This is a genomic window from Vibrio penaeicida (assembly GCF_019977755.1).
In the GTDB taxonomy this organism is placed as follows: Bacteria; Pseudomonadota; Gammaproteobacteria; order Enterobacterales; family Vibrionaceae; genus Vibrio; species Vibrio penaeicida.
Window position 1 is genome coordinate 461,373 of the sequence record NZ_AP025145.1, and the last position, 115,343, is coordinate 576,715.

Genomic DNA, 115,343 nt, shown 5'->3' on the forward strand with positions numbered 1-115,343 from the left:
ACACTCACGATCGCCAGCTTTTTGCTTAGTTGCCTCGGTAGCCTAGCGTTTTCAGGATACGCGTTAGCACAGGAAGTGACAGAAACGTCGTTGCTGGAGCGAGCACAAACTTGCCGTGCCATTTCAGCTAAAGTTGATCGCTTGGCGTGTTTTGATGGGCTGTTCGGTACGCCAATTACCCAAGCGCCTACCACAAAGGCTTTGGTGCGCCCAGAACCTTGGCAGCGAGCTGTGAAAAGTGAAGCGCGCCGCTCAGATATGCGAAACGGCGACGAGCCTTATGGATGGATTCGTAACGAAACCACCGACGGTAATGGTGATAAAGCATTGTGGTTTACGTTGAACGCCATGCCTCGAGTCGACAGTGAACAAGCTCCTGTGGTTCTCATGGCGAGCTGCATTAAGAAAATCTCTCGGTTAGAGATCATTTTTCCAGATCAGCAGGAAGGGGCTCGCGCCGATGTTTCGCTAGGATCGGAGCGTCAACGCTGGACGTTCGATGAACAAGGCATGGTGCTTCGTTCGGGGCGTGGATTGGCGGCGATCAGCATTTTGAAACCTCTGGCTCGCCAAAAACAAATCCACGTTCGTTCGAATTCAGAACGCATTGATGGCTTAGTGTTTGAGACACCGAATTCAAAAGACACCCTTTCGGAGTTAAGGGAGCTTTGCCGATGGTAGCCATGGACGATCAACACACCAACATCATGGATGATAACTTGGCGAATGATAAGGCGATCCGAGCCAAACTGAGTGCCCCAATTTCTGAAGAAAGCGCGGTCGGGGAAAGAGTCTTAGACGATCCAGTTTTCGATTTTGTTGAAAGCCAAATGATGAAAGTCGGTTCTTTGTCGCACGCTGACGTTCGCTGGGAAGAAGTGGAGACAGGCATTCTTTCCTTGATGGAAAATAAGACCAAGGATCTCAAGTTACTGGCGCATTTGCTCCAATGCTTTCACCACAGTAACTCTGTTTCTCGTTTTAACCTCTCCATTCAAGTGACAGCGGACTTTATGGCGGCGTATTGGGAAACCTGTTTCCCGGCACCGGGTGCTCGTGGATTGTTGCCAAGAAGAAAGTTCTTTAGCCAGATTTTGCAACGATTTGATGCGGCACTAGACAAGTTGGTGAAAGGGACGATTCCTGTTTCAGAGGCGCAAAACGAATCTATAGCGAAAGCAAAAATTGCTTGGAGTGCTACTGCGGAATCTCTGTCACTCGATGACGAGAATTTTATTGCGTTCATTCGCAAGCTAGAACGTTGGCTGGAATCGAATAAGCTGCAAGATCTGCCGTCTTCACCGAGCCAGCCTGCGACGCAAGAAACAGCTTCCGCTTCGCCTTCTTCTGGTGGTACGTCGACATCGCCTCGCGCTGTTTCTATCGATACGGGGAATGACAAAGCAACGAAAGCATCGCTGCAAAAAGTGGCGGATTTTCTCACCGAGTTTGAATACGGCCATGCACTGAGTATTCGAGTGCGTCGCTTTGCGGTTTGGTCGACCATTAGTACGCCGCCGGACGCCAATCACAAAGGTGAAACTCAGCTTCGTCCTATGGTGGGCGAGCGTGTGAGTGATTACCTCGAGCAACTACAACGTAACCCAGACTTGGCGTTATGGCGCAAAGTAGAACAAAGCCTCACCATCGCACCGTATTGGTTTGATGGTCAGCATCTCAGTGCGCAAATTGCGCTAAAGCTTGGGCAACCCACTTGGGCTGCTGCCATTTTGGAAGAATCGCAACATTTTCTCGAACGCATCCCAGAACTCGCCACTATGAGTTTTAAAGGCGGTGTTCCGTTCATAAATGAAGAAACAAAAAACTGGCTGCGTTCTAACGAGCGCGTTCAATCGGCGTCGTCTGTTAACAGTTGGGATGATAAACGTGAAGAAGCGTTTGTGATGGCCAAAGAAGCGGGGCTTTCCGTTGCTATGGCAATGCTTAATGAAGGGCTTGCGTCAGCAAAAGAACCAAGAGACATATTTTACTGGCGGCTGCTAACCGCCGATTTATTAGCAAACAACGGGCTAGAAGCGATGGCGCATCAGCACTATCAATCCCTTTACCAAACGGTCATCAAATCCAAAGTGGAAGACTGGGAACCATCGCTCATCAATCAATTACAACAATTCGTCGTAACGGAATAACACAAGGTAAGAAACATGGGGAAGTTTATCAGCGGCTTGCTTAAAAAAATGGGTCAGAGCTTCAAGTCGGCCATACCGATTTTAATGGTCGCATTGTGTGTGTTGATCATCGTTGCCATTTGGTGGGCGGGTCCCATGTTGGAGTATCAAGAAACCAAACCGCTCTCGACCATTATGTCGCGCGTGATCGCCAGCGTGATCTTCTCGCTGATCTGTGTGGCGTTTTGGGGCATGTACCAATGGAAAGCGCTCAATCGTTTTAAAGCTGGCATTAAACGCGACGAACAGTTGAAAGCCGATCCGATTCTTCAATACGAAGAAAGGCAAGAGGTTGAGCTAAACCAAATCATGGTCAACATGAAGGAGAACCTCAACAAGCGCAATCATTTGTATGCGCTGCCTTGGTATTTGGTTATTGGATTGGAAAATGCCGGTAAAACCAGTTTGATTAACCGCTCTGGCCAGAATTTTGTGTTCTCTACCGTGATGCGCGCATCGGGTAAGAAGACGGAAAATCCATACAGCTTTGACTGGTGGATCGGCGAAGAGTCCGTACTGATAGACCCTGATGGTGAGCTGTTAACTCAGGGGTACAACAATGAAGATAACGACGGTCAAATGGAACGTCGCTTATGGATGCACTTCATCGAATGGTTGGAGCGCACGCGTAGCCGTCGCCCACTAAACGGTGTGGTGATCGCCATTGATGTTGCTCAGTTAGCTTCGGGTACAACATCAAGCCGTAAAGCCTATGCAAGTTTGCTGCGCACACGTCTTAGAGAGTTGATGGAAACCTTGTCGACTCGAATGCCTGTGTACGTCACGCTAACCAAAATGGACTTGCTGCACGGCTTCGAACCTTTCTTCCGTCATTACCCGAAAAGTAAGCGCGACGAAGTGATGGGCTTTACCTTCTCGTTGGATTCCGTCGACAACCTTGATAAATGGCTACATGAATTTAGTGAAGACTACAGCCGCTTTGTCGAGCGCATTAAAGAGTCGTTGCCTTTGTCGTTACTTGAAACGATGGATAACGCAGAGCGTCGCAGTATTTATGGCTTTACCCGCCAGATTTCGGGTTTGAAAGAAGTACTCCACGAGTTCTTGCAAGATGCCTTAGGGAGCGATCAATTCTCAACCTCGGCATTGGTTCGTGGCGTGTACTTTACTTCAGTGTTCCAGCAAGGGGTGCCTTCGAATGCGTTCGACGATGCTGCGTCACGTCGCTACGGCTTAACCCACGCGATCAACCGCGCGCAAGATGCTAAAAATTCCACCGTTTACTTTACGCAAAAGCTGTTTAATCGAATTGTGTATCCCGAGGCTGGCTTGGCATCGGATAATTTCCGAGTCGCGAAGCAAAAGCGCAGAATTGTATTCCTTTCGTGCGTGGTGTGTTTGATAGCCACCTTTATGCTGTTCGGTAGTTGGCATGGGTACTACATCAAAAACGTCAATCAAGCCGATGCTGTATTGGCCAAGGTGAACGAGTTCAGAAATAAGTACCCTGAGGATCTTTCACAGCTGAATCAGAAAGAAATCTTAGAACCGCTGGATACCATTCGTGAAGCGACGCTGGAATTTGGTTTCTTCCGTGAAAAACCTGAATACATTTCCGATATGGGTTTATACCAAGGGCACATGATTGGTCCTAAGGTGGAACAAACGTATTTGGCGTTGTTGGAAAGTCGTTACCTACCTTCACTGATGAAAGACATCGCCTTAGAGCTCTCGAATGCGGAAAACGAAGAGCATCAACTGGAAGTCCTTCGTGTATTCCGAATGATGATCGACAAAAGCGGACGTTATAAAGAATTCGTGATGGATTACTTCTCTAAGAACTGGCAAAAGCAGTTTGTGGGTAATCGTGTCACACAAGAACGTTTGCTGGAGCACTTAGACTACGCCATGAACCACACTGATTTGGCGACTCAGTATAAGGAAGGCAACCAAGCAGCGATTGCCTCGGTTCGCCCTTATGAAGGGATGATCGCGAAGGCGCAGCGTGATTTGAGCGCGATGTCTATTGAACAGCGTGTTTACCGTAACTTGAAGTCCAATTCATCGACGTACCTTGGCGCGCCTATTAATCTGCGTAACCAAGTAGGTCCGGTATTTGATGTGGTGTTTGAGGAGCGTGTTATCGACAGCGATAACCTAATGATCCCACGCATGTTGTCTAAACAAGGTTTCGATAGTTACTTCATCGAGCAATCGGATTCGGTGTCGGAACTCGCTTTGATCGACAGTTGGGTGCTTGGGCAAACGCAAGTGGCGGAATTCAGCGCGGCAGACAAGATCGCCCTGAAAAACAAGATCCGCTCTCAGTATGTGGTCGACTACACCAACACGTGGCGTAATGCGTTGAACGAAGTGGATGTGAAGTACTTTGTTGATATCAACAATGCCGTATTGGTACTGGACAACTTAACAGGCAGTACTCAACCTTTCACGCGCTTGCTTCAAGCTCTGGAAGACAACACGCGCTTGTTCAGTGAATTACCGGAAAATGAAGAAGCTAAAGAAGAGTTGCTGAAGTCGCCAAAATACAAAGTGGCGTCCATGATTCACGCGCCGTTTTCTGAGTTGAATTCCATGCTGCATGCACAAGGTGCGCAACCGGCGTATTTCGACGAAGTACAAACCGCCGTTGTGCAACTGCTGAATTACTTGAAGGCCATCCAAGATGCACCAGACGTTGGCCGTGCAGCGCTGGATGCCACCAAAGCGCGTATTAGCCTGAGTAATGCAGACCCAATCTACACCCTAAAGCGCATCGCGTCTGGTTTGCCTAGCCCGCTAGATAACATGGTGACGAAAATTGCCGATGAAAGTTGGTATGTGGTGAAACAAGAAGCCATCAAACACCTAGAGATTCGCTGGCAGCGTGACGTGTATTCGGTATTCCAAGAGAAATTTGCGGCTCGCTATCCGTTCGATCAAGGTTCGCGCAAAGATGTAGCCTTAGAAGACTTCGAAGAGTTTTTCTCGCCTAGCGGCACGCTGGATAGCTTCTACAACGAACAGCTGAAAATGTTTATTGAAGAAGGCATTTCGATATCGGAAGACTCGGCGCAGCAATCACTGATTCGCCCAGAAGTATTGGCGCAACTAAAACAAGCGAAAAAGATCCAACGTGCGTTCTTTAACCGCAAAGGCATCTTGGATGTCGCGTTCTCGTTGGAGCCTGTGCGCTTAACGTCGAACAAGCGCCGTGCGGTCATTAATATCGATGGTCAGTACGTGGAATACAGCCACGGACCTCGACAAACCGTGGAATTGATTTGGCCTAACACGCTACGCGGAAGCTCGGTATCGAAAGTGACCTTAGTACCGACTAAGCGGAATTTGTCGCCAAGAAGTTTGGAACGAAAAGGGCCATGGGCATTGTTCCGCTTGTTAGACAAAAGTGAAGTGGTTGGGGGAAGCTTGACCAGCGTGGATTACAAGTTCGCGATTGATCGCGGAGATGTGTCTTATCGCTTGTATTCAGAGGCGTCGGTGAACCCGTTCAAAGAACGGTTGTTTGATTCGTTCCGATTGTCTGGAACCTTGTATTAGGCCAACAGGCCCTAGGGCTACCCCTTTAATGGGATAACACCCTTAGATTTTTTAGTCGTACGTGGCGCAGCCGTTGCGCCATCAATAAAAAGGTATTCTGGTGTCAAACAGAATTTATATCGACCATGGAATTTTCACCATACTGAGCGACCAACCGTCGCTCAGGGACTCCGAACGTTATCAGAAAATTCGCAATGAAATAAATGGTCGTATGGGGTTTCTTTCTGGTTCGACTCAATGGGAATCGGTTTTTAATGAATGCGTAAAGCTGGGCACAGAAATCGGTATGGATTTTCTGCTGACCAGTTATTTCTCGGTTGCGGGCTTTAAAGTGGAAGGGATCAAAGGGTTTGCCTCTGGTCTTGAGCTTATGCTTGGTGCGTATGTGGAAGACAGCGAGCACAAGGCATTATCTAGCCGACACAAGCAAGAAATTATCCAGTGGATGACCAGCAAGGTTACGTCGGATCTAAAGCTGATTAAGCCCAATAGAGACCAGATCCGCGATTTGTATCGCTGTGAACGCGCATTGCAAGATTTGCACGAACTGTGTGAGCGTTTTCAGCCGGAAGAGCTTCCGAAGTTTGAAAGTATTGCTTTCTCCATTTTCGAGCATATTGATCGCATTGAAACAGTGACAAGACCAAATGCACCAGTATCAGACTTGCCTATAGATAACTCACCAAAAACAAGCCGAAATATTTGGATGTTTTTGTTTGTTTTAGCGTGGGCGCTGACCCTCGGCGCCGCGTATTACTATTCAATTGAGCGGTTAAAAGTTTGCCATGCTTTCGAAGGCATGAAGAATACCGTGTCAGCACCAACTGAAGAATTGCTGTCGAAGATGACAGAAAAGTCGGTTGCAGAATTGCCTCTGGATGAACAAAACATCATTCGTTCGGCGCTGGTGGATGCGATGGACAAAGATCTTGAGATCACCGTTTATCAGCAATACATCAATATCATTATGTTGATAGATAAGGCGAAAGAGCTGTTCCCAGATAACTCTGAAGTGGAAGACGCGATAGAGCGTGTAGAAGCCCAAAGCCAAACCTATAAAGTGGAATTGGAGCGTGATTTGGAGCGTTTTTATTCGGCGAGAACATTGGCTGCTAACTTAGTCGGTGGATCTAAACATGCGAAGAATAAGGAAAGCGCTGAAAGGTTAGAGCAATACATTTTGAGCCTATCCCCAATTTACAGCCGAAATGCTTACATTCAGGAGCAAATCGATAAGCAAAACTACGATCTCGCCAAAGAGGAGCTCGCGGTGCTGCAAGAGCGTGTTGCTCGTATCGTTTGGCAATTGTCGTCTTATCAGAAAGCGCTTTCAGGCGTGGCGCAATATCCTGCGGTTGCGGCTAAAAGTGCAGATGACACGGACCAAGAAGAGACGGTGGTAGGGCAATGAAAGGGGTGATCCGTGTTTTGTGTGGAATGCTACTTGGCGTGTCGCTGAGTAGCTTCGCCATCAATGAAATCGAGGATATCTCACCGCAAGACGCATTTGAAAAAGGCAGTACGTTAAGGTTGCAATACCACAACGAGCAGGCGCTGCATTATTTGAAGTACGCTGCTGATGAAGGGCACTCTATGGCGGCGTTGCTATACGCAGATGAGTTGGCAACACTGCCACATGCGGCGAGGCGGGAAGATGAAATTGTCGAGTACACCTTTAAGTCCGCTGACAGTGGTAACGTTTGGGCGATGCAACGGTTAGCTAAAACCAATCGATCCGGTGACGAGGAACAGCGTATTCAATGGCAAACTCATTTCCTTACCGCACTAGAAAAAGCCGCAGAAGAAGGAAACAGTAAAGCCATGCTGGCGCTGTTTTATCGCGACAGAGAAGACAACTATAAGCAGGCAAAATTTTGGCTGCGTAAAGCTCTGGAACAGGGATATTTACCGGCACAATATGCCAAGATAGAGTTGGTAGAGCACGGCTATGAGGAGTGGTTTGTGTTGCCTGGTAACCGCCTGAAAACGGTCAAAAAGCAGTATGTGGAATTAGCGGAAACGGGATACCTTCCAGCGATTAAGAAAACCATACAGCTGATGATCGATACCGACAAAACGCATGAAGCCGTGGTTTGGATGGAGAAAGCGGTCGATCAAGGCGACGCAACATCTTTGGCACTTCTTGCCAAGGCGTACGCGGGTAATTTCACGAAAACCAGAGTCGAAACAAATTTGGTGAAATCGTACAGTTACTACCAAAATTATTTGGATGCGATTGGCTCCGATAGGTTAATTGGAACACGCAAACGAATTGAAAAAGAAGAGCTGGCGGTGAAAGAAAAACTCACTGAGGAGCAACTGGCGGCTGCGGACTTACTTCATCAGGAATATCGAGCATCACATACCGTTAAGCAATTTGAAATGCCATGGAAATACGAAATGGAGTAAACGCTTTTTATTGGTATGTAATTCGATATGAGGCTGTTCAAAAATGAGATTTAAGTAAAGACGTGTTATTAGTGAGAATGATTAACTTGGCTCATACCAATACACATATTTTGTTAACATTGCGGACAAAATAATTGCTGCAGTGTGCTAAAAATAGTGATGGATAGGTTATTAGATCAACAGAATCTAAGTCTAAATCTATGACGTGAGAGTAGATATTACTATTGCACTATTTTTGAACAACGGGCTAAGTTGGCAAAATGAAATCAGATTCAAGAGAGCAACGCCTTTTCTTAAAAGCTTTCGCGATATCATTCGTGATCTCTCTTTTAAGTTATTTTTCTATTCAAGGCACCGTTAACTACTATCTGTGGTTGGAACAAAATGACGATGCAGAAAGTGTTCTCGAAACGATCGGTAATGTTCACAGCGAAGTCATTGATGTTTTAACACGTCTAAATCGTCTTAATCTGCGCAGCTGTTCCGAAGAACACAACTTAATGATGCGCAAACTTCTGTTCACCTCAGACTACGTCAAAGATATTGGCTATCTAGAAAAGCAAACGTTGTTTTGTACCACTGGTAAAGGAAAGTTATCACCCCCGTTTGTCGGCGGTGCAACCCCACATCTTGAAACAAAAACAGGCTTTAAGTTTTGGCGACACGTTAAGCTGATTATTCTGGATAATACTTACGACTCTCTTGTGATTCGAAAAGGCAATTATAATGTCGTTTTGGATGAAGGTGCGCTGCGCGAGTTGATTGATGATCGATTCTTATGGGAGCTGGTATACCTCAGAAATAACAAGCCGGTTTATTTCGACGGCTTGGAAGGGTTGTACGCAAAGCCTTTGCCAAACACGCTCGACTTTCTCACAGGAGAAGATCACAACATTGTTAAACATTGCGATACGGTCAGTCGATTTTGTTTAGCGATCAAATATGACCCTGAGAAAACCGACAGTGACTCAGTGGTGCTTCAAGTATTCACTATTGCAACCAGCCTACTAATAGGGCTGTTTGCCTACATGATAAGCGCTAAGTGGTTACGATACCTTTCTTCAAAACTCTATCGTATTCGCAAAGCCATCAAACAAGACAGCTTTCACTGCGTTTATCAGCCTATTGTGGATCTGAAAACCAGCAAAATGATTGGTGTTGAGATGCTGGCTCGCTTCACGGATCGTCAAGGCTGTATATACCCCACGGAGTTTATTCCAATCATCATTCAAACAGGTCAAACTTGGAAATTCACGCAGAATATGATGAAGAAAGCCATCAGTGAGCTTCATCAAATAGAAGACCTGTCGATCGATTTCAAACTCAACGTGAACATATTTTCGACTGATGTGAATCAGAAATCGGTTTTAGAGCTCACAGCCGAGGAGAGGGAGTACAAATTCAAGGGTGTTTTGGTCCTTGAAGTGACAGAAAGTGAAGAACTAGAAGACAGCTCTGCACTGCATAAGCTTCGTGTATTAAGAGACAAAGGTATTCAAATTGCAATTGATGACTTTGGTACAGGTTATTCTAATTTACACCAACTGCGTAAGATGAATGCGCATTGTCTGAAGATAGACAGAAGCTTTATTCAAGAGATGGAAGATGCTTCTATTCGTTCGTCGCTGATAGAGCACATAGTTGCTATCGCGAAGCAAGAAAACTTACTTTTAGTCGCAGAAGGCATTGAAAACTCGATCCAGCATCAGATCCTGACTGAAATGGGTGTGGAGTACGGGCAGGGCTGGGCGTTTTCAAAAGAGCTGCCTTTAGCAGAGTTGATTGAGTATTGCGAAACCGAATTTTCACAAGAGTAATCCTATACCCTATACCCAAGTATCTTGAGATAACTTGGGTATATTGTCGCTAAATCACTTTTGCGCGAGTTTGCTTTCAAGATCAGAAATTCGAGCTTCGAGCGATTGAATGTAAGCCATGACATTTCTTCCGCCGATGATGGCCATTGGTGTCATGAGCATTTTGTCTGCCTCTACCAGTGATGTGGTCACAGACTCCGCATCCACAGTTGTAGCGCTTTGTTTACCGTAAATAAATTCTTCGAACTTAAGGCTGCCTGCTTTAAGGGACGTTTCTGTGCGTCCAACCGAAAATTTGTTCTTTAGAGTAACATCTGTTGCTCTTACTAGCGTCTCATGCTGACCACCTTCCATCTTGTTGGCGACATACACAATATTTGGGTTTATCTCGGTGTAATTGGTCATCCCATCACCGGAAAGAATACGTTGTGACGTTATGCCATTGCGGAATCGTTGAGGGTGGTCATGCAGCACGGTTGTTAAGCCTCTACGACATTCTGGAATGCTTTCCCAAAACCATGAACTACTCACATCAGTGCCTTTTTGCGGATCATTTTTGGCTTTGTAAAAAGCGCCATCCTTCTGAATTTCATCTCCGTTAATGTATTGCTTGTGTTCACTAAAGTTTGGGCAATTATCAGCAAGTGCAGGGAAGCTAAACAATGCGATTAGCGTAGAGGTTAATAGCTTAAGTTTCATCGTGTTTCCTCTCGTAGTGGATTTATCTCAAGTAGCTTGGGATATGAGAATATTGAACCTATTGGAGATATAAACTGATTTTATATAGTTATCAGTTGTTTATATTTTATTCGAGAGGTCAATGTTTCGACAGTTAGGAATTGCGACGTGATTGGCAAAGTCATGTAATCAATTTGTTAGGCAATAATGTTATTTATGCGATAAATCTAAAAAATGGATAGAGAGTCAAATTTTTCAGAGTTAAATTACATTCATAAAAATATGCAAAAGAAATGAAATACCAAGATGATAATACGATATTGATTCCATTGAGCTAAAAGCGGAATTATTTAAATGGAAAGATACCGCATATAAGCTATTGAATGAAATTGGTGGAAGTATTTCCCTAGACATTATTTTATTTGCACTACCTAAGGTGCTTTAAATTTTCTCTCTTTGTTTATTTACATAACATAAAACATATTTATGTAAATAGAATGAGCTTGAAATTCAATCTGTAATCTAAAGTCATTAAATACAATGACTTATGTTTGTTTATTCGAATGATTGTAAGCGAGTTAACTATTAAACCTTAAGAATTCTGTGATTCTCATTCCGCTTATGGCTAATATTAATGGTTATTGTGTGATTGTACTCACATCGAATTAATGATTGACGATTTGAGTATGTACTTAGATTTAATTTTCGATAATTTAATTGAACTATTAATTTATAAATTAAATGAAATAGGAGGTGTTATTTAAATGGAATAATTAGTCACTTTAAATATATAAATAGCAGATATAAATATCAATTATAGCTCTAGGTTCACTCCTAAGGCTTAGGGTAATATTTACCTGAAAAATTGATTCTAAATTATAACTAAATAACTTAAGTGTTGATTCACTTAAGGCGAGTAATTATGCCTGAAACTCTTTATTTATACACGGGCAGTTTTTATTTTCACTAAAGCTAATTTGGCTTGTTTTGGTGAATGGTTAGATTGAGTTTAATTTGAGTTGTTCCACGTGAAGTACAGAGACTACCCGCCAAGAACTTGATGAGATTTTATTAAAAATATTATGGGTGATTTGGCTGGGTATATAGGAAATAAATACATTTAAGGAATTAAAATGAAAGTACAAGTAAAACTTCTCAGCGTATTAATTGCAGGTGCATTCAGTTCTGCTTTTGTTCAGGCAGACGACAATTCAGTGAGCCCTCGTATCATTGGTGGTTCGGAAGTGTCACATTCAACGGTGCCTTATCAGGTTGCATTAACACGGAACAGAAACCAATTCTGTGGCGGTACCTTGATTGCACCGAACTGGGTGCTGACTGCCGCACACTGTTTAGATGGAGTATCAGCAAGCCAAATGCAAATTCGCATAGGTGCTACAGACTTGCGTACCAATCAGGGTGAATACCACAATGTATCTCGTATTCACGTGCATGAGCAGTGGAGTGGCAATGTCACCCGTGGTCGAGATATCGCTTTGTTGAGATTGTCTTCATCGGTGAGCTCTCAATACAAACCTGCGAAATTGCCGACTCCTGCATTGAAGGCACAGTTGGCATCTCCTGGTAGTGATGTAAAAGTATCTGGTTGGGGGCGTTATACACGATCTTCCAGAGCTGGAAGCCCAGTTTTGAAAGCGACAAACTTGCCGGTGATCAGTAATGCTCAATGCAGTAACTTCATTGGTCACAATACCGCTACGGGGCAAGTTCCAAGCGATAATATTTGTGGTTACGATACGCGCTCAACAGCGTGTCATGGCGACAGTGGTGGTCCGTTTGTTAAGCAATCCGGCAACGATTTCTATGTGTTTGGGGCAGTGAGCTGGGGATCACCGCAGTGTGACAGCGCGACGGCATTTGCAGATGTCACACAATTTGTCCCTTGGATCACTCGTAAATCGGGTATTTCGCCAGATGGCGGCACTACGACACCACCAGCAGATGCGTGTTCTGGTGTAGCATCTTGGGAACTGTACAAGCAATACAATCAAGGTGATCGTGTGATTGCTAACGGGTCTCTATTCGAGTCCAATGTTAGCCAATGGGGTGTGAACCCATTCAGCGATTACTGGGGTTACTGGAACCTAGTCCAAACGTGTAATTAATTCGGCGCGTTTAATTTCTCAAGCGAGACTGTTTTAGTTCACGCTTTGAGAATCAGTACACTATCGGCTTCTTCGGAAGCCGTTTTTAGATCTGTTTGCAAAGGGATGACAAGAGTTGTAACCCTTGCTCTATTTTATGTGCAATATTTTTATCGGGTATCGCTTGGTACTTCTGGTAGTGCAAATTTAGCCACCAACACTGACGAATCACAATAAGCAAAGGCAATATACTGAGGTCTAATTGTTCTGGTTCTTGTACTTGCTCTAAGTACCCTGAAAGCCCTGCATGCCAGAGTGGGGCAGACAGCCGTTGCGATAGCGTCGACCATATCATTGTCGCAAGATCGTATTCCCTTGGTGCTAAAACCACATCTTCAAAATCCATCCAAAGCCATTCATGTTGCGGCGTCACCATGCAGTTAAGGCGATGCGCATCACCAATGCAGACCTTACTCTGCGTTTGCTTTAATTTAGGATCTTGTTGCAGCTTCTGATCTCCTTGCAATAAAGACGAATGGTAAGCACGCCATATGCCATCGAAAAGGGCTGGTGCGTTGAAAGGGAGTGCATGGTTATGTACCGCGTTTGTCGAATCGGATCGCACAAATTGCTCACATTGTTGGATTTGCGCTTTAGTGTTGAATTCTGAGCAACGAGTTTTTAGGGTAGGTATTCGGTCAAAATGAGCGTGCAGTTCAGCAAGAGACTGCCCCAATAGGAAAAAATCGCTGGGTGTATTGTCTGGGTGTTTACCTTCAATAAAAGGGCGAACCAACACATAACCTTGGTTTGTAGATTCTCCGAAGGGGCTTTCTCTATTGATGACACTTATCCATGAATTTCCATGAATCGTGATTTTAGGGGCGCAATAAGACAGCCCCATACATTGGTATATTTCGGCTTCGTGGGAAAGGGTAAAAGGGGGCGAGCTTTGGTATTTCACAACCCACTCACCGTTTGCATCGCGCAATTTATAGAGCTGCGCTCTGCCTTTGGTGAGTGGCTCGATGGCTTTGACCTCCAATTGGTAATCGGAGATCAAAGTGTGAGTGAGAGATGGCGGAATCATTCAGTGCCAAACGCCGAATACAAGTGTGCGGCACAAGCACTGGGCATTTCAGGATACCGAGACGTGCCTATACTCTTATCTTGCTCATTGATGGGTGGACCTTGCGTAGCCCACTGGTTGATCAGATCTTGTGATTTAGGGTTGCTTAGCAAGGTTTCTTCCAAAGGTTGGTAGATGTCGCCTAAGCAAAACTCTTCCAACCCAACCAAGCTCATGCATGGGTAAATTAACCCATCGTCGTCTACACACAGTTTCATTCTTCGAAAGCACGCCATCATGGTATCTGTGTTATTGCCCATTGTTTCGTTTACCTGAAACCACTCAATATTCCCTCTATTCAGCCACTGCTCATCAAAAATATTGAGTTGGCTCATCACCGAGTACGAAGCAATAAAGGCGATATTTTTGTCTCGTGATAATGCTTCCAGCCCTGCTTTTATCCGGCTTGCCTTTTCTGGAGTATCAACGTCTGTTGCTAAGATAACTAAACAAAACAGTTCTATGGAGTCTGCTTGCTGCATGCGCCTTATGAGCGTTGAGTCGGTGTGAAAAGCAGCGGCTTCAACCGTTACGCTAACACCAAATCCCGCTTGATGAATACCTGAACTGACGTTGATAATTTCGTCTAGCCTAGGCACCACACTGTCGCCAGAAAAAGTCACGTCTCTGTCGTACATACAATGAATATTGCGGTTTTTCGAGATACCGACACTTTCCTGAAAAAACTGATCGTAGGTTTTCAGCCATTTAAGGAAATCATCGTAGGGAGCAACTTCATAATTTCTCTGAGATATCATCACTAATGACCGAAGCCATTGCATGGGGGTATCACATTTCCAAGGTTGCGCACTGATTGGGCTAACCTCCGTGATTTTAATTCTGTCCATAATTTGCCTCTTTCAGCTCTTCTAAACTTTGTAGCATTTTAGATAGTGCTAATTTTGTACTGACGTCACTGATACTTTTTATAACTTCCACTGCCTCGGGGTTAGAAAATATTTTCCAACATAGCTGGCACATATTGGTGAACTTATCGCCCACTGATATACCCGCTGCTTCCAAAACCGGAAGGAATGTTCCTGGTCCTGAGAACACCAACATTCGAATGATCGGATCTCTATTCATCCTGTTTGTGATGTTCACGATGGACTCTTGGTTAATATTCCCTAGCTTGTAAAGCTGTGTTTGATCAAAGCCTGCACAACAAGGAGAAACGTACCCAGCCGCATTAATGGTTAAATTTAACGAGCTGTGGCAACTCCCTGATTCTGCATTTTCAGATTCGTATATTTCCTCACTTTCGATTTGTTTCTCTGCACGTCCTGTTCTGAACACGGGAGATGAGGTGATGCGATTAACTCTCGATACCGCATCTGGCGCGAGCAGTTCTAGAGCTTCTCCTACGTGGTGTTTTTTGGTGGTGAGCAGCCGAAGATTGATATCGATACCCGCATTGGATAAAGCGACGAGCGCATTTGATACGGCGGTAGGGTTGATGTGTTCTAAATGCCAATAGTCCCAACTGATTTCTGCACTGGTAAGCCCTGCTTCTTTCAATTGGTCAGCGACGCGTTGGGCTTTTTTGGCGTTTTCACCCCAATACGCGTTGGTCGTTACGGTGATATCGAGAAAGCCAGCCTCTTTACCGGTTTCGACGAGCGAGAAAACATCTTTGTGGCGCAAGAAGGCTTCACCCCCTGCGATATGTAAGCGTCGAGTTAATGTTTCAATTTTGGGTGCTTCACGTACAGCCTGAAGGAGCTTTTCCATGGATATAGAGTGAAGACCTAGCCTATCCGATCCTTTAGGACCGGAACTTTGATAGCACATTGCACACTGAGCGTTGCAGCGGTTAGTGGTTTCTACCACTAAGCCGCTGTATCTTATTGGCATCCAGTGAACAAGTGACGTTATGATGTCTGCTTGTTGCATGGAGCCTCCTAGCGCATAAATGCACCTCTATTGATGCTTCTCAGCCTTGTGACGTCTCTAATTCCCGTTCGATCATGGAACTTGATTCGACCGGGTAAAAACGTGCCCTTGCCTAGCCCTTGCAACTCGTACAAATCGGCTGCACGACCTGCCCTGACAAGCGTAACCACCATCGTTACAACAACAGCCGCCGCAACAACAACTGCCGCTGCTGCTGCAACCACAGCCGCTGCTGCTGCAACCACAGCCGCTGCCGCCGCCAAACCGGGTCCTTCGCCGATGACAGGACCAGCCAAGTCTGTTGGGGGTTTGTTCTCGAAACGGTTACGAATATCTATGATGTCTTTGGTCACATGAATGCCCGCTTCTTCAGCGAATTCAACATCTAGATTGATGTCGAAAAGCGTCTGATTTACGGTTTTAGCCACAACGTTTGGGTGAAGCAAAACACCATGTTCTACTGAATAAGTTTTAGGGTCAGACAAAAACTTCTGCGCTTCATCTGGCTTTTTTATCAGCTCTTTGATGAATGCGACTTGCCCTTCCAAAGGTGTAAACGCCACATTGTTCAGCTTATCCAGTTTTACTTTGCGGGATTTTGCCGTTGATTTGTCAAATTCATTGACCGAACTTGTTTCATCAGGCATGTTATCTCCTTGTTATTGTTGATGTTATTCCATTGATTACAATCCAACAACGACCAATGAAGATGTCGTAAAAGCGCACTTGTGAACAAGTACGCAATGGATAACTTAGTCTATAAATGGAGCTCATAAAATGAACTATGTAAGAATATTAGCGAGTTTTTATATAATGTTTATTCATGTATCAATAATGAGATAAAGAGACATAGGTGAATTATCAATATGACATTGATAACATATTGAAAAGTAGGCTAAAGTGCCTTCAAACTTAATCAAGACTAAGGAATAGTGGATGCGCGACTCGCTAAGACAAAAAGTGGTACAGGTATGCAACAAAAAAATTGCCCAAAAAGGCGATAACGTAGGCGTGTCTTTTTATGCATTCTTCGCGAATAAAAATGATGATCCGGAGTTACTAATGGAAGCCGCAACATGGTGGATTCAAACTCACAAATTGGATCATTTTGAAAAAGCGCACAAAATCATCGCAATGATCGAAGAGGGGAAATAGCATCCTTACCTAACCTTCGAAGGACGAGAGCCGAAAGGGTGGGTCTCAATGGAGTTCACACTGTGCTTTCGATTCTTGATGTTGAGCAGTGATGTTTTCAAAATCGCTGCCTTTCCAAAAGTTCAATCTCTAGGGTCTGTTGATCTTTCGAGATGATTTTTGCAGCAATTTGTGGGTGATTTATACAAGGCAGAGCTTATTCGGTGTAGTCGCTCTGTATCAATGAGCGATATACTCAAACCACCTCAAGATGCTAGGTTCAGCGGCTTCTTATCTATAGATTTGGGGCTTGGTTTTCAGGCAAGGTACCAATTTGCAGATCTAGTGGCTCTAAATCAAGAATTGGTTACGCAGCATGAAAACCAAGCAAACTCGCCCTTGGGAGCTCATCTTCTGTCCCATTTCATCGTCAAAGAACTTGGAAAGGACTCGTCATTCCACTTCGTTCTTTTCCTTGAACTGACACAGAAGATAGAGCTCTGAATCCTGCACCTTGAGGTGGTTTGGTTTGAGTATAACGCAGTAGAAATAAAGACCTCGCTGTTGCTGATTGGTATAAATCAAACGATCATTCAAACGACTCTTGGTTCTGTCCATCCGTTTTTCTTAGTGGATAAGTGAGATGTTTGTCACATTTCACCACTCTTTATAAAACCAAGCTCAATCAATTAATTAGTGAGATCTCACTCGAATATTCAAAAGAAACGAATAAATCCATATAGGGCTCAAATGCCAATACTTTACGCCAAACTGGATCGGGTTGGCGTAGTGATTGCAAAATGATTTGCTTACTAACCAAACTATGGCGATTAATTATTGATTAAATCTTATTCAATAGTGTGTTAATTCACCCATATTCCAGAATTGTTTTACATGAAATAATTAGCCTTGCACTTCTTTTCTTATTGGCTCAAATACTGTTTTTTACGGCTTTTCTTCAACTTGCGAACCCTCTCGCTAAATTTGATGAACCTCTAAATAATTGAATTATAAATAACAAATTTACGTCGTACTGTATTCTCCAATGTCAATATTTAAATTCCATTTGTTTGACATTTATTGTCTTTGTTATAAGAATTGGCGACATTCGTCCCATATTACAAAATAGTGTGACGAACATTCGGATAAGGTTCGTTGTTAAAAAGAGATAAATGTTGATGAACATTAAAAGGGTATTTCTGCTCAGTGCGGTAAGTACTTTGCTAACTACAGGGTGTCAAAACACTCAACAAGTGCGTCAGAGTCGTGTTTATGACCCTACAGTAATTCAATCCAATGAATTGCCTATTTTGGTCGTCAATCAGGATGGTGAGCGCAGCTATCGTCAGGTTAGGGAAACCGAAACATGGTTTTGGACACGTTTGAAAAACGATACCTACTTACCTGGAGAAAACCTGGTTATTCAGGTGCTGGGAGATACTCCGTTAGAGCAACCCCCCGCTATATTTGCGTTTACCGTACCGGAAAAAGTGGGCACATTATCAATGAATCCATTGGGTCCGTTTCAATCTTGGACTCTCACAAAAAAGAGCGGAGAGCGCTGCCTTTCAGCCCGCCAGAATGCAAAAAAAAGTGGCCAATGGATTTCCATATTTACTCGCTATTGCACTTCCAACCCTCACCAAGATCTGACTTGGATCGAAGACTACACACCGTCTATTCTGCTAGAGAAATACTAATATGAAACCCGGCTTAACAAAGCAGATCTTTAAGGGTCTGCTGATGCTTTGTGCACTCTACGCATTGTACATTTTGGCGACATTAAACATTTCGACAGAGACGCATATTTGGCTTGCGTCTAGTGCCTTTGTTTTATTATTGCTCTTGTCGAAGAACCTATCGACAAGAGCCACAACATTCATTCTGATCATCGGCGCATTCATTTCGTTTCGTTATATCTATTGGCGATTTCAAGAAACACTTCCTTGGGAAAGTAGCCTAGACTTGCCGTTTGCAATGCTGCTTTTTATCGCGGAGTGCTACGGTATTCTGGTCTATATGATGGGTATGTTTGTAACGGTTAAACCTTATGAACGGAAACGCGTTCCTTTAAATATAGATGCGCATTTACCTACTGTGGATATTTACATCCCAACCTACAACGAGCCTATGGATGTTGTCGGTCCTACCATTTTGGCGGCATCTCGTTTGGAATACCCTGGTAACTTCCGCGTTTACGTTTTGGACGATGGCGGCACTCACCAAAAGTTAAATAATGAAAATGCTGAAGAGGCAAGCGAAGCGCGTAGCAGAGCTCAGGCACTGAAGGCATTTTGTGAAGACGTTGGTGCAAGTTACATCACGCGAGAAAAGAACGTTCAAGCCAAAGCTGGGAACATCAATCATGCTTTGGAGAAAACATCTGGCGAGCTTCTTTTGATTCTGGACGCCGACCATGTACCAACGCGTGATTTTCTGATGAACACAATCGGCTTGTTTCAGAAGGACCCCAAGCTCGGCTTTGTTCAAACTCCACATTTTTTTGTTACCCCTGGACCCGTCGAACGAAACTTGGGTATTGAAGATAAAGTCCCTTCAGAAAACGAGATGTTTTACAACAAGACACTGGTTGGAATGGACTTCTGGAATGGTTGCTTTTTTTGTGGGAGTGCAGCGGTTATTCGCAGAGTGGCGCTTGAAGAAGTGGGAGGTATATCCACCAAAACCATCACAGAAGATGCCGACACTGCGTTAAACATGCACTCCAATGGTTGGAGCAGCGCGTATCTGAATATTGCAATGGTAGCGGGGTTATCTCCGGATACGTTTGGTGCTTACGTTACTCAGCGTTCTCGCTGGGCGCAGGGCATGATACAAATATTCTTACTGAATAACCCTTTGTTTAAAAAAGGCTTATCGGTTCCTCAGCGCATTTGTTACCTAAACTCAACGCTATACTGGTTTTTCCCCATTTTCCGATCGGTGTTCCTTGTATCACCGCTGCTTTATCTCCTGTTTGATCTGCAGATATTTGTTGGCAACACGAAAGATTTTCTGATTTACGTTGTGCCCCATCTGGTGATCAGCGTCATGATAACTCAACGATTGTTTGGCAAAACACGACGCGCATTTTTCTCTGAGCTCTACGAAACTGCCCTGTCGATATACCTCTGTTTGCCGACGCTTTCTGTATTGCTAAAACCGAAGAAACCCAGTTTTGTGGTGACGCCAAAGGGAGAAACAACGCAAAAAGTGTCGTTCTCCAAGCTTACGCCTTTCATGGCATGTCTGTTCGGCTTAGTTGTTTTGGCCGAGGTGTGGGGGATTTACCGCTACGTAAGTTTTCCTGCCGAGCAAAGCCAACTTATGCTGGTGATCTTGTTCAACACCTTCAACTTGATTTTGATTGTACTGTGTTTGGGGGCAATGCTCGAAACTCAGCAGCGTCGGAGCGAACCGAGACTGCTGGTGAATGAAAAAGCGGTTATCACGGATGGAGACAAACGCTTCAATGCCACACTGAACGATATTTCACTGAAAGGTGCGAGGCTGACTTTGAGCAGTGTAGAGCACGATATTTTGTCAGGCGATATTGTCACTGTTTCTTACTTTACTGAGAGTGGGCAAGCCGAGAAAGGTCAAAAACCACGCTACAAAATCGTCAGCCTAAATATGCGGGTGGTAGCGGTTAAAAATGGTCAGCAAGGCGTACAAGTAAGCTGTGTTTTGGTGAGCCAAGAAGCTGAGGACATGCAAGTACAATACGCTAAGGCATATGGGCAAAGCCGACGGTGGAGCCAGAGAAGGGAATATGAAGAAAGCTTGAAGCAAGGCGTTTTATCTTCGGTTATTGGGCTTTTCTCATTAGCGTGCCAACACCTTACACGAGTATTAACGACGTCCGTAAAGCAAAAAGTTGAAACATCAAAGGTTCAGAGTAAAAAGGAGTTTCAAGGTGAATAGGTTTTTTAATGGGAACGGGCTCTTCGCTTTCATTTTGCTGTTCACCAGTTGTTTGGTACATGCAAATAAAATGGTGGAAGTCCCACTCGCTTACGCGACAGACAATCAAGGTGACATTGTACTTCGTGGTCAAAATCAAACCATTTCTATCCCAATATCGATTCTAGATGGACAAGAGGTGGAAGAAATAGCGTTATCGTTGTCGATTTCCAATAACAACGACATCGACCAAACTCTGCTTTGGGTAGCTGCAGGCAATAAAACGTTAGCAAAAATTGAATTAAAGCAGCGCAGTCAGCGCCAGAATATACGTATTGAGATTCCACCCGCACTGGTTTCTCAGGAAAATCCGCACCTAATTTTACGGGTGCAACACCTACTCAAGGACGACAAAGCAACGGTTAACTCCACATCGTTGAGCACACTTGTGAGTAGTGAGCATTCATTTTACTCACTCATGTACTCTGAAAGTTCGTCGCTAGACAGCCAAACGCTGTTGTCGTTTGATGAAATGGTGCAAAGCGATCAAAATTACAACTCTAAGGTGCATTTGATTTCGCTAATTGATCGCAATCCAACGTTAGCGTTAGGGACTGCTGCCTCTCTCGTGCAAGGCTGGGCGCTCAGAAGCGGGTCAGAAGACCATCAGTTTGACTATCGATCCGAAGGGGTATCCGGTACGCAAAGGGTAATTCGAACGGAACTGAGTGGACCAACAGTCGTGTTTGGCAACAAAGAAGCGCTGATAGAGCAAGGGTGGATCGATAACACTATTTATCAAAGCATCACCGGTCCATATTTAGGTTCAGGGGGATCGCGGAATGGGATCGAATGGTTGCTCGTGGTTTCTGGTAACAGCGATCTCGATGTAAAACGCGCCGCTCAAGCGTTTGCGAATAACACTCGAGATCTGCCGGACACGCGTCATATGGTGATTCAGAAAATTGAGTCTGCACAAGATCGTTTTCTAAAAAGTGATGAGACTTACCGGTTGTCTGAGTTTACGAGCCAATCGGATCTTACTCATTCACCGTTGGAGCTCCGATTCGTGATGCCGAGCAATATCCTGTTTGGCACCGAAGATACAGCGAAAATAAATTTACTTCTCGAGCATACTCGCGTGGCACCGGGAGAGGGGTCGATGATATTGCGAGTGAACGATAAGTTCATCAGCAGCATGCCACTGCGTTCCAGTTATTGGCGCGACAGCCAACATTACCGTTTGAATATTCCAATGAGAGAATTTGAGCCCGGTATCAACAAGGTCAGTGTGGAAGTGTATGGTCCCATCGACATTCGCAGTCAGCAACGTCGATTCTCGGCGACGATGTCTGAAAAATCCAATGTAAAGCTGGGGTCATGGGTTCATTTTATTCCAACAGAGAACCACCAAGTTGCCCCAACCGATTTTCTCGTGTTGACGGACAACAATGGTAAATCGGCACAAATAACCGTTGATAAATCTGATCACATTCAAATGAACAACCTGTGGCGATTGCTGAGTTACGTGTCGCATCGAACCCAGCAAACCGCGTCTGATTTGCTCATTACAGAGACCGAGAAGCAGCAACGTGAATTTCAGGTGATGCTTCGTCAGCCAATGAAAAGCAGTGAACAAAACCTGCAAGAAGAGGGTCGATTAGCAGAAGTGAAACAGCAATTATTCGATTACGTTGCCCATGAACAGAAAATAGCAAATGAAGAAAGGCAGGAACAGCAAGAGTCAGAATACGCTGTGGTGGAATCGCCGTTTGAATTTGAAGCTGAAAAACGTGCTTATGTGAAGCACAACAATGGCAACGGTTGGTACCGAATTCAGTTGTTGGAAAGTACCGAATCGCAATTTGATGAATTCCTTAAAAGTGAGCCAACACAAACGCCGTCTGGCTTATTAAGCGAGCGAGATTTTTCGCGCAGCATCCATCAATTCATAAAAGCGATTTTCATTGGTTACCCAATTGGGCTGGCGTTAGCGGCATTATTTATCATTTGGTGTATGTCTTCGATTGTTACCCGATATCTTGAGGAACGAAAATGCGGATAAAACGATCCATTTTAGTCTTGTCAGTACTCTCTTCTATTTGGGTGAGTGGTGCGAGCTTTGCGTCATCGCAATGCCATAGCGATCAAAGTATGTGGAGCACGTACAAATCCAGTTTTATTACACGCAATGGTCGAGTCATAGATAATGCCAACAAACACATTTCACACAGTGAAGGCCAAGGTTACGGCATGCTTATCGCCGAGTATTTCGGTGACCAAAAGACATTTAGAAAACTTTGGAGTTGGACTCAAAAACACTTAAGCCGAGATCAAGACCCTTTGTTTTCATGGAAATGGCAGTCTAAAACACCCAATGTACCCGACAAAAATAACGCCAGTGACGGCGATATTCTTATTGCTTGGGCGCTGTTACGCGCGAGTAAACGTTGGCCAAATCAAGGGTATCAATCCAGCGCCAAGGAAATCATTCAAGAGCTACAGCATTCTCACCTAAAAAGCCGAAAAGGTGAGGTGGTTCTATTACCAGGTAGTTACGGGTTTGAATTCAGTAGGCGAACGGTTGTTAATCCAGCGTATTGGGTCTTTCCTGCATTTGATGATTTCAGCCAATACAGCGATCAGTGGAAAGCGTTGTCGGAAAGTGGCGTGGCGATGCTAAACGCAAATCTCTACGGTCACCATTTGCTACCACCAGATTGGTTGGAAGTCAGTAAAAATGGTTGGAAACCCGCTCAAAATTTCCCGCCTCAGTTTAGTTACTCAAGTTACCGAGTGCCGCTCCACCTGGTGTGGGGAGGGCGTTCTCATCGAATCAATTGGCTTTATAACAATTGGTTGGAAAGCAGTAACAAAGCGTGGGTGGATGTGACAACAGGAGAGTTAGCACCTTATCCACCTCCAGAAGGTGCAACCGCAATCGCTCAACTGGTCGAACGCGCCAGTAAACCAAGCGCCTCTCAAAAAGGGATCTCTGTGTATCCCAAAGGAAAAGATTATTACTCCGATAGCTTAGTGCTGCTATCGCACATTGCTTACAACGAAAGGATTTGCCAATGAAACGTTACCTTGTCATCGCAGCACTGATATCCCTGCCAGTACATGCGCAAAAACAACAAGACGTTACTGTTTTCGACGAGCGAATTGTTGTCGAAGTGAGCTCAGAATCTCAACCTGAATTTGATGAAAGCTTATATTGGGAAATACTCAACAATACAGGCTGGAAACAAGCAAAAGAAGCATCGAAAGGGCTGACTATTTCACCTGCTCTCAAAGAGGAAATTGAATACAAAGAGTCTCTTGAACGTTTGAGCTACCTTGTTAAGAAACGAAGAACAAGTAACGCGAATGCCTTGATCCTTGCTCATCCAGAGTGGCGCACTTGTGACCGTGTTCAATGGCTTTGGTTGGATTTAAAAAATGAAAGCAGCACGGGGTATGGCAGCAACGCGAAATCTAAATATCAATTTATTCTAGATAATTGTGAAGGGCATGAATTGAGTACCACACAAAAGTTACTCAGTTGGACCGGACAAAGTGCGCAAAATGACATTTTGGCAAGATACAAAGCGGCTCCCAATTATAATGCAAAAGCGGCGGCTAAAATCCGTCACGATTTGAAAATGGATCGGTTTGCCGCGGGTAAAGTCAGTGTAAATGAATTGGTGGAGCTCGAAAAAATCGTGATGCGTAAAAAAGACGCAGAACTTGCCGAATTGGTCGCTTGGAAATACCTTGAAAATCAACAGCCCTCAAAAGCGCTAGAATGGTTTGAAACGGCAATCGGCTGGGCAGGAGCAACAAACAAACGCATTGAAGGAAAATTGCTGAGCCTTCAACAAATGGGCGAGCAAAACCGCCTTCAAGTCGAATACAAGATTTGGTCGAAAGAATACCCTGCCATCGCTAAGTGGGATATCGGTTCCGATGAGGAAATGGATTTGGCGTGTGAAGAATCTACCGTTAAATGTTTACAATCTTTGCGTGATAAGCCTGAATTGTCTGCGCAGGAATACGCGTTGAAAGGGTGGAAATTATACGAACTATCACGCCCAATATCGGCAAAGTTGGCGTTCGAAAATGCTATTAACCGAATGTCCCCTGCTGATGAAGAGTGGGATTTAACGCAATATGGTTACATGCTTTCACTGGAACAATCGGGTTATGTTGATAAAGCTGATCTGCTTGCCCAGCAAATAAATGACTCAGACAAACGTCGGAAAATAGACAAACAAACCGCATTAAAACAAGTGTACTTCGCGTTCGACAGCAAAGATTACGATGAAGCCCTATCTCGAATTGATGAGTATGAAGAGTTGTATGGAAAAGAGGTCCAGCTAATTGAAATTAAAGCTTGGTCACTTTATAACAGTGAACGCCAAAAAGAAGCATTGAGTGAATTCGCTGTACTTGCCGAAGCCTTCCCACATGATAAAAAAGTACAGCACTCTTATTTGGTGATCAAATGCAGTGTTTTCTCACACAAAACTGAGTGCAGAGAGTTAGGTTACTAAGGTCGACAGACTGAATAAGACAAGTTGGAACCCTCCTTTATTGGGAGGGTTTTTGATTCATCGGTGAAAGTTAAATTGATGGACTCATTAAACTCAGTGAAATAAGGTGATTAGTCATTTCGTATCATAACGAGTTAAAGAAAGGAATAGTGATACATGAAGGACAAGTTTGAGGCACTCAAAGCATTAGGTGCAGGGGATTTTCAGCATTTAAATGGCTCTTTAATCGCTCATTTGGAAGGGACGCAACGTATTCTTAAGGAGTGGGGTGCATCTGAAGTACTGCAAACCGCAGGGCTGTTTCATGCAGCATATGGAACCGCAGGGTTCGATGAAATCATGGTGTCTTTGGACAAGCGCAATGACATCGCAGACGTAATTGGAGTTGCAGAAGAAGAACTTGTTTATCTCTACTGCTCATGCGATAGGGATAGTGTATTTCCGCAATTTGATGGCAGAGACCCTATTCGGTTCAAAGACCGATTTGTTAGCAAAACGTTTGACTTGGATAAAAGCACTTTACGTCTGTTTTGCGAGTTAACCGTCGCGAATGAACTTGAATTGGTGTACGCAAGCGATGAATTTAAGAAACAGTATGGCAAAGAACTGTTTACTCTATTTGAGACAATGCAGCCGTACCTCTCACTCAACGCAAAAAGCGCTTATCAAAACGCTCTCGCCAACGTATAAAAGATAGATACTAAATCAAAGGTAGATATTGCGCATACGAAGGCTCGCTTATGACATACGAAGAGTTTAACCAATTCTGTGGCTCCTTAGTAGCAACGACTCACGTTGTGCAATGGGGCGATTCTCATGTGTGGAAAGTTGGTGGCAAAGTGTTTGCGATAGGAGGTTGGGGCGATAACAAACAACCCGCTTATATCTTCAAAACGTCCAATAATAATTTTGATTTTTTAAGCGACCATGATGGCTATCGTCCTGCTCCGTACTTTGCGACTCGTGGTATGAAGTGGATTCAACAAACGGATACCGTTGGCGATAAAGATGAAGAGCTGATCTACTACATTAAAGAGTCTTATCGAATTGTTTCACTGGGGTTGACCAAAGCCAAGCAAAAAGAATTGGGCTTAAACCAGTAGCGATCTCCACCTCATTCCTACGTAAACTTCCTCTTTAGATAGAAAGCAACAGACCTTAATTAGAGCTGAGGCTATTGATATATTTAGACCAATACCTCGGCTGCTAATACACATTCGAAACGGACTGTTCGAACCTGCTGAATGCCTCTTTCTTTACGCTGTTTTTCATTTTCAATGTCAGATTGAGAAACTTAAATCGATACCACCAAAAATTAATCTCTATTTGCGATAGTGATTGTTTGGTTTTTATATCTATTTGAAATGTAAAATAAAAAAGCATAGATCTCATATGGCAAACATATTGCTTGTACCTATCCCTACCAAGATTGGATAGACAAGAGCAGGGGCACATGGACTTTAAAACGGTATCGATAGTAAAGGGGTTGATTGCTCTTTCATTAGGCTCTCTTTTATTAGTGGGCTGTAAAACCACCCAGCAGGCGGGACTTGGGCAAAATAGAACGTACGATCCCAATCAAATTGAAGACTACCAGCTTCCAATCTTAGTTGGTGATATCCAAACCCAGCGTAGCTTTCGCCAGTTTAAAGCACGAGAAACATGGTTCTGGGCACTACTTAATAACGATACCTTCCTTCCTGGTGAAAACGTCATCGTTCAAATCATCAGTGATACGCCTTTAAAGCAGCCCCCAGAAATATTTGCATTCTCGGTTCCCGAGTCAGCTGGGGATTTGGCGTATAACCCTATCGGTCCCTTTCAATCGTGGACAACCAAAACCAAGAGTGGCGGTAAATGCATACAAGCTCACCAAAATATAAAAATGAAAGGTTACTGGATTTCCATTTTCACCCACTACTGCACACAGGATAAAAACCAAGACCTATCGTGGGTAAGCGACTTTCAACGTTCTCCAATGCTAGAGGGATTCTAGAATGACAACTAATCTTCCAAAGCTGCTGTTTAAGGTTTTGCTCGTGTTATGTGCGATCTACTGCCTTTTCATGTTAGCCACTTTGAACATTTCGACCGACACACATATTTGGTTGGCATCTAGCGCGTTTATTTTAATTCTTCTTTTATCAAAAAACATGTCGACTAGGGCGACGACGTTTATTCTGATTATCGGTGCATTTATTTCTTTCCGTTATATTTATTGGCGCTTCCATGAAACCCTTCCATGGGAAAGCCAAATTGATTTGCCCTTTGCCATGCTTCTATTCTGTGCCGAATGTTATGGTATTTTGGTGTATGTCATGGGCATGTTTGTAACGGTAAAACCCTATGAACGTAAACGTGTACCTATAAATCCAGATGTGGCTTTGCCCTCCATTGATGTGTTTATACCAACATACAATGAACCGATCAGTGTCGTTGAGCCTACGATCCTTGCTGCGAGCAGAATGGAATACCCGGGAGAAGTGCGGGTGTATGTGCTGGATGATGGCGGGACATACAATAAACTCAATGATGAAGATGTAGACGCCGCACATTACGCGAAAAAGCGCGCCAACACCCTAAAAGATTTTTGCGTAGAAGTGGGGGCAACCTACATGACTCGCAAAAAAAATGAGTTGGCAAAAGCAGGGAATATAAACCACGCGTTAAGTAAATCATCTGGCGACTTAGTATTGGTTCTCGATGCCGATCACGTTCCGACTCGCGACTTTTTAATGAACACCGTCGGTATGTTCCAAAAAGAACCAAATTTAGGATTTGTGCAAACCCCTCATTTCTTTATCACACCGGGACCAGTAGAGAAAAACCTTGGTATTGAAGACAAAGTCCCTTCTGAAAATGAAATGTTTTACAACAAAATCTTGGTGGGTATGGATTTTTGGAATGGTTGCTTTTTTTGCGGATCCGCAGCGATTATCCGCCGTGTCGCATTGGAAGAAGTTGGAGGTATATCCACTCGAACCATCACTGAAGATGCGGACACAGCCTTAAACATTCATTCAAAAGGTTGGGATAGCGCTTACTTAAACCGAGCTATGGTTGCTGGCTTATCTCCAGACACATTTGGTGCGTATGTGACTCAGCGGTCTCGGTGGGCACAGGGAATGATACAAATATTTTTGTTGAACAACCCTCTATTAAAACGTGGTTTGAGCCTAGGACAGAGAATTTGTTACTTAAACTCGACTGTGTATTGGTTCTTCCCAATCTTTAGAACTGTGTTCCTGATTTCGCCATTGCTGTATTTGTTACTCGACCTCCAAATATTTGTGGGTAACGCGACGGACTTTTTGATTTTTGTTGTTCCTCACTTAGTCATAAGCATTATGATCACCCAGCGATTGTTTGGTAAAACTCGGCGCGCATTCTTTTCTGAGTTGTACGAAACCGCTTTGTCGATATACCTTTTCTTACCTGCCTTATCGACCCTAATTCATCCTACGAAACCCAGTTTTGTCGTCACCCCTAAAGGGGAAACAACCCGTAAAGTCTGCTTTTCAAAACTGACGCCGTTCATGGCATTTATCTTTGGGCTGGTGGTAGCAGCAGAAGCTTGGGGAATTTATCGATACATGCAATTCCCTACCGAACAAAGCCAGCTGATTTTGGTTATCGTGTTCAACACTTTTAACCTTTTACTCATCATTCTGTGTTTGGGGGCGATGCTGGAAAAGCAACAGCGTCGCAGTGAGCCTCGTTTATTGGTGAATGAAAAAGCGGTAATCAAAGTTGGTGAAAGAAGCCTGAATGCGACTTTGAACGATGTTTCGATCAAAGGAGCAAGACTGACTCTTCAAGACCCGGATCATGATATTCATCGTGGCGATACCGTTGATGTGGTTTATTTCACCGAGAACGGGAAATGCAGTACGGGCAAAACACTCTACAAACAAGTGCATTTAAACATGCGAGTTGTTGCCGTTAAAAATGGGCACCATGGCATACAAGTCTGCTGCTTGATGGAGAGTAACTTAGCGGAAGATATGCAGATTCAGTACGCTAAAACGTATGGTCAAAGTAGCCGTTGGGACGACAGAAGACGCTACGAAGAAGGGCTGCATCAAGGGCTGTTTTCGTCAGTCTTGAGCTTGTTTTCACTGGTGTGTGAGAACCTAACTCGAGTACTGACAACGTCGGTTAAACAGCAACTGGATTCATCGAAAGCGCGCGGCAGTAAAGTGAGCGGTAAAAAGGGATTTCAAAATGACTAGATTCTTCTTCCTATTATGTTTCGTTATCTCATTGAATGCGGTTGCAGAAAAAAAGGTGACCGTACCTTTAACGTATTCCACTGTAAATCAGGGTGATATTGTCTTACGTGGTCAGACACAAATGATCAACCTGCCTATTTCGATACTTGAAGGTCAAAAGGTGGAAAAACTCCATCTTTCTTTGGCGGTATTTAATAATAATGCAGTTGATAAATCGTTGCTCTGGATTTCAACCGGTAAGCGCACTTTGGTCAATATCGAGCTCAAGCAGCGCTCTCAATTTCAGCAATTGGATGTGACCATTCCTCCCGAGCTGATCTCCAAACGCGACTCCAGTTTGAATATAAGAATTCAACATATTTCAAATGACCCCTCACACGTGGTTGATGCAACCGAGCTGACAACGGTGATTAATGCGGAAAGCTCGAACTATTCTCTAACCTACATCGAAAGCACGAATACAGTAGATCAAACGCTGCTTGCATACAACGACATGATTCGAAGCGGGCAAGGGCATGGGTTACCTGTTCAAATGGTGTCTTTGGTGGAGGACAATCAAGATCTCTCTTTGGGTATTGCAGCTTCTTTGGTGCAGGGTTGGACACTTAAAAGTGGTTCTGAAGACTACAAGTTTGACTATATCACTTCCCGTTCAGCTTCCTTCTCGACTACAAAACCTACTGTGGTGTATGGCACACGGGATAATTTGCTGAATTCGGGTTGGATAGATTTAGAGACGCATAACGCCATTTCTGGTCCGTACCTAAAAACTGGGAAAAACCCGAAAGGTATTGATTGGCTTCTAGTGATATCAGGGAATAGCCCAATGGAAGTGAAACGAGCGTCTAAAGTTTTTGCCAATAACTTACGTCGGCTCCCCGATAGCGCTTCGAGTGTCATAAAAGTCGATGATGCGATGAAAGACACGTCACTAAAAAGCGCAAAAAAATACTTGGTGTCCGAGTTTACCGATCAGGTCGAACTAACCGATTCGCCTCTCGCCTTATCGCTTATCATGCCGAGCAATATAATGTTCAGTAGTGAAGACAATGCCAAGCTAAATCTATTGTTACAGCATTCCCGCGTGTCACCTGGTGAAGGCTCTATGATATTGCGTGTAAACGGGAAATATGCGAACAGTTTGCCTTTGCGTTCCAGTTATTGGCGGGACAATCAGCACTATAGAATCAACATCCCCATGAAAGACTTTAGACCCGGAATCAATCACATAAGTGTTCAAGTTTATGGGCCCGTCGATATTCGCAATCAACAGCGGCGATTTAAAGTGTACATGTCGGACAACTCGAATCTTCATTTAAGCTCTTGGGTTAAATTTATTCCTACAGAAGGTCATAGTGTTTCTCCTACGGATTTTCTCGCCATAACCGACGATTGCGGTAAGCAGGCTCAGATAACATTGGATCCAGGCAACCCAGAGCAGCTTACAAAACTTTGGAGATTGCTCAGCCATGTATCGCATCGCACACACAAAGCCATGCCCGGGTTATTGGTGACGAGCGAAGCGCAACAAAAGCGCCAACTCCATATAAAGCTGAATGAAACGAACGAAGAAAACTTTGTTTTTGAGCAAACCGAGAGCGACTCTAAGTGGGAGGAACTCAAACATACTCTGTTCGATTTTATTGCGCACTCAGAAAGCGAAACGGATGATTTTGGGCAATCGTTAAATGCTCATGAGTTGGCTTATGTAAGACACACCAATGACAAAGGTTGGTATCGACTTCAGTTAACGGAAAGCTCGCCAGAAAAGTTTGATGACTTTCTACGCAGTGAATCCAGTGCCCCTCCGAAGGGTGTATTAAGTGAAAAAGAATTTTCGAGTAATTCATCGCAGTTTTTTAAAGCTGCTTTTATTGGGTACCCCGCAGCACTGTCCGTTATTGCTCTCATCATTATTTGGTGGATGTCGGCATTTGTATCTCGTTTTTTGGAAGCGCGAAAATGAAAAAGAAAACCGGTTTCTTAGTAGTTGCAGCGACGAGCTTAGTGGTAAGCACCAATGCTATGGCGCTTGCCATGTGCGAAAGTGATATTGGCATGTGGCATACGTTCAAGAACAGCTTTGTTAACCAAGATGGGCGTGTTGTGGACGTGGGCAATCAAGGCATATCACACAGTGAAGGGCAGGGGTACGGAATGCTTATCGCTGAATATTTTGGTGACAAAGCGACGTTCGACCGTATGTGGCATTGGACCAAAAAAAACCTACAACGAAAAGAAGACGGCTTGTTTTCTTGGAAATGGCAGCCGAAAAAGCCGCATATCCCCGACAGAAACAATGCCAGTGATGGCGATGTGCTGATTGCATGGGCACTGCAACGAGCTCAGAAGCAATGGTCAGGTCAAGGGTATGGTTCTAGTGCGAAACAAATCGTTAATGAACTGCAAAAATCCCATATAAAAACGGTGAACCAGCAGAGCGTATTACTCCCCGGAGCGTATGGATTTAGTTTTGATGATCGTACGGTCGTTAACCCTGCGTATTGGGTGTATCCGGCGTTACAGGATTTCAATCAATACAGCCGCCAATGGTCGAAATTATCCAATAGCGGATTATCGATTCTTAATCAAAACCTTTACGGGCGTGAAAAGCTGACATCGGATTGGCTGGAATACAAAAATGGTGGCTGGAAACCGGCCTCTGGCTTTGAATCACGTTTCAGTTACTCGAGTTATCGCATTCCGCTTTACGTTATTTGGGGTGGGCAATCACACCAACTGAATACGCACTACACTAGCTGGCTTAATCAGAACACGGCGTGGGTGAATGTTCGTTCCGGTGAGTCGGCCAGTTACCCACCACCTGATGGTGCCATCGCAATTGCTCAACTTGTTCGACTCTCCCGCGCTTCACGGAAAAAAGGACAAGGCATAAAAGTGTACCCCAAAGGAAAAGACTATTACTCCGACAGCTTGGTGCTGTTGTCCCATATCGCTTATAACGAAAGGATTTGCCAATGAACAGATACATCTTATTGGTAGCGCTAACTGCGTTGACAGCACAGGCTCAAGATCATCATGAAATAACGGTTTTTGATGACCGTATTCAAGTCGAAGTCACCACAAAAGCCCAAACAGGGTTTGATGACACGATTTATTGGAATATGTTGAAGAAAAAAGGGTGGAGGGCGACCCAAAAAGCAACAGAAGGTCTGAGCATTTCTTCAGGGTTAAAAACAGAGCTTAACTATCAAGAATCGCTATACGAATTAAATCGGCACTTGAAAAATCGCAGACTGACAACCGCTATAGCGCTCCTCGAAAAGTACCCCCAGTGGCGAACATGCGATCGCATCCAATGGCTATGGCTAGATTTAAAAAATGAAACCATGACGGGCTATGGCTCGAATGCACAGGCTAAATATCAGTCGATTCTCGACAACTGCAAAGGGCAAGAGTTGAGTACGACGCAAAAGTTGTTGAGCTGGACACCGTCAAGTGCAGGCAGCGATATTCTCGCGAGATATAAAACATCAGCGGGCTACGATAGAAAGTTTGCCGCGCAATTAGAATACGACAATCGATTGAGCCAGCTAGAATCAACGAATATTTCTGATAACCAATTAGAGAGTATTGGGCGATCTGCTAAATCGAGAAAAGATGCGAAAACCGCTGAAGTTATCGCTTGGAAATACATGGAGTCGGAGCAACCAGATGTTGCACTTGGTTGGTTTGAAAGCGCAATCAATTGGGGGGGACCGAACGAAAAGCGCATTGAAGGCAAATTACTCAGTTTGCAGGCGATGGAAGATCTAGAACGTTTGCATATGGAGCATCAGGTTTGGTCGGAAAAGTACCCATCCATCGCAGAAATGGATATCGGAACTGGCGCTAAAGAAGATCTGGAATGTGAGGAATCTGCCGCGAAATGTTTGGAAAGCCTGAATAACAAACCCAATCTAACTGCCCAAGATTATGTGATGAAGGGCTGGAAGCTTTATGAACTTCAACGCCCGATGTCGGCATCGCTCGCGTTTGAAGAGGCGCTCGACATGATGCCAAAGGACGATCCACAAAGAGATCTTACTCAGTATGGATATGTATTAGCGTTAGAAAAAATGGGGTATTCAGATAAAGCCATCGCGTTGGCCATGCAAATCAATGATGTGGAAAAACGCGCCGAAATAGATAAGAAGGTTGCGGTAAGAAGGGTTTACTCAGCCTTCCAAGCAGAAGCTTATGAAGAAACTCTCGCTCGTATCGAACAGTACGAACAAGACTATGGTAAAGATGTAAAACTCATCGAAATCAAAGCATGGGCGCTCTATAACAGCCAACGTAAAGAAGAAGCGTACGCTGAATATACGGTTTTAGCCGAAGCCTTCCCCCACAATGAGGAAATGCAACGCTCCTACTTGATCATAAAATGTGGCTTTGCTGAACACGCGTCAGTGTGTCACGACCTTGATTATTGAGTATACGTTCCGCAAATTGAGGCTGCTTGGGTATAATGGACGCGGCTTTAATATGAGGATTTGAAATGTGCAAATGGACTTTACCCGATACGTTTGAATTTGAGGGGCGACAAGTTAAATATGGCATTGAAGGTGAAGGGGAGCCTTTGGTGATAGTGCATGGTACGCCCTGGTCTTCTTTTAACTTAAGACACCTGATCAGCGAGTTATCTCGCCATTATCAAGTTCACTTTTTTGACCTTCTCGGCTATGGAGAGTCAGACAAAAGCGAAGCGGATGTTTCTCTAGGAATACAAAATTCATTGCTGGATGCGTTAATTGAGCATTGGCAGATCGATACTCCGTACATTGTTGGGCATGATTTTGGTGGTACAACGGTATTAAGAAACCATATTTTAGATAAGCGAAAATACAAAAAGATAGCAGTGATCGATCCTGTTGCCTTATCACCTTGGGGGTCGCCATTTTTCAAACATATCGAGGAGCACGAAGCCGCATTTTCTGGTGTCCCGGATTTTATTCATGCGGCAATTGTTGAGGCTTATATAAAGACCGCAGCTCATCAAGAACTCGATGCAGAAACGATAGAGGGCATTTTGTCCCCTTGGATGGGAGAGTTGGGCAAGCCCGCATTTTACCGTCAAATAGCGCAAGCGGACTCAAAGTATACAGATGATTTTCAGGATAGGTTTTCAGAGGTAAGTGCACCCACTCTTATTCTGTGGGGTCAAGAAGATCAATGGATACCTTGCGAGCAAGCTTACCAACTTCAAAATAAGATTGAGGGCGCTAAATTGGTCACAATTCCTAATACTGGTCATTTAGTCATTGAAGAAAACCCGAAAGCGCTGGTAGCAGAAATACAAAAATTCTTTGTGGGTTAGAGGCTCTTTGATTGGGCGGAAAACCTCCCCTCAGCTAAGCAGAGAGGAGGTTTTAATTTAGCAAGTTAACTGTCTGCTGATTTAGCTATCTATTGAGTTAACTTTCTTTTGAATTGGATGGTGATTTGTAACCCAGGGTATAACTGTCGAAATCTCGCATTAAGTAAAGTACAAGGCAGGCGGCGAGCATTGGCCAAGCCGTAAAGAACAGCAAGTTACCTAGCGGGTCCAGATATTTCATGAAAGATGAAAAAGTCGAGAAGCTATGAAGAATCAGCGCAATCAGGTATGTCTTAGAACGTTGAATGCCGAGTAAGAATGCGCCAACAAATACAAGCTGAACAATGCCAATGATCACAGAAAAACCAGAGGATACGTCCAGGCCATAGAAAGCTGAAAATACCTTAGTGGAATGTTCCGGTGCGAGGATTTTGTCGAATGCCCACACAAAGAAAACAAGGGCAATGGTAACGCGTAGAGCCAATAAGCCGAGTGCGAGGTGTTTTTGCTGCTGAGGTGAGATGTTCAAGATAAATTTCTCCAAGTATATGAATGCGGAGAATACAGACCGAGCGGCTTTTCAAATTATTTCTGAATGACTGGTTATTTTATAAAGTAACCGGCAATTTAAAGTTAAATAGGAATGAAAATCACATTGTGAGTGGATGAGAATAATGCGAGCCACTTCTATTGTTTCCGTGAAACGGCTGTTTATTCAAGATATTAACCCACGTTCATCATGCTATTCTTCTTGCGACTAGAAAGTCGTTGATTGAAGAAAAAGAATTACTTGCCCAAGTATCTTCAGGTCAATGAGCACAGTTTGTATAGAACGTGAAATCATTAAAAGGGATTTATGACTAACCAAGTTTTTCGTTATAGCAAGGAATGGCAAAAAGCCGCCAGAATCTGTGTTGTTGTATTTGCATTGATGGGGAGCGTTTTTTTGTACCTCACTCAGTACGATGCAGAGGGTATCGATGTATTGGGTATTCTGGCTTCAATACCGTTTCTGTTACTTGCAGTTGTGTCGGCACATTTGGCACGTAACCTACCAAATAAAGCGATTGAGTTAAGCAATGATGGTGTTTGGTATCAACATGAAGGCGAAGTAAACGGAAAAGTGTTATTTGATCGTGTATGCCGTATCAAAGAACGTTTGTTTTTACAGCGATTAGATTTACTGGATCAAGAAGGTCGTAAGCTGATTAGTATCGATTATAAACTCACAGATTTTGAAATTTTAAGGTATGCGCTGTGTGACAAGATAAACTCACACCTAACGGCGAAAGATCAGTCCGAATTTAGGAAAAGTACGCTGATTCGTGTTTCTCATTTGATAGGGGTTATCTTGTTTCCTTTCTTGCCTTTGGTCGCGTTTTGGACAGGGCAGAATTGGTTTTTGATAGTGGGAACTGGTTTTGTTGTTGTACTGATCGTGCACGAATATCTTAATACGCCTACCGATTTAGTGATTAGGAAAAATGCGTTGTCGGTGCGTTATCGATTGCGCTATACCCATGTTGGGTTTGATGAAGTGATTGGTCTTCAAATGATCGACGGGCTAGAAAATAGTAACCGCATTCCTTATGTTCAATTGACTTGTAGACATTTAAGAAAGCCAATTAAGTTAAAAGACTTGGGTGTGGATGTGAATAGATTGTTTTCAATACTCGAAAATACAATAACAAAAAAGCAATAACGAAAGTAATAATAATGCGTCTATCCAAACGATATCGATAAAAGAGAGACGCTTTGGGCATAAAAAAATAGCCAGAATCATCTGGCTATTTTTATAAACTAAACATTACTCAAAGGAATTAAAGAACAGAAATATCTTCCGCTTGAGGTCCTTTATTACCTTGAGTGACTTTAAATTCTACTTTCTGACCTTCTACCAAGGTACGGAAGCCGTCTCCTGTAATTGCTGAAAAGTGCGCAAAAACGTCTGGTCCATTTTCTTGCTGAATAAAACCAAAGCCTTTAGATTCGTTGAACCATTTTACGCTACCCACTACTTTTTCTGACATGATGTTTTCCTAGTTTAAAGATTATTTAATACGTGATTGCATAGGAAGCTACCATAAAAAATAAAGGTAGCAAGGGACAAAATCACATTAACGCGCATTAATAGTTGAAATATCTTAGTGATATTTTTCTTTATATTTATTTGATTCAAGAAAGGCAATTGTCTTTACACAAGAAACATTCTTTTTTGGAATGAGTGTAGATGAAGTGTAACCAGAAGGTTCGAATCGCGAATATGAGAACGTGCTAAAGTTGAAATGTTTTAACCCATATATATGTTGTGGTTAATTTGGCAGGTTGATAGTGTTGATGAATACTCAGAGCCTCTGGGAAATCACTTAAAAAGGAGTTAATGATGCCCTTTATTGCATTTGAAGCTGGTCAACTTTCTGAAGAAGTTAAAGAAGAGTTGATCCAGAAACTCACAGATGTGTCTGTCGAAGTAACCGGTATTCCAAAAGAGCTATTCTTGGTGGCGATTCGAGAGTGGCCGGATACTAACGTTGCAGTCGGTGGGAAATCCGTTAAACAGCTTAAGCAAGAGCTTGGGAAGTAAACCTGTCTGCAAAAAAAAACAAAAAGGGTACTTATGTACCCTTATCGTGAGTTTACTGCGTTATTTCGTAACCAGAGTGAACCCTTCATCCGCCCATCCCGTTACACCTCCAATCATTTTCTTTACGGGTCTTCCCAATTTAGCCAGCCGAATTGCTGCCTTTTCCGTCGCGTTGCAATGCGGTCCGGCGCAATACACCACGAATAAAGTGTCTTCCGGGTAATCCGCTAAAGTTTTTGGATTGATACGTGAATGGGGCAAATTGACCGCGCCGTCTATATAACCGGTTTCGAAAACCGATTCGCCACGAACATCAAGTAACACAAAGTCTTGTCGATTATTGGTCATGGCATGGTGAACATCCCAACAGTCTGTTTCGAACCTTAGCAATAACTCGAAATGTGCTAGAGCTTCTTGGCTACATGCCGCGGGTATTCTTGCAACGATTGATGACATCAGTCTCTCCTTTTCTTGGATTGTCATGTTCGGTGTGTTTTAGGTTGTAACCATTGTGTGTTGTTATTTGTTGGCTTACGATTGGCTTGTGGGTCATAGTTCGTTAACTTTCAGCCAATATGAAAACCAACTGTTAACATGAAGCAAGCGGAAAGGAAATAAGCGAAAGGATTAGGCAAAAGAAATAGAGGGAAAGGCATGCGTGTAGCGATATTAAGTTACCCCAATGTGGCGCTGTTTGAATTAGCATGTGCTGTAGAGCTGTTTGGTCTGCCAAGACCGGAGTTTGAAAACTGGTATCAGTGCGATGTGGTGTCGTTTGAATTCGAATCATTTAAATCTACGGCTGGGCTGCTGCTTCAAGCCAAGCAAGTAAGCAGCTTGACCGACTACGATATGCTGGTGGTACCAAGCTGGCCTGCTCAAGGTATAGAGATCCCTTCTGCGCTAAAAGAGGCGGTTAGCGCATTTCATCACGCAGGAAAGCGCATGGTCTCTTTCTGCTCTGGTGCTTTTTTACTGGCAGAGCTAGGCGTATTTGATGGTCGGGATACCACAACGCATTGGCGATATGCCGATGCATTTCAACAGCGCTTTAAGCACCTTAATTACATTGATGATGTCCTTTACGTATACGATGGAAATATTGGGTGTTCTGCAGGAAGCGCATCTGCGATCGATCTTGGGTTAGAGATCATTCGGCAGGATTACGGCTACGCCATTGCGAACCAAGTGGCAAGAAGGTTGGTGGTATCAGCGCATCGATTGGGAGGGCAATCTCAGTTTGTCGAAACTCCTATTTTGGAAGTCCCCAACCAGTTCTCACAGTCGATAGACTGGGCGCTTTCTCATCTCAATGAGAATATTGAGGTCGATGAGCTTGCTTCTCGGGCTAGCATGTCGCGTCGAACCTTTGATCGTAAGTTTCGTACCAGCTTCAATTTAAGCCCCAAAGCATGGCTTACGCAGCAAAGGCTTGAGAAAGCCAAAACACTACTGGAAAACGAGCACTACAGTGTCGAGAAAATCGCCGAGCTGAGTGGCTTTGAAAATGCCATAACGATGCGCCACCATTTTAGAAAGCAACTCAGTATCTCCCCAAATCAATACCGAAATCAGTTTTCATCGATGTAGATTGTTTCTTGTGCGTATTACATGTTTTCTTTGACGTTACGCTTGATGGGTTGAGCTTTTTATAAAACTTCATCGCAATTTTGAAAGTAAGTGTTGCTATGCACTCGAATTGTCTTAGTAACATGATACTGTTTCCAAAAATGACGAGTGCAACAGCACAGCTATGGCGAAGAGTTAAGGGAATAATTGTGATTGATGTAATGGCTGTTTCAGGGCTTGTCCTGTTTCTGCTTGGAAGTGTGCTGATAGTCACAGAGGCGTTTCGAAAAAGTAAACTTTGGGGAGTAGGGTGCTTGCTGTTAGGTCCTTTAATGGGCGTTCTATTCACGTTTCTCAATTGGGAAAAAGCAAAAATGCCTACCGCAATGTGGATCTGCGGATTGGTTCTTGTTTTACTGGTTTTCTTCAAGCAGCAACTGGGTTTTCAAAGTGGCGTGAGTGTCTAGGAGAAGCGAGGAATTGTACCATACAGAAAGGCTACGCTACAGAAGCATGCAATGCTGTACTCAAAGATGGCTTGGAAAATCACAATGTCCGTGAAGTATTGGCTGTGACTTTGCCAAATAATCTTGCTTCCAATCAACTGCTTTTAAAGTTGGGGTTTACTCACCAAGGCACCCAATTACTCTACGGTGACGACAATAACCTTTATTTCCGAAAGCTTTCAAAATGAAAAAGGATCGTTCAACGCAATAAACCTCTCTACTGTCACATTACTTAGTTCTGATTCGCTTTAAAGTATATAAAAAATCAAAAGCTTATGTAGGAAGTAATATGTACAAAGGAAGTTGCTTGTGTGGCGGTGTCGAACTTTCAATACAAGGGAAAATAACCGACATTATTCATTGCCACTGTTCTCTGTGTCGAAAGTCCAGTGGTACAGCATTTGCGACCAATGGGTTTGTGAATACGGGTGATTTTTCAATTACTAAAGGCAAAGAGTTACTCAGCTTCTTCGAAGTAAAGCCCGGCAAAAAAAGACATTTTTGCAAACAATGCGCATCTCCGATATACAGCTCCAACGACGAAAATCCAAGTCAAATTCGAATTCGTTTAGGGATTTTGGATTCAGATATTGAAGAAAAACCCATCTCTCACAACTTTGTTACCTCAAAAGCCAATTGGGACAGCTTGAATGAAGAACTCCCTCATTACGAGCGCCATGAACCAAGCCGCGGTAAGTAGCCGTTAATAAAAGAAAAGATACGCTAATCTGTCGTCCTAATTTTTGGGAGATATAGCATTTTTATCAAGTACCATATGATACTGTGTGAGCATTTCGGTGAATGGAGCATTATTTGTCTTTCATTCCATTCGCAATCTCATTGAGAAGGTATTGATATGAATTCTTTTCCAAGTATGCAGCAGCCAGATGGCAGCCCTTTTTGTGGTGCTTACTGCGTCGTTGCTACACTTTATGCTTTCGATAAACTGCCATTTACTGCACCTCTATCCTTGAATCGCTATGACGCTCAGCAAAAGTCTTTTACGGGACCAAAGCTGGATATTGTAGACAGTTCCAACTTGGTCGAGCTAGCACTGGAATTCTATAAAGTGACCGGTATTTTAACGCCAGGTCCTAACCCGAGTTATGTTGACGGAGCTGGGAACAACTCACTAGGAGCCATGCTGAGTATCTTGAACCAGTGTGATTTGAAGACGGAGGTTGTCTTTAAAAATGAAGAGACATTGGATCAAATTCGCAGCGTGTTTCCAATTGAAATTGAACTGATTGAAAAGCTAGGTGTACCCATTTCTCTACTAGACAATAATGACTCCACCCCTTCGGATAGTGTGCTCATTTCAGTTATTGCGTATCCCGAATTGCATTACGTGGTGAATAATCATCAGGGGGAATGGTTTGACTCGGATTTAGAAGCACACCTGTTCCACTGGGATAAAATTGAAAGCTGGGACGAAAGCAATAATAAGCGTGAAGGGGCATCTTGGTTAGGTGTATCCATTCAAGTGTGCCGTTAGCTTATTCGCGCACTTAACAAGGGAGCCGACGTATTGAATATTACCTCGGTTTCATTCTTCTATTTTTCAAATGAGACAAGTGATACTCAACGCTTGAAGATGATTTTTTAGGCGATATTACTTTTTAGGCACTAATACTTTTTAGGTACTAATACATTGATTAGACCAATTAAAACCCAAGAAATTGAAGCCGTATTAGACATATGGCTGACCACGTCGATTCAGGCGCACGACTTTATCGAAGCAGAGTTTTGGCGAAGCCAACTAGATAACATGCGCAACGTATATCTTCCCGCATCGGAAGTCTTTGTTTATGAACAGGCGGGCGGCGTTGTTGGTTTCTATGCGTTGTATGAAGACAATCTAGCCGCCATTTTTGTTGCGCCAAGTTGTCAGGGAAAAGGCGTGGGGAAAGCGCTCATCGCGGATGCAAAAACTCGGCGAGAATCACTTACTTTGTCGGTGTACAAAGATAATCAAGCCAGTTACCAATTTTACGTTTCACAAGGGTTTAACGTGGTCAGCGAGCAAGAAGATGAGCATACTGGGCATCTCGAACTGACGATGACGTTATGATTAATTACGGCAGGATTTTTGATGGAACTGATCCCTTTCAGGCAAGAACACGCAAACACAGTTTCCCAATGGTTTCTGACTAAAGAAGAGTTTTTAGCATGGGGAGGACGCGTCTTCATATGGCCACTGACGGCTGAAGCGATTTGCCTGCGATCAAGTGAGGCATCGTTATCCTTTTTTGTGTTGATAGATAATAGGGAAGTGGTTGGATTTATTGAACTAAACCGTATTTCCGATGACGAAACTAGGCTTTGTCGCATAGCGGTAAACCCTGATGTCAGAGGTCAGGGTGTCGGCAAGGAATTGGTTCGTTCTGCCATAAGAGAGATACAACAGAACCACAGTGCTAAACACATCACATTAGCCGTGTTTCATTCCAATAAGTCAGCGAAAGGGTGTTATGAATCCGTAGGGTTCAAAGTGGTGGATAAGCCGCCGTATTACAAAACGTTTGACGGGGTCAAATGGCCAATCTTCCAAATGGCTTTCGATGTTTTGACGTAATGCCTCCCAATTCACCTTTTCTTTTTCCATCGAATCAAAACGATACGCTTCATTCTACGTTTTTTTCGCCCTGAATTAGATCGCTATATCGTATCGCTTCTATACTTTTTTAGTATGAAATCGCTTTAAGGCTCGCATGAGCCAGTTAAAGCTTTATGCCAAAAAGAGAGATAAAAATAACGAAAAAGTGGATCGTTATTTTTTTTGTGATGTCCTGTCATTTCTTCGCAAACGCAACTGCCGCAGAGGAAAAATCCGTTAATGTTGGGTTTGTTGTGGGTATTCCGCCCTTCGTTGTAGGGGATTCGGGGGTTCTAGTGGATCTCGTTACAGAAGCGCTGGGGAGATCGGGGTACAAGGTTGTCAATTATGAATTCCCCAGTAAACAATTCGATCAAGATCCACTTAACGCTTTTGAAGAGCTTGATATCTTCATCGGTACGCCACTTAACTTCAGAGTCGATTATTCTTACGGTAAGGTTTACGAGTTCGATAATGTGGCGGTTTCTAAAGCCTCCAGTCAGTTAAAAATAGACAGGATTTCCGACCTTAAAGGCAAATATATAGTGGGCTTTAACAACGCCACCTTCTTTAGAAGGTGGTAATTTACTACGGCTTTTCAGCTGTATACGGATTATGCGATTGATAAAAAGAACATCAATTCCAGTCAGGAATACATCTTCTCATCTTACCAAGATGCGTTGCAAACCAGCTTATGGGTTTTAAACAGTGATCTCATTGAATCGCAAGTCAATGGGATCATCAGCATTCCTGAAATAACGTATGTTCATATTGAAAGTAAAGATGGTGACGTTTGGAGTTCTGGCATCAAGTTGTACAAACATGTTGTCAAACAATCGGTTGTTTTGCAGCATGAGTATCTTGGCGGAAAAGTGATCGACATTGGCACATTGACGATTCAGTCTGATTTGGTAGCCGTCGATCAGTCCTATCAACGCTTTTTGTTTAAAGAGCATCTAGAGAAGCTGACTGTTTCACTTTCGCACGAACTTAAGTTGCACGACGCGAAAATAGAGGTTCAGTGTGAAGACAGCTTGAGCGTAGAAAGTTACCCCAGTGCCTACGTTCAAATCTTTACAAACTTAATTACCAACAGCTTGAAACATGGGTTTGATGATTGGGGGGGGGAGAACGGTGTATATCTATCGCCATTGCATCGGATACTGAAAATTTGGTTATTGACTATCGTGACACTGGGAAAGGCATTTCAAGCGAAGTGAACGATCGAATATTTGAGCCATTTGTGACAACAAAAAGAGGTAAAGGTGGAACGGGGCTAGGGGCGAATATTGTCTATAACCTAGTAACCCAGTTGCTCAAAGGACAAATTGAAAGCAATAGCGATATTGAATCTGGTGCTCAATTCATCATTACTGCTCCTTTGGACTTGGCTTCTACGTCCTACGTTATTTAGAGTTTTCCCTTTTCTGAATGCCTAGTTGAAGGTGCTCGGCCAAAAAATCGACAAATGCCTTTACTCGAATTGGCAGATAGTCATCAGCTTTATATATCGCATACATTGGCAATCCATTGGATTGATAATGACTCAATACTTCTTCCAACTGTTCGTTGACAAAGTACTCGCTTACCATCCAATGCGGTAGAGCAGTAACGCCTTGGTCAAGCAAAGCCATTTTTAGCATCAATTCTGGGCTATCGCTGGTCACATACTCTTTGACTTTTATGGAAGTTTTATTCCCTGAGGACTCAACAAATGTCCACGTATTGGACGGGGTCATAAGTGAGTAAGTAATACACTTGTGGTTAGCCAGATCTTTTGGAGACGTTATCGGCGGTGCAGCTTTCAGATAGTTTGTAGAGGCAATGTAAGTGATGGGGTTTTCGCCAAGTAAACGAGCTTTATAGCTGGAGTCTTTAACATGTGAAGCTCTAATAGCGATGTCTACATCTTGCTCTATCAAATCGATTTGATGGTCATTGACGGAGATGTTTACTGTAACTAATGGATGCTTTTCTAAAAATAAGGTTAAAGGCTCTGCCAATAGTCTGGTTGCCATCGCACTGGGTACTGAAATTTTGAGGTGACCAGCTACAGTATTCAACTCCTGTTTAATTTGCGCCTCTACACAATTCATTTCATCAATAAGCTTTTCGCAATGTTTTAGGTATATTTTCCCTGACTCGGTGATGTGTATTTTACGGCTGTTACGGTGAAACAATGTAAAACCAATTCGACTCTCAAGCCAAGCAATCTTTTTGCTGATGGCACTCTGTGTCTGGTTGAATTCATCAGCTGTCGCGGTAAAACTGCCTAGGTGTGCAGTTCTAATAAAGATTTTTATACACTCATACCTGTCCATTTATTATTCCTGTATGGAATACATGATAGTCAAAAAATAGCATTCAATAGCAAGTTTGGGAATGCTTTAATGATTCTATCAGACAAGAGGTAAAGGCAATGACAGTGATAATTAGTGTAATTTTGGTAGTGTTTTTTACGTTTGCGAGTTCAATTAAGATATTGGGCTGGCAGAAAAAAGTCTTTGAAACTCAGTTGGCATTTTTTGTTAAATATGGCCTCAATCGAGCTGTAATGTTTTTGACAGGGTTAGTGGAATTAGCTGGCTCAGGGTTACTTGCGGCTTCTTGGTTTTATGTTGAAAGCTGGATTTTACTTAGTGGTGCAGGGCTATTAGCTATTACATCGGTCGGTGCAATCTTTTTTCACCTGAGGTTTGACCGTTGGCAGGATGGGGTGCCGGCAACGATAACGTTGATACTGTCATCCGTACTGTTCATTTTGTAATGAAAGAAACCGGGCTAAGTTTATGGGGTCACTTCAGTTGCCCGGTTTTTTTATTGTGTTTTAGGTTTAAACGAATGCTGATTAGCTGTCTTTGGACTCGTATTGATAGTCGACGTCAACAATGGCACGATACTGAACTTCACCGCGTTTTTTAGAAAAAGCCTCGATGTGCAGTTCCACATCTTTCACTTTTACGCTGTCGTAAATTACAGTAGTGGCTGAAATGGGTAGTTTATTCGTCAGTTGGTTTGACGACATTTCGTTGATTTCATCCATGAGAGTATATCCAGCGTTTAATGCCTGCTCCTGCGTGGCATAGCCTTCAGTTGTTATCGAAGTCGCGCTACTGTTTAGTTGATTACTAGCAAATACAGTAGAACTCAGTAGCATGGTTGCTGCTAACACAGTGACTTTCTTCATAACAATACTCCTATAAGCTTATTTACAAACGAATCGGTATTTACAGGTGAGCCAGCATTTAGGAACGAACTGCTGCTCGGAAGTACACCAATTCTTGCGATTGGACCAGCCTGAAAATCGCCTTAGCCTCGCTTACCGTTAAGTAAGTTATGGGCTTCACTTTCCCCAAGCTGGTAGTACCTATATTACGGATTGTTATGTAAGGAGTCCGTCAAGCCGTGTAAAACTCTCTAGCGTATTGGTAAAGATCGACACATGAAAAACAAGGGAACGTCAATTCCCTGTCTTTTGTCTCTTTTGTTCAGGTTAATAACCCCTAATCTTCAAAATCTTTCAAATAGTCCTTGGGCGGAGGCGTCCAACTCCGCTCGGTTTGATCGTGCGTACCACGTCTGTTGCTATGTAGCGAAGCTTTCAATGTTTCTTCCAATTGCATAAATAATTTGCGGTAATTGTTGTCGAAACGCTGCTCGCCATCGGACTCACCTAACCAAGCTTTGTAAAGCTGTTCAGAGCCTTCTTGTTCCACATCGATATACGCGGCTTTCTGTTGTTCCACCTGAAAAGGGTGCATACCGATAGAACGCAGTGCCTCTGCACCGACTTCCAGCGCAGCATGAAAGGTTTCTTTTTCAATAAAATCCGCGCCCGCTTGGCGGAGATGGTATTCATGAACTCGATCATAAGCTCGAGCAAGTATTTTTACCTGTGGGTAGGTGTGTTTCACGTATTGCACGAGTTCTACAGCACTTTCCCGCGCATCCATAGCGACCACTAACAAACTTGCTTCTTCTATACCTGCGGTATGCAGAAGATCGGGGCGCGTGGCGTCACCAAAATAGGCTTTGGTATTGATTTTACGTAAGTTATCGACTTGCGACGCTTCGCAGTCCAACACGACGGTTTGAATATGGTTACTCACGAGGAGGCGATTCACGATCTGGCCGAATCGACCGACACCAGCAATGATGACTTTCCCCGTCTCTTCGATGGTATCTTCTTCACGTTGGTTTTCTTGGTCTAAATATTTCGGCACGATGACTTTATCAAACAGAATGAACAGTCCCGGTGTTAGGAACATAGACAAAGCCACCACCATGGAAAGTGTTTGCGCAAGCTCGGTTGGGATCACGTGGCTTTGAACTGTGAAGCTCAACAATACAAATCCAAACTCACCGGCTTGTGCGAGGCTAAGTGAGAAAAGCCACCTATCGCTGGCGCGAATACCAAACACAAAGCTTAAAATGAGTAGAACGAACGCTTTGAGCAACATAATGCCCATTGTCATTCCGATGATGTCAAAGAATTGGTTACCCAAAATATCGAAGTTAATACCCGCTCCTACGGTGATAAAGAAGAGTCCTAGTAAAAGCCCCTTAAATGGATCGATATTCGATTCCAGTTCGTGGCGAAACTCACTGTTGGCTAACACCACACCCGCGAGGAAGGTTCCAAGTGCCGGCGACAGCCCGACCAAGCTCATCAACGCTGCAATACCGACAACCAGCATCAGTGCTGTAGCGGTGAATATTTCCCGTAGACCAGAACTGGCAACAAAACGGAACAAGGGACGGCTGGCATAATGCCCTCCTACCATTAGTGCAACAATAGTAACAATAATGACAGAGCCATAAGCCCAACCGGGCAGCCCCGCCACCAAACTCATTTCTTCATGGTGATCGGACGCAGCTTGCGCGGCGCTTTGGGCTTTTTCTACCAATTCAGGTAGTGCAAGAAGGGGGATAAACGCCAACATTGGAATAACGGCAATGTCTTGGAACAGCAATACAGAGAAGGCGTTACGACCCCCTTCTGTTTTTGATAGCCCTTTCTCATTAAAAGTTTGAAGAACAATAGCGGTAGAAGAAAGTGCGAAAACAAGACCAATACTCAGTGAGATAGTCCAAGGTTGCTGCAACCACAATGAAATACCCATAACGGCCGCTGCCGTTAAACCAACTTGCAATCCACCGAGCCCAATTAGTCGGTTTTTCATCGACCACAGCATTTTGGGTTCCAGTTCTAAACCGACGAGAAACAGCATCATGACGACGCCGAATTCTGCAAAGTGCTGAATGGTGGTGGTTTCTTCACCCACTAATCCGATAACAGGACCAATAATGACACCGGCAATCAAGTAGCCCAAAACACTGCCTAACCCTAAGCGCTTCGCGATCGGAACCATAATGACGGCCGCGATAAGATAGATAAAAGCTTGTAAGAAATAGCTGGTCATTACGCGTCCTCCTTAAGTAGTGGTGACAAGTCGTTGGTGATTTTCTTCATAGAGGCAGCGGCTTCTAGATCCACCTTGTCTTCCACCAAGGCGGTGAGAAGCGTTTGGTATTTTTCCGCGTGACTGTTGATACGATTTTCTTCAGATGCCGTGCGAGAGCCAAATAAGACAAATGGGGCAAGGTATATCATCCCAGTTAAAGAAGACATTTGTTGCAGGGGCTGCAATAGCTCACCGATGGTGAAGTGGTTAAAGCCATCGGTGCAGTAGGCCTCTTCCTTTCCTCCCGCCGAAGTGACACACATAAAGTATTTGCCATGCAGTTCGGTTCCGGTCGAGCCATACGCAAATCCGTATTCAAGCACCAAATCTTGCCACTCTTTAAGAATGGCAGGGGTGGAGTACCAGTACATAGGAAATTGGAATATCACAACGTCATGGTCGCGCAGTCTTTGTTGTTCTTTATCTATATTGATATTGAAGCGCGGGTATTCGTGATACAGGTCGATAGCAGTGACGCCTTCCACGCTTTGCGCTGCATGAAACAATGGCAGGTTTACTTCTGATTGTTTGTGCGATGGGTGAGCAAACAGAACAAGTACTTTCTTTTGGGGCATTAGAGTTTCCCTTTTATGTTTTTTATACGAATACCATACAGTTTGTATCAGGTGTGTAACAACACCATTAATTTGAATGATGTATTCGAAAAACGAGTGGAAATTTTAGCGCTCGCTCACGCTTCTCTATTAATCAGAACTTTTTTCTACTCCTGCTTCTTCGCTCGTTAAAAATCAAAGTTGTTAGCGTGCTCTCTAGGTGCCTTAAAATGGTGATTTTGAGGGGTTTTAAGTTGATGATTTTTAAAGGTTTAAATTGTTTGTTTTTCAAAGAGTTAATCGGTAACGTAGCGGCGTCCAATTAAACGCGAGAGAGAACATGGAATTTAAGAAAAAACACTTTGTATCTGAAAGCTTCGTGCGAACCGATATGTCGGAATGGCGTTTTACCCAATGCACGTTTGACCAATGTGATTTCTCGCGAGCAGATTTAAGTGACGCGGTGTTTATCGATTGTCAGTTTTTTAAGGCGAGTGAGATAGAGGGTTGCCAGTTTCAATACACAAACTTGAAAGACGCAAGCTTTAAGAACTGCCAATTAGCCATGGCACAGTTTGTGGGGGCGAATTGTTTAGGTGCAGAATTTAGAGAATGCGACCTAAAAGGGGCGAATTTTGTTAAAGCCAACTTTGCCAACCGCGTCAGCCACCAAGTTTATTTCTGTAGTGTCTTTATTACGGGGTGCAATTTGTCGTATGCCAATTTCGAAAATGCCTGTATCGAAAAATGCGACTTGTTTGAGAATCGTTGGACAGGCGCGCTTTTGCAAGGTGCATCACTGCGTGGATCGGACTTATCCCGCGGAGAATTTTCGGAAGATGCTTGGTCTCAATTTCGCTTTGAGAATTGCGATTTAACCCATACAGAGCTTTACGGGCTCGATCCAAGAAGGATCTCTTTACAAGGTGTGAAGATTTGCGATTGGCAGCAAGAGCAGCTTTTAGAGCCACTTGGGGTGATTGTTCTACCCTAAAAAAATGCCCGAACATATCGGGCAAAATTGGGGATGTGTAACCGCTAAATTTACAAAGACTACAAGTTAGATAATTTAGATAACGTAATCTTTCTTACCTCCTTGTTTCCAAATAAAATGAACATGCGAACAACCTCAGCTTTGCAACGTTGAGGTTAAATAGCTATCGTGCCTGCCAGCCGCCGTCAACGGTGAGCACAGTGCCGTTTACATAGTTGGATGCGCGAGAAGCCAGAAACACTACCGCGCCTTCCATGTCTTCCGATTCGCCCCATCGCCCAGCAGGGATTCGGTTTAAAATCTCTCCGTTTCTCACTTTGTCTTTTCTTAGCGCTTCGGTGTTGTCTGTTGCCATATATCCCGGTGCAATGGCATTTACGTTGATATCATAGGGAGCCCACTCACAGGCTCCGATGCGAGTTAAACCTAAAACGCCTGTTTTACTCGCAGTATAAGAAGGCACCCGTATTCCACCTTGGAAAGAGAGCATAGATGCAATATTGATGATTTTCCCCGGGCGATTTAGCGCGACCCATTGCTTAACCATGGCTTGACTGAGAAAAAAAAGGGATTTGAGGTTGATGTCCATAACGCTATCCCATTCCTCTTCAGAAAACTGAATGCTGTCGTTTCTTCTGATAATGCCAGCGTTGTTCACTAAGATGTCTGGAATAATATCGATTGTTGCAAGGGTATCTACGATTGCATCAACTGAATTTTTTTCTCCTAAATCTGCCTCGATACCAATAAAATTTTTGCCAAGCTTTTCTATTTTCGCTTGTGTATGCATTGTTGAAGAGCGAGCTACACCAATAATGTTGGCTCCCGCTTTCGCTAAAGCGATACTCATCGCTTGTCCCAAGCCTTTTGAGGCACCCGTAACCAGAGCAGTTTTTCCTTCTAAATTGAATAGTTCCATGATGACCTCTTAGCGTATGTCTTGTGGAGCGACAAAATCCATGTCGTTGAATTCTTGATTTTCCCCTGCCATGGCCCATATGAAGCTGTAAGGGGTTGTGCCTACACCGCTGTGAATTGACCAGCTTGGTGAGATAACGGCTTGCTCATTTGCGATAACGATATGCCGAGTTTCATCGGGTTTGCCCATAAGATGGAAAATCTGAGTATCTTCTGATTCAGAGAAGTAAAAGTACGCCTCCATACGTCGAGCGTGGGTATGGCATGGCATCGTATTCCAGTTGGAAGAGTTAAGGAGTTCCGTTAACCCCATAACTAGCTGAGAACTTCTGCACACATCTGGGTGAATGTATTGATGGATAACTCGCTCATTGGATTTTTTGGACTCCCCCAAGTGAACTTGAACAGCTTCTGAACGCCTTACAAGGATTGTTGGGTGAGAGTGATGGCTCGGTGAGCTGCAGAGATAAAAGCGCGCTGGCTTATCTTTATCGACGCTTTCGAATGAGACGGAATGCGCGCCCTGACCAATGTATAGGGCGTCTTTATGATCTAAAGAAAATATCTCATCGCCAACTCGGATTCGACCTTCTCCACCTAGATTGATGGTGGCAGCTTCACGGCGATTGAAGAAGGTCAACCCCCCTAGCTCCTTACCTTCGGTAAGCTTAAGTGGTGAATTTTCTGGGGAAACCCCAGCAATGATCATCCGATCATCGTGGCAATAGTATTGCTGCACTTTACCTCGTTTAAATATCGATTCAATGAGGTAGCGGTCACGCAGTGTTTGCGTACCGTAGCTGCCGTAATCTTCGGCATGAGTCGAATAATAGCTTTTCATATTTCTTATTCCGTTAAATTTGAAACGAGTGAACCCAACCCATAAATTGCCAATGGGTTCACTCAATATTTTTTGTTAAAACTGATTTCTTATGGGTATAGCAGGTTTGGAAGCCACATAACTAAACCTGGCATAAAAGTGACGATGAGCAGGACGAAAACCAACGGCACCAAAAATGGCATGGTGGCCACGACACATCGCTCGAAACTCAATTTGGATATGCTGGACAAAACATAAAGAACAACACCAACGGGAGGTGTTAACAAGCTTATCATTAGGGTTAGAACCATAATCACACCAAAGTGCACGGGATCAACCCCGAGTTGTGTCACAGTAGGAAGCAATACAGGAACTAAGATTGTCATGGCTGCAATGGTTTCCATGAAACACCCAATAACCAGCAGCAAAAGCAAAATGATGCTTAAAACCACGTATTTGTTGTCGGATATTGTCATTAGCCCATCTGCCATTGCGGTGGCAATATTATGATTGGTGAGTAACCAAGCAAATATGGAAGCAGCAGCAACCACAAATAATACGACGGCCGTTGTTTCTATCGATTTGAGCGAAACTGCCGCTAACCTTTTTAAATTTAAACTCTTGTAGACAACCGCACCCAAAAATAATGCCCACGCTACCGCTGCAATGGCGGCTTCTGTTGGAGTGAGAACGCCTGTCGTAATTCCGCCAACCACAATAATGGGAGTGAGTAAGGACAAGAATGCGCCTTTACTGCTTGATGCGACTCTTTTCATTGAAAACGCACTGTCCACTGGGTAATTCCGACGCTTGGCGTACCATCCAATCATGACCATGAGCGCGACTGCCATCATAAGACCTGGAATTAACCCTGCTGCAAACAGCTTCCCTATAGACGCCGATGCCAAAACACCGTAAATCACCATAGGTAAAGAAGGGGGAATAATAGGACCGATAGTGGAAGAAGCGGCGGTGATTCCAACGGAAAACTCGCTGTCGTATCCTGCCTCGCGCATGGCTTTTATCTCAATCGCACCAAGCCCGCCAGCATCCGCGACCGCTGCACCAGACATACCCGCAAACACGACACTTCCGCCAACGTTTACATGTCCTAGACCGCCGGGTAGCCAACCCACTAGAGATTTCGCAAAGTCGAATATACGATTGGTTATCCCTGCGGAGTTCATTAAATTCCCTGCAAGAATAAAAAATGGCACCGCCAAAAGGGGGAAACTGTCCACACCACTTACCATTCGGTGCAGTACAACCATGCTTGGTAAACTGGCGTCGATCAAAATGAACAACAAAGATGCACCAGCTAACGCAACAGCGACGGGTAAACCAATTAGAATAAATACGGCGGCCGCGATAAATAAAATAGCAATCATGATGGATCCTCCGATGAATTGTCATCGCTATTCTTTAGACGTTTAATTGACCCATAGATCTCGATGATCAGCATTACAGCAAAAGAGGTAGCAACCGCTTGATATATAACACTTCTGGATAAGTCGATAGCCATTAGCTTTTGAAATTGCATGGCGTCCGCTACGGTTAAACATAAATAGACAGCACCGGCAAAAAACAGAGACTGCAATATCGAGTTAATCCAAATAACCTTTTTCTGATGAACCGCTGGTAGCTTGGACACAAAAAACTGTACGCTAATGTGCGCGTGCCTTTTTAACGCTAATGCGGCGCCAAAAAAGGTCAGAACAATCAGAATGTTTCGAGCAATTTCTTCTGTCCAAACGGCGGAATCGTTAAGAAAGTAGCGAGTAAAAAATTGGTAAAAAACAACAAAAGCCAATACCCAAAAAGCCAAAATACAAAACCACTCGAGTATGCCTATGCTACTCCACGTGAAATTTTTGTCTTCGTCTTCTATGAATCCGCTTGCTTCATCTTCTGTCTGTGTGATGTTCTGCTTGTCATGTTGCCCTGCGAGTGCCTCTCTATTTTTCTCCACATCTCGGAAATCTTGAGGGGTGCCCGTATTCTCTGCGTCTAACATTTCACGCTCCTAGAGGTTTACAATTTGGTTCGCTATGTCATGCGTAACGAACCAAATTGAATGGAAATTAAAGTTCTTGGAATCGTTTGTAGACTTCTTCCGACCAAGAAGCGTGTTTACCATTGTGAACCGACATTGCAGCCTTGCGGAATGCGTTACGGTCAATGTCTGTATTTATGTTGACGCCTTGCTCAACAAACCAAGCAACCAAGTCTTTCTCTGACTGGCGAATGTCGTTACTAGCACCAGCCGACGCTTCGACGAATACTTTTTTGAACATGCTTTTATCGCTATCAGACAGTTTGTTCCAAGTAGGTCCGCCAACAACTGTGACTAGGCTATCAATGATATGCCCCGTGAGATTGATGTACTTTTGTACCTCGTAAAATTTCTTGGCTTGGATGGTTGGTAAGGGGTTTTCTTGCCCATCAACAACACCTTGGGAAAGCGCTAAGTAAACCTCTGAGAAGGCGATGGGCGTTGCGTTCGCTTCGACCGAATCCGTAAACATCTGGAAGAGTGGGGCTGGTGGAACACGAAGCTTCATGTCTTTCATATCGGCAGGCTTAGATACAGGCGTGTTCGACGTCACCATACGTTGGCCATAGTAAGTAAGCGATTGAATGTTGTGTCCTGTTACCGATTTATACCCGTTACTTAAATCCGCGAACAATGAACTGTTCGCGTAAGCGTTAAAGTGATCAAAATTTCGAAGCATAAACGGCGCACTCGGTATTGCGAGTGGACCATAGGAACGGCCAACGAATGTTGAACCGGTATAAATAATATCGATCGTACCTAAGCTTAAAGATTCGTTGATTTCATTTTCTTTACCGAGCGACGCTGCAGGGAAAACTTGAACGTCGAATTTTCCATTACTGCGCTTGCCAATTTCTTCCGCTGCCCAAACAGCCCATTTATGGTAAGGGGTAGAAGTTTCATACACATGTGCCCATTTTAGCTTTTCTGCCGAGATTACAGCAGGAGAGAATAAGCTAGAAAGCGCTACTGTAGTCGCTGTTAAGCTCAGGGTTACACGTTTTAGCCATGTCCTTTTGTTCATTTTTTTCTCCTTAAAAAATTAAACGTGTTTCTATTATTCTTCAGGTTTGATTTGTATGCGTTGTCATCCTTTCGATTAAAAAACTAACACATGTATGTCATCATACAAGTTGTTTTTTTAACCAATTTGAGCTTTGTTTAGTATGCAATGATCTTCATCTTTGCGCGTGTAACCTTTTATTAACTTTTTGAAAAGTTGGACTTTTGGGAGATGCGGAAAGCTTAATTTTGGGGGTAAGAGAGAGAATTTGAATTTTCGTTATTGTGCGCAATGTCAATATTTATTATTTTTGAGACAATTTAAAAGGGCAGAATATAGTTGAAATGAACAAGTGTACGCACTTTGGATTTACTAGATGTTGTTTATTTCAATGAAATTGAATTAGGATGATGTAACCAAGCGATGTGAGACCAGCTTAACGCTTGAAGTTACGGAACTATTAAATAGAAATGAATAAAGTTGGTGGAGGCTATTTACTAAAATGTTAGGCAAAAGGAAAACACTGGCATCTCAACTTATTGAGAAAATAAAGAAAGACATCGTTGACGGTATTTTATTGCCAGGAGATAAGTTGCCATCAGAACAAAGCCTTATTAATCAGTACGGTGTAAGCCGAACGGTTGTCCGTGAAGCGATTGCAGGGCTAAGGGCAGACGGAATGGTGGTAACACGTCAAGGCATTGGGGCTTTTGTTACTGAAAACCCCGTGAGCAAATTAGAGCTATTTAATCCAACGACGTTAAAAGACATTCTGCATGTACTCGATTTGAGATTATGCCTCGAAACCAAAACAGCGAAGCTTGCGGCAGAGCATCATACTAAATCGCAATTAGCTAAAATTGCTGAAGCTTTGGGTGCTTTCAAGAACGCTGAATACAACTACGCTGAAGTGGCGATAGCGGACTTTCAGTTTCATATGGCGATTGCAAAGGCATCGGGAAACCCCTATTTCATCAAGTTACTAGAACACTTAGGTCCTCAAATCATTCCTCACTCTCGTATCGATTTATATCAAATGCCTGATGATGAAGCTGACTTTCTTGATCGTGTATATTTAGAACATAAGAAAATGTATGAATATATTGCAGAAAGAGATATTGAAAATGCTGGTAATACAATGGCTTCTCACTTAGAGAAAGGTATTTCAAGATATAAGAAGCTGGATTCTGAGTCCACTAATTAGGTATTAAGCTGTTTTATTTAATTGTTCATTTGTTTTTTAGTACTTTATTAAAATAGATAGGCTATTGTGTTTTACATCACATAAATAGCGTTATTTTACTTAATTGTATTGACAGTTTTAGCCATAAGTTAATAAGAATTGTCATGCGTTGTTCATTCTTTGTCGACAACTTCAATAGATTTGAGGTTGTTATATGTGGTATTCGACAAAGAAAGAACGTTAAAATTTTAGCCTCTTTTTTATGTCGTTTACTTTTCGATTTGTTCTTTGATCTTACTTAATCAGGTGGATCAAATAATTGAGAGGTAACAACGATGCACTCCTCAATTCAATGTAATCTTCGTAGGTTTCGTGGAGCAATGCTCTTTCCTTTGATGATTGCACTACCCCAACAACTCAGTGCTGCCCCGGTATCTAATGACTACGATTTTGTTATCACAGAAGATGGCACATATATCTGGTTTGTTGACGAACGAGCCAGAATTAACGACGGTGTACTTTACACATCCTATGTGAAAATTGATGGTTTTACGGGAATGTCTACGCTCGACTTAGAATCGGGTTCTAGAATCGGTGATGACATAGATCTCAGCAGTTTTCAACAGGCAGATGATCACAACAATGGTGCCATTCTTCCTTTGCAAAATGGAAAAATGATGTCGCTTTACACGCTACATGATGCTAGACGAACTCAGTACTATCGAGTCTCTAACACATCTCTTCCGCTGACATTGGAAGACTGGGGTGAAGAGAGGACGTATCCTATTCCTAAGACGGCTACGTACAATAATGCTTATCAGCTCTCTGCTGAGAATGGGAAAATTTACAATTTCTTTCGGGTTGGCACTCGAGATCCTTATTACGTTACCTTTGATGCCAATGGCGATAACCCCACTGAAGCAAAACACTTTATTCAAAATGGTACTCAATGGTGGGATAGGGCGTATGCAAAATACGCATCAAATGGGGTAGATCGAATTGATTTCTTCTTTACCGATGGTCACCCGACGCCAAAACGAACCAGTCTATATCACCTCTATATTAAAAACGGAAAAACATACAAATCCGATGGGACGCTCATTGGAAATCTAGATGATGCTCCTTTTGTTGTTTCGGATGGAACGGTGGTTTATCAACAAGGTGAAGATGGGACAAATCGCTCTCCTTGGAATCATGAAGTTCGCTATGATTCTTCGGGTAACCCTGTCCTCCTCTATAGCCACCAATATGACAAAAATACCATCGACTATTACATGGCGACATGGAATGCATCGACGAACCAATGGGACAAAATTTGGGTCGCGGACGCAGGCGATGCTCTTATTCCCGAACCGATGACTGCGCCTGATGGAACAAGGTTTGGAGGGTCTCAAATAGATTATGCTGGTGGTATTACCCTTAACCCATACAATCCGAACGAGATATTCATTTCCGCTAATGTTAATCCAGCGACTGGTTTAGATACGGATAAGTTTGAAATTTACAAAGGTGTGTTAAGCGGAACAAGTTTTACTTGGGAAGCCTTAACCTCAAATTCTCCAGATAACAACTATCGTCCGTTTGTGCCGTTTGGAGCGGAAAGCTCGAATGAGCAGGTCGTAATTTGGTTTACTGGCAAGTATGAGTCTTTTGTTAATGGATATAAAGATCTGCAAAGTACGGGTGAACCTCACTATTTCAAAGGCTATGACTCGAAAATCGTTGGGAAATACATCAATAACCCGATTGCCTACATAGCCAGAACGTGCCAAGCGGTAAACATTTCTCCTTCCTCATCAAACACTACCGCTTATGGAGGCAGCCAAGATAAAGGAAATGCGACATTCGCTAATAACGGTATTTCGCTAACGGGGAATAGCTGGAAAGCCATTGATATTGACTATCGTGTCACACCTAACACCACAGTTTCTTTTGAATTCAAATCCGACGTTCAAGGAGAAGAACATGCGATAGGTTTGGATAACAATTTGTCGGTCAGTAATCGTTTACGTGCTCGTCTATACGGTACCCAGAAAGATGCCAATATTGAAGGTGCATTTGATACTTATCATACCAGTGGTGAATTTTCGCGCTTTATCACCCCAATTGGCAAATCGATAGGAAATCAGCCATTTAGTGCTAACTATCTGGTTGTTAATGCTGATGATGATGCAGCAGCATTAGGAGATTCTACTTTCCGAAACATGTCCATATTTGAAGATTACAGCGACGTTTACTTTAGCCGTAATCAGGTTGATGTTTACGATCCTAATCAAGGGGATGGTGGAACATTTCAGGTATCCCCAGATGGGAGCACTTTGTCTATCGCTAACAATGCGTGGCGAGTGGTCGAGTTACCGTATGACATTACACCCAATACGGTAATCACCTTTGATTTCAAGAGCGCCCAGCAAGGCGAATTTCACGGCATAGCTCTGGATAAAGATCGGACTCTTAACAATGGTGAAACGCGCTTCGCCCTTTATGGAACGCAACCAGATTCTAACTCCAATGAATTGTTTAAAACATACGATGCGAGCGGCGAGTTCCAGCATTTCAGCATTCCCGTGGGTCAATTTGCAACGGCAGAGAGTACTAAATACCTTCTCCTGATTGCTGACCACGATAACGGTGAGAAGAATGGCGAGTCCGTATTTCGTAATGTCCGTGTCTTTGATGATGCAAATGGAAACCTGATCGATGATCGCTGCGATCCTGCTCTTTAAGGGTTATGAGCTCTAATTAATTTTTAACTAAGGATAGTTAAGATGAAAAAATCAACAATGCTTAAGCTTTCATTGCTAAGTGCTGTATTCTTAAATTCGACAGCGTTTGGGGCGTACAAATTTACCCCAAACGACATGCTCAATACGTCAAAACTCGTTCATGACTATTGGGTTGATAACGGATTTTACGATAGCCAATACACCCCAAATGCAAACTGGATATATGGGACCTATCATATTGGCGAATTCGAATATTTCAAACTTACAGGTAATGGTAAGGCGTGGGATAACACACTTCGTTGGGCAAGAGAATTTTCATACGAACCCCACGGTTCTTGTGCGACGAAAAATGCGGATCACCAAGTGGCTGGACAAGTCTTTTTTGAGTTGGCTCCATTAGCCAATGAGCCCGATGGTATTCTCGATTGCCTGAAGGAAAGTGTCATGGAGGTTGTCAATTCCACCTATACGCGTCACTGGTCTTGGGCGGACGCACTTTACATGGCTCCTGCTGTTTGGCCTCTTATGGCTGACACACTATCCAGTGAATCAGAAAAAGAGGTTGTGTACCAATCGTTATATACTCAATTCCAGTCAGCACACGATGTGCTTTGGAATGAAGATTACGATCTATGGGCAAGAGATGGTCGATATGTATTCCCTAAAAACCCGAGCCCAGATGGCAACCCAATGTTTTGGTCTCGCGGTAATGGCTGGGTATATGGGGGGATTGCTCGATTGTTAGATCGGTTACCTGAAGATGCGCCACACTACGATGAATATGTGACCAATTTTGTAAAAATGTCTGCAGCCCTTAAAAATGCTCAGTTAGCGGATGGTTTTTGGGGTGCGGACCTTATTGAACCTCACCACATCAATGCTCCGGAATCGAGTGGAACCACATTTTTTGTTTATGGCATGGCAATAGGTATTCGACTCGGCATTTTAGATGCTGAAACGTATATGCCGGTCATCGAAAAAGGGTGGTTAGCCTTAGCGAATACAGCATTGCAGGACTCCGGTCGACTAGGCTGGGCACAAGGAGTAGCACATGAACCCTATATGGCATACGCGAGAGCAGGATCAAGCCAGCCTTACACGGTAGGTTCTTATTTGGCAGCCTCTGGCGAAATCTATCATCTTCTATCAGACAACAATATTGCAGAAAATAAATCGGTGACCTGTTCAAGTGAACCTCAACCAACATCGGCAGCTTGTAGCCAAGCGGTTGATGGAAATTTCGCTGGACACAAACGCTGGTCAGCCAATGAGTTTCCTTCTTGGATTGAAATTGATCTCGGAGAGGTAAGTGAACTTTCAGCATTCAGAGGCAGTTTTTATGCTGATCGCGATTACCAGTATACCGTTGAGGTAAAAGTGGATTCGGGAAGCCAATACGAATTGGTACTCGACCAACTGGACAATACCGATGGTCGTGCAAGCTTAATAGGGTTACCTGATAACACCTTTGGTCGATATGTTCGCGTTACAGTGGAAGATGCCGCAACCTACAATGGAAGTTGGGTTAGCATCAGAGAGTTGGAGGTGTTCGGTAAGCCGTCCACTCTAGAGAGCGTTTCATTAAACAAACCAGTGACTTGCAGCGATGAACCGCAACCTCAATACAGCTGCAACCAAGTTGTAGATGGAAGTGACAGTGCAGGAGACCGTTGGTCGGCGATGACGTTCCCACAAAGTGTGGAAGTGGATCTCGGTTCTTTATACACATTGAATGGTTTCGCTTTGAGTGCTGTTAATAACCGAGAATACAACTTCAATATTGAAGTGAAAGCGACGGAAGCTGCCGATTATCAGTTGATCAGCGATGTGGTGGGTGGTGATGGAACTGGGCAATACCAAGCCCTTACTCCTGTCATTGCTCGATACGCTAAACTGACCGTAACGGGCATAGCCGACAATTCTTCTAATTGGGTGAGCTTAAGAGAGTGGGATCTGTTTGGACGTGAATATTCTCCAGCCATAATCCAGCCCACGTCGTTTACGTGTAACAGTGAGCCGCAATCTCAATACGGCTGCGAAAACTTGTTTGACGGTAGCTCGTCGTCTGGAGACAGGTGGTCGACAGATGGTTATGGTGTCGTAGAAGCTGAACTGGGTAATGAAAAATCCATTCGCTCTTATAGCTTAAGTACCTTTCAAGACCGAAAATATGGTTATAAATTGGAAGCGTTAAACTCAAATGGTGAGTATGTCACTATAGATGAACGAGGCAGCAATGCATCTGAACCAGGCGTTCAACATATTCTGCCTGTGTCTGTAAACACCTCCAAAGTACGTCTAACGGTTACAGAGTTCCCACCAGGGATTATTCCATGGACAAGCTTGACAGAGCTTTCGCTATACGAGTAAAACTCAGCGCCCTGTGATAGCAGGGCGTTTATCTTTTCGGGAGTGAATGTTAAAGCATTAAAGAGTTAAAGAGTTAAAGAGTTAAAGAGTTAAAGAGTTAAAGAGTTAAAGAGTTTACTTGCTCTCGTATCTGCGCTGAAAACCCTGTTGCGTGTATAGATATAGGTCTAATTCTTGCGATATGCCGCAGAAATTCGCCAGCTTCTTGATGGTTTTGTAATCTTGGACACACCAGATCAATAGCTTATGTGTTAAATTTTATCTCCACTTGGTTGTGAGCTTTTAAAACAAGCCAAACCAGATCTGAACAAGTAGTTTGCGTTGAAATAGGATGTTTTGATGTTTAAAAAAGTGGATGTTCCGAGTATGACTTCAGCAGGGTTGAAAGTAGGTGACTCTGTGATTTCGTTAGACAGAATTGAAGAACTGTATGTGAAGGATTACACCACAATAGACAAGGTGAAAAGAGCTGCACTGATAGCATTCGTGTTTGGTTTTGTTGCCTTGCTTGTCCACCCATTGTACGCCGGATTGCCTGTCTTTTTATTGGTGTATTGGTTCGCGTATGCTAAATCACCCATCTATGAATTGCGCGCGGTTGTTAAATCGGGCAACCCCGAAACCGAAGATTTGGATACCGGATTACATAAAACTGTATCCAGAGAAGATTACATATTGGTGATCGAAAAATTCCACGCCATTAAAGCGTACAATGAAATGACAGCGCATTGAGGGTATAGACGTGTCTATTAACTATTTTTCACGTCTATCTTTATTTATTGTACTGAAAATAAGTATGTACTGCCCCGAAAGAAGGTTTTCGCTCACTAATCATTGCTTATAACTTGACGAGTACATTTTCAATTGGGGCAACAGTGAAAATGTCGACACTTTTCAGGCTCCATTCCTTCCTCAACATACTCACATGAGATCTTGCTAGGATACCGCTCTAACAAAAGAACTCTGGCATTAAGGCAAACAAACGGTAAAAGCCTTATTTAAATCCAAGTTTCTTCAACAATAGAGCAGCAGGACAGAAGTGAGTAAATGCACTTTGGATCAAATTAATCCCAACAAATATGGTTAACCCTACGAAGTATGGGTGAGCAAACTGAGTTAAAACAAGCGAGATTAACACCATACTTCCAGCCAGTATTCGAACACCATTTTCTACAGTCATAGCCATATCTCCATCAAGAATGTATATGAATCATACGCCCTTATGTAAGTATTGTCTAATATATGTTGCGCTAAAGTAGCTTTTACTAACTTTGTGTTGAAGTTCGTATATACGACTAACCCATAAAAGTGACGCGCTTTATCAAGCCATCTTCAACTTCATATGCAGCAATAATCTTCAAGCTATTTTCAATTTCTTCAGACGCCAAGCTCGACGATTCTGCCAATTCATGATCAACCAAAAAACGGTCGTGAACAATGCGCTTTAGCGATGTCGCGTTTAAATACGTTAAGCTCGCAAACTTCTTTCCATAACGCTCAATCAACGTATCTCTCCCTGTGTATTGAAGCCCTTTAGAGAAAGAGTGAATCTCTACATTTTCGTGATAAGTGGCTGCGAATGCATCAATGTCGCGCGCATTGTAGGCGTCGAGTTGTTTGTCTACGATGGCTATCGTCAACTGTTCCGTTTCTGTGTTCATGTGTTGTCCTTAGTTCAACTGTTTAAACAGAGTATTTATAACGATTTCTCTAGCTCTAAATCGTTAAGCAGTAGACCGTTTATTCGGTTCTTTCCCTGCTTTCCTGTTTGTACGAATTGATGTTTTTGGTAAAAGTTAAGTGCTTGTACATTGCTATCTAACACCCATAAAGTCGCCTTGCTTACATGTAACTGAATAAGCCGGGCTTCACATTCAGCAAGCAATCTAGAGCCTATTCCTTTGGATATATGGTGCGGGAATAAATAGAGAGACGTTATGTCTGCAGTGGCTTTAAGTTCAGGTTTATTCCAACTGATAAAACCGGCAAGGTCACCATCGTACTCTGCCATTAATAGATCAGCCAGCTTATCCGCTATCACATTTGTCCAAAGTTTGGTTCGACGTTCTAACGTTTGCGAGAGTATGTACTCTTCGGGTATTAGCCCACGATAAGTTGCTTGCCACGAGGTGACGTGTATTTCAGCGATGCTTGGAACATCTTCTAGGTTGGCTTCCCGTATGCTTATCTCCACTTACCGCTATCTCCTTGAAATATTATGAATCCTTATCAAAGTGATAGTACTGAAAACGGGGGCAGCATGCTGACCTATTTTGTTTCTAAGTGACTTATATGAAGGCTACGCCTCGTGGGCGTAAGTTTTTATGTAACAACGTTATAATGGGTGGGGTAAATGAGTTGAGTATTGAGTCGGTTGGGGATTGAAGCAAATGAACCGAGTGGGCGCCTTAGCTTTGAACGCATAGGCTCTAACCACTTAAGCATCGCGAACACTCGGTATTTTTAGGTCAACAACCCCTAGTGCCCTCTATCCAGAGGTTAAATCCGTTACCTTAGGTGCGGCATTCGGTGCTTGTTTCTTTCTGAGTAACTTCATCGCAGGTTTTTCGATGTATACGTAGCTTAGTGATGCGACTGGAAGAAGAATCGATAACAATGCTACGAAGGAGAGGGCAAGATAGCTAATATCGCTTTGCCCATACCACCATGTCAAACTATTAGGGTTCACTAGGTTTATAACTTCGATCCCCACAATGAGAATGACAGAGTGCCAAAGGTAAACAGAGTAAGAGATGTCTCCCAGCCAGCGAGTCAGTTTATTGTCTAAAATGGATAATGCGAATGAACGCTCCGGCATATGATTGGCACTGAATAGGATCAACAGCGCGAACAAAACATAACAGAGCAGCGTCGTAGTGGCAGTTAATTGAGAATGCATCACTGCGCCTATCGCGACAATTAGCCCTATTATCACTAAGCTGTTATTTGCGAACTTTTGCCAAACAGTAGACAGTTTTATTTGGCACAGCCAAACGCCCAGAGAAAATCCAGCTAAGCCCCTCAGAATCGCACCATAGCTGGAGGTTACGTCTAACGTTCCAAATTTATTAACAAGGCTAAAGACAATCAGTGCCGTGAGGACAGGTACCCAAACGGTTTGTTTTGCTGAGGAGGCAAGGACAATAGCCATCCAAGGGAAGAACATGTAGCTCAACCACTCTACGCTCAGAGACCATCCTGGAAAATTCCAGACGAGACCATTAGACGTGATACCTTGAAGAAGGAGTAACGTTGAAGCAATGGAGCCACTGGAATTGAATGGACCTTGGAACGCTGGTAAGCCGTTGACTCCCCAGCTTTCGAGTATCGGACCGCCATAAAAGCCAATGTGATTGAAATATTTGTAAGTTTCCCAAGCGAGCAAAACCACAAAGGTAGTGATAAACAATGGATAAATTCGGGAAAAGCGTAGCCACATAAACCGCCCCCATTCCTCGTAAGGCGCATTAGTTCTGAAAGTATCTCGATACACGTGCATCATTACGAACCCACTCAAGATAAAGAATATATCCACCCAGATGTAGCCATTTTTAATAAAATGGGTGGCATCATTGATGGGTTCTAACCATTGTGGGAAGAGTACGAGTCGAGCGTGGAAATAGCTGACAAGTATGGCTGCGAAGCCTCGAATGGGTGTTAAAATGGGCAACTGACGTTTCATAGATTATTTCCGTTTTGTAATAAGCGACAGGTCCTAGACTCTATGGTCTAGTTCAACTTCTTTAGACATTAAACTGCGAATGGGTTTGAAATCGTTGTTTGCATAAAAGTTTTGCCCAAGCTCATTGGCGCACCAGCAGTCTAGGAAAATTTCATTGAATCCATACTTTGCACAGTAACCTTCTATTTCGCGCAACATGGATGTCCCTAAGTTCATCCCCCTGTGCTCCTTGTCTACAACCAGTTGGTTGATGTAACAACTCGATCCATTCAAGGCAAAAGGAGGATAAGGTGATGTATAAAATTTGAGCATGGCGACGCCAATGACATGTTCTTTGCCGCTCTCTTCTTTACACAGTAGAAGTATTTCGGTGTCGCTTTCTTCTGAAAAGGTAATGAAATCCTCTTCCGTTACGCTTTGATAGGTGTCGGGCGAATAGGTTGGCTCCACTTCTTTGTGAAAGTTATGTTGCTGAAGAAGCAATGCGTTGACGGCGAGTACGTCATTTAATAAAGGAGTTCTAATGTATGTCTTCATTTCATTGACCTAATATTCTTTAAAGCTTTCTTTTACAGACTCGAGAATGGGTTCAAAGAAAAAACTGACCAATTTTCTTTGCCCGACTTTAATTTCAGCGGAAACAGTCATACCCGATATTAGAGGGTAGTGCTTTCCATTGTGAATTAATGAGTCCGTATCTAATTCAATTAATACCGGATAGCTGTATATGTCTTTGTTATTGAGATTTAAATAGGTACTCGCTGCTATATTCTTTACTTTTCCAGTAATAGTTCCATAGCGAATATAGTTATATCCGTCAATTTTTATGGTGACTGGCATACCATTTTCAATATGCCCTCTGTCTTTATTTTGTACATATGCGATCAGCTCCACCTTGCTGTCCTTCGGAGTAAGATAAAGCAAAGTGTCTGTGCTCAAAATGACGTCGCTCTTTTGTGGTAATGTACCTGGGACAACGGTGCCAGAAAAGGGGGCTCGGATCTGAGACAGTGCTTTGTGCTTATTGGCCTCTTTAATCACTAAGTCTATTCTTTGCAGTTCTTGGAATTGTTCAATTCGTCTTTCAGACAGTGCCAATGAAAACTTATCCACATATCTTTGCTTGGCACTTAACTCAGACTTTCTTTTTTCCTGTAGAAATATCAGCTGAGCTTTTTCTTCCAACAAGCTTTTTTCAACATTGAGAAGCCTATCTTTACTCTTCAAATAATCTACTCTACTTATAGAGTGTTTATCTATTAATTTGAGATTCATGCTTTCAATTTCCTTTGCTGAGTTAAGCAAGGATTCATAATTAATGAGCGATTGCTCAGACTTGTTTATTTCAGCACCAGTCATATTTATTTGGCGTTGTAAGTAATCGATCTCAATATGGAAGTTGGCGACTTTATTGCGAACCTTTTGTTTCGCAAGATCAAGAAGTGGATGATTAGCAAGCTCTTCGTTAACAGGAGGTTGCGAAGGTTTCAATTCGATAGCTTGCCACTTTGTTGCCTCTATTTGCCAGATTTCTAATAAGGTATCTGCTCGCATTTGATGTGCTTTTTGCAATTGAATTGTATCGAGTTCATTATCCAAGACTATCAGGACGTCTCCCTCTTCAACCAACTCTCCCTCTTTGACTCGGACGTCGGTAATCAGACCGTCTCTGTTTGCCCGAACAGATTGAGGTTTGTCTTGCAACACAACGTTGCCTGTCGCGAGTGCAACTTTGTCTACGCGAGTGACCGAGCTCCATACCAAGGCTAACACGATGAAGAAACAAAGTAGTCCGCCAACGGCTCGTCCTAGTGGAGAGGGCGGGTTTCTAGAAACACTCACAAAATCGGGATGCAATGCCTCAACTTGGCTATTTTTTTTGAAAAGCTTCATAATTGGCTTCCTTTCTAACTTATTGCGATTGCTGGTAAAGATCGGCATACAGCCCTTGCTTTTCAATGAGTTGTTCGTGTGTTCCTTCTTCCTTTATTTCACCGGCATCCATAACAACAATCCTATCGGCGTGCCGAACCGTGGAGAGACGATGAGCGACAATAATGACGGTTTTGTTCGCACAAATGCTTTTTAAGTTGTGTTGCAGTTTTTTCTCGGATTCGTAATCCAGCGCACTGGTTGCCTCATCCAAAATTAGGATCTTCGGCTCGTTGACAATCGCTCTGGCGATTGCGATGCGCTGTCGCTGCCCACCTGAAAGGTTGCTTCCACGTTCCTCTAACCTGGTTTGGTAGCCTTCCGGCATTTGGCTGATAAAGTCGTGCGCACCCGCTAGGTTGGCCGCATATTTTATTTGCTCGAAGGTGAGATGAGGGTTCGCGAAGCTAATGTTTTTATAGATAGTGTCACTGAACAGCACGTTTTCTTGAAGCACCACACCAAGGTGTTTTCTTAAAGAATGAGCGTTGATTGAGTTTAGAGGGTTACTGTCAATGCTAATGGTGCCGGAATTCGGCTCATAGAGACCTTGTATCAGTTTGGCTAGAGTGCTTTTTCCAGAGCCTGAACGACCAACCAGACCAATGATTTCCCCAGGTTTAACAGACAAGTTGATATTGTTTAAGGAATAAGGGTGTCCAGGTTTGTATTGAAAACTTAGCTTGCTAATGTCCAGCCGGCCTTCTACGTCTGCCAACCAGTGTTTTTGTGTTTGAAGAGTATCGCTGGGGTGATTGAGAATATCCCCGAGTCGACGTACAGAAACCCGCATTTGTTGAAGTTCTTGCCAAAGTTGAGAAAGGCGGATCATTGGCGCACTGAAGGCAGCAGCAAGCATGTTAAATGCGACAAGCTGACCAATAGAAAGATCGGATTGCATCACAGCTTTCGCACCAAAAAAGAGGACAAATAAGGTGATCAACTTCGAAATCAGATTCACTGATTCAACACCAATGTTGACCCACCATGTTACGTCGAACCTCGAACGCACATAGGCAGCTAAAATACCTTGCCATTGGTATCGCATTTGGGGCTCAACTGCCATGGCTCTTAATGTTTCCACACCAGCAACGGTTTCAACCAAGAATCCATTGCTTTGAGCGCTGGTTTCAAATTGTTTCCCGTACAATTTGAACAGTTTGGGAAGAATTAAAAAGCAAACAGCGAGATACAATGGGATAGAGAGCCCAACGATTCCAGCCAGCGTTTGGCTATAGAGAAACATCACCACGAGCAAGAATGCGGAGAGCATAAGGTCAATCAACGCAGTGAAAGTGGCACCGTTAAGGAATATCCGGATGCGCTCTACCTCATTCATTCTAGCGGTGATTTGCCCAACCGAGCGCTCGGAAAAGAACCGATAAGGGAGATCCATCAACTTATCAAACAGCTTTGCCCCCAGCTCTGCGTCGATACGAGATGTTGTGTGAGCAAGCAAGTAACGTTTGACGAGTTCTAAAATGGTCTCCATGCAAAGTACAAGTCCAACTCCTAACGTGAGCATGACCAGCGTTGACATACTTTGGTGCACGACGACTTTATCGATGACCGTCTGAATAAATAGAGGGATCACCAAAATGCAAATTTGAAGTACTAAGGCGGTTAACAGAATCTGGCTGATTGAGTGACGAAACCGCAGAAAAGCTTGAACAAACCAAGCCCCTCCAAAGGTTTCTTTTTCCGCTAAATGTTCGTCCATGCGCAGAAACGTGATCACAGTGCCAGCTGCGAGATTCTTAAAGGTGTGAATATCAATAGAAAGCGGTTTGCGATCATCTCCCAATATTTCGACGTGAGCGCTGTCTGCACTCAGAAGAATGTACCAGTTACCTGCTTTATCCTGTACAAGAGCCGGACAAGGAAGACTATTGGTCGCATTGAAATCGATTTTCTGAGTTTGGGTGTCTAACCCTAATTTTTTGGCAACCACGCGAATAGCATGACTGTCAGCACTTTCAAGAGGGTATTCGTGGGAGATCGCGTTGGCATCAACAGGTTTATTGTGATACTGCGCGATCCACGCCAAGCTTTGGTAAGCCCTTTCTTTTACTTCAAGTACACTCATACATCCGATACCAGTAGACTTTGTATTTCATCAACCAAAATTGAACAGGATTGTTGCCAATCTTTTGCGGCTTCACGAGCCTCAATGCGCATTTGTTCTCTTAGCAGTTGGTCACTTTTTAAGGTGAGAATGGCAATTTGAAGCGCTTCAGGGTTAGTTAGATCAAACTGATAACCTTGAATCGAGTGATCGAATTGCTCCGCGTTTCCTCCTTTGTTCGTAGTGATGACCGGTAGCCCACAAGACATGGCTTCCGCGACGGTCAGACCAAATGCCTCAAAGTCACAAGCCGTTACGAAGACATCAGCGTTTTGGTAGGCGGCTAGAAGAGCTTCTCCGTGCAGCTCACCATGGACGTTCACGTAATCAGGTGCATGTTCCTCCAATTGTTGATATAGCGGACCCTCTCCAACGAAGTGCCAAGCAATATCCGTATGACCTTGCGCATTGAGCTGAATCGCAGTTTCAAACAAGAGTTCGACGTTCTTCTCTTGTGCGATTCTTCCCACATAAAGAACATTCAAGACCGAGCGAGTACGTTCAGTTGGACGCGGGCAATAAAAAGCTTTATCCACGCCTAAGAATGGCACCACCTTGGCTTTACGCGATAACTCGTATCGATCAAACACGTATTGAGTAGGAATAAAGGTGCTGTCGTAATCGTCATAGATATCCCGTTTTACGGCTTCGGCTTGTAACGCTGAGATCTGCATTCCGTAACTTCGATATAAATCCGGAAGGCAACCATGACAAACCGCCACCGTTTTTTGTATCGAAGTAAGGTGTTTTAGCATCGCCAAGCGAAAACCGGAAACCATGAACAACATCATTGGTTCATCCACTATGAACACATCAAATTCTTGCTCGGCCAGAATGGCGTCGACGACTTTGAGACCATCGTGATTGGCAAACCATGAGTCGTCGTTTTCGGTTCGCTCAGCGACAGGGACAGTGACGATCTCGACCCCTGCCTCTTTTAGCGATTGGACTTGAGAGCAACTTGAAAGCTCTGGGTAATCTGGCATAACCAGTGTGACGGATTCATTGTTCTCTCTTAGGTAGTGGCAGCGGTAGTCCACACAGCGGCTTACACCATTGGTTTCAGGGTAGTAGAACAACGTATAAATCAAATACTTCATGGTAAAATCTCGGAGTTTGAATTAGTTAAATGGGATGGCTCAAGTGACCGCTGCGCTTGATTGATGAGTTGGGCGGTGTGCTCAGCATGACGGGGAGAGAGCATATTGAAATGATCGCCTTGGCTTTCGTGTAAACGGAATCTATCAGCAGCCTGTTGCCAAAGGCGACACACCGTCGCGGGCGCGGTTGCTGTAATATAATCAATCTGATGAGCGCAGCTGGTGTCTGGCGAAAAGCAGTACGACGCTTGTTTCTGGTAGACCAACCAAAGCAGCTCTATTTGTGCCAGCTGCTCCGAATCTGTGTCGCAGTGCTCTAGTAAAAATGCCAACAGTTGTTCCGTCGATGAAATGTCCTGTTCCGTAGGTTTGGCTTTGAGTGGTATCTGAGATTCAATGGCTTGGATAAACTGATCCGCTAATGCATTGATAGAGCCGACGTGACCAGTGAGGGGGTAGCTATCGAGTAACGTAATGTCGCATTGGACGTTAAACCTTGACTGCCAGATTTCTTGACACAAGTACGCGACGCAACCGCCAAGTGAATGCCCGACAAAGACTGGCTTGGTCACATTTGGCATCTTAGCAAGAGTATCCACGAGACTTTCAGCCAGTGCTCGAACCGTGGGTGCATCGGGATCGAGGAGGTGGAAACCAATGATATGTTCCGCGTCGAGGTGTGGAATCAAATGGAAAAATGCATTTCCTAGCCCACCAATTCCAGGGAGAAGAACCATAGGCTGTACAGACGTGTTGGCTTTGATGGTAAAAGGTTGCACGCCTTGTATTAGATAGTCAAAAACAGGCTTTTCTGCGAAGGATTCTGAGCTGCTTTCCAAACTTCGTACGACACCTTCTGGCGTTGGAGATAGAAAGAACTGATGAATTTCGATGTTTTCTCCTAGCGCTTTTTTGAGCTTACCAATGAGTTTGATAGACAATAATGAATGCCCGCCAGCCTCGAAAAAGTTTGTGTCGCCTTTGATGTCGTCTTGCCCTAATACTTTTGCGAAAACGCGCTGGCTGACAGCCAGCTTTTCAGGGCATACATACATTAAAGCGGGAGACTCATGCGAGGGGGCATCCGATTGAATTGCTGTATTCATGGCAAAATCGGTAGAAGACGGTTCCGAGTGGTGTTTTCCAATCGCCGAGCTTGGGTTTTGGAGTAAATCACTCACAAATTGTTCAAAATCGCTTGCCCACGTAATAATGGTTTGATCGTCAAACAGAACTGAGTTGTATTCCCACGACATCGTGAGCTGGTCAGAGTCTTCATAGACAGCGACAGCAAGGTCAAATTTTACCTGACCTTGTTGCCCAGTGCTTTGCATCGGTTTGATGGATAAGCCATCGAAGTGAACGTCTGGAAACTCATTGTTTTGCAAAACGAACATGATTTGGAAGATAGGGGAATGTGAAAGAGATCGAGTAGGAGCCAGCTCGTTCACCAACGCTTGAAACGGTAGTGATTGATGTGGGTAGCTATCTAGCAAACTAAAGTGATTTCGCTGTAACAGCGAATGGAAATTTTCACTGGTGTCCCATTGTGAGCGCAGAGCAATCGTATTGGCAAAATACCCCACAACATTGTCTAACTCATCACTTTTTCGATTCGCTACAGGTGTTCCAATCACCACATCCTGCTGCCTAGAAAGTTCCCCGATAAACACCGAGAACGCTGTATATAATGTTACAAATGGAGTGGTTTCTTGCTTCAAGCTGAAAGAATTGACCTGATCACGAATAGATCGATAGTCATGCCAATAGGTCTTTCCTTCAATGGGTAAAACATCGGGTCTAGGGTGCGCTGTTGGCAAAGCGTGTATTTTGGGAGCGCCCAGTAAGTGTTTACGCCAAAAACGCAGGGCTTTGGCGGCGTCTTCTGAATTGTGGGTTTGTTCTCGTTTTGCTACGTGCCCGCAATGCAGCCCCGTTTGGTGTGTATTCACATCCAATAACTTAGTATGGTCAGTAGAGTAGAGCTCGCCCAAATCACCAAACAAAACATTAACAGACCAGCCATCGGCGATGATGTGATGCAACCTGATTGCGAGGAAATGAAGGTCGTCAGCGCAGTGAACCAGGATGACTTGGAAAAGCGCGTCTTTGCTCAGTGATAATGGTTTCTTCAGTAGGCTCTCTGACAACTCACTTAGCTTGTCTTGTTGTTCGTGTGGGCTAAACGCGCTGATATCAAAAGTTTGAAGCTTTGTGTTGCCTTTCAACGCGATTTTTTGCCACACGTTTTCACTGTCATCCAATTCGAAGTTTGTTCGAAGAGCGGGATGCTTTTGCTGCAGTAAATCTAGACTACGTTGAAGTTGGTCCTCGCAAATCTGACCTTCAAGCTCGTAGATCCACGTCATACTGTACTGATTAGAAGAACCCTGAAGGTGTTCAAGGAACCAAAGCTGTTGTTGGTTGTAGGTTAGCGGGTAATATTCGGCACCTCCCCGAATAAATTCTGGTGATTGCGCATCCTGCTGGGGTGGAGTGGCTGTGATCCTATTTTGAGATAGCCCTTTCACCATCGCTCGAATCGTTGGTGCGTTAAAGAACGCCGCGTAATCTGGTGTTATTCCATACTTTTTGTACACTTGGCTAAATAGCTTCGTCAGTTTTAACGAATGCCCGCCTAGCTCAAAGAAATTGTCTTCTGGTTCTATATGGCTGCAGTTCAGCACTGCTTTCCAAAGCTCTGCGACTTCCGCTTCCTGCTCTGTTACGGGCATGATTGAATCGGCATGTGCTGGTAAGAGAATGGGGGGCGGCATGGTTTCGTGGTCGAATTTATCTGCGACTGCGTGGGTTGGTGATATGTTGTTTTTTTGAGCGCCGCTGTGTGGCGTGCAGTGTTGCTGTACGGTTTCTTGCTGTGCCCAGTCTGCGGTTTGCACCCACTCATCCAGCTCGTCATTATCTGAAATAAGTGTTGATAAGTTCTGCTGCGAGTTATGCCCAATACCAGACAGTAATTGAGTGAATTGGTGAGCCAACCTTTGAATAGTCTGGGTATGAAATAGCGCTGTATTAAACTCCCACTGACATTCGTAGGAGCCATCGTTTTTCGGAATCACCGAGAGGTAGAGGTCGAATTTAGCTGACTGGCTGAACCTCGTTAGATCGCAAGGAGTAACGGTTATGTCGCCATAAGAAAAGGTGCCGTGGTCGTTGTTTTGAAAGACCAACATGATTTGTGATAGAGGTGCATAACTTGCACTTCGAGTCTGGCACAGTTTCTCCATTAATAAATCAATGGGAACATGTTGGTGTGAAAAACACTCAGCAATATCATCTCGCTGAGATTGCAACAGCTCCGAGAACGTAGGATTGCCTGACCACTGGCACCTGAGTAGCATGGTATGAACAAAGAAACCGACGACTTGTTCAAACTCTTCTTTGGGTCGATTAGCTACAGCAGTACTGATTACTATGTCTTTCTGAGAACTGATCAAACCTAAGAATGCGCTTAATGCAGTGTGAATGATCATAAACGGGGTTGACTTGGTTTGAAAACCAAGCTGATTCAGGTTGTTTACGATAGTGCTCGGAATGTGAACACGATAGGTTAACCCGACGTCCGGTAATACTTCGGGTCGTTGATGATCCAATGGAATATTGTGCACGGCGGGAATGCCATGAAGATAATTGTGCCAGTATTCTATAGAAGGCTGAAAATGACCTTCATTCAGTGCGGTGTTTTGCCATTGTGTGAAGTCCGCGTATTCGCAAGAGCTGGATAAGTTTGGTAAAGAAGTCTGATGTGAAAGGGCGGAATAAAAAGTATCGATATCCTTGATGAGTAACCCAATCGACCACCCGTCGCAAGCAATGTGATGCAAAGACAAAGCAAACGTAATTTGGTCCTTGTGCTCTTTAATGATGGTGGCGGAGATCATTGAGCTCGCGTCCAGTGGGATGGACTTCGTTGCACACTCTTTTAATATCTGCTCGTATTGCGCTTGTTTGTCTGGGCTCGGCAGTTCAGTAAGATCAAATTCACTCGTAAGTACCCCTTGAGGAGCGTGGACTTTTAGCCTTGGGTTTCCATCGGTTTCATCGATACTTGTACGTAGGCTTTGATGCTTTATTAACAGTAAGTTGAGTGCTTGTTTTAAAATACTGAGGTTGAGATCCCCAGACATTCTCCATGCGAAGTGCAGCATCCATGAATTTCCAGCATGGCTTTTTTCTAAAAACCAAAGACGTTTTTGGTTCAGAGAAAGCTCAGTAGGATCTGCAGGAGTGCGGCGCATCGACGGAAAATTGGGTTCGCTATTATCAGACAGTTCTGCTTCTTTAAACCGTTCTATTTCTTTGAATAACGCTTTCGTTATGCTCCTGAGCGTTGGCTGGCGAATAAACGCACCAAAATCGGGTTTGATACCATACTTTTTCTGTATTTGGCTGAAGAGCTTTGTCAGCGATAACGAATGCCCGCCCAGTTCAAAGAAGCTGTCTTCGGGCTTCAAGTGTTTGCAGCCAAGCACTGCTTTCCAAAGCTCGGCTACTTCCGCTTCTTGTTCTGTCATCGGTTGAATTGAACGAGCATGCGTCGAAAGAGATGTGGGTGTTGGCAGAGCTTTGTGATCAGTTTTCCCATTGGTAGTGAGCGGCATTTTATCCAGCAGGGCCCAATGAGTCGGCTGCATGTGCTCAGGGAGTTGAGCGCGTATTTGAGTGGCACATTCATTCAATAGCGTAGGCGAAGAAGAAGAGCTGACCACCCATGCGCTCAGTAATTCGCCGCGTAAGCCTACTACCGCTTCAACCACAGCTGGGTGTTGGTTGACGATAGCTTCAATCTCACTAGGCTCCACTCGATAGCCTCGGTATTTGATTTGATTGTCTAACCGACCGAGATAGACCAATTGCCCTTCACTGTTCCAACGAACACTATCACCCGTGCGGTAACAAAGAGTGGGTTGCTCATTGTGATGATGCTGTACAAAAACCTTTTCGGTTTGCTCAGGGAGGTTAAGGTAACCTTGAGCCACAGTAGGACCACTGATCCAAAGCTCACCGGCTTCACCAGGGAGAGAGGGGTGAGCACTATCATCCATGACCCAAGCCGACACTTCTGCAATAGGTCGCCCAATAGGCACTTGAGCACAGTGTGGGTTTTCGTGGGTGACGTCCATCACCGTCGCAATCACGGTGGTTTCTGTAGGCCCATATGTGTTAAGCAACTGGATATGCCCTTGGTCTTGCTGCTGCCAATGGGCTAGTCTGGCAGGTTGCATGGCTTCCCCCCCCATAATACAGAGTCTCAAAGTGCGCTGAAGCTGTCCTGTCAGCGCGGTATCGAGTTCGTCACAGAGAACATGCCAGAGGGCGGTTGGTAAAGAAACCACAGTAATGTGATGGCGTTGAATGAATTGCGCAAACGCATCCAAGCTGGTGAGCATTGCCTCATCTCGATAAACCAGATGCGCGCCGAAACAGAGAGACATCATGTGTTCTTCCACACTGGCATCAAAGCCAATGGAGGTAATTTGCGCCACCGCATCGTGAGGCTTAATGTCGTAGTGTTGTTGCGCTGCCAGACAGTAATGTAGCAAATTACCATGGCTCACGGTCACGCCCTTAGGGCGACCAGTAGAGCCAGACGTATAGATGACATAAGCGGTGTCGTTTTGAGAGACGGTGACATCCGGTTGTGAAAGGGGCAATGAATCCCAGTCGAGCGCCTCGATAGAAAGATATGGGTACGACCACGCTTGGTGATTGGTTTGACTGTCAATGACTAAGCCTACGGATGCATCTTCAAGCATAAAGCTCATGCGTTGCAATGGGTAGCTAGGATCAATGGGGACGTAATGTGCGCCTGCCTTCATTGTTGCCAGAATAGCGAGAGCCATGTGATGACCACGAGGTAAACAGATTGCCACTGCCGAGCCCGCTTGAACGCCTTGTTCGTTTAGCCAATGGGCGAGTTGGTTGGCTTTCTGATCGAGTTGGCGATAGGTGAGTGTTATGTCGGCGTCGGTAACGGCATGGCGATGAGGGTGCTGTTTACACTGCTTTTCAAAGAGTTGTAACACAGTTTGGGAAGCGTGGGAGCAAGGTAGATTTTCACCTGTTTGCCACTTCACGATATCGAGCTTGTTACTTGGAAGGGTTAGTTCGTTTTTGATGGACAGATTCGGGTGTTTGATAAACGCTGAAACCATTGATTCAAACTGAGTACAGAGATACGTTATGGACGATTCTGAGTGCACATCTGTACGGTATTTCCACGTGAAATGCCTTTCTTCATCGTCTAGCCAGGTGTCAATGTAGAGATCGAACGGCATAGAAAGGGCTGGAAGTGGTTCGGGCGATGTAGCAAGGTCTTCAAACGGGAGTTCTCCTTTTTCAATGGAAACAAACATGGTTTGAAAGAGCGGATGAGCATCTGTTTTTCTTTCTACGTGCATCGCCTCTAGAAGCGAACTGAAATCAAGATGAAGGTGTCCCCAATCTTGAATGAAATCCCCTTGATTCTTTATGAGTAGTTCTTCTAACGTTTCTTTACTATCGAGGTCGTGCCTCATGATAAGAGTGTTAGTGAAGAATCCAACAACATGCTCAAACTCTGGTGTCGATGGTCTATCCGACACCGTGGTTCCAATAGCGACGTCGCGCTGGTGTTGTGTGTTGCCTATGACGAGACCAAGAAGGGTTGAGAGGCAAACAAAAGGGGTGACACCCAGTGCTTTACACTGTTTTGTCAATTCCATATTTAATGCGGGGGAGAGGGCGGTCCGATTTTTCGCAATTGGTGTGAGCTCAGTTCTTCGCTCTGATCCAAAAATCGGTGGCTGGATCTCCAGCCCTTTTAGCCTATCAAGCCAGTACTCCATCGAAGGGATAAACGATTTCTTTTTGTTGGCTAATTGTTGGGCGTAATTGCAATAGCTGGCCTCAATAGAAGTAAGAGAAGGAGCAACTTTGTTTACAGCGGCATCATAAAAATTGGAAAGGTCACGTGCGATGATGCTCATAGAAGACCCATCGGAGGCAATATGGTTTACCACAATCAGCAGTACATGTGAGGAGCTATCAATTTTAAACAGCGTGGCTCTGAACATGAGATCTTTGTCCAAATCGAAGGGGTATTTCATGCCCTTTTCTATTTGGCTTGGCAATGTTTCCTCAGTGGCAGGTATCGCATTTAAGGTAATAGTAGACGGGGTTTGTGCTACCTGTTGATATACGTTGTCACCTTCAGCATGATAGGTTGTACGCAGCGATGCATGCCTCAATATAAGCTGGTTTAAAGCGCATTCTAATGACGCAACACAAAGCTGCCCTTTGAAGCGAAATGCTTCGCAAATGTGGTAATCCTCTATTGAGTCAAGCTGAGCCATTGTCCACATTCTTTCCTGTGCCAACGTCAACGGTGCTTGGTTTAAATCTGGGTTGACTTGAGCTGACTTCTTGGGTGCGAGTATCGCTTTTTTGAGCTTTTCATATAACGCGTCTAAGGTGTCGCCTGATATCACCCAAGCAACGGGTATTGAGATCCCCACTCTTTTGCTCAAGCCAGAGGCAAAACTACTGGCAGATAAAGAATCGCCACCCGCAGAGAAGAAGTTTGTTGTCTCAAGGTTAGGAAGCGTTTCGCTAAAACTGGATTGCCACTGTGCCGCAAGGGCATCCAGTAACGTATTTTCAGACTTGGGTTCTTCACTATGATTTGAAGTGGGTAGGGTGCGTGTAGGTGTAGACGCCTTGTATTTACCTTGTTGCCTAACTTGGTTATAGGGTTTTCTGTCTAAACGATAAGGTGGTACGGATACAATTTGATACTCTGAGTGAGGGAATAGATTGTCAGCTTCCAATTCATGCCCGCGAGCCCAGCACTTCCCGAGGGTGGACAAGATACAAACGTAATCCGACATTGAGCTGTGCTTGTTCCCAAGTGTTTGAATCGTTTTAACATCAACATCTTCCGAGTAATGTTCTTGAATACAGCTAGCTAACCCGCCGGACGGACCTATCTCGACAAAAGTGACGTTGTTCGCCTCTTGGATAATGTTATTTACCCCCTGAGAAAACAACACAGGGTCTGTAATGTGGCTAGACCAATATTGGGCGTCGAATTGTGTATTATGTTCTATCTTCCCTGTTACGTTTAACGCGATAGGCATCATCGACGAAGTAGGTTCGTGGCTGCCGTATTCGGAGCCCATATTTTCTTCACAGTATTTTTGCACCTTTAGAGCTACGGTATGCATTGAAGGGGTATGAAAGGCGTGCTCTGTTGCTATGCGTTTAAACGTTAGATCGTTTTGCTCCAAGTAACTTAAAAGATCACGTTCGTGCTCGTCATCGACGCCGATGACTTTTCGACTAGGGCTATTGTGCAATGCCCAAAATGCTCCTGCGGGTAGTAGCAAGTTTAGCTCGGTTGTCTCCACTGCGAACATGTGACCTTTTGGTGCTGTTCCCATGAGCAGACCCCTTTCGATAACAAAGGCAAAGGCATCGTCTAGGTTGATTGCACCGCCAAGCGTCGCTGCAACGATCTCGCCTAAGCTGTGACCTATCATGTAGTCTGGCTGTAGACCTAGATCCATCAAGTAATTTGCAAGCGACCATTGAACCGAAAACAGCAATGGCTGAGTGTCTTCGGTTGTTGTCAAAGGCGTGCGTTCATCGAACAGTTTGTGTTTGGCGTTGTGAAACCCATGGTTTTCCAAACGTTCAAAGCATTGGTCTAAGTAGCGGCGATAGGCTGGCAGGGTTTGATAGAGATCTTGGCTCATGCCTCGATATTGGCTGCCCTGTCCGGGGAAAACGAAAACAAGTTGGGCACCTAATGCGGGTGTAGCGCAGTATTCTGCGTGTACTTTCCCCTTTTTACTGTCTCGAATACAAAATAGGCGCTTATTGAGATTGGGTTTTCGATGGAAAAGCGTGTAGGCAGTATCTGCTAAATCTTGGAGAGGGACGGCAGTTAAATCGCTTGCCATGAATTGAGCGGACGATTCTGATTTGGCAGAGTTGACCAGCAAGTAATAGGGCAACTCTGAACGAATAGGTTTGTGGAGCTCGGGAGCAGAACTTAGTATGACATGAGCGTTTGTTCCCCCTATTCCAAAAGAGCTTACGCCCGCATAGCACGTGTTTTGTTTCGGCAATTCGATAGGCGAGCGATTTACTTCGAGAAGAGAGCGAGAATCTAAGCTTTTTATTGCTTTTGATTTTTTCTCAAAACTTGGATGTCCCGGCAGCATGCGGTGATACAGCGATAAAGCTGCCTTAATAAAACCTGTTACACCTGCAGCAATATCTAAGTGCCCAATGTTTGCTTTCACTGCACCTAGGTAGAGCGGGGTATTTCTACTTTCATGGACTTTTAGGATGGCGCTGATTTCTAATGGATCGCCTAGCTTAGTGCCTGTGCCGTGAGTCTCGATGAAATGAATATCTTCAGGTGTAACATCAGAGATCTCCAACGCTTGCCGTATGACTTGCTCTTGCCCTGTTACACTTGGAGCGGTATATCCTACTTTGGCGTTGCCGTCGTTATTAATGGCTGAGCCTTTTACCATTGCATATATCCGATCTCCAGCTTCGATCGCATCGCTGGCTTTTTTCAAGGTGACGAAAGCAGCACCCTCTCCCCAAATCGTGCCTTCCGCTGTGTGATCAAATGGTCGACATTGTCCATCTGGCGACAGCACCATGCCATTCTGATATTCGTAACCCACATAGTTAGGAATAAGATGCACTCCGCCAGCCACGGCCATTTCACATTCGTCTGCAAGAAGTGCTTGGCATGCCATGTGTATTGAAACTAGTGACGTCGAGCAAGCCGTATTTACTGTAATGGCGGGTCCGGTTAGCCCGAGTTGATAAGCGATTCGCGTAGCGAAGAAATCTCGATAGGTGACCGTATTGAGCTCATACTGTGCCGCGAGATTTTCATCTATGTGATGGCGGGCTTTTTGAATCCATTCGTGATTCAACCCTGCACCCATGAATAAACCAATAATATGATCTTTTACTTTTGAAGCGTAACCTGCGTCTTCAATAGACAGCCAAGTTTGCTCGAAGGATAGCCTGAGTTGTGGGTCGAAAAGTTGAGCGTCTCTTTCTCTTATGCCAAAAAAGTGTGCATCGAACGTATCTCGACCATCCAATACGCCTCCAGTCCAAATACGCGCATCGTCCGATTTGCTTAAGACACGTTCGTCGGAGCGAAGCTCTCGCACTCCTACTTGCCCTTGATTTAGGTTCTGCCAGAATTGTTCTTTGTCTTTTGCGCTAGGGAATTGCCCCGCAATGCCAATAACGGCAATATCAAATTCACTGACTTGGCTCATGATTAAGATTCTTCCTTGATACGTTGCGTTCTTCTGCTGGTTGGACGGCGCTTACTTTTCACCGGTACGGTGGAGGTTGAATGGGTTGGTGATACGTTCCGTTGGTCGGAGATGACTTTTTTCATCGTTTCGAGTGTTGGGTTTTCAAACACAAATGTGTCACTCAGCGTGCATCCCAGTTCACTTTCGATTTGCTTCTGAAGCATGAGTGCTTTGTACGAATTGCCTCCAGCATCAAAGAAGTTCATGTGTGGGTCGGAGAGATGACCAAGAATGGTTTCCCAACAACGTTCAACGAGAGAGGTATCCGCATTCTTCGAGGAGTTGACCTTTTGCGTAGGGTGTTTTGGCATCGCTTTATACAGGTTGATCAGCGCGTTTCGATCTGTTTTACCACTGGTGTTGCTTGGCCAATCCCAAACGCGGATAAACTCTTTGGGGATCATGTGGTTGGGAAGAGAAGACTCAAGGTGCTTCTTAAACTCGTCGTCAAATGAATGATTCGAAATGAAGCCGATCAATTGTTTGTTTTGATTTTTGGTTACTACTAACACGGCTGCGCGGCTGACTTTGGAGTGCGAGAGGATCACATTTTCTATTTCACCCAGTTCAATTCGGTATCCATCTATCTTGCATTGGTTGTCTTTTCTACCGATAAAGTCAAAGTTGCCGTCGTCTCTTAAACGTACAATGTCGCCAGTCCGATAGCATCGCTCCCCGCGTTGATTAACAAAAAACGCTTCTTTCGTTTTCTCTCGTTGTTTGAAGTAGTCTTCCGCCAGCGTCTTTCCAGATAAGATAAGTTCACCGAGGGCGTGAGGTGGAAGAAGTCTTTGGTGCTCGTCATAAACGTAGGCTTGACAGCCATCGAGTAGGCCGCCTATTGGTGTTATAGGATCCGTACATGAGAGCGTTTCGATTTCATGGAGCATAACCCAAACGGTTGATTCCGTGGGACCATAGGCATTCCAGCATTTCATCCCGGCATTCTGAAGTGATTTTATAAGCTCTTGAGGTACCGCTTCACCACCGATAATGGCGACGGAATTTGGAGAAGGGGTCCAGTCGGTTTCCAGTAGCATTAACCAAGCAGTGGGCGTGGCCTGAATATGCGTCGGAGAGTGTAGATTTAAAAGTTTCGCTAGTTGCCGAGCTGAGCTTTGCGTTTTCTCCTTTAATAATAATGTTTTAGCACCAACAAAGATTGGGGCAAACATTTCCAGTATAGAAATATCAAAACTGGCTGAGGCAAGAGACGGGATGATACAAGTATTGTCTAAAGAGAGCTTTTTACACACGGCATTGAGAAAATGGTCACGAGCCGTATTTGAGATCGAGACGCCTTTGGGTTGCCCCGTCGAACCTGAAGTAAACAAAATATAAGCACGGTATGTGCCTCGATATCGGTCCGACTCGTTGCGTGTGTTTTGTTCAAAAAACTGAGAATAGTGATAGGTAGATTCGGCGCTACTAGGGCATGGTTCACTGTCCGTCACTATGACAGTGGGGTCTAGTTGTTCAAATATGAAACTGGCTCGAACGGCAGGTTGATCCAATGAAACAGGGGTATAACTTGCCCCCAACCAATTTGTTGCCAGCATTAATACCAGCATTTCGTAATTTCGGCTGAAATACAATGCAACGCGGCTGTTAGTTGTGATACCGAGTGATTGTAGATTCGATGCGACCACCCTAATATCTTGGGATAATTTTTGATAACTATAAGAATGCCCATTGCAATCTATTACCGCCGTCTTGTTAGGCGTTTTATCAGAGTGATAATCAATCTTATCGAATAAATTTGAATGAGGTTCTATGGTTTTTTTTAATTGAGAGTACTTTCTGATTTCATCCTTAGAAAGGATAGGGATGTCACGAATAGTTGTACTTTCATCTGATGATGATAAATACGTTAATATGGATAGAAATCGATGAGTTAAAGTATCGGATTCGACATGATTGAAATAGTCTTTATTTATTTTTATGTCAATAACTGGAGGTTCTTGTCGATTGTTTTTTCTATAATAGATGGAGACCGGAGACAATTCATTTTGATTACATAGACCATATATTTTTCCATTTGAGTCCCCGTAGTTACAATAAAAAGGCATTGTCTCAAATGAAAATAATACGTCATAGAATTGGTTTTGTTGATTTGTTTTGAATGCCAATTCTCTAATTAAGTTAGCGAGTGGATACCTTTGGTGTTTATAGCTCTTTTTTGAATGTTCTTTTAGTTTTTTTAGAGCATCCTTAATACTATCGCTAGGCTGAACTTGACTTTTGACCAAAGATAACCCTGCGAAATGCGCAATTTCATTTTTTGACTTAGCATCAGTCCTTCGGTGTGTAGGGATCCCAAAGGTAATCCCTTTCCGACCTAAACTATCCGAAAAACAGAGTTGAATTGCCAACATAAGATAAAACTGAATATTACTTTCGGATTTACTTTCTAGTTTTTCCCACAGCTCTCTAGAGAGTTTACACTGCTTTCTTTGTGTAGGGTTTAATGATGGTAATCTATTGTTTGGACGTAAGAAATCAAGAGGTTTACGAACGAAATCTTTCCAGTAGACTTCGTCTTTTCTACGGCGTTCTGAATTCCAGTACCGAGATACTTTGCACTCCACATCATCGCTAGCTACCTTTTTAAAAGGGGACTCAATACCATTGTATTGTTCATTGACGCGTTGGTGAAAAAGGTTAAACCCCTTACCATCCATTATAATATGATGCCAAGCGTGAATAAGGAAAAAGCGGTCGAACGAGCAACTCAAAACCCTTAATCTATAAAGTGGGGGAGACTGCAATTCGAAGGGGGTTAATATAATTTCATTCGAAATACGCTCTACTTCTTTTTTTAAATCTGATTCTGATAATTGACTTAAATCAAAAGTTTCAATATCCCAATAATTCTCGTTGATCAATCTTTCTTTATAGGTTCCACTCGAATCTTCAATGAAACGATATGAAAATGCTTCTTCCTCAGAAATAATAGATGATACTGACTCAAGGTATCTTTCTACATCAAGATCTCCTTTTATTTCCTCTCGTGCACCTAAGTTATACCTAGGGCTGGTGGGAATATTATGGTGTGCATCAAATATTTCTTTTTCTTCAATTCTCAAGGACGAAGTAAGTATGCTCATGAGTGCCTCTAAAGTTTGGTTATCAAATATTTAATAATTTGGTAACTTAAAATTTATGAGTGTTTTATATTTTTTTGGAAGGTAAAATTAATCTATATTAAATTTATTTTGAAGCTCTAAATAAACTTATTTGTTGATGTATTACTTACGTCAAATAATAATGAAACGTGAAATGTAACATTTTATTTTTTAGCGACTGACATTATGTTTTTGAGGTTTGTCCTATACTTAGGTAACCTCAAGGTGCAGGATTCAGAGCCTCATAGTCTGTTTCAGTTTAAGGAAAAAGCGGAGTGGAATGACGAGTCCTTTCCAAGGTCTTTGACGATGAAATGAGACAGAATATGGGCTCCCAAGGGCGAGTTTAACTGGCTTTCATACTGAGTGATCGGTTTTGATTTCCTTCATACCGGTGGTATTGCACTAAGGAAATAGAGCGCTTAAAAACGGTGACGTTTTATCGTTCGTACGAGTTATCAGTATCCAGTATTTGAGAGTTACTCGATCAGAAAGGTAAAACTCAAACGCAGATCCTTAAAGCGCACTTTTCTCAACTCGAACAAGAAGTTCAGACCCTGAGAAACCAGCAAAAAGCCATTGTTGCACTATTGCAGGAACTAGGAATGCTGAAGGAGTACGCAGTGATAAAAGCGCGGTGGGTGCAGATTATGAAAGCCGTAGGGTTCAGTAAAAGTGACATGGTCACGTGATATGGAATGTTTGAAGAAATGGAGCCGAGTAGCATCATAAGTTCTTGCAGTCACTCGGCATTGAAGGTGATGAGTTAACTCGGATTCGCAGCGGCTCGCAAACAGAATCCAGTTCCAAATAACAAAATTACGCCGCATTCATTGGTTTTAAGGACGGGCTAATTAATAAAGGTGCTTCTGTGATCGTTTGGATCGTGTCGACATCCACGTCGCTGGCTATTTCGGTGATGACAATACCTTCAGGGGTTATCTCAAAAACGCCAAGCTCGGTCACAATCAAATTCACCTGATTGACAGCGGTGAGCGGTAATGTGCAGTTTTTGAGTATTTTGGGTTTGCCTTTGGCGGTATGTTCCATTGCTATGATGACTTTCTTGGCCCCGACGACTAAATCCATCGCACCTCCCATACCCGGCACCATTTTCCCCGGCACTATCCAGTTGGCCAGATTGCCTTGTTCGTCCACTTCTAGTGCACCCAAAACGGTGGCATCGACATGACCACCGCGGATAATGGCAAATGAGTCGGCACTATTGAAATAGCATGCGCAGTCTAGCGCTGTAATAGCTTGAGCACCTGCGTTCACCAAATCGGGGTCTATATTGGCTTCGCTTGCCATTTCACCTACACCGAGCAGCCCATTTTCTGCTTGAAACAAAATCTCTATATCATCACTGACTTCGTTTGCCACTAATGTGGGAAGGCCAATGCCTAGGTTAACCACATCACCATCGGCAAATTCTTGAGCGACGCGCTTGGCTATGCGTTGTCGTATTTCGGCTTTGTTCAAATTGGTCATGATAGAGATCCTTGCTGGTAGATGTGGTCGACATATAAGCTTGGGGTGTGGATAGCTTCTGGTTGGATTTCGCCTACATCGACGATCTCTATCGCTTCAACAATCACGGTCTCTGCGGCGGTTGCCATGATAGGGTTAAAGTTCTGGGTGGTTTTGTTGTAGAAGACATTGCCGCGTGCATCGACTTTGGAGCCGCGAATCAGCGCCAAATCGGCTTTAAGTGGCGTCTCTAACAGAAAAGATTCTCCATCGACCTCCACCGTTCTTTTTCCCTCTGCCACTAAGGTGCCTAGCCCAGTTGGGGTTAATACGCCACCCAAACCAGCCCCACCAGCTCTTATCCTTTCAGCTAGAGTGCCCTGAGGAACAAGCTCAACTTCCAGCTCGCCCGAATTCATCTGTGCCCCTGTTTCAGGGTTTAACCCGATGTGGGAAGCGTAGAGCTTTTTTACTCGCTTTTGGGCGATCAGTCGGCTGACACCGTGTTCCGGATAACCAGTGTCGGTGCTGATTAATGTGATGTCTCGAATGTTATTTTCAATCAATAAATCAATCAAACCCTCTGGTGCGCCCGTCGACATAAACCCACCGATCATGATCGTCATGTCATCTTTTAGGAGAGAGGCAACGCCTGATTTCTCTATTTTTTTCTTCATGACCTTTTCGTCTTTCTGCATGATAGCTATGCCCCGATTCGCTTTAAAATGACAGCGGTTCCCATGCCACCACCAATACACAAAGACGCCAAGCCTATATTTGCTTTTGAGCGATTGAGCTCATACACCAATGTAGTCACGACTCGGTTGCCGGATGCTCCAATTGGATGCCCCAGCGCAATTGCGCCTCCGTTGGAATTACTACGTTCAAGAATCCAATCTTTGGAAATGTCGTGCTGCTCACTAAGCTGTTTGATGACGCCCAGAGATTGTGCAGCAAACGCTTCGTTAAGCTCAAAACAGTCAATTTGATTGAGGCTCATATGTGCTTTCTTAAGCGTATTGGCAATGGCATTGACTGGACCAAGCCCCATGATTTCCGGCTCAATGCCTGCTTGACCATATTCAACAAGCTCAGCTAATGGTGTGAGCCCCAATTGCTTAACGGCAGTTTCACTCGCCAGTAATATTGCGGATGCTCCGTCATTGATGCCAGAAGCATTACCAGCGGTGACAGAGCCGGATTTACTAAAGGCAGGGCGCAGTGCTTGCAGTTGTTCCAACGTGCAGTCGCGTTTGGGGAATTCATCTTGCGCAACAACCGTTTCTTTTCGGCGGGTTACTACGGTGATGGGCGCTATTTCTTGATCAAATCTGCCTTCATCTTGGGCGCGAACGGCTTTAAGTTGGCTTTGGAGTGCGTATTGGTCTTGCTCTTCGCGAGAAAGGTTCAGCTTTTCGACAATGTTCTCTGCGGTGATGCCCATAGGGTATTGATGGAACGCATCCGTTAGCCCATCATGCATGATGGTGTCCACCATAGTTTGATTGCCAATTCTGTGCCCACGGCGATTATCACCAGAAACAACAAATCCAGCGTTAGACATGCTTTCCATACCGCAGGTCATGACGACTTGAGCATCGCCTGCTCGAATATGGCTAGCGGCATCGGTCAGGGCTTTCATTCCACTACCACATATCATGTTGAGCGTGTAAGCGGGTACAGACGAAGGTATGCCTGCCTTAATGGAAGCCTGCCTGCCCGGTCCCATTCCACTTCCGGCGGAAAGCACATTGCCGACAATCACTTCATCGATATTCTCGGGGGCAATATTGGATTGCGTGATAGCGGCTTTGATCGCATGAGCACCAAGCTCCACCGCACTGAGTGGCGACAGACCACCGTTGAAATTTCCAATAGGTGTGCGTTTTGCCGCAACGATATAAATGGCTTCCATCTGCTTACTCTTCTTCCTGAATACGTAAATCTCAGTGTACGAAAGAACGGACAGGGGGGGTTATAAGCAGAAATTCAAAGCCACTTTGCATATTTGCAACGTGAGATACAAATGTATGGAGATTCGGGGCAGAATAGCCATTCTTATACTTGAGGAGTACCGTGTTGAAAGGGATTCAAACAACTACAGAACCAAGGAAAACTAAGCTGGGGAAATGCGTTATATGATTTCATTAACCCAATCTCAAGCCCAAAAACTAGCGCTACTTTCTCAAGGGTTACCGCCCAAATCTCCTCAGTCTCACTCCACTTCACATACATTAAAGGTGATTGAGCAGCTTGGTTACATTCAGATAGATACCATTTCAGTGGTTCAGCGAGCCCATCACCATGTTTTATGGAGCCGCAACCCCAATTACCAACCTGATCATCTTGAAAAGCTTGTTGCTGAAAATAAAGTGCAGGAGTACTGGTCGCACGCTGCCTCATTTCTGCCAATGAAGAATTTTCGGTACACCTTGCCTCGTAAATTGGCCATTAAATCTGGCCAGCAAGGGCATTGGTACAAGAAAGATACCAAGCTAATGAACCACGTGATCAAACGTATAGAGGAAGAAGGACCACTGCTCGCCAAAGATTTTGATTCAAAAGGCACCAAAATTAATGGCTGGGGAGCGAAGCCAGCCAAACGTGCATTGGAATACCTGTTTATGCAGGGAGACTTAATGATTCCGGAGCGTCGAGGTTTTCAGAAAGTGTACGACTTAACCGAGCGTGTATTGACGCCGGAAATCGATACCTCTGTGCCGACTTCGCAAGAGCATGCGCATTTTTTAGTTCTTTGCTATTTGAAAGCACATGGGCTTGGAACAATTTCTGAAATGATCTATTTGCTCAAGGATGTGAAAGCCAATGTGACTCAAGCACTCCGTGATTTATGCGATGAAGGCACAATTGTTGAACTTGAAGTTCAAGGGAACGGTTATTGGGCGCTTTCAGAATCTTTACCCTTATTGGATACACGCCTGAATCGTAAACGAGCAAAAATTCTTTCACCGTTTGATAACCTTCTTATTCAAAGAAAGCGAGCCAGTGCATTCTTCAATTTTGATTACTTAATCGAATGTTATGTGCCTGAAGCAAAACGCCAATTTGGCTACTTTTGTTTGCCCATTTTATGGAATGGGGAATTAGTCGCGAGGGCAGATTGTAAGGTGGATAAAGGCACCTCTACGTTGAATGTGATCCATTTATTTATAGAGGCTTCACTGAAAAAGAAATCGGAATTCTTAGAAGCATTAGACCAAGAACTCATGGATTTCAGTGTGTTCAATCAGTGTGAGAAGTATGAAATTCTTAAGACCTCTGAACGTTGATTGTTGTTCGCTTTATGGACATTACTCCAGCAAAAAGGTCTTAAACTGCTTCGCCGCAGGAGACGCTTTATTTTGTGGCTGATAGAACAAGTTGAGGCTCCACAAGCTTGTATCGTATTCGCTTAACAGTTGTATAAGCTGTTGGTTTTCAAGAGCATTTTTCACGATGAAGTCGGGCAGGTAGGCAATTCCAGCCCCTTTTAATGCCCCTTGGAGAAGCAGGTCACTGTCGTTCACTTCCAGTGATTTTGGCACCTTCACAATTAGAGTTTCGTCGTCCTTTTTGAATATCCAATCGTTACTGCCAGTTAAGGTGGTCGCGAATAGACATTGGTGCAAGGTGATGTCGGTAGGAGTCTCTGGTTTACCGTTTTTCGCTAGATATTCTGGCGACGCAACAGCAACAAAGGGTTCAGAAATCAGCTCTCGGCGAACGAGGTGAACGTCTCGGTCTCGATAACCTTGGTAATGTGCGTTGGCGCTGATGATCAAATCGGCTCTGTCGGAATGGTCGAGCGCCCATGGTGTTACCGTAAGATTGAATGTGACTTTAGGGTGAGATTTCATGTAATCAGAAATCTTATCCATCAAAAAATTATTGGCATACGCTGGTGTACAAGCAATGTTAATGTGCCCGTTATTCTCGCTTTGAAAGCCTTCTAACTTTCGGCGTATTTGGTCGCTGCTATCCACTATAGGAGCAAACTCATCAAATAGGGTTTGTCCCGCAGGTGTTGGGGTAAGAAGCCGGTTAGATCGATGGCAAAGCGTCATCCCAAAATGTTGCTCCAACTCTTGCAACCAACGGCTCCCCGCTGAAACGGAAAGCTCAAACTCCCTTGCTGCTGCGGAAATAGATCCGGTTCTAATCACCGAAACAAAAAACGCCATTTTATCGAGCATACCCATCCTTTGTCCGATGTTTCCTCACATATCATATGCATGCTAAAAGAGAAGCGAAATCGTTACAAGGAGTTATATTTTTTGTAAAAATAGCATATATGTAATAGGTTTTATTGCAATTGGTTGATTATTGAGCCATCCGAACTTACTATCTCGCTGTATTCAGCAGTGCTTGATGAATGCTTGGTTAAATGAAATATAAAGGTATTATTATTAATTATTCCTCTTTCCCCACACAGATTGAGAGCTTTCCTGCAAGTTATGAAAAAAGAGACAATGCTCCATTGGTCGTTGCTTCTACAAAGATGAAAATTATTTTTAAAGAAGTCGAAGAGCTAAATGCTTGTTTGGAGGAATTACTAGCATCTGACGAAAGGCTTCTAAGTATTCCTAATTCAGAGGCTATGTATGATTGGCAACAAATGATTGTTATGGGGAATGAAATAAGATTTGGTGTAGTATGGTATAATGAAGAGTTTTTTGAGAATAAAAAGGATATTTATATTGATCCAATGCATTCGAGAATGTTGCAGAAATTTGGTGTTTCTTCCGAAGATTACGAAGTGAATCACTATAAATTGGTTGCTTAAAGTTTTGCTTATATCTAAGGGAAGAAATCCCCTTTTAAAATGAGAAAATAAAAATGGATTTTCCGATTTTTTCAAGATCTTTTTTACTTATACTTTGGGCCCAATGTGTATTTTTTAATACTGACATACTAGTATTTTCAATTGGTATCGAAGTATACCAATTTTATGGAGTCTCGGGATATAGCTTTTTATATCTTCTTATGCTTGTTCCAGGAATGATTTTATCTAAGGTTATAGGAAAAGTAATTGACAAGAAACCGTCATTTTTTATTCTGGTTACATCAATTTTTTCTTTATTAATAATATCTATTGTTTTATATTACATTAATAGCATGTGGGCTTATTATATATTTGCATTTACTAGTTCCATATTGACACAAATAGCATATATATCAACATCTTCTGCTGTGTCTTTAGCTACAGATAGCAATAAATTAGCAAAAGCACAAGGTTTTCAAACAACTATTAAAGGTTTGATGTACCTTGGGACACCTCTGTTGGCTAATACCGTTCTACATTATTATGATTTCAATCTGCTTGTTTTATTGTGTGGATCTATCTATATTTTTCTTATTTTATCATCACTTTTATTTAAAGGTTATTTTAACTACTCATCAAGAATACCGAGTGATAAAAAGGAAGTTTTACCACTAAATAGATTGTTCATGTCTATTCTTCCTCTTCAAATTTCATATGTAATAGTTCTTACTTACTTTAATTCTTATGCTCTAAGTTCAAAAGATATCACTACATCAAACACAGTATTCTCCATGATAGGGATTGGGGGGATTCTAGGAGGAATACTATGTTACAATATTGTTGGATCTTTAAATAAAAATAAATTACTTGCCATATCATTTTTATTGATAATAATTTCTTATTTATCTTCGTTTTTACCTCTCATAATATTTATTGCACCAGTTGCTTTAGGAATCGGTTATAACTTGGCATTTTCACTAATTAGAACCCATGTAAAAGAGGAATATCGAGATAGTATGATAGGCACTGCTTTAGGTGCATTCCAATATTACGTGGGGCTAGGAAGCCTTGTTGGTTATATTATCGCCTCAACATTTCCAATTATTGTGTCTAGCCTTCATATTTCTGTTGCTCTCTTTATTACTTTTTTGCTTTGTATATCCATGTGGCTATATATGTATGATTCTAACAAGAGATGCGAAGTACGCGCTTAAATTAGCTATTTTCGAAAACAATTGATTTACTAAATAGATTTTAAACGAAACCAAAATATCTTGGCTGAGATTGGATTGAAAGTGTGAGTTTGAATGGAAAACCGCCCTGCGGTGCAGGGCTGGCTAGATGCGCTAGTATCAATTAGAAATAGAGTCGCATGTCACTAAAAGTGACTTCTTACCCCCTTGTAAGGTTATGTGAGATCCCATTGAATCTGTTGCACTATCTCTAATAGAGCTTCGGATTCGAGTCGCCTCTTCTCCTTTGACAATGATAGTGTCAAATGCGCTAACGAAAGGTTTAGATACTGAATGTTCAACGATAACCGCACTTGCTAATAGTATTTCAATAGTCGGATCAGAGAATATGGTTACTTTCGCATCTTGATAATTTGGCGTGAGGGACACTGGTTTGGCGACAATCATCTTTCTTTCGTTTTCCAAATAGCTATCGTTTAGTAACGTGCAGCTAACCTGTAACGCATTAACCGTTGAAGAGGTTAAATTTGCTAATAGAATAAAAAATGATGAGATGTAACTGATTTTCATGGCATTTCAAAAACGAAGCCTACGGTGAATGTCATTTTAATTCAAAAACAGCACGGTCTTTGGTTAACCGTGCTGTTTTGCGATCAGCGTTACCTTGTTCTTCGATATCAGAATTTACTTAGGGCTGGCGTCCGAAAAAGCAGATAACGCTAGGCAGTTACTTTCAATCTCGACCAGCCTTGGGTATGGCGTGAGGTCGAATTCGAAGCGGCGGGCGTTGAATACCTGGGGAACCAAAAAGATATCGGCAAGAGTGGGGCTATCGCCGCAACAAAATGCGGTGTCTGATTTAGACAGCTTCTTCTCTAATCCATCAAAGCCTTGCTGCAACCAGTGGTGATACCAAGCAAGCTTTTCTTTCTCACTTTGCGCCAATTCGCCGGTTAAATGCTTTAACACTCGAAGATTGTTAAGTGGGTGCATGTCGCACGCGACGTCGTAGGCTAGGGCACGGCACTGCGCTCGTTTGATTGGGTGCTCAGGCAATAAGGGCAGCTCTGGGTAGAGCTCATCGAGGTATTCGATGATCGCGAGCGACTGAGTAATAATGTCTCCTTGCGTTTCCAAAGAAGGCACCAAGCCAGCGGAGTTCACTTCAAGGTATTCCACACTGTTTTGGTCGCCATCCAGCAATGAAACAGGAATAGACTCGTAGTCTACCCCTTTTAAGTTCAATGCAATTCTTACTCGATAAGCCGCAGTAGAACGGACGTAATCGTATAATTTCATTAGCTCTTCCTATAAGCCACTCAACCCATATTTAATCCAATTGATATTGAGTAACTGTTTGGTCGATCTTACCGAACAAAGAGTTACCCTCTTTATCAAACATTTCAATTTCTACTCTATCGCCGTAGGTCATAAACGGCGTTAAAGGTTCACCAGAGTCGATGATTTCAAGCATGCGCTTTTCGGCCAAGCAGCATGAACCTTTACTACGATCGATGTTGGAAACTGTACCCGAACCAATGATGGTCCCTGCTGCGAGGTGGCGACTTTTTGCTACGTGCGCGACCAACTGGTGGAAGTTAAACGTCATGTCGACACCTGCTTCTGGCGATCCAAACTTTTCCCCATTGAGATGAACATGAAGCGGAAGGTGTACCTTACCGTCATTCCAAGCTGTATCCAGTTCATCTGGCGTGATTGCTACGGGAGAAAAAGCAGAAGCTGGCTTTGATTGGAAGAACCCAAACCCTTTGGCTAATTCGCTAGGAATAAGGTTACGTAACGAAACGTCGTTGACCAGCATCAGCAGTTTGATGTGTTGTTCTGCGTTTTCAGGCTGTGTACTCATTGGAACATCACCAGTAATAACGGCAATTTCGCCCTCAAAGTCACAGCCCCATTTGTCGTCGGCTAATTCGATATCGTCTCTCGGCCCTAGGAACCCGTCGGACATGCCTTGGTACATCAACGGGTCGGTCCAGAAACTCTCGGGCATGGTTGCTCCCCTTGCTTTTCGAACCAGTTCAACGTGGTTCACGTAGGCGCTGCCGTCTGCCCACTGGTAAGCGCGAGGAAGAGGCGAAGCGCAATCTTCAGGGTTGAATGGGAAGGTGGTATTCACGTTTCCAGCGTTTAACGCTTGGTAGCGTACTTCGAGTTGTTCAGAGGTATCTGCCCAGTTATCCAACGCGTGCTGGAGAGTTGGGGCAATGTCGGTCGCTAACGTTGCTTGAGATAGATCGCGCGAAACGACGATAAGATCGCCGTCTCTTCCATGCTTGAGTGATGCCAGTTTCATCCAGTGTTCTCCTATAATTTATTATGAGTATTTTTGAAATCTTACAGTCCAATACGAGCTATGTTGTTGATGTACCCTACTTTGCAGGTGTGCGCCATGAGTACACATAGTCTGGGTTTTCGACAGACGCCGCCGCTTCCGTTATGTCTAAAGGCGCTCGGGTGTCAATCATGACAGCAACTTCATCGGTTTCTTTTTTAGGATTTGCTTGGCTTGCAGCGAGCGCTTTAGGGTGCGGTCCATGTGGAAATCCGCAAGGGTGAAGCGTGATCATGCCTGCATCAATGTTGTCTCGGCTGAAAAAGTTGCCTTTGTGGTAAAACAACACTTCATCGTAGTCATCGTTATTGTGATAGAACGGCACTTTAAGGGCACCGGGATCCGATTCAATCGGACGCGGAACGAAGGTACAGATGACAAATCCATCGGCCACAAAAGTGATATGAGCGGATGGTGGCAAGTGATAACGATGGCTCATGAGTGGGCGAATGTCTCGCCAGTTTAAGCGGAAAACTGTTAGGTTGCCTTTCCAACCGACGGCATCTAGCGGATTGAAAGGGTAAGTCACGTTGTTAAGGCGATTGCGGCTTTTGATGCGAACTTTCCATTGTTCACTTGTACTTTTTTGTTGGTTAAAAGCGTCATCAATTTTGGGATGAACCAGAACTGCAGGATCAAAGATGGCGTGCTCTCCGAGTATTCCGCGTTCGGCACTCATGTATGAACTGTTGGTCGCTTCTATCATCAACATAACCACTTGCTCGTTGGTTTCTATGCGCCAAGAAGTAGAGCGGGGGATAACCAAATAATCGCCTTCACTAAAGGTCATGTGTCCATAGTCACAATACAGCGAGCCTGAACCCTGATGGATAAATAGGCATTCATCACCGTCACCGTTTCGAACCAAATGTTGCATATTGGTACTGGTTCGCCAAATTCTGACTTGTACATTGCCATTTTTCAGTAGGCACGGAGCAGATAGCGGGCACGATTCATCAGCTTCAACTTTATTGGTGTCGAAGGCGTGTGGGCGTAAATCGCCTTCCCACTCACTCCAGCCTGTAGGTGCATGCTCGTGATACATATGAGTCGCAGGACCGAAAAAACCCTCTTTCCCTACTTCTCGTTCAAATGCATTACTGGGTAAGTCGCAGTGTGCCTGAACTGAGGTTTCTCCCTCTTTCAGTGGAAAAGAAAACCATTTACGCATAACCATCTCCTTGGCTTGTCTCGTTAATATGTTCTGTCTTTGGTTAATAGTTGCAAATGAAACTAAATTAAAGATATGTTAGCCAAACGAATGCAGTAAATGCAACATTTAATTATCAATATAGTTACTTTTTTGTTGCATTTGATACTTCTGTGTGATTTATTTTTATGGCTGGTCATGATTTGACCGAATGGTTTTATCATTAAATAAAGGAATGACTGGCACTAAAAATACAATTACAAAAGAAACCAAATGGAGTTCGACATGAGGAAGTTAAACTGGGTTGCTGGCACGCTAGCAATGGTGTGTGCAAGTACGTCTTTTCCTTCAATTGCTGCTGAAAAAACACTGCTTGTGAGTTCGTGGGCATCACCAAATCATGGTATCAACAAGGTTGTTTGGCCGACTTGGGGTCAGTGGGTGAATGAAGCAACGGATGGGCGAGTAAAAATCAAAGTGGAATACAATATGGGTCCGCCACCGGCACAAGCCGATATGATTGCTGACGGCATCGGCGATGTAACTTGGTTTTTCCACGGGTTCAAACCGGGTCGATTCGAACTGACCAAGCTACCTGAGATCCCTACGTTTGATAACACATTATCCTCGGAAGACGCATCAATCGCCTATTGGCGCGTATTCGATAAATACCTTAAAAAAGGAAAAGAACACAAAGGATTAGTCGTCCTTGGTGTGGGTGTTCACGGTCCCGGTTCTATCATTACACGCAAAAAAGTCGACTCTTTCGAGGACTTAAAAGGCAAGAAAATGCGCATTGCAGGTGATGTGATGTCGACGATTGGTAAAAACATGGGGGTTGCGCCTGTCGCTCTGCCACCCACTAAAGTGTATGAAGCTCTGTCACAAGGTGTTGTGGATGGTGCCTTTTTCACACTGGAGACATTAAAGAGTTTTCGTCTTAATGAAGTCGCGCCAAATGTTGTGACATTCCCTGGCGGCTTATATCGCGGCAGTTTCAGTATTTTGATGAACCCCGATACGTTGGATGGTTTGTCCGATGAAGATCGCCAAGCTGTTTTGTCAGTATCTGGAGAAAAGCTTTCTCGCTTGTTTGGTCAAATGATGGATCAAGCCGATAAAGCAGGTGTAGAAGATACCTTGGCTAAAAATGGCAATATACAAGAAGCGTCTCCAGCCATGATAGAGCAAGCGAAGGCTTACGCTCAAGGTTTGGAAAAAGCATGGTTGAAGAAAGCCAAAAAACGTCGTATCTCCGATCCTGAAGGCGCGCTGGCTTACTATCGCGATCAAGTGAAAGCGCTAGGAGCAGAGTAATGAATCTGGTCTTCAACTTCGCGGGCGGGATTCGCCGGTGTTTGGAGGTACTGGCATCAGTGGCGTTGTTACTGATGTTGGTAATAACCGTTATTGATGTGGTGGGTCGTTACTTTTTTAATGCGCCTTTACCCGGTGGTGTTGAATTAGTGGAGATCATGCTAGCAATGGTAGTGTTCGCGGCATTTCCTTTAATAACATGGAATGAAGAGCATATCTGCGTCGATCTGCTTGATGACTGGTTTCCTAAAGCCATGGTGAGCTTACGCCAATTTGTGATTAGCTTAGGCTGTGCTTTTGCACTTGGATTGGTTGCGTGGAAAGTGTGGGGGCTCGGAACACGTTCGCTTTCGTACGAAGAAGAAACCGATATTCTGGCGATTCCACTGGGCTACGTGATGTACTTTATTTCCGTGACGGGCTGGCTTTCAATGGTAATGACTCTGTTATTAGCGGTTTTGTATCTTGCTAAAAAGGGACCCATGTACGGCAATGAAACGGAGGCAGAGCAATCATGACGGTAACTTTGATTGGTTTTGCAGCATTGCTTGCTTTAGTGCTGCTTAGAATACCTCTGGCGTATGCGATGGGGATCGTCGGGTTTGTGGGGTTTGGTGCGCTTGTTGATTACAACTGGACGGCAACATTATCCATGGCGGCTCGAAGAATCATCGATACGGGGCAAGACTACAGTTTGTCGGTCATTCCCCTCTTTGTCTTGATGGGTAACTTGGTTAATCGTGCTGGTTTATCGCAGGAGTTGTATGCCGCCAGTAACGCGTTCGTTGGGCACCGCAAAGGTGGCTTATCGATGGCGACCATTCTGGCGTGCGGTGGGTTTTCTGCCATTTGTGGTTCGAGCCTTGCAACTGCTGCGACGATGTCCAAAGTGGCGATGCCTCCCATGCGTAAATATGGCTATAAAGATAGCCTAGCAGCGGCATCCATAGCCGCAGGTGGCACTCTTGGAATCCTAATCCCTCCAAGCGTGATGCTGGTGGTGTATGGGCTACTGACAGAAACCAGTATCCGAGAACTTTTTGCAGCCGGCTTGGTCCCAGGGCTACTTGGTGTTGTACTTTATTTGGCGGCCGTTAGGTGGGCAGTACACCGCAACCCTAGTTCCGCGCCTCCAATGGAGAAAATGCCTTGGAAAGAGCGATGGGGCGCCTTGAAGGGGGTTGTTTCCACTATTGCGCTGTTTGTACTGGTAATGGGGGGAATTTACGCGGGTATCTTTACGCCAACGGAAGCCGCTGGGATTGGTGCAGCAGGGGCGCTAGTCATTGCTGGTTTGAAGAAGCAGCTTACAGTAAAAGTGCTGCATGAAGTGTTGCTGGATTCGGCGAAAACGACAGCTGTTCTGTTCAGTGTGGTGATCTCTGCTTTGATATTTTCCAACTTCATCAATCGTGCAGGGTTTACGGATGCGCTGTTATCTTTTGTCACCAGTATGGATATGACGCCATTTATGGTGTTGGCAGTGATTTTACTTATTTACATTCTACTGGGGTGTATCTTTGAAAGTATGTCGATGCTCTTACTGACTGTGCCTATTTTCTTCCCATTAGTGCAAAGTTTAGGCTTTGATTTAGTATGGTTTGGCATTCTGGTGGTGGTGGTCACAGAAATCAGCTTGATAACGCCCCCAGTGGGAATGAATGTGTTTGTATTATCTGGCGTGATGAAAGACATAAAGACCAAAACCATCTTTCGCGGTATTGTACCGTTTTGGACGGCAGACATGATTAGGCTAGTGCTTATCGCACTTATCCCAGCTTTGTCTTTAGCACTACCCAATTGGTTGTATGGTGGGTAGCCAGTAAGCAGACCCAGCTCGATTATTAAAAAGGTAAAGGTAACAAAGGACATGGAGCAATTTACGTTTTCACTGGAAGACTTTCTTCCTTATAAATTGGTTAGAACTGCTGAGCAAGTAGCCGACAGTTTGGCCGAGTTGTACCAAAAGGAATTCGGTATTACACGTCCTGAATGGCGAATACTTGCTAACCTTGGTGCACGTGAAGACGTGATTGCTCGTGACCTATCTGATGTTACGAATCTAGACAAAGTAAAGGTGTCACGAACGCTTTCTAAATTGGAAGAGAAAGGGCTGATTCAGCGAGAGAAAACCGAGAGCGATCAAAGGGCAACGCACATCCAACTGACCGAAGAAGGTCGTCGGCTATATGAAAAGATGATCCCGCGAGTGCTACAATGGGAGTCGGAAATTCTTGATGGGCTAACAGGCTCTCAATACCGTGACCTATTTCGAGCATTGGATGCGTTGAAACAATCGACAGACGTTGTTTATCAAAAGCACTCGGGTGAATAACACACCGCTATTGGTATCCATTCAAGTTAAATTCTTTTAGTAAGCGATTGTATGTTCCGTCTTTTCTCATTTGATTCAAGCCTCTGTTGAATGCATGCACGACGTCGTGTCCATCAAGAATGTTTTTGGATACCAGCAAGTAGAGTGATGATTTACTAAGAGGAGGCTGAATATAGACGACATCCTCTAACTTGCTGTGATTTAAAGAATTGGTCTCGTATTGAAATACGGCAAAAGAAATGGCAATCATGTCAACGCGTTGGCGAAAGAGCTTCCTAACGTTGAGTATTTGATTCGATGCTTCCTCTTTGGTTAAGTAATCCGCTTCATCAAACTCTTTTCCATTTGCCCAGCCTAGGCTTACACCAATTCGATATGGCGTCAGATCTTGCAACGAATCATAGCGGCTAAAACCGAGTTCTTTTAAAGCCACTAGCCCCACATCAACATCAAATATTGGGTCGCTATACAAATATTTCTCTGCGCGAGCATCTGTGTAATACCCTCCCATGACGGCATCGTATTCCCCGTTCTCCACTAAAACTAATGCACGTTTCCATGGAATAAACCGAATTGTGCTTTCGAGATCAGAACGTCGAAGCGCTTCTTGGACAATGGCTGTGACAACGCCATTTTTTTCTAGCTCAGAACTGTAGAACGGAGCCCAGTCTACGGTGACCATATTGATGGTTCGGGACTGAACGTTAAAAGACATGAGTATGAATAAGATAGGGAGTAAACGTATCATGATTTTCATTGCCAACTTCGTTATTTGTTTTTTTAAGTATAGAGCTCTTAACAGAAGTGAGAGAAAAACTAACTTGCGTTTTACAGGAGGTAAAGGTAAATCTAATGTATCAATAACCTCTGAATAGAAAGCGCATAAAGTTCAGCTTTCAGTGAATTCAATGAGCTATGCTGTTTCTTATCCAAAGCTGAGGTTGAATAAACACCATACTGGGAGGTGTGAATGCAAGATGTTCCGCACGGACTAACAAGAGGTGAGGTTACTCAACGCATTGATTGGACGGAAAACGTCTTCACGATTCAAGTGAATGCGAAAATTGAGCCGTATACCGCAGGTCAGTTTACCAAGTTAGGTTTAAAGGTTGATGACGATGACTGGGTACGTCGAGCCTATTCGATGGTCAATTCTCCCAATCAATCGCAAGGTCCCGATTTTTTGGAGTTTCTGATCATTTCAGATTCCGATGGTCAACTTTCCCCTAAACTTCACGAGTTGCAAGTTGGCGATTCCGTCTACGTAGGTAAGCAGCCATCTGGGTTTATGGTTATTGATGAAATCCCAGAGTATGCCAAGGAGCTATGGTTTCTTTCTACAGGAACCGCTGTAGGGCCATTTTTAGCCATGCTGGAAGAACATGAATCTTTCGAAAAGTTCGACAAAGTTGTGCTGGTGCATGCCGTAAGAACGTCGCAAGAACTCATTTATCAAGAAAAAATCACCTCGTACCAAGAAAGGTATCAATCTAAATTCCAATATGTGCCTGTGGTGTCGCGTGAAGACAACCCAAATGCGCTCAAAGGTCGAATTCCTGAATTGCTTTTAAATGGTGAGTTGCTTGAAATAACTGGGCTGAATTTGGATTCTAATAAGAGTTTCTTTTATCTGTGTGGTAACCCAGCAATGGTTAAAGATACGCAAGAAACTTTGAAAAAACTGGGCTTTGATAAACACTTGCGCCGTAAGCCCGGGCATTTTAGTTTTGAAAATTACTGGTAAGCCAACGTTGTAGAATGTGGCTAAGGATAGCGTATGAACATTAATCGGTTAAAAGCTGCTGAAGAAGATTTCTTAATTCGAGTACCGGGTGGATTTAATAGCCCTGAAATGATCGAGATCGGTAAAAAGCACAAGATGGATCAAATGATCACTCAGACCCAAGACGCATTCAGTGAAGAGAAGTTCACGGATGCGCAAGGTGCGGCAGAGATGATGACGAAACTGGTCAGCCGATCGTCGATGGTTTCTATGTTTGAAAAGCCTAAATTCCGTGATTATGTAAAAGGTATGACGCATCAGGAAAGGGAAGGGTTAGCTTACTCCTTAAAAGATATGTTGCATGGCGACCAAGAGTACGGATTCAACACCATGCTTGATTTACTGCGACCAGCGAAATTAGCTAAGTGGTCTCTAGTCACCATTCTCCCTAACTATTATGCCCCGTTAGACGAAGTTTTCGTTAAACCGACAACAGCCAAAGGGGTGATCAAGTTTTTTGAATTGAACAACCTTGAATACAAACCGTCACCGACATGGGCTTTTTATCAAGAGTATCGCGCGCAAATTTTAGAAATGCGCAAACACGTTAGCCAAGATCTTTCCCCAAATAATGCAGCGTTTTGTGGGTTTCTCATGATGACGATGTCTCCCGAATAGCCATAAGTGAAAGCGTCCGGATTAGCGAGCGAAAATATCGGGTGACAAATCAACCTGCTCGCAGAGCTCTGGGATGCTATTAATCTCAATCCAGTGACCAGTTTCTTTAATTAACCCACTCTCTTTTAACCGAGTTAAGGTTCTGGATAACGTTTCCGGTGTCATACCCAATTGAGTTGCCATCAACTTTTTAGAAACCGGAAGAGGGACTTTACCATCGTATTTTTCGGCTTCTTGGCGGTACACCTCTGCCAATTTCATGACTAACCGTTGAGGTGCACTGACTTGGGTCAGGATATCCACCGTATTCATCAATTGATGTATTCGATTTCCCATGAATTGCATGGTTCGAATGGATATTTCCGGTGTGCTACTAAAGATTCGAGAAACATCTGAATGGTGAAATCGCGATAGGGTAGAATCTTGATCCAAGCGAGCACTCATCGGGTAAGTTCTTGGCTCCATGAACATGGCCATTTCCGCAATCCACCCACCAGACATAAAAACTTTGAACAGCTTTTCATCGCCATTTGGCATCAATCGAAACAACGACACCTTGCCTTTTTCTACACGATACATGTGTGTAGCAGGGTCACCTCGGTGAAATAGATTTTTCCCTGAGGGGTAATGTTTTTCTACTCTACAAGATAGAAGCTGTGCTTTTTCTTCCTCATTAAGCAAAGAGATTATGGATTCCTTCATCAATACTTCCTCATCTTGATAATGGTCAAGCGCTGAAATTCTTTAGTAACTTTATCATGTAAATAAGAATCATTACCTACACGAGCATCAATCAGCAAAACTGTGTGCCTGAAAAAATGCTTGTGAGTAGGTTGCAAACTAGGAGACGTCGTTATGGACGGACGAAGCCCCGCATTTCAGTGGATTGCCAGCGTAACCTTCGGATTTATGCTTATTTCTATCATAGTTTTTGCTTAGGGTCTGTGTGCCTTTTAAACAATTGAGCCTAGAAAGACCAACATATACCAGCAATACATAGAGACCAGTAGCACTTAGAGACCAGCAACACTTGGAGAATAGTATGTCAGATAATAAGGCTATGCCGGGTGAAAATAGATCGGTTGCTAAAATGCCTGGGCATTGGGTTCTAGCAAGGTTAGGTAAGAAAGTCTTGCGACCCGGTGGAAAGGCGTTAACCGAAAAAATGATCCATGCACTGAAAATAGATGAGCAAGATTCTGTGGTGGAGTTTGCGCCAGGTATGGGGTTCACTGCACAGCTTTGCTTGGCGAGATCGCCTTTAACCTACACTGCAATTGAGCAAAATGAACAAGCCGCTAACATCGTTCGTCAGTATTTAAACTCTGAGAGTCAGACTTGTGTTGTTGGAAATGCTCAGGAAACGGGGTTAGAGGAAGCAACGGCATCGGTTGTGTATGGTGAAGCGATGCTTACTATGCAGCCGGAGGTAAAAAAAGCCGATATTATTGGTGAGGCATCACGTATTTTGAAAGTGGGTGGTCGCTATGGCATTCATGAGCTGTGTATCGTCCCTGATGATATTGACGAGAAGATAAAACGCCAAATCCAAAAGGATATCGCGCTAGCGATTCAAGCACCGGCAAAGCCTATAACCCCAAGTGAATGGGCTACACACTTACAACAAAATGGGTTTGAAGTACAAACCACTCATCTCGCACCTATGCACTTACTAGAACCCAAAAGAATGGTGGATGATGAAGGCTTTTTAGGTTTCTTGAGGGTGGTTAAAAACCTACTCATTGACAGAGAAGCACGCACCCGTGTGATTGGGATGAGAAAAGTTTTCCGCAAGCACCGAAAACACCTCGGTGCCATTAGCTTGGTTGCGGAAAAGCGGAGTTACGAAAACGTTTAGTAAAAAAGAAACGGGCTACTTGGGTATATCACCCGTCGTAAAGTTCGGTCTCTGGGTAAAAAGCTTGCCATGCAAACCAAAACACCATCACTGATGGGACAAGTTCGCCATTTTCGTCTTTCACCTGAGGGTGTCTTGCGTCTTTTTGGTAACTCACGGTTAATTTTTTCGAGCCTATCGTATCTTCAAAATGAGGGTTTCCTTCGAGCTCAGAAACTGGGTACGCCTTGGCTTTTCCATCGACAATGACACCTACCACCCAGTCCTTTTGAGGTAGCTCATTCCTGTTTTCTGGTACTGGAAACATCGGCGCGTCCGACGCAAAATATCGCGCATATGCCTGACCAAAATAGTCTCGTTTGTATCCCGTATCTAGAGATAGTACTTCGCCATTTGGGTTGGCTGCTTGCCATGCGTTCCACGTCATGTGTTTTGAAGGCATCCAAGTTAAGCGCTTTCCAGTCTCTAAACCACTGACGGAAGTGAGACCGAGTTGCGTCCATAGCGATTCAGTTTCTCTGTCGTACATGAGGACGTCACTTCGATAGAGCAATCCAGACACACCAAACGTTTTAGCCTTACCATCTACTCGTGCATCGAACACCATGCCAGTTCCACAAAGTGGGCAGTAAGTGACGGTAAATGGTGTGTTCTTGATGCGATCGTTAACGATCTCGTGCCAAACCAAAATCCGCGTTGGATACGCTCTGGCAACGCCATTCACTTCCACACCTATGACAATGTCATCTTTTTGTAAATAGTCGACTTTGCTCGCAGGGATGAATTTTGGTTGATCGATTGACGGTATTCCATCCCGTGGCGGTCCCCCGTGCAGAATCTCACTGGAATCAATAGTTGCTCCGGCTAACTCAAAGCCATTCAATGAAAGGGAATATGCTTGAAAACTTAACAATAACAAGCATGTATATAACAATCCATTACGTCTATAAAGCCTCATAACCGTATCCTTTACGCTATTTCATCAAACTAGATAGACCGTACAAATGACGGTGAAATTTCGTGATTTTTCCTATTGATAATTACTCTCAATTCGATTATTTTGCCCGCCATTGTGATGTTATACAGTTACAGTTTAATCAGTAAAAGCTAATTAAAAAAGCTGACTCGGTAAAAAATTAATCAAAAAAACGCTTTGGAGAATAATAATGAAAAGACGTTTGTTAAAGGCTATAGGTGTGCTGTCGGTTGCAATTGGCAGCATGAGCAGTGCGGTGGCAGATATTCACTTTAAAGATGTGATTGGCCGTGATGTTCACCTTGAAAAACCAGCCGAAAGTATATTCCTCGGTTTTTATTTTGAAGACTACTTGGCAATTGCGGGACCAGATGCTTACAAGAAAGTGTCCATTTTCCCTCGCCACTCATGGAAAGACTACCGTTTATCTCAGTGGGAAACGTACAGCAAAATCATCCCAGAGATCGAAACCATTACAGATTCAGGATCCATTTATACGGGAACCTTTGATTTTGAAAAATTACTAGCGACTAAGCCAGATGTCGCTTTAGTAGCTGCGTGGCAGTATAAATCACTTGGCGACAAAGTTGAGATTCTGGAAAAAAGCGGCATCAAAGTTGTGGTCGTTGATTTCAACGCTCAGACACTTGAAAAGCACGTCACCAGCGCGCGTGTTATTGGCAAAGTAATGGGTACAGAAGAGCGCGCCGAAGCCATCGCTACTGAGTATGAAAATACCGTCAAAGATGTACAAAACCGCGTTGCAAAGTATCTGAAAAGTAACGAGCCACGCCGTGTTTATGTAGAAATTGGTACCGGTGGTCCAAACGAGTACGGTAAATCATACTCGAACGCGATGTGGGGGAATATCCTGAACATGGCGGGTGCTGATAACATTGCTAACGGTAAATTCAAAGGCTCTGCACACCTAACGCCAGAATACGTATTGAGCAAAAACCCAGAAGTTATTTTTGTTTCAGGTGCGCACTGGGCGAAATACAGCGACAGCGCTTTACTCGGCTTTGGCACTACGGCGCAAGAAGCCCAATCACGTTACCGCCCATATCTAGAAAGAGCGGGTTGGAAGCAGCTAACTGCAGTGAAAAATGGTGATGTTTACGGCATGTACCATTCCGGAACACGTACGATTTACGATCATGTTTTCTTGCAGTATTTGGCGAAGTCAATTTACCCAGAAGCGTTTAAAGACATTGACCCTGTTAAGTCTCACCAATCTTTCTTCGACAATTACATGCCGCAGAAACTGGACGGTACTTTCATGATCAAAGTAGAAGGCTAATGTCATGAGCGAAGCAGTCAAATCGCCATTGCCTTCAAACGTTTCTGATAAACGTCCTGGCATTTACCAGCAGTTGCAAAAGCGCCGTTTGAAAGTGCTGCTTGCAACGGTTGTGGCGATGAGTATTTCTGTTCTATTTGATATTGGTACAGGATCTTCTTGGCTGGGTGTTGATCAGGTGATCGAAGCGCTTGTTGGTGGACCGTCGGGAGACAGTCTATCAACAACTATTGTGTGGCAGCTTAGGCTGCCCGTTACGCTGACGTGTATCGTTGTTGGAGCCTCTCTAGGCTTGGCTGGGGGACTTATGCAAACGTTGCTCGCCAACCCGCTGGCGAGCCCCTATACACTAGGCATTTCGGCGGCAGCAGGATTTGGTGCGGCACTGGCACTGCTCACTGGCTTTTCTATTTTTGGACTGCATTGGCTCGGTGTGCCATTTGCGGCATTTGTGTCATCAGGCTTAGCCAGTATGGCTATTTACACGATTGGTCGCAGCCGTAACATGGATGCCAAAGTACTGATTCTTGCGGGTATTGTGGTGCTGTTTTTCTTCCAAGCTTTGCAGTCATTGGTTCAGTATTTAGCCTCACCTGAAGTGTTACAGCAAATCGTGTTCTGGTTGTTTGGTAGCCTACTTAAAGCGAGCTGGCTGTCATTCTTTGTGTCTGGCGCAATATTGTTGGCAGGCTTGGCGATTGCTTTACCAAAAGTGTGGGCGTTAACGGCTTTGTCTTCAGGAGAAGAGCGCGCTCAAGCATTGGGCATTAATACTCGCCGATTGCGCCTACAAATGTTCTTGCTTTGTTCGCTGCTGACTGCGGGTGCTGTTTCGTTTGTTGGCACCATTGGGTTTATAGGATTGGTTGCGCCGCACCTTGCACGAATGTTGGTAGGGGAAGATCAGCGCTTCTATTTGCCTTTAGCAACCTGTATGGGGGCGTTATTACTTTGCGCGTCGTCTTTGGTCGCGAAACTCATTGTACCGGGTACGATTATTCCAATTGGCATTGTTACGTCGCTAGTGGGCGTTCCTTTCCTATTGTATTTACTCGTTAGCAAGAGGTTTAGTTAATGAAACAGTTATTGATTCAAGATCTCGCGCTTAAGGTTGGCCGCAAGCAGGTACTTAAACGAGTAGATGCCCAGTTTAAGGCTGGGGAGTTCTCTGCGATTTTGGGGCCAAATGGCGCTGGAAAAACCACGCTACTTAAGGCGGTGATGGGGATATTACCCTACAGCGGAAACATATCGGCAACGGATAAAAACGGTAGCGCATTACCCCCAACGTCTTTTTCTTATCTTTGTCAGCTTAATAAATCGCCGAGTCAATTGACCGTGATTGAAGTGGTATTACTTGGCTTGGTTCATCAGCTTAACTGGCGCATTTCAGAAGAGCAGGAGCAAAAAGCAGAAAATATGCTGCGAGAGCTAGGTTTGATTGACATAGCCACGCGACCGTTTTCTCAGCTCAGTGGAGGTCAGCAGCAGTTGGTTTCACTAGCGCAAGCATTGGTTTCGCAACCTGATGTCCTTTTACTGGACGAGCCAACCAGTGCGTTGGATCTAAAACACCAAGTGCAAGTATTGGATCTCGCGCGACATTACACGCTGGCAAACAACACAATTACCATAGCAGTGCTCCATGATTTATCTCTTGCTGCTCGTTACTGTGATCATTTGATATTGCTGAATGATGGAGAAGTTCAGCACAGCGGTTCTCCAGACTGCGTTTTAGAACCCGAAAAGCTCAGCCAAATCTATCAAGTTCAAGTTGATGTTGGCTGTTGCATTCATGGTCACACCCACGTTACTCCCGTCCGACCGCTATAAGCGGATTAGGACGTTTTCAAAGGATGTCATTATGACGATGACTAACAGGCACTACCAACTATTAGTAGCCATCTCTACATTTGAATCCCAAATACATGCATTGACTCAATACAGCGCAGAAAGCTGCGACTGCTTTACACTACTGCAGGTGAAACTGGATGAGCTTTGTGCGTGGATATTGCAGGAAAAACAACAAACCATCAGTGATGAATTGGGTTATAACCCAGAGTATGACAGGCAACTGAAAAAACTGCGTGAAACGGCAGTTAAGGCCTTGTGCATACTAGAAAAGCACCAATCTCAGTGTGCTCAGAATCACAGCTTAAGTGTTAGCGACTATTTGTGTCAGTTGTCTGAAAACACTCAAATTGAGCTAAGAAATGCAGGAATTGAAAACGACTCAAGAGTACTTTTTGTTGGTTCGGGTTCCTACCCACTTTCTGTTTTTACTATTTCTCAGCTAACAGGTGCAATCGTACACGGAGTGGATATCGATGAGCAGGCTGTTGCCATGGCAAATCAGTTAAAAACATCCAATTTGAGTACGACATTTGGCTGCCAAGACTTGGTCACAGAGTTTGAGACATTTCGCCCGACGCATATTGTTGTGGCGTCACTGGTTGAACATAAGTGGGAGCTTTTAAACCAGTTAAAACCGTATTTGGATAGCACGCATAAAGTGATGGTGCGATTTGGAAATGGGTTGAAGTCCGCTTTCAACTATCCATTTAACCCAAATTTGATGGAAGGGTGGCAAACCGAACTGATCCAAAATAAAGCAGCGGTTTACGATACTGTTTTAATGGGAAGGGAGTAACTCATGTCATTCTCGTTAGGACGAACGTTAATTATTGGAGCGGGTCCGGCAGCATTTCAAACGGCAAACCTTATCGCCTCATATTGCGAAACGATTGCGCTTGCGAGTCGACAATCTGTTCGTTGGAATGAGCGCTACGCTCTGCTTGAACAAAGTCGCGTTGCCACGTGTGAAGCGGCAAAGCCTTCACTAGAGCCTCTTTCAGGGCAAGTGAAATTCGATCACGTGTTTCCAGATCTAACAGCAATTACGGGACGTTGGGATACGCTGGTTCTAGCTACCCCTTCTCACGCTTATAAAGAAGCATTGCTCGCGCTGCCCGAGAATGCCCTTAACGATGTTAAGCAGGTAGTGCTGATATCTTCAATGTTTGGTGGGCATCAGTTAGTGAATGGATTTTTCCATTCAAAAGATCTATCACCAAACATTACCGTTTTTTCCAACTACTATGCAGCGACGAAATTCTCTGTATGCGGTAATACGGATGATGTGCAAACAGCTGGTGTAAAAGTCATCACTAAGGCTGCAAAAAAGCGAGTGTATGTCCATGAAAAGCAAAAAGGTGGTGACGCCGTGTCAACCTTTGTACATGTGCTTGGCAACGTCGGGATTGATGTTGTTGAAATGGATAACGCGTTCAGTGTAGAAGGCCGAAATATCACTGCCTATGTTCATCCCGCTTTTTTCATCACGCCTTTTTCGCTGAAGCATATTCTCAGTCAAAATGGCGACAAAAAGTACATGTATAAGCTTTTCCCTGAAGGTCCAGTTACTCAATCTGCCATTAAAACGCTAGTTGATCTTTGGCGGGATATATCCACCTTGATATCACATCACTCAGGTACACCCATTAATTTGCTCCAATTTCTTAATGACGACAATTACCCTGTCCATGAAGAAACCATATCGCGAGAACAAATTAATGGATTCAGTAATCTCTCGCCTATTGAGCAGGAATACCTGATATACATCCGCTATACAGCGATATTGATTGACCCATTTTCAACACCGGACAGGCAAGGTCGATATTTTGATTTTTCCGCTGTGCCTTATGCAAAAGGGGAAGTGAAAGATGGAAAATTGATACTGCCTCGTGTGCCGCTGGAAGACCTACAAACTTTGTACTGGATTCAAGCGTTAGCAACACACTCTAAGCTGCGTTTACCTGCTGTAGAGCGAATCTTAGATATTTTTGAGTCGTGGCTACATGACAATAAACTGCCCGCTACGGTGGTTGAACAACTTCAATCTCAAGCACAGGAAAACTTGTGTTGGGTTACTAAAGGAAATACATCATTATGAACAAAGGTGTGGCACTCGCCATATTTTCAGCGTTTATTTTCAGTGTAATGAATGCATTGATCAAAGCGGCAAGTTTAACCATTCCAAGTGCGGAAATTGTGTTCTTTCGAAGTGCGATTGGTACTGTCTTGATCCTCGGATTAATGTGGCAGGCAAAGGTGAGGTTTTCTACAACAGGTGTCCCTTTATTGGTTTTAAGAGGGCTATTTGGGGCGGCTTACTTGTTGGCATTCGTGTATACCATTGCTCACATTCCATTAGCGGACGCCGCCATACTTGCGTATCTGTCTCCCTTCTTTGTGATTCTTTTATCAAGCGTCGTACTGGGTGAAAAGTTACCGAATAAAGCCGCTATCTTGCTTCCTACGGTATTGGTTGGTGTCGCACTGGTTGTGAATCCATTTAATTTTGACTCCTTTAATGTGTATGCGCTTGCTGGTGTAGCCAGTGCCGTCTTTGCCGCGGGAGCATCGATTACCATTCGCCATCTGAGTAAAAAGCATCACACCTACGAAATCGTCTTCTATTTCCTTTTCACCGCCATGCTTGTTTCTGCTTATTTGATGAAAGATGAGTTTGTGATCCCTCAAGGAATTGCGTGGGTGTATCTGATCGCGATTGGTGTCGTTTCTCTTATTGGGCAAATTTTCCTAACAAAGGCATTCACTCACGAAAACGCAGCCGTTGTTGCAGTCACTCGCTATATTGGGCTGGTTTTCAATGTGCTTTGGGGGGTTATTTTCTGGCAAGAAATTCCAGATTGGATGACGGCATTAGGTGGGGCAACAATTGTAGTCGCTTGTATCGCGCTATCTTGGAAAAGCACACCTAAAAAAGCGAACCCAGACCCGATGCCTAAGCCTACGAATTCTTAATGGGGTTCTGACTGTTAAACCATTTGAACATCGTATATCTTTGTTTTATCGGATTTCGAAACAGAGATGGCAATGAAAATAGTTGAATTAGATTGGACGCAAACTATTCCTGTCAGGCATGAGGTGCTTTGGCCCGATATGCCTGAAGATTTTTGCCATGTGCCTGGTGATGAAGATGCCAGGCATTACGGTGTGGAAGTTGATGGAGAAGTCGTTTGTGTAGCATCAGTGTTTATTGATGTAGAAGCGAAATCAGCAAGGCTAAGAAAGTTTGCTACGGTACTTGAACATCGCCATCTTGGGTACGGTTCATCAGTGGTGGAGCATATTCTCAAGCAACTCCCAGAAATTGGAATTGAGTATTTTTGGTGCGATGCCCGAGAGTCTGCAATGGATTTCTACCATAAATTCGATATGAATGCAGAAGGCGATGCGTTTTATAAATCAGGAGTGGAGTATTACAAGATGGGGCGACATTTATGACCGACAATTCATTGCACGAAAGCTACATGAGACAAGCGTTCGAGCTGTCAAAAAGTGCACTGCCAGGCTGTCGGCCAAATCCGCCTGTTGGTTGTGTGTTTGTAAAAGATGGTGAGGTTGTAAGCTCCGGCTATTCTCAACCTCCGGGCAATCATCATGCCGAAGCGGGCGCAATCGCCGCTTATACGGGGAGCTACGATGGGTTAGTTGCGTATGTGACGCTAGAACCCTGTTCATTCCAAGGAAGAACGCCTTCTTGTGCCAAAGCTTTAGTAAGGGTTAGACCAGAAAAAGTGTATGTCGCGATTCTTGATCCAGATACTCGTAACAGCGGCGCAGGAATAAAAATTCTTGAGGATGCGGGTATTGATGTTGAGGTTGGGTTACTTGGGGAAGAAGTGGCTTCCTTTCTGAATCCCTATCTAATTAGAAATTAACGGATATTTTTCATTTGAGCCCGCAGCGAAATTTGCGGGCTTTTTTGTACCCTAAGTATTTTTAATAGCGATATACATAGGTTTACATAATATATGATTCGTATATTATTTGTATTCAAAGAGTATATTTATGGGAATTGTGAAAATTGGTGACGAGCTGCATGAAGAGATACGTCAATTCAGTAGTGTGATGAATCGCTCGATAAATGCACAAGCTGAGTTTTGGATAAAAATGGGGCGGTTGGCCGAGCTGAACCCAACCAAAACATTTCAAGAGTTGATTCTAGAGCAGATGAAAAGCGTGCCCTTGGCTCAGGAAGAGGCTGCGAATGAATAAGGTGCCGATTAAGTCTGCTCAAGAGATCGAATGGATGAGAGAATCTGGTCGCTTGTTAGCTCAGGTCTTTACCTACTTGAATACCAAGATAGAGCCCGGAGTGAACACATTTGATATTAACGAGTGGGTAGAAGAATATATTTTTGAAGAACTGAAAGCACGCCCCGCAAGTATTGGGCAGTATGATTATCAATACGCGGTGAACAGTTCGATCAACCATGTGGTGTGTCACGGCATTCCCGATGAGCGAGATATTCTCAAAAATAGCGACATCGTTAACATTGACATAACGCTAGAAAAAAACGGCTACATTGCCGATTCCAGTAAAATGTACGTTATGCCAGAAGCCTCACCACAGGCTCGACGATTGGTTCAATCAACCTACGACGCTATGTGGCAAGGGATTCGGGCAGTTAAGCCCGGAGCGACACTTGGGGACGTGGGTTATGCCATACAAAAGCATGCCGAAACCCATGGATACAGTATCGTGCGTGAGTATTGTGGGCATGGCATAGGCAAAGAAATGCACGAAGAACCGCATGTGCTCCATTACGGGCGACAAGGTGCTGGAGTCAAACTTAAAGCGGGCATGACGTTCACAATAGAACCTATGGTGAATCAAGGAACGCACAGAACTAAGCTTAAATCGGACGGTTGGACCGTTGTGACCAAAGACAAAAAGCTGTCGGCCCAGTGGGAACATACGGTTTTAGTGACAGATACGGGGTTTGAAGTGCTTACACTTCGTCCCGACGAAAAGTGAAGCGCGTAATGGTAGCCGCCTATATACCTGAGCGTGATTCGAATAAAAAGAGAGGTTTCAAATACGAACCATAGGCTCGTTCTTCAATGAAGAAATTTGAAACCATCTCTTTTACTGATTTACAGAGCTACCAAGTTGACGCTAGTCAGATGACTTTATATTCCGTCGGTGGCTTTGAACATCCCGATACATCTTGGTCAGAGACTTATATTTCTGCTTTTGCTCGGCGAGGCTTGCGCCATTGCGGGCTTGCTCTCGCAAAAGCTTGAAATAGTTTTTCAAACGCCGTTCTGCTAAGTTGCCTTCATCTATGGCTTTTTTAACAGCACAACCTGGCTCAGACTCATGTTGGCAGTCTCCAAATCGACATTCGAGTGCCAACGTTTCAATGTCGGAGAAGGTGCTGCTTACGCCTTGTGAACAATCCGGGAGTTGCAGCTCGCGCATTCCGGGGGTGTCTAAAATTAACCCTCCATCGGGGATAATGTGCATGGAACGAGACGTGGTAGTATGGCGTCCTTTATCGTCGTCTTCTCTTATCCCTCCGGTTTTTTGTAACTCGCTTTGAGTCAGAGTATTGATAAGCGTGGATTTACCAACACCAGAAGAGCCGATAACACCCGTCGTTGTTCCAGATTTACACCAAGGCTTGATCTGAGCGACGCTGTCGATATCCAACCCATTGATGCTAATCACAGGTAGAAGTGGATCTATCGCTTGTACTTGCTCAACGAAATCGTCTGTATTTTCACACTGGTCAGATTTAGTTAAAACAATGACAGATTGAATATTGCTCTCTTTCGCTAGGGTTAAATAACGCTCGACTCGGCTGAGATTAAAATCGTCATTCAATGAGCTGACGATAAGTAACGTATCCAAATTCGCGGCAATATGCTGCTCTTGTAACTTACTGCCGGCGGCTTTGCGTGATATGAGTGTGGAGCGTTCTAGGTGACGAGAGAAACGCCCATTTCCATCTAGCAAAATCCAATCCCCAACCGTTAACTCTGGCAGTTTGGAGGTGATGGGCAATGCTATTTTGCCTTGTTCGGTCCAAAGCTCATATTGGGAGCGATGGTGCGCAGAAACACGTGCAATATGATGGTGTTCGTAATCTTCTAACGTCAGTTGTTGTTGAAAGTAAGGTTGCCAGCCAAGTTGTGGCAAAGTGAAACTAGAATTCATTTGTCTTCCCCAGACAACGCGCACAGAAATGCGCAATACATAAAAAGTATTGGGGTCGAAATTCGTTTAGATGTGCGTCGAGTTAGACGCGAGACCCCGGTTTAGATACACCGGGCAATAGAAAGGGATTCGCTGGTAAGAAAATTGGGTTGCTAGCGAGTAACGATTTCTTTTGCCGGGCGGTTTTTTAATACAATCATGTTGACTCCTTATAGGCGGCTTATTCGATAGGAATGGCTATGTACAGCCAGACCAGTTGCGAAGAATCCAGTTTGACAATAGAGGCTAGATTCTTCGCTGGTATTATACTCAATAAATGTTAATGAGCAACTTAGTGTTTATGCTTGTGCTTCATTCCAGACATGACTTTTTTGATCGGTGCTTTCACGGTTTTTTTATCGCCGTTTGCGAACGTTAAATTAATGTCGACAGATTCGCCTTCTTTCAGCGCTTGTTTTAGGTCGAAAAGCATAATATGCAATCCGCCAGGCTTTAATGACACGTCGCCATTTGCTGGTATTTCGATCGTATTGACCTGACGCATTTTCATTACTTCGCCTTCAGTAATTACAGTGTGAAGTTCCACACGACCCGCAGCAGGTGTTGTTGCTGAAACAATCGCACGATCTTTATCAGAGCCGTTCATGATATGCATGAATGCGGCACTGGTTGGTGCATTAGGTGGAGTTGCACGGACATAAGGCTCGTGAATCATTAGATCTTTTGATTCATGGTGAGCTGCGCTAACAATAGGGGCTAATGTTAGAGCGGCAAGTAGAAGAGCTTTACGTTTCATGTTGTTATCCTTGGTTATTTTGAGTTTTAAGAATATCTTTCATCGCGGCTAAAACCGGAGCCGGTGAAAGCGCATGCGGAACCTTAGTAATTAAGCTTCCATCGGGCTTCAAAAAGTAAAAGTAAGAGCTGTGATCCAAGGTGTATTGCAAGGCAGAGTCAGCTAGTTCCGTTTTCCGGAAGATAACACCGTACTTACTTGCAAGAGGCTTGGTTGTATCGAGTGGCGCAGACAGTCCCTCGATATCTTTATGAAAATAGGCAGCATATTCGCTGGCGAGTTCAGGCGCATCACGTTCAGGATCAAGCGATATGAACATTGGGCGAAATTGCATTCTTTGTTCATCTTCAAGCTGATTAAGTGCACCAGCCATCATAGCGAGAGAAGTTGGGCACACATCAGGGCATCGCGTAAAACCAAAATAGACCACCCGGACTCTGGAGTCGGCGAGATCGTTTAAGTTAACAGGTGTGTTGTCGGCACCAAATAAAGTCACAGGCGCGCTGCTGCTTTCACTCGCCACTGACAAGGTATTTTGTTGGTCGAAATACATCTTCACTGAAATACCAAGTGCGAATGCTACAGCAAGTGCTAGAGCCCAATTTTTATTCATGTATCGTCCTCATTTTTACTGCCGTTTGAACTTCTTGTTGTCCATCGCTCAGTTGTCCGTACCATGTCATCGTATCGACGGTGCAAACAGGCAGCATAAGCTCGCCTTCATAATGACCATTTCCTTGACCTTCGAGACGAAATTTCACAACCCCCATATCCATTTCCAATCCTTCCATTTCTAACGTCAAAGATTGAGCTTGGCTTTCTGGCCAAACAACGAATACTCGAGTAGGCTCCAAAGGTTGTGTTGAATCATGCTCCATCACAATGGTTGTACCGTCGCTTTTGCAAGGCGTGGTCGAAAGCATGCAGTAATCATCTAAATCGACAGCTTGAGTATCTGATTGAATTGCGTCTAATAAACTTGGGGTAAAGTAACCCGCTAAAAGCGCGAAAAATATGAATGTAACAGGCAATAATTTTTGCAACATTTTTTATGATAAATCACTAATTTATAAACAAAGGAATGCTAGCACATAGCGCTGTATGCGTAACGGTTTTTGCGTCAGAGTGTGACTGCTGTAATTTTGATGTGGGCTGTTGATGGGGAGTTAAAAGTAAAGGAGCCCAATATAGGCTCCTTTACGGCGTATTGTGCTAAACGCGAGGGTTGGCTTTCCCAAAATTAAGAATCTGAACGAGAACCAAATTTTTCCAATCCCCAAACCAGTCCAATTCCCGCGACCATCATGATAATGGCAAGAGTTAATTGAGAAGGCTGCTGAATCACCGTTTCAAATTCAAATGGTGACAAGTTGTGTTGTACAAGAGGAACTTGCTCGCCTTTAGAATTGGTACGCCAAGAAATGGTTTCTTTCCATGGCCAAATTTTTGGCAATGTTCCTAGCATCAAACCCGTTAGGAAAGTGAGCGTGAAGTCTCGGAAACGTTTCAGAAGCCAAGATAGTACATGCGAGAAACTCAGTATGCCTACAACACAACCGAGCATAAATAGCATCAATACGTCGATATGTAGCCCTTTTGCTGCCGCTAGGATAGGGGCGTACATGCCTAAAAGAAGAAGAATAAAACTGCCTGAGATTCCGGGAAGGATCATCGCACAGATCGCAATCATACCTGCGATGAAGATATTCAAGCTTGTGTCAGCCATTTGCAACGGGCTTAACACGGTGATGGTGTAAGCAAAACCGACACCTAATAGTAAAAATAGACCGGTTACGACATTCTTCTTTTCGACTTGCTTAAGAACATGAACAACGGAAATAAGAATCAGGCCAAAAAAGAACGACCAAAGCGGAATGGGATGGGTAACCAGCAACCACGAAATCAGTTTTGCTAGCGTGAGGATACTTAAGATGATCCCACTGAACAGAGTAATAAGGAACAAGCCGTTGATGTGTTCAAAGGCAGCCTTAAAGCCTTCTTTTCGCCATATGCCTATAATAGATGGGTTAACACGACGGATACTTTCCAACAATGTATCGTAAATTCCCGTAATGAAGGCGATGGTACCACCTGACACACCAGGTACGACATCTGCCGCGCCCATGGCAATACCTTTAAAAAAGGTTTTCAAAAGATTCATTAAAGTCGTTCATTTTCTTCGATAAAAGGTGAGGCGATTATGATATAGAATGCTATTGAATGAAAGTAACAACTTGTACAGACGCAGTTGTCCCCGTGACGTTAGGTCTGGCTCGATAGTAAACAACCTTTTTAAGGTAGGGGCATGACCATTATGCTGTATTAATTCTGCGTTTCTTTTTGCTTGATTTGAGCGCATTTGAAAATAATGACAAAAGTTGGCACACCCATTGCAATATTACTTGTGACCCTTATTAAAGCCGAGGGTCACCTAGCCAACTGACGTTGTTAGTGAACCCGATTTGTTCACAAAAAATATAAGCCAATCGCCATTTGCGGTTGGCTATTTTTTTACCTGCTGTTTGCCCTTCCTAATATAACTAATTGTAAATTATAGATATTAATCTCGTGTGTTCTATGGAGTTATTGCGCTGTCTTTATGTGAGAATAGTCAATAAAACACGTGCAACGCCTGACAATTCAATCAATATTATATGCGTTTTGTTTTACATTTTGCATCTATTTGCAAAATGGGATTTGCAAAATGCAAAATATGGGATAAAAATGTGTTTTATAGCTCAAAAGAGCCAAATATGACAACTAGATTTTGATCACAAATCTATATTCTAGAAGAGGTTTCTTTGGGGCTTATAAATGCGAGTGAATTATAGGAAATTAGAGATTCTTAAAAGCCCAAAGATAGGC

102 protein-coding genes (2 of these 102 cut by a window edge) are annotated in these 115,343 nt (G+C 43.8%); 59 read left to right on the forward strand and 43 right to left on the reverse strand.

From position 1 onward, the window contains the following. The 6 genes from vasI to LDO37_RS20480 form a co-directional block, all read left to right on the forward strand. Positions 1-681, forward strand: partial view of a type VI secretion system-associated protein VasI gene (gene vasI, locus LDO37_RS20455; RefSeq protein WP_185829757.1) — the 3' portion only. 12 nt of this gene lie to the left of the window's left edge; the window shows 681 of its 693 coding nt (coding positions 13-693); its start codon lies beyond the left edge, outside the window; it ends in the stop codon at positions 679-681. Then, complete coding sequence (gene tssA, locus LDO37_RS20460; protein ID WP_126607157.1) at positions 675-2,150, forward strand: type VI secretion system protein TssA; 1,476 nt, start codon at positions 675-677, stop codon at positions 2,148-2,150. The genes vasI and tssA overlap by 7 nt, the downstream gene beginning before the upstream one ends. A gap of 15 nt (positions 2,151-2,165) precedes the next feature. Further along, positions 2,166-5,711 (forward strand): type VI secretion system membrane subunit TssM, encoded by a 3,546-nt coding sequence (gene tssM, locus LDO37_RS20465; protein ID WP_101110145.1) that lies wholly within the window; start codon positions 2,166-2,168, stop codon positions 5,709-5,711. A 100-nt stretch (positions 5,712-5,811) separates the two neighbouring features. After that, positions 5,812-7,122, forward strand: coding sequence for a type VI secretion system ImpA family N-terminal domain-containing protein (locus tag LDO37_RS20470; RefSeq protein ID WP_185829758.1), 1,311 nt, complete (start codon positions 5,812-5,814; stop codon positions 7,120-7,122). After that, positions 7,119-8,120 carry a tetratricopeptide repeat protein gene (locus LDO37_RS20475; RefSeq protein ID WP_126607159.1) on the forward strand — a complete coding sequence of 334 codons (1,002 nt, stop codon included), beginning with the start codon at positions 7,119-7,121 and terminating at the stop codon, positions 8,118-8,120. The genes LDO37_RS20470 and LDO37_RS20475 overlap by 4 nt, the downstream gene beginning before the upstream one ends. 260 nt (positions 8,121-8,380) lie before the next feature. After that, positions 8,381-9,937, forward strand: coding sequence for an EAL domain-containing protein (locus LDO37_RS20480; protein ID WP_126607160.1), 1,557 nt, complete (start codon positions 8,381-8,383; stop codon positions 9,935-9,937). Between the two features lie 54 nt (positions 9,938-9,991). On the opposite strand, the gene LDO37_RS20485 is transcribed toward LDO37_RS20480, so the two are convergent. After that, on the reverse strand, positions 9,992-10,636 hold the full coding sequence (locus tag LDO37_RS20485) for a hypothetical protein (RefSeq protein WP_126607161.1): 645 nt from the start codon (positions 10,634-10,636) through the stop codon (positions 9,992-9,994). Between the two features lie 1,112 nt (positions 10,637-11,748). Between LDO37_RS20485 and LDO37_RS20490 the strand changes: the two genes are divergently transcribed. After that, a complete protein-coding gene (locus tag LDO37_RS20490) occupies positions 11,749-12,741 on the forward strand; it encodes a S1 family peptidase (protein WP_126606851.1) in 993 nt (330 codons plus the stop codon). Positions 12,742-12,826: 85 nt separating this feature from the next. Here LDO37_RS20490 and LDO37_RS20495 read toward each other — a convergent pair whose 3' ends face one another. Genes LDO37_RS20495 through LDO37_RS20510 form a run of 4 tightly spaced genes read right to left on the reverse strand, consistent with a single transcriptional unit; the run spans position 12,827 to position 16,389 of the window. Continuing rightward, positions 12,827-13,810 carry a phosphotransferase gene (locus LDO37_RS20495; RefSeq protein WP_126606852.1) on the reverse strand — a complete coding sequence of 328 codons (984 nt, stop codon included), beginning with the start codon at positions 13,808-13,810 and terminating at the stop codon, positions 12,827-12,829. Next, positions 13,807-14,697 carry a hypothetical protein gene (locus LDO37_RS20500; protein ID WP_126606853.1) on the reverse strand — a complete coding sequence of 297 codons (891 nt, stop codon included), beginning with the start codon at positions 14,695-14,697 and terminating at the stop codon, positions 13,807-13,809. Before LDO37_RS20500 ends, LDO37_RS20495 begins: the two co-directional genes overlap by 4 nt. Continuing rightward, positions 14,684-15,742: a radical SAM protein gene (locus LDO37_RS20505; protein ID WP_126606854.1), complete on the reverse strand. Its 1,059-nt coding sequence runs from the start codon at positions 15,740-15,742 to the stop codon at positions 14,684-14,686. Before LDO37_RS20505 ends, LDO37_RS20500 begins: the two co-directional genes overlap by 14 nt. 8 nt (positions 15,743-15,750) lie before the next feature. After that, positions 15,751-16,389 carry a hypothetical protein gene (locus LDO37_RS20510; protein ID WP_185829739.1) on the reverse strand — a complete coding sequence of 213 codons (639 nt, stop codon included), beginning with the start codon at positions 16,387-16,389 and terminating at the stop codon, positions 15,751-15,753. Positions 16,390-16,678: 289 nt separating this feature from the next. Between LDO37_RS20510 and LDO37_RS20515 the strand changes: the two genes are divergently transcribed. The 14 genes from LDO37_RS20515 to LDO37_RS20580 all read left to right on the forward strand — a co-directional run bounded on the left by LDO37_RS20515 (position 16,679) and on the right by LDO37_RS20580 (position 34,866). Next, positions 16,679-16,897, forward strand: coding sequence for a DUF6500 family protein (locus tag LDO37_RS20515; protein ID WP_101110134.1), 219 nt, complete (start codon positions 16,679-16,681; stop codon positions 16,895-16,897). Positions 16,898-18,054: 1,157 nt separating this feature from the next. Beyond that, on the forward strand, positions 18,055-18,576 hold the full coding sequence (locus LDO37_RS20520; RefSeq protein WP_126609384.1) for a hypothetical protein: 522 nt from the start codon (positions 18,055-18,057) through the stop codon (positions 18,574-18,576). A 1-nt stretch (position 18,577) separates the two neighbouring features. Further along, positions 18,578-20,800: a UDP-forming cellulose synthase catalytic subunit gene (gene bcsA / locus LDO37_RS20525; protein ID WP_126609385.1), complete on the forward strand. Its 2,223-nt coding sequence runs from the start codon at positions 18,578-18,580 to the stop codon at positions 20,798-20,800. Next, positions 20,793-22,844, forward strand: a complete 2,052-nt coding sequence (locus LDO37_RS20530) for a cellulose biosynthesis cyclic di-GMP-binding regulatory protein BcsB (RefSeq protein WP_224055792.1) — start codon at positions 20,793-20,795, stop codon at positions 22,842-22,844. Before bcsA (LDO37_RS20525) ends, LDO37_RS20530 begins: the two co-directional genes overlap by 8 nt. Further along, complete coding sequence (locus LDO37_RS20535; protein WP_224055793.1) at positions 22,835-23,860, forward strand: glycosyl hydrolase family 8; 1,026 nt, start codon at positions 22,835-22,837, stop codon at positions 23,858-23,860. Before LDO37_RS20530 ends, LDO37_RS20535 begins: the two co-directional genes overlap by 10 nt. Continuing rightward, positions 23,857-25,314 (forward strand): hypothetical protein, encoded by a 1,458-nt coding sequence (locus LDO37_RS20540; RefSeq protein WP_126609386.1) that lies wholly within the window; start codon positions 23,857-23,859, stop codon positions 25,312-25,314. Before LDO37_RS20535 ends, LDO37_RS20540 begins: the two co-directional genes overlap by 4 nt. A 156-nt stretch (positions 25,315-25,470) precedes the next feature. Next, a complete protein-coding gene (locus LDO37_RS20545) occupies positions 25,471-26,004 on the forward strand; it encodes a DUF6817 domain-containing protein (RefSeq protein WP_126609387.1) in 534 nt (177 codons plus the stop codon). A 50-nt stretch (positions 26,005-26,054) separates the two neighbouring features. Further along, a complete protein-coding gene (locus LDO37_RS20550; RefSeq protein ID WP_126609388.1) occupies positions 26,055-26,417 on the forward strand; it encodes an MmcQ/YjbR family DNA-binding protein in 363 nt (120 codons plus the stop codon). 350 nt (positions 26,418-26,767) lie between these two features. Beyond that, a complete protein-coding gene (locus LDO37_RS20555; protein WP_126609389.1) occupies positions 26,768-27,310 on the forward strand; it encodes a hypothetical protein in 543 nt (180 codons plus the stop codon). Between the two features lies 1 nt (position 27,311). Continuing rightward, the gene (bcsA, locus tag LDO37_RS20560; RefSeq protein WP_126609390.1) at positions 27,312-29,546 is read left to right on the forward strand and encodes a UDP-forming cellulose synthase catalytic subunit; all 2,235 of its coding nucleotides are present in this window, start codon (positions 27,312-27,314) and stop codon (positions 29,544-29,546) included. Then, entirely contained in the window at positions 29,539-31,512 is a 1,974-nt protein-coding gene (locus LDO37_RS20565; protein WP_126609391.1) for a cellulose biosynthesis cyclic di-GMP-binding regulatory protein BcsB, read from the forward strand. Before bcsA (LDO37_RS20560) ends, LDO37_RS20565 begins: the two co-directional genes overlap by 8 nt. Further along, positions 31,509-32,528 (forward strand): glycosyl hydrolase family 8, encoded by a 1,020-nt coding sequence (locus LDO37_RS20570; RefSeq protein ID WP_126609392.1) that lies wholly within the window; start codon positions 31,509-31,511, stop codon positions 32,526-32,528. The genes LDO37_RS20565 and LDO37_RS20570 overlap by 4 nt, the downstream gene beginning before the upstream one ends. Beyond that, positions 32,525-33,982, forward strand: a complete 1,458-nt coding sequence (locus tag LDO37_RS20575) for a hypothetical protein (RefSeq protein ID WP_126609393.1) — start codon at positions 32,525-32,527, stop codon at positions 33,980-33,982. The genes LDO37_RS20570 and LDO37_RS20575 overlap by 4 nt, the downstream gene beginning before the upstream one ends. Before the next feature lie 65 nt (positions 33,983-34,047). Further along, positions 34,048-34,866 carry an alpha/beta fold hydrolase gene (locus LDO37_RS20580; RefSeq protein WP_126609394.1) on the forward strand — a complete coding sequence of 273 codons (819 nt, stop codon included), beginning with the start codon at positions 34,048-34,050 and terminating at the stop codon, positions 34,864-34,866. 97 nt (positions 34,867-34,963) lie between these two features. Here LDO37_RS20580 and LDO37_RS20585 read toward each other — a convergent pair whose 3' ends face one another. Continuing rightward, positions 34,964-35,395 (reverse strand): hypothetical protein, encoded by a 432-nt coding sequence (locus LDO37_RS20585; RefSeq protein WP_126609395.1) that lies wholly within the window; start codon positions 35,393-35,395, stop codon positions 34,964-34,966. A gap of 327 nt (positions 35,396-35,722) precedes the next feature. Here LDO37_RS20585 and LDO37_RS20590 point away from each other — a divergent pair, with 327 nt between their 5' ends. Further along, positions 35,723-36,568 (forward strand): hypothetical protein, encoded by an 846-nt coding sequence (locus LDO37_RS20590; protein WP_126609396.1) that lies wholly within the window; start codon positions 35,723-35,725, stop codon positions 36,566-36,568. Between the two features lie 118 nt (positions 36,569-36,686). Here LDO37_RS20590 and LDO37_RS20595 read toward each other — a convergent pair whose 3' ends face one another. Continuing rightward, positions 36,687-36,896: a cold-shock protein gene (locus tag LDO37_RS20595; protein WP_126609397.1), complete on the reverse strand. Its 210-nt coding sequence runs from the start codon at positions 36,894-36,896 to the stop codon at positions 36,687-36,689. Between the two features lie 353 nt (positions 36,897-37,249). Between LDO37_RS20595 and dmpI the strand changes: the two genes are divergently transcribed. Continuing rightward, complete coding sequence (gene dmpI, locus LDO37_RS20600) at positions 37,250-37,450, forward strand: 4-oxalocrotonate tautomerase DmpI (protein ID WP_126608017.1); 201 nt, start codon at positions 37,250-37,252, stop codon at positions 37,448-37,450. A gap of 60 nt (positions 37,451-37,510) precedes the next feature. Here the strand turns inward: dmpI and LDO37_RS20605 are convergent, their stop codons facing one another. Beyond that, positions 37,511-37,906 (reverse strand): rhodanese-like domain-containing protein, encoded by a 396-nt coding sequence (locus LDO37_RS20605; protein ID WP_126608010.1) that lies wholly within the window; start codon positions 37,904-37,906, stop codon positions 37,511-37,513. A gap of 198 nt (positions 37,907-38,104) precedes the next feature. On the opposite strand from LDO37_RS20605, the gene LDO37_RS20610 reads away from it, so the two are divergent. The 10 genes from LDO37_RS20610 to LDO37_RS20655 all read left to right on the forward strand — a co-directional run bounded on the left by LDO37_RS20610 (position 38,105) and on the right by LDO37_RS20655 (position 43,535). Then, positions 38,105-39,040: a helix-turn-helix domain-containing protein gene (locus LDO37_RS20610; RefSeq protein ID WP_126608011.1), complete on the forward strand. Its 936-nt coding sequence runs from the start codon at positions 38,105-38,107 to the stop codon at positions 39,038-39,040. A gap of 188 nt (positions 39,041-39,228) precedes the next feature. Continuing rightward, a complete protein-coding gene (locus LDO37_RS20615; RefSeq protein WP_145959466.1) occupies positions 39,229-39,486 on the forward strand; it encodes a hypothetical protein in 258 nt (85 codons plus the stop codon). Next, positions 39,408-39,713, forward strand: a complete 306-nt coding sequence (locus LDO37_RS20620; RefSeq protein WP_224055921.1) for a GNAT family N-acetyltransferase — start codon at positions 39,408-39,410, stop codon at positions 39,711-39,713. The genes LDO37_RS20615 and LDO37_RS20620 overlap by 79 nt, the downstream gene beginning before the upstream one ends. Before the next feature lie 101 nt (positions 39,714-39,814). Further along, positions 39,815-40,225 carry a GFA family protein gene (locus LDO37_RS20625; RefSeq protein WP_126608013.1) on the forward strand — a complete coding sequence of 137 codons (411 nt, stop codon included), beginning with the start codon at positions 39,815-39,817 and terminating at the stop codon, positions 40,223-40,225. 156 nt (positions 40,226-40,381) lie between these two features. Continuing rightward, a complete protein-coding gene (locus LDO37_RS20630; RefSeq protein WP_126608014.1) occupies positions 40,382-41,020 on the forward strand; it encodes a hypothetical protein in 639 nt (212 codons plus the stop codon). Positions 41,021-41,176: 156 nt separating this feature from the next. After that, complete coding sequence (locus LDO37_RS20635) at positions 41,177-41,596, forward strand: N-acetyltransferase (RefSeq protein ID WP_126608015.1); 420 nt, start codon at positions 41,177-41,179, stop codon at positions 41,594-41,596. A gap of 21 nt (positions 41,597-41,617) precedes the next feature. Further along, positions 41,618-42,100, forward strand: coding sequence for a GNAT family N-acetyltransferase (locus tag LDO37_RS20640; RefSeq protein ID WP_126608016.1), 483 nt, complete (start codon positions 41,618-41,620; stop codon positions 42,098-42,100). 155 nt (positions 42,101-42,255) lie between these two features. Next, positions 42,256-42,705, forward strand: coding sequence for a hypothetical protein (locus tag LDO37_RS20645; protein ID WP_224055795.1), 450 nt, complete (start codon positions 42,256-42,258; stop codon positions 42,703-42,705). A 36-nt stretch (positions 42,706-42,741) separates the two neighbouring features. Beyond that, positions 42,742-43,341, forward strand: a complete 600-nt coding sequence (locus LDO37_RS20650) for a hypothetical protein (protein WP_224055922.1) — start codon at positions 42,742-42,744, stop codon at positions 43,339-43,341. After that, a complete protein-coding gene (locus LDO37_RS20655) occupies positions 43,293-43,535 on the forward strand; it encodes an ATP-binding protein (RefSeq protein ID WP_185829789.1) in 243 nt (80 codons plus the stop codon). Before LDO37_RS20650 ends, LDO37_RS20655 begins: the two co-directional genes overlap by 49 nt. Here the strand turns inward: LDO37_RS20655 and LDO37_RS20660 are convergent. Then, entirely contained in the window at positions 43,528-44,442 is a 915-nt protein-coding gene (locus tag LDO37_RS20660) for a LysR family transcriptional regulator (protein WP_126607625.1), read from the reverse strand. The genes LDO37_RS20655 and LDO37_RS20660 overlap by 8 nt on opposite strands. Positions 44,443-44,540: 98 nt before the next feature. Between LDO37_RS20660 and LDO37_RS20665 the strand changes: the two genes are divergently transcribed. Then, positions 44,541-44,888, forward strand: a complete 348-nt coding sequence (locus LDO37_RS20665; RefSeq protein WP_126607626.1) for a DoxX family protein — start codon at positions 44,541-44,543, stop codon at positions 44,886-44,888. Positions 44,889-44,969: 81 nt separating this feature from the next. On the opposite strand, the gene LDO37_RS20670 is transcribed toward LDO37_RS20665, so the two are convergent. The 3 genes from LDO37_RS20670 to LDO37_RS20680 form a co-directional block, all read right to left on the reverse strand. After that, positions 44,970-45,308 carry a DUF3316 domain-containing protein gene (locus LDO37_RS20670; RefSeq protein WP_126607627.1) on the reverse strand — a complete coding sequence of 113 codons (339 nt, stop codon included), beginning with the start codon at positions 45,306-45,308 and terminating at the stop codon, positions 44,970-44,972. Positions 45,309-45,624: 316 nt separating this feature from the next. Beyond that, positions 45,625-47,544 carry a monovalent cation:proton antiporter-2 (CPA2) family protein gene (locus LDO37_RS20675; RefSeq protein WP_126607628.1) on the reverse strand — a complete coding sequence of 640 codons (1,920 nt, stop codon included), beginning with the start codon at positions 47,542-47,544 and terminating at the stop codon, positions 45,625-45,627. Further along, complete coding sequence (locus LDO37_RS20680) at positions 47,544-48,161, reverse strand: NAD(P)H-dependent oxidoreductase (protein ID WP_126607629.1); 618 nt, start codon at positions 48,159-48,161, stop codon at positions 47,544-47,546. The genes LDO37_RS20675 and LDO37_RS20680 overlap by 1 nt, the downstream gene beginning before the upstream one ends. A 319-nt stretch (positions 48,162-48,480) precedes the next feature. Between LDO37_RS20680 and LDO37_RS20685 the strand changes: the two genes are divergently transcribed. Further along, entirely contained in the window at positions 48,481-49,134 is a 654-nt protein-coding gene (locus tag LDO37_RS20685) for a Qnr family pentapeptide repeat protein (RefSeq protein WP_126607630.1), read from the forward strand. A gap of 163 nt (positions 49,135-49,297) precedes the next feature. Here the strand turns inward: LDO37_RS20685 and kduD are convergent, their stop codons facing one another. The 5 genes from kduD to LDO37_RS20710 all read right to left on the reverse strand — a co-directional run bounded on the left by kduD (position 49,298) and on the right by LDO37_RS20710 (position 53,949). Further along, positions 49,298-50,053 (reverse strand): 2-dehydro-3-deoxy-D-gluconate 5-dehydrogenase KduD, encoded by a 756-nt coding sequence (gene kduD, locus LDO37_RS20690; RefSeq protein ID WP_126607631.1) that lies wholly within the window; start codon positions 50,051-50,053, stop codon positions 49,298-49,300. Positions 50,054-50,062: 9 nt separating this feature from the next. Further along, positions 50,063-50,893 carry a 5-dehydro-4-deoxy-D-glucuronate isomerase gene (gene kduI, locus LDO37_RS20695; protein ID WP_126607632.1) on the reverse strand — a complete coding sequence of 277 codons (831 nt, stop codon included), beginning with the start codon at positions 50,891-50,893 and terminating at the stop codon, positions 50,063-50,065. An 89-nt stretch (positions 50,894-50,982) separates the two neighbouring features. After that, positions 50,983-52,260: a TRAP transporter large permease gene (locus LDO37_RS20700; protein WP_126607633.1), complete on the reverse strand. Its 1,278-nt coding sequence runs from the start codon at positions 52,258-52,260 to the stop codon at positions 50,983-50,985. Then, the gene (locus tag LDO37_RS20705) at positions 52,257-52,886 is read right to left on the reverse strand and encodes a TRAP transporter small permease (protein ID WP_126607634.1); all 630 of its coding nucleotides are present in this window, start codon (positions 52,884-52,886) and stop codon (positions 52,257-52,259) included. The genes LDO37_RS20700 and LDO37_RS20705 overlap by 4 nt, the downstream gene beginning before the upstream one ends. A gap of 67 nt (positions 52,887-52,953) precedes the next feature. Continuing rightward, complete coding sequence (locus tag LDO37_RS20710; protein WP_126607635.1) at positions 52,954-53,949, reverse strand: sialic acid TRAP transporter substrate-binding protein SiaP; 996 nt, start codon at positions 53,947-53,949, stop codon at positions 52,954-52,956. 481 nt (positions 53,950-54,430) lie between these two features. On the opposite strand from LDO37_RS20710, the gene LDO37_RS20715 reads away from it, so the two are divergent. The 4 genes from LDO37_RS20715 to LDO37_RS20730 all read left to right on the forward strand — a co-directional run bounded on the left by LDO37_RS20715 (position 54,431) and on the right by LDO37_RS20730 (position 60,939). Further along, entirely contained in the window at positions 54,431-55,132 is a 702-nt protein-coding gene (locus LDO37_RS20715) for a FadR/GntR family transcriptional regulator (protein ID WP_126607636.1), read from the forward strand. A gap of 359 nt (positions 55,133-55,491) precedes the next feature. Then, positions 55,492-57,837 carry a BNR-4 repeat-containing protein gene (locus tag LDO37_RS20720; protein WP_185829716.1) on the forward strand — a complete coding sequence of 782 codons (2,346 nt, stop codon included), beginning with the start codon at positions 55,492-55,494 and terminating at the stop codon, positions 57,835-57,837. A 42-nt stretch (positions 57,838-57,879) separates the two neighbouring features. Continuing rightward, positions 57,880-60,207, forward strand: coding sequence for a glycoside hydrolase family 88 protein (locus tag LDO37_RS20725; RefSeq protein ID WP_126606467.1), 2,328 nt, complete (start codon positions 57,880-57,882; stop codon positions 60,205-60,207). Between the two features lie 339 nt (positions 60,208-60,546). After that, positions 60,547-60,939, forward strand: coding sequence for a hypothetical protein (locus LDO37_RS20730; RefSeq protein ID WP_101110097.1), 393 nt, complete (start codon positions 60,547-60,549; stop codon positions 60,937-60,939). 262 nt (positions 60,940-61,201) lie between these two features. Here the strand turns inward: LDO37_RS20730 and LDO37_RS20735 are convergent, their stop codons facing one another. The 13 genes from LDO37_RS20735 to LDO37_RS20795 form a co-directional block, all read right to left on the reverse strand. Next, on the reverse strand, positions 61,202-61,387 hold the full coding sequence (locus LDO37_RS20735; protein ID WP_126606468.1) for a YgaP family membrane protein: 186 nt from the start codon (positions 61,385-61,387) through the stop codon (positions 61,202-61,204). Positions 61,388-61,502: 115 nt separating this feature from the next. Next, positions 61,503-61,868, reverse strand: coding sequence for a nuclear transport factor 2 family protein (locus LDO37_RS20740; RefSeq protein ID WP_126606469.1), 366 nt, complete (start codon positions 61,866-61,868; stop codon positions 61,503-61,505). A 35-nt stretch (positions 61,869-61,903) separates the two neighbouring features. Continuing rightward, positions 61,904-62,401 (reverse strand): GNAT family N-acetyltransferase, encoded by a 498-nt coding sequence (locus tag LDO37_RS20745; protein WP_126606470.1) that lies wholly within the window; start codon positions 62,399-62,401, stop codon positions 61,904-61,906. 294 nt (positions 62,402-62,695) lie between these two features. Further along, the gene (locus LDO37_RS20750) at positions 62,696-63,889 is read right to left on the reverse strand and encodes an acyltransferase family protein (RefSeq protein ID WP_126606471.1); all 1,194 of its coding nucleotides are present in this window, start codon (positions 63,887-63,889) and stop codon (positions 62,696-62,698) included. Between the two features lie 33 nt (positions 63,890-63,922). Next, positions 63,923-64,426 (reverse strand): GNAT family N-acetyltransferase, encoded by a 504-nt coding sequence (locus tag LDO37_RS20755; protein ID WP_126606472.1) that lies wholly within the window; start codon positions 64,424-64,426, stop codon positions 63,923-63,925. A gap of 9 nt (positions 64,427-64,435) precedes the next feature. Then, complete coding sequence (locus LDO37_RS20760) at positions 64,436-65,782, reverse strand: HlyD family type I secretion periplasmic adaptor subunit (RefSeq protein ID WP_185829717.1); 1,347 nt, start codon at positions 65,780-65,782, stop codon at positions 64,436-64,438. Positions 65,783-65,801: 19 nt separating this feature from the next. Next, complete coding sequence (locus LDO37_RS20765; RefSeq protein WP_126606474.1) at positions 65,802-67,907, reverse strand: peptidase domain-containing ABC transporter; 2,106 nt, start codon at positions 67,905-67,907, stop codon at positions 65,802-65,804. Then, complete coding sequence (locus tag LDO37_RS20770; protein ID WP_126606475.1) at positions 67,904-69,046, reverse strand: glycosyltransferase family 4 protein; 1,143 nt, start codon at positions 69,044-69,046, stop codon at positions 67,904-67,906. Before LDO37_RS20770 ends, LDO37_RS20765 begins: the two co-directional genes overlap by 4 nt. After that, on the reverse strand, positions 69,043-79,365 hold the full coding sequence (locus LDO37_RS20775) for a non-ribosomal peptide synthetase/type I polyketide synthase (RefSeq protein ID WP_126606476.1): 10,323 nt from the start codon (positions 79,363-79,365) through the stop codon (positions 69,043-69,045). The genes LDO37_RS20770 and LDO37_RS20775 overlap by 4 nt, the downstream gene beginning before the upstream one ends. Before the next feature lie 2 nt (positions 79,366-79,367). Continuing rightward, positions 79,368-82,493: an amino acid adenylation domain-containing protein gene (locus tag LDO37_RS20780; RefSeq protein WP_224056077.1), complete on the reverse strand. Its 3,126-nt coding sequence runs from the start codon at positions 82,491-82,493 to the stop codon at positions 79,368-79,370. A gap of 858 nt (positions 82,494-83,351) precedes the next feature. Beyond that, positions 83,352-84,026: a 3-oxoacid CoA-transferase subunit B gene (locus LDO37_RS20785; protein WP_126610155.1), complete on the reverse strand. Its 675-nt coding sequence runs from the start codon at positions 84,024-84,026 to the stop codon at positions 83,352-83,354. Next, positions 84,020-84,679 (reverse strand): CoA transferase subunit A, encoded by a 660-nt coding sequence (locus LDO37_RS20790; protein ID WP_126610156.1) that lies wholly within the window; start codon positions 84,677-84,679, stop codon positions 84,020-84,022. Before LDO37_RS20790 ends, LDO37_RS20785 begins: the two co-directional genes overlap by 7 nt. A 26-nt stretch (positions 84,680-84,705) precedes the next feature. After that, positions 84,706-85,917 carry an acetyl-CoA C-acetyltransferase gene (locus tag LDO37_RS20795; protein WP_126610157.1) on the reverse strand — a complete coding sequence of 404 codons (1,212 nt, stop codon included), beginning with the start codon at positions 85,915-85,917 and terminating at the stop codon, positions 84,706-84,708. 223 nt (positions 85,918-86,140) lie between these two features. On the opposite strand from LDO37_RS20795, the gene LDO37_RS20800 reads away from it, so the two are divergent. Continuing rightward, positions 86,141-87,292 (forward strand): winged helix-turn-helix domain-containing protein, encoded by a 1,152-nt coding sequence (locus LDO37_RS20800; protein WP_126610158.1) that lies wholly within the window; start codon positions 86,141-86,143, stop codon positions 87,290-87,292. Between the two features lie 21 nt (positions 87,293-87,313). Here the strand turns inward: LDO37_RS20800 and LDO37_RS20805 are convergent, their stop codons facing one another. Next, a complete protein-coding gene (locus LDO37_RS20805; protein WP_126610159.1) occupies positions 87,314-88,195 on the reverse strand; it encodes a LysR family transcriptional regulator in 882 nt (293 codons plus the stop codon). Between the two features lie 191 nt (positions 88,196-88,386). Here LDO37_RS20805 and LDO37_RS20810 point away from each other — a divergent pair, with 191 nt between their 5' ends. Together LDO37_RS20810 and LDO37_RS20815 are read left to right on the forward strand one after the other, a co-directional pair. After that, positions 88,387-88,785 carry a hypothetical protein gene (locus tag LDO37_RS20810; RefSeq protein WP_126610160.1) on the forward strand — a complete coding sequence of 133 codons (399 nt, stop codon included), beginning with the start codon at positions 88,387-88,389 and terminating at the stop codon, positions 88,783-88,785. Between the two features lie 53 nt (positions 88,786-88,838). Next, complete coding sequence (locus tag LDO37_RS20815; RefSeq protein WP_126610161.1) at positions 88,839-89,978, forward strand: MFS transporter; 1,140 nt, start codon at positions 88,839-88,841, stop codon at positions 89,976-89,978. Between the two features lie 663 nt (positions 89,979-90,641). Here LDO37_RS20815 and maiA read toward each other — a convergent pair. The 3 genes from maiA to LDO37_RS20830 all read right to left on the reverse strand — a co-directional run bounded on the left by maiA (position 90,642) and on the right by LDO37_RS20830 (position 93,484). Then, a complete protein-coding gene (gene maiA / locus LDO37_RS20820) occupies positions 90,642-91,256 on the reverse strand; it encodes a maleylacetoacetate isomerase (RefSeq protein WP_126610163.1) in 615 nt (204 codons plus the stop codon). Between the two features lie 31 nt (positions 91,257-91,287). Next, positions 91,288-92,274, reverse strand: a complete 987-nt coding sequence (locus LDO37_RS20825) for a fumarylacetoacetate hydrolase family protein (protein WP_126610164.1) — start codon at positions 92,272-92,274, stop codon at positions 91,288-91,290. A 76-nt stretch (positions 92,275-92,350) separates the two neighbouring features. Then, positions 92,351-93,484, reverse strand: a complete 1,134-nt coding sequence (locus LDO37_RS20830; RefSeq protein ID WP_126610165.1) for a homogentisate 1,2-dioxygenase — start codon at positions 93,482-93,484, stop codon at positions 92,351-92,353. A 264-nt stretch (positions 93,485-93,748) separates the two neighbouring features. Between LDO37_RS20830 and LDO37_RS20835 the strand changes: the two genes are divergently transcribed. From LDO37_RS20835 to LDO37_RS20850, 4 genes are read left to right on the forward strand one after another with little or no spacing between them, the layout of a single operon-like run. Continuing rightward, complete coding sequence (locus LDO37_RS20835; protein WP_101110589.1) at positions 93,749-94,780, forward strand: TRAP transporter substrate-binding protein; 1,032 nt, start codon at positions 93,749-93,751, stop codon at positions 94,778-94,780. Next, positions 94,780-95,298 carry a TRAP transporter small permease gene (locus LDO37_RS20840; RefSeq protein WP_126610166.1) on the forward strand — a complete coding sequence of 173 codons (519 nt, stop codon included), beginning with the start codon at positions 94,780-94,782 and terminating at the stop codon, positions 95,296-95,298. Before LDO37_RS20835 ends, LDO37_RS20840 begins: the two co-directional genes overlap by 1 nt. Then, entirely contained in the window at positions 95,295-96,599 is a 1,305-nt protein-coding gene (locus LDO37_RS20845) for a TRAP transporter large permease (RefSeq protein ID WP_126610167.1), read from the forward strand. The genes LDO37_RS20840 and LDO37_RS20845 overlap by 4 nt, the downstream gene beginning before the upstream one ends. A gap of 51 nt (positions 96,600-96,650) precedes the next feature. After that, positions 96,651-97,115: a MarR family winged helix-turn-helix transcriptional regulator gene (locus tag LDO37_RS20850; RefSeq protein WP_126610168.1), complete on the forward strand. Its 465-nt coding sequence runs from the start codon at positions 96,651-96,653 to the stop codon at positions 97,113-97,115. A 7-nt stretch (positions 97,116-97,122) separates the two neighbouring features. Here LDO37_RS20850 and LDO37_RS20855 read toward each other — a convergent pair whose 3' ends face one another. Then, the gene (locus LDO37_RS20855; protein WP_224055800.1) at positions 97,123-97,872 is read right to left on the reverse strand and encodes a substrate-binding periplasmic protein; all 750 of its coding nucleotides are present in this window, start codon (positions 97,870-97,872) and stop codon (positions 97,123-97,125) included. Between the two features lie 213 nt (positions 97,873-98,085). Between LDO37_RS20855 and LDO37_RS20860 the strand changes: the two genes are divergently transcribed. Together LDO37_RS20860 and LDO37_RS20865 are read left to right on the forward strand one after the other, a co-directional pair. After that, a complete protein-coding gene (locus tag LDO37_RS20860) occupies positions 98,086-98,859 on the forward strand; it encodes a ferredoxin--NADP reductase (protein WP_224056078.1) in 774 nt (257 codons plus the stop codon). A 33-nt stretch (positions 98,860-98,892) separates the two neighbouring features. Then, positions 98,893-99,516, forward strand: a complete 624-nt coding sequence (locus tag LDO37_RS20865) for a hypothetical protein (protein ID WP_126606611.1) — start codon at positions 98,893-98,895, stop codon at positions 99,514-99,516. A gap of 21 nt (positions 99,517-99,537) precedes the next feature. Here LDO37_RS20865 and LDO37_RS20870 read toward each other — a convergent pair whose 3' ends face one another. Beyond that, positions 99,538-100,218 (reverse strand): Crp/Fnr family transcriptional regulator, encoded by a 681-nt coding sequence (locus LDO37_RS20870; RefSeq protein ID WP_126606612.1) that lies wholly within the window; start codon positions 100,216-100,218, stop codon positions 99,538-99,540. Between the two features lie 340 nt (positions 100,219-100,558). Between LDO37_RS20870 and LDO37_RS20875 the strand changes: the two genes are divergently transcribed. Then, complete coding sequence (locus LDO37_RS20875; protein ID WP_126606613.1) at positions 100,559-101,374, forward strand: class I SAM-dependent methyltransferase; 816 nt, start codon at positions 100,559-100,561, stop codon at positions 101,372-101,374. A 28-nt stretch (positions 101,375-101,402) separates the two neighbouring features. Here LDO37_RS20875 and LDO37_RS20880 read toward each other — a convergent pair whose 3' ends face one another. Further along, a complete protein-coding gene (locus LDO37_RS20880; RefSeq protein WP_126606614.1) occupies positions 101,403-102,332 on the reverse strand; it encodes a DUF3179 domain-containing protein in 930 nt (309 codons plus the stop codon). Positions 102,333-102,540: 208 nt separating this feature from the next. On the opposite strand from LDO37_RS20880, the gene LDO37_RS20885 reads away from it, so the two are divergent. The 10 genes from LDO37_RS20885 to map all read left to right on the forward strand — a co-directional run bounded on the left by LDO37_RS20885 (position 102,541) and on the right by map (position 110,497). Beyond that, positions 102,541-103,650 carry an ABC transporter substrate-binding protein gene (locus LDO37_RS20885; RefSeq protein ID WP_126606615.1) on the forward strand — a complete coding sequence of 370 codons (1,110 nt, stop codon included), beginning with the start codon at positions 102,541-102,543 and terminating at the stop codon, positions 103,648-103,650. A gap of 4 nt (positions 103,651-103,654) precedes the next feature. Continuing rightward, on the forward strand, positions 103,655-104,725 hold the full coding sequence (locus LDO37_RS20890) for a FecCD family ABC transporter permease (protein ID WP_126606616.1): 1,071 nt from the start codon (positions 103,655-103,657) through the stop codon (positions 104,723-104,725). Further along, a complete protein-coding gene (locus LDO37_RS20895; protein WP_126606617.1) occupies positions 104,725-105,483 on the forward strand; it encodes an ABC transporter ATP-binding protein in 759 nt (252 codons plus the stop codon). Before LDO37_RS20890 ends, LDO37_RS20895 begins: the two co-directional genes overlap by 1 nt. Before the next feature lie 31 nt (positions 105,484-105,514). Continuing rightward, positions 105,515-106,300, forward strand: a complete 786-nt coding sequence (locus tag LDO37_RS20900; RefSeq protein WP_101110074.1) for a nicotianamine synthase family protein — start codon at positions 105,515-105,517, stop codon at positions 106,298-106,300. Between the two features lie 3 nt (positions 106,301-106,303). After that, a complete protein-coding gene (locus LDO37_RS20905) occupies positions 106,304-107,602 on the forward strand; it encodes an opine metallophore biosynthesis dehydrogenase (RefSeq protein WP_126606618.1) in 1,299 nt (432 codons plus the stop codon). Next, a complete protein-coding gene (locus LDO37_RS20910) occupies positions 107,599-108,477 on the forward strand; it encodes a DMT family transporter (RefSeq protein ID WP_126606619.1) in 879 nt (292 codons plus the stop codon). Before LDO37_RS20905 ends, LDO37_RS20910 begins: the two co-directional genes overlap by 4 nt. A 72-nt stretch (positions 108,478-108,549) precedes the next feature. After that, positions 108,550-108,960, forward strand: a complete 411-nt coding sequence (locus LDO37_RS20915; protein WP_104401728.1) for a GNAT family N-acetyltransferase — start codon at positions 108,550-108,552, stop codon at positions 108,958-108,960. Next, the gene (locus LDO37_RS20920; protein WP_126606620.1) at positions 108,957-109,397 is read left to right on the forward strand and encodes a bifunctional diaminohydroxyphosphoribosylaminopyrimidine deaminase/5-amino-6-(5-phosphoribosylamino)uracil reductase RibD; all 441 of its coding nucleotides are present in this window, start codon (positions 108,957-108,959) and stop codon (positions 109,395-109,397) included. Before LDO37_RS20915 ends, LDO37_RS20920 begins: the two co-directional genes overlap by 4 nt. A 130-nt stretch (positions 109,398-109,527) precedes the next feature. Beyond that, complete coding sequence (locus tag LDO37_RS20925; RefSeq protein ID WP_126606621.1) at positions 109,528-109,734, forward strand: ParD-like family protein; 207 nt, start codon at positions 109,528-109,530, stop codon at positions 109,732-109,734. Beyond that, positions 109,727-110,497, forward strand: coding sequence for a type I methionyl aminopeptidase (gene map, locus LDO37_RS20930; RefSeq protein WP_126606622.1), 771 nt, complete (start codon positions 109,727-109,729; stop codon positions 110,495-110,497). The genes LDO37_RS20925 and map overlap by 8 nt, the downstream gene beginning before the upstream one ends. A 141-nt stretch (positions 110,498-110,638) precedes the next feature. On the opposite strand, the gene rsgA is transcribed toward map, so the two are convergent. From rsgA to LDO37_RS20960, 6 genes are all read right to left on the reverse strand, one after another. Then, positions 110,639-111,682 carry a ribosome small subunit-dependent GTPase A gene (gene rsgA / locus LDO37_RS20935; RefSeq protein ID WP_126606623.1) on the reverse strand — a complete coding sequence of 348 codons (1,044 nt, stop codon included), beginning with the start codon at positions 111,680-111,682 and terminating at the stop codon, positions 110,639-110,641. 331 nt (positions 111,683-112,013) lie between these two features. Beyond that, positions 112,014-112,478: a copper chaperone PCu(A)C gene (locus LDO37_RS20940; protein ID WP_126606624.1), complete on the reverse strand. Its 465-nt coding sequence runs from the start codon at positions 112,476-112,478 to the stop codon at positions 112,014-112,016. A 4-nt stretch (positions 112,479-112,482) separates the two neighbouring features. Further along, positions 112,483-113,091, reverse strand: coding sequence for an SCO family protein (locus tag LDO37_RS20945; RefSeq protein ID WP_126606625.1), 609 nt, complete (start codon positions 113,089-113,091; stop codon positions 112,483-112,485). Beyond that, positions 113,084-113,524, reverse strand: coding sequence for a hypothetical protein (locus LDO37_RS20950; protein ID WP_126606626.1), 441 nt, complete (start codon positions 113,522-113,524; stop codon positions 113,084-113,086). The genes LDO37_RS20945 and LDO37_RS20950 overlap by 8 nt, the downstream gene beginning before the upstream one ends. 194 nt (positions 113,525-113,718) lie before the next feature. Continuing rightward, positions 113,719-114,639 carry a DUF368 domain-containing protein gene (locus LDO37_RS20955; RefSeq protein WP_126606627.1) on the reverse strand — a complete coding sequence of 307 codons (921 nt, stop codon included), beginning with the start codon at positions 114,637-114,639 and terminating at the stop codon, positions 113,719-113,721. Between the two features lie 674 nt (positions 114,640-115,313). Continuing rightward, positions 115,314-115,343: the 3' end of a hypothetical protein gene (locus tag LDO37_RS20960; RefSeq protein WP_126606628.1), read on the reverse strand. Its footprint extends 660 nt past the window's final position; 30 of the gene's 690 nt are visible here — the last part of the coding sequence; its start codon lies off the right edge, out of view; it ends in the stop codon at positions 115,314-115,316.

Coding starts and splice junctions, on each gene's coding strand:
- LDO37_RS20610 (WP_126608011.1), top strand. CDS start 38,105: ATGCGTGTAGCGATATTAAGTTACCCCAATGTGGCGCTGTTTGAATTA.
- LDO37_RS20720 (WP_185829716.1), top strand. CDS start 55,492: ATGCTCTTTCCTTTGATGATTGCACTACCCCAACAACTCAGTGCTGCC.
- kduD (WP_126607631.1), bottom strand. CDS start 50,053: ATGGAACTATTCAATTTAGAAGGAAAAACTGCTCTGGTTACGGGTGCC.
- map (WP_126606622.1), top strand. CDS start 109,727: ATGAATAAGGTGCCGATTAAGTCTGCTCAAGAGATCGAATGGATGAGA.
- dmpI (WP_126608017.1), top strand. CDS start 37,250: ATGCCCTTTATTGCATTTGAAGCTGGTCAACTTTCTGAAGAAGTTAAA.
- LDO37_RS20540 (WP_126609386.1), top strand. CDS start 23,857: ATGAAACGTTACCTTGTCATCGCAGCACTGATATCCCTGCCAGTACAT.
- LDO37_RS20570 (WP_126609392.1), top strand. CDS start 31,509: ATGAAAAAGAAAACCGGTTTCTTAGTAGTTGCAGCGACGAGCTTAGTG.
- LDO37_RS20565 (WP_126609391.1), top strand. CDS start 29,539: ATGACTAGATTCTTCTTCCTATTATGTTTCGTTATCTCATTGAATGCG.
- LDO37_RS20790 (WP_126610156.1), bottom strand. CDS start 84,679: ATGAAGAAAAAAATAGAGAAATCAGGCGTTGCCTCTCTCCTAAAAGAT.
- LDO37_RS20735 (WP_126606468.1), bottom strand. CDS start 61,387: ATGACTGTAGAAAATGGTGTTCGAATACTGGCTGGAAGTATGGTGTTA.
- LDO37_RS20955 (WP_126606627.1), bottom strand. CDS start 114,639: ATGAATCTTTTGAAAACCTTTTTTAAAGGTATTGCCATGGGCGCGGCA.
- LDO37_RS20555 (WP_126609389.1), top strand. CDS start 26,768: ATGGACTTTAAAACGGTATCGATAGTAAAGGGGTTGATTGCTCTTTCA.
- LDO37_RS20535 (WP_224055793.1), top strand. CDS start 22,835: ATGCGGATAAAACGATCCATTTTAGTCTTGTCAGTACTCTCTTCTATT.
- LDO37_RS20675 (WP_126607628.1), bottom strand. CDS start 47,544: ATGACCAGCTATTTCTTACAAGCTTTTATCTATCTTATCGCGGCCGTC.
- LDO37_RS20880 (WP_126606614.1), bottom strand. CDS start 102,332: ATGAGGCTTTATAGACGTAATGGATTGTTATATACATGCTTGTTATTG.
- maiA (WP_126610163.1), bottom strand. CDS start 91,256: ATGAAATTATACGATTACGTCCGTTCTACTGCGGCTTATCGAGTAAGA.
- LDO37_RS20480 (WP_126607160.1), top strand. CDS start 8,381: ATGAAATCAGATTCAAGAGAGCAACGCCTTTTCTTAAAAGCTTTCGCG.
- LDO37_RS20625 (WP_126608013.1), top strand. CDS start 39,815: ATGTACAAAGGAAGTTGCTTGTGTGGCGGTGTCGAACTTTCAATACAA.
- LDO37_RS20630 (WP_126608014.1), top strand. CDS start 40,382: ATGAATTCTTTTCCAAGTATGCAGCAGCCAGATGGCAGCCCTTTTTGT.
- LDO37_RS20940 (WP_126606624.1), bottom strand. CDS start 112,478: ATGAAACGTAAAGCTCTTCTACTTGCCGCTCTAACATTAGCCCCTATT.
- LDO37_RS20815 (WP_126610161.1), top strand. CDS start 88,839: ATGGATTTTCCGATTTTTTCAAGATCTTTTTTACTTATACTTTGGGCC.
- LDO37_RS20740 (WP_126606469.1), bottom strand. CDS start 61,868: ATGAACACAGAAACGGAACAGTTGACGATAGCCATCGTAGACAAACAA.
- LDO37_RS20475 (WP_126607159.1), top strand. CDS start 7,119: ATGAAAGGGGTGATCCGTGTTTTGTGTGGAATGCTACTTGGCGTGTCG.
- LDO37_RS20515 (WP_101110134.1), top strand. CDS start 16,679: ATGCGCGACTCGCTAAGACAAAAAGTGGTACAGGTATGCAACAAAAAA.
- LDO37_RS20920 (WP_126606620.1), top strand. CDS start 108,957: ATGACCGACAATTCATTGCACGAAAGCTACATGAGACAAGCGTTCGAG.
- LDO37_RS20490 (WP_126606851.1), top strand. CDS start 11,749: ATGAAAGTACAAGTAAAACTTCTCAGCGTATTAATTGCAGGTGCATTC.
- LDO37_RS20835 (WP_101110589.1), top strand. CDS start 93,749: ATGAGGAAGTTAAACTGGGTTGCTGGCACGCTAGCAATGGTGTGTGCA.
- LDO37_RS20870 (WP_126606612.1), bottom strand. CDS start 100,218: ATGAAGGAATCCATAATCTCTTTGCTTAATGAGGAAGAAAAAGCACAG.
- LDO37_RS20755 (WP_126606472.1), bottom strand. CDS start 64,426: ATGAAGACATACATTAGAACTCCTTTATTAAATGACGTACTCGCCGTC.
- LDO37_RS20645 (WP_224055795.1), top strand. CDS start 42,256: ATGCCAAAAAGAGAGATAAAAATAACGAAAAAGTGGATCGTTATTTTT.
- tssM (WP_101110145.1), top strand. CDS start 2,166: ATGGGGAAGTTTATCAGCGGCTTGCTTAAAAAAATGGGTCAGAGCTTC.
- LDO37_RS20885 (WP_126606615.1), top strand. CDS start 102,541: ATGAAAAGACGTTTGTTAAAGGCTATAGGTGTGCTGTCGGTTGCAATT.
- LDO37_RS20750 (WP_126606471.1), bottom strand. CDS start 63,889: ATGAAACGTCAGTTGCCCATTTTAACACCCATTCGAGGCTTCGCAGCC.
- LDO37_RS20850 (WP_126610168.1), top strand. CDS start 96,651: ATGGAGCAATTTACGTTTTCACTGGAAGACTTTCTTCCTTATAAATTG.
- LDO37_RS20775 (WP_126606476.1), bottom strand. CDS start 79,365: ATGAGCCAAGTCAGTGAATTTGATATTGCCGTTATTGGCATTGCGGGG.
- LDO37_RS20800 (WP_126610158.1), top strand. CDS start 86,141: ATGATTTCATTAACCCAATCTCAAGCCCAAAAACTAGCGCTACTTTCT.
- LDO37_RS20805 (WP_126610159.1), bottom strand. CDS start 88,195: ATGCTCGATAAAATGGCGTTTTTTGTTTCGGTGATTAGAACCGGATCT.
- LDO37_RS20795 (WP_126610157.1), bottom strand. CDS start 85,917: ATGGAAGCCATTTATATCGTTGCGGCAAAACGCACACCTATTGGAAAT.
- LDO37_RS20830 (WP_126610165.1), bottom strand. CDS start 93,484: ATGCGTAAATGGTTTTCTTTTCCACTGAAAGAGGGAGAAACCTCAGTT.
- LDO37_RS20495 (WP_126606852.1), bottom strand. CDS start 13,810: ATGATTCCGCCATCTCTCACTCACACTTTGATCTCCGATTACCAATTG.
- LDO37_RS20760 (WP_185829717.1), bottom strand. CDS start 65,782: ATGAAGCTTTTCAAAAAAAATAGCCAAGTTGAGGCATTGCATCCCGAT.
- LDO37_RS20710 (WP_126607635.1), bottom strand. CDS start 53,949: ATGAACAAAAGGACATGGCTAAAACGTGTAACCCTGAGCTTAACAGCG.
- LDO37_RS20640 (WP_126608016.1), top strand. CDS start 41,618: ATGGAACTGATCCCTTTCAGGCAAGAACACGCAAACACAGTTTCCCAA.
- LDO37_RS20715 (WP_126607636.1), top strand. CDS start 54,431: ATGTTAGGCAAAAGGAAAACACTGGCATCTCAACTTATTGAGAAAATA.
- rsgA (WP_126606623.1), bottom strand. CDS start 111,682: ATGAATTCTAGTTTCACTTTGCCACAACTTGGCTGGCAACCTTACTTT.
- LDO37_RS20890 (WP_126606616.1), top strand. CDS start 103,655: ATGAGCGAAGCAGTCAAATCGCCATTGCCTTCAAACGTTTCTGATAAA.
- LDO37_RS20900 (WP_101110074.1), top strand. CDS start 105,515: ATGACGATGACTAACAGGCACTACCAACTATTAGTAGCCATCTCTACA.
- LDO37_RS20810 (WP_126610160.1), top strand. CDS start 88,387: ATGAAATATAAAGGTATTATTATTAATTATTCCTCTTTCCCCACACAG.
- bcsA (WP_126609385.1), top strand. CDS start 18,578: ATGAAACCCGGCTTAACAAAGCAGATCTTTAAGGGTCTGCTGATGCTT.
- LDO37_RS20905 (WP_126606618.1), top strand. CDS start 106,304: ATGTCATTCTCGTTAGGACGAACGTTAATTATTGGAGCGGGTCCGGCA.
- LDO37_RS20680 (WP_126607629.1), bottom strand. CDS start 48,161: ATGCCCCAAAAGAAAGTACTTGTTCTGTTTGCTCACCCATCGCACAAA.
- LDO37_RS20765 (WP_126606474.1), bottom strand. CDS start 67,907: ATGAGTGTACTTGAAGTAAAAGAAAGGGCTTACCAAAGCTTGGCGTGG.
- LDO37_RS20670 (WP_126607627.1), bottom strand. CDS start 45,308: ATGAAGAAAGTCACTGTGTTAGCAGCAACCATGCTACTGAGTTCTACT.
- LDO37_RS20550 (WP_126609388.1), top strand. CDS start 26,055: ATGACATACGAAGAGTTTAACCAATTCTGTGGCTCCTTAGTAGCAACG.
- LDO37_RS20845 (WP_126610167.1), top strand. CDS start 95,295: ATGACGGTAACTTTGATTGGTTTTGCAGCATTGCTTGCTTTAGTGCTG.
- LDO37_RS20725 (WP_126606467.1), top strand. CDS start 57,880: ATGAAAAAATCAACAATGCTTAAGCTTTCATTGCTAAGTGCTGTATTC.
- LDO37_RS20865 (WP_126606611.1), top strand. CDS start 98,893: ATGAACATTAATCGGTTAAAAGCTGCTGAAGAAGATTTCTTAATTCGA.
- LDO37_RS20590 (WP_126609396.1), top strand. CDS start 35,723: ATGACTAACCAAGTTTTTCGTTATAGCAAGGAATGGCAAAAAGCCGCC.
- LDO37_RS20520 (WP_126609384.1), top strand. CDS start 18,055: ATGAACATTAAAAGGGTATTTCTGCTCAGTGCGGTAAGTACTTTGCTA.
- LDO37_RS20700 (WP_126607633.1), bottom strand. CDS start 52,260: ATGATTGCTATTTTATTTATCGCGGCCGCCGTATTTATTCTAATTGGT.
- LDO37_RS20500 (WP_126606853.1), bottom strand. CDS start 14,697: ATGGACAGAATTAAAATCACGGAGGTTAGCCCAATCAGTGCGCAACCT.
- bcsA (WP_126609390.1), top strand. CDS start 27,312: ATGACAACTAATCTTCCAAAGCTGCTGTTTAAGGTTTTGCTCGTGTTA.
- LDO37_RS20685 (WP_126607630.1), top strand. CDS start 48,481: ATGGAATTTAAGAAAAAACACTTTGTATCTGAAAGCTTCGTGCGAACC.
- LDO37_RS20660 (WP_126607625.1), bottom strand. CDS start 44,442: ATGGACAGGTATGAGTGTATAAAAATCTTTATTAGAACTGCACACCTA.
- LDO37_RS20855 (WP_224055800.1), bottom strand. CDS start 97,872: ATGAAAATCATGATACGTTTACTCCCTATCTTATTCATACTCATGTCT.
- LDO37_RS20950 (WP_126606626.1), bottom strand. CDS start 113,524: ATGTTGCAAAAATTATTGCCTGTTACATTCATATTTTTCGCGCTTTTA.
- LDO37_RS20545 (WP_126609387.1), top strand. CDS start 25,471: ATGAAGGACAAGTTTGAGGCACTCAAAGCATTAGGTGCAGGGGATTTT.
- LDO37_RS20925 (WP_126606621.1), top strand. CDS start 109,528: ATGGGAATTGTGAAAATTGGTGACGAGCTGCATGAAGAGATACGTCAA.
- LDO37_RS20665 (WP_126607626.1), top strand. CDS start 44,541: ATGACAGTGATAATTAGTGTAATTTTGGTAGTGTTTTTTACGTTTGCG.
- LDO37_RS20915 (WP_104401728.1), top strand. CDS start 108,550: ATGAAAATAGTTGAATTAGATTGGACGCAAACTATTCCTGTCAGGCAT.
- LDO37_RS20575 (WP_126609393.1), top strand. CDS start 32,525: ATGAACAGATACATCTTATTGGTAGCGCTAACTGCGTTGACAGCACAG.
- LDO37_RS20595 (WP_126609397.1), bottom strand. CDS start 36,896: ATGTCAGAAAAAGTAGTGGGTAGCGTAAAATGGTTCAACGAATCTAAA.
- LDO37_RS20510 (WP_185829739.1), bottom strand. CDS start 16,389: ATGCCTGATGAAACAAGTTCGGTCAATGAATTTGACAAATCAACGGCA.
- LDO37_RS20825 (WP_126610164.1), bottom strand. CDS start 92,274: ATGAAACTGGCATCACTCAAGCATGGAAGAGACGGCGATCTTATCGTC.
- LDO37_RS20910 (WP_126606619.1), top strand. CDS start 107,599: ATGAACAAAGGTGTGGCACTCGCCATATTTTCAGCGTTTATTTTCAGT.
- LDO37_RS20730 (WP_101110097.1), top strand. CDS start 60,547: ATGTTTAAAAAAGTGGATGTTCCGAGTATGACTTCAGCAGGGTTGAAA.
- LDO37_RS20875 (WP_126606613.1), top strand. CDS start 100,559: ATGTCAGATAATAAGGCTATGCCGGGTGAAAATAGATCGGTTGCTAAA.
- LDO37_RS20840 (WP_126610166.1), top strand. CDS start 94,780: ATGAATCTGGTCTTCAACTTCGCGGGCGGGATTCGCCGGTGTTTGGAG.
- LDO37_RS20605 (WP_126608010.1), bottom strand. CDS start 37,906: ATGTCATCAATCGTTGCAAGAATACCCGCGGCATGTAGCCAAGAAGCT.
- LDO37_RS20485 (WP_126607161.1), bottom strand. CDS start 10,636: ATGAAACTTAAGCTATTAACCTCTACGCTAATCGCATTGTTTAGCTTC.
- LDO37_RS20505 (WP_126606854.1), bottom strand. CDS start 15,742: ATGCAACAAGCAGACATCATAACGTCACTTGTTCACTGGATGCCAATA.
- tssA (WP_126607157.1), top strand. CDS start 675: ATGGTAGCCATGGACGATCAACACACCAACATCATGGATGATAACTTG.
- kduI (WP_126607632.1), bottom strand. CDS start 50,893: ATGAAAAGCTATTATTCGACTCATGCCGAAGATTACGGCAGCTACGGT.
- LDO37_RS20945 (WP_126606625.1), bottom strand. CDS start 113,091: ATGAATAAAAATTGGGCTCTAGCACTTGCTGTAGCATTCGCACTTGGT.
- LDO37_RS20860 (WP_224056078.1), top strand. CDS start 98,086: ATGCAAGATGTTCCGCACGGACTAACAAGAGGTGAGGTTACTCAACGC.
- LDO37_RS20895 (WP_126606617.1), top strand. CDS start 104,725: ATGAAACAGTTATTGATTCAAGATCTCGCGCTTAAGGTTGGCCGCAAG.
- LDO37_RS20580 (WP_126609394.1), top strand. CDS start 34,048: ATGTGCAAATGGACTTTACCCGATACGTTTGAATTTGAGGGGCGACAA.
- LDO37_RS20705 (WP_126607634.1), bottom strand. CDS start 52,886: ATGTTAGACGCAGAGAATACGGGCACCCCTCAAGATTTCCGAGATGTG.
- LDO37_RS20770 (WP_126606475.1), bottom strand. CDS start 69,046: ATGAAGTATTTGATTTATACGTTGTTCTACTACCCTGAAACCAATGGT.